Below are 111,348 nucleotides of genomic sequence, written 5' to 3'. Positions count from 1 at the left end.
TATCGCACCGACCCGGCGGCGATCGAGGCGATTCTGCCGGAGCCGCTGCAGATGGCGGAGCCGGTGGTCCGTTATGAATTCATCCGCATGCCGGACTCCACCGGCTTCGGCGATTATTCGGAAAGCGGGCAGGTGATCCCGGTGACGTTCCGCGGCGAGCGCGGCAGCTATACCCTGGCGATGTTTCTGGACGACCAGCCGCCGCTGGCGGGAGGACGCGAGCTGTGGGGGTTTCCGAAGAAGGCCGGCAAGCCCCGGCTGGAGGTGCATCAGGATACCTTGGTGGGCAGTCTGGATTTCGGGCCAGTCCGCGTCGCCACCGGCACCATGGGTTACAAGCACGAGACGCTGGATCAGGCCTCGCTGCTGGCCGGACTGGCCGAGCCCAATTTCCTGCTGAAGATCATCCCGCACGTGGACGGCACGCCGCGCATCTGCGAGCTGGTTCGCTATCACACCACCAATGTCGTGATCAAAGGGGCATGGTGTTCACCGGGTTCGTTGGAGCTGCATCCGCACGCGTTGGCCCCGGTTTCGGCTTTGCCGGTGCAGGAGGTTTTGTCGGCACGGCACTTCATTTGCGATCTGACGCTGGATCTGGGGGCGGTGGTGTTCGACTATCTGCAGCAGTGACGACGTTTGCCGAGTCTGTCCCAAGAAAACGGCCCCTGGTGGGGCCGTTTTCTATCCGCGGGGAGCGCTTCAGAACCAGAAGTAGCGTTGCAGCGCGGCATCCAGGTTGGCGACGTCCGGCGCGCCGACGCCGGTGGCCTGGTCGTAGCCGCGATGGGCGTTGTAGCCCCAATTGTTGCCGGCGGTGATGTCGCGCAGTGGCGCGCCATGGCGGCCGGAGCCGTGATAGGCGTGGCCGGTGGCAACCAGGCCGTACAACGAGAAGTTCAGCAGGCCGATGCGCCCGCCCAGCGACTGGTTCAGCAGCGCGGTGATGCCGGCCAGCTGCGGCGCGACGAAGCTGGTGCCGCCGTTGTTGGTCTGGATCGAGAAGCCGGTCTTGCTGGAGGTGTAGTAGACCACGTAGCCGGTTTCCGGGTCGCCGTTCATCGAGATGTCCGGCACGTTGCGGCCCTTGAAGTTGGCGGGCAGAGTGGCGATGACCTGAGGCGGATTCTGGCTGCTGTCCACCAGTTGTTGGCCGGCCGGGCTGTTCTGCATGCCGGGCAGCCAGTTCTGGTAGAACGGGCGGGCGATGAAGCTGCTGACGCCGCCGCCGTCGCCGACCGGGAAGATGCCGCACGCCACCGGGTCTTTGCCCAGCGCCTTGCACAGGCCGCCGAGGTAGTCCCAGCCCCAGGCGCGCTCGGTCGGAATCTTGACCTTCATTTCCTTGCCGTTGGGATGAAAGGTCAGCGTGGTCGGCACGGTGGTGGCGCCGGCTGCGGTGATGAACTGCTGGTTGGCCGGGCTATCCACCGACAGCACCTTGTTGTACTGCGGCAGCGGAGCGGCGCGGTTCACGTCGTAGGCGCCGGAGTCGCCGGAGGCGGCGAACATGGTCTGGCCTTGCAGCGCGGCCTGCAGGAACAGGTCATGGTAGGTCTGCAGCACGTTGGCGCTCTTGCCGCCCACCGGATTGACCGCTTGGGCCTGCTGGTCGAACCATTCCCATTCGCCCCAGCTGACCGACAGCGTGTCGGCGGCGTTGGATTCGATCGCTTTGGCGAAGGCGTCGACGAAGCCCTGGGTGGTGTTGGGCGCTTGGTAGACGACGATCTTGGCGTCCGGGGCGATGCCGCCGGATTGTTCGACGTCCAGCGTGGTTTCGCTGGAGCCGCCATCGTCGCTCGGCGCGCCGGGGCCACCGTCGATGTCGATCACGGTGAGGCGGTTCGGATCGGTGTTCAGACCGATCGAGCTCCAGTACTGGAAGGCGTCGGACGGCGTGAAGCTGGCCAGGGTGACGATGCCGATGGTGGCGCCCTTGCCGTGGATGCCCTTGTTGTAGAGCGGCGTGATGTTGTAGTGGCGCGCCAGGTCGGTGACGGTCCATTTGCCCGGCGCATTGCCGGTGGTCACGGCGCTGGCGCTCTTGTCCATCGACGCCTGCAGGTGGTTGGGCAACTGGCGCAGGTGCGGGCGGAAGTGCGGGCGGCTGTCCAGGCCGATCACGGCCTGCACGTCGCTCAGGTCGACGCCGGGCGTCGAGGCGCGCACCGGCGCGGTGTAACGGGCGGCCGCGCCCTGGACGACGGTCTTGTTCTGGAATACATGCACTTCGGCGCCGAAGGCCTTTTGCACGGTGGCGGCGGGGCCGCTGACTTGCAGCAGGGTGCTGCCGACGCGCTTCACGCTCAAGCCGGCGGATTGCAGGCGGGCGCTGACTTTGGCCACGCTGGCTTCGGACGGCGCGTAGCGGGCGCGGAATTCGGACGGGGTCAGGAACTGGTGGTAATTGGGGCTGGAGGGCGTGTGCACTTCCTGCAGATAGCGGGCGGCGGCATCACGGTCGCGCAGGCTCAGTGCGATGGTCACGGTCAGTTTTTGCGCCGGGGCGGCCTGCTCCACCTTGCCCAGATCTTGCGGGGCGGCTGCCATCGCGCCGGAGGCGGCGACGGCGGCCAGGGCGGCTGCCAGCATTTTCATTTTGAATGCCATATTGCTTGCTCCTTGTGTAGATGCCGGGCCGCGTTTCTGTGGTGCGGCTCCGGTCCGGATGAGGTTTCCGGATATCCAATCGGAATAATTGGAGAGGCCAGTATAGGGAGCGGTTTCTGTGACGAGTTAAGCGTTTTTGTAACATTCTGTGTGGCCATTCCACCGATTTGTCATGAGGAAGCCGGACGGGGGGAGCTGCAATAGCTAGCGTTTGCAACTGAATTGGCCACGGCGGGGGGCACAGCCGTAGGGGGCGGGATGACAGGGCCCATGCTTGCTGGAGCCTGTGATGCGCGCTTTGATTTTGATGGCTATCGATCAGCTTGTCCGCGCATGGTGAAGTACAATGGAAGAATAGTCGCGGACGGTCCTGCTCCGCGGCTGGCGGCGGTGGCGAGACGATGTCAGATTGTCCGTGTAGTGCCGACTAAATGAGACACAAGGGAAGCGCTGCGGAGGATGCATGCTGATTGATCGTTTTGGCCGGGCCATCGAGTACCTGCGGCTGTCCGTCACCGACCGCTGCGACCTGCGCTGCAATTATTGCCTGCCTAAGGGCTTCAAGCATTTCGAGGAGCCGGACAACTGGCTGACCTTCGATGAGATCGAGCGGGTGGTGGCGGTGTTCGCCCGGCTGGGCACCCGCCGCGTACGCTTGACCGGCGGCGAGCCGCTGCTGCGGCGCAATCTGCCGCAGCTGGCCGCGCGGCTGTCGGCCTTGCCCGGCCTGGAAGACTTGTCGCTGACCACCAACGGCACCCAATTGAGCCGCCACGCGGCGGCGCTCCATGCCGCGGGCGTGCGGCGCATCAACCTGAGCCTGGATTCGCTGCGGCGCGACTGCGTGGCGGAGATCACCGGCAGCGACAGCCTGCCCAAGGTGCTGGAAGGCCTGATGGCGGCCAAGGAGGCGGGTTTCGCGCCGATCAAGATCAATATGGTGGCGATGCAGGGCGTCAATGAGCAGGACATCGAGGCGATGACCGCGTTCTGCATCGAGCACGGCTTCATCCTGCGCCTGATCGAGGCGATGCCGATGGGCGACACCGGCCGTTCCGCGCATTATCTGGATCTGCAGCCAGTGATGCGCCGCCTGTGCCAGCAGTTCGATCTGGTGGAGCAGGCGAAGAGCCTGGGCGGAGGGCCCGCCCGTTACTGGAGCAGCCGCGACGGCAGCTTCTCGCTGGGGATGATCACCCCGATCTCGCAGCACTTCTGCGCCACCTGCAACCGGGTGCGGCTGTCGGTCGACGGCACGCTGTACATGTGCCTGGGGCAGGAGGAAAAAATGGAATTGCGTCCGCTGCTGCGCGCCGGCATCGACGACGCCGGCCTGGAGGCGGCGCTGCGCGAGGCGATAGAGCTGAAGCCGGAGCGGCATGAGTTCCGCGAGCGGCCGCAGAAGCTGGTCCGCTTCATGTCGATGACCGGCGGCTGAGGCCAACCGGCTTTCCGGCTTCAACGCTCCAGTATCGCCCGGCGGTGGCGCCGGAACACCCATTTCTCCCACATCAAATGCGTGTCCAGATCGAAGCTGCCGTGGATGTCCGCGCTCAGCAGGCGAAGCTTGCCGCCATGCGGGCGGGATTCCAGCACCCGGCCGTGCAGGCACAGGCTGAGCGCCGAGTCGGGGTTGGGGTAGAGCGACAGCAGCAGCGGCTGCCCGGGCGTCCACGGTTGGGTGTCCAGCCAGGCCACCGCGTTCAGTCCCAGGCGGCACGGCGTGCAGGATGGCCGCTCCGGGTGGCGTTCCAGCAACGATACTTCCAGCGCCAGGTCCAGCTTGGCTTCCAGCCGCATCAGCACCGGATTGGTGTCGTCCGGCGTTTCGCCGGGCGCGGCCAGTACCCGCAGCGCCAGCCGGGTTTCTCGCTGCAGCCGGGGCGGATAGTCGCCTTCCAGCGGCTGAGCCAAAAAGGGCAGATCGGCGTCGAAGCTGACGGTGTCCAGCTCCAGAAGTTGGGTCGTTTGCTTGTCGGCCATCATCGTCGCTCAGTGAAAGAGCCGCAGGATGGCGTCCAGGCCGCCATGCTCGATGGCGATGTCGGCTTCGGCGCTGACGCGGGGCTTGGCATGGTAGGCGACGCCGGTTCCGGCCTCGCGCAGCATGGGCAGGTCGTTGGCGCCGTCGCCGACCGCGATCACTTGCTCGGGCTGCAGGCCCAGCGCGTCGCGGGTGGCGATCAGCAGCCGCTTTTTCGCCTCGGCGTCGACGATGTCGCCCTGGACCCGGCCGGTGAGTTTGCCGTCGACGATTTCCAGCTGGTTGGCGTAGGCGTGGTCCAGGCCGTATTCGGCCTTGAGCCGATCGGTGAAATAGGTGAAGCCGCCGGAAACCAGCAGCGTCTTGATGCCGAGGCGCCGGCAGGCGGCCAGCAGCTGTTCGGCGCCCGGGTTCAACCGCAGCCTCTCCTCATACACCTGGCGCAATGCCGCTTCCGGCAACCCTTCCAGCAGCGCCACCCGTTCCCGCAAGGCGGCCGAGAAGTCCAGTTCGCCGCGCATCGCGCGCTCGGTGATCTCCGCCACCTGGGGCTTGATGCCCTTGATGTCGGCGATCTCGTCTATGCACTCGATGTTGATCAGCGTGGAGTCCATGTCGGAAACCAGCAGGCGGAAATCGGCGAACGCCTGGCCGTTGTCGATATAGGCGGCGTCGTAGCCGTGGGCGCGGCAGCGTTCCAGAACCGAGGGGCTTTGGTCCGGGTTGGCGCCGCGCATCCGCACCACGTCGATGTGGGGATGGTCCAGCTGCGGCGCTTCGGCCAGGCGGGCGATGTCGGAGAGATGCCGCGGGTCCGGCTGCGGGGCGAGTACGACCAGGGTTTTCTGAGTGCTCATTGTGCGATCGGGCGTCAAGACGATTGCTTTCATTATGCCACGTCTTGCGCCCGCCGCCGCCTCTCGCGCGGTTCCCGCTCAGCTGAGGCTGGCGGGGCAGCGGCCCGCGCACCAGCGCTTGAGCAACGCGTCCAGCGACAGCAAGCCGGGGCCGAAGGACAGCAGCACCAGCAGCTGGGCGCCCCAGAAGTAGTGGAACTGGCGGGTGACGTCGTTCAAGCCGGGGTAGCTGATCACCGCTACAGCGTTGAGGATGAACAGGCCGGCGGCGGCGAAGCGTCCGCCCAGGCCCAGCGCCAGCAGCGCGGACAAGCCCAGCTCGCCGCAGGTTGCCATCACCGCGGCGACGGCGGGCGGCAGTAGCGGCACGTGGTATTCATCGCTGAACAGCGCCAGCGTGATGTCCCAGTCGTCTATCTTGGTCAGGCCGGAGCGGAAGAAGACATCCAGCAGCCACAGCCTGAGCAGCAGCAGGATCAGCGGCTGCAGTCGGTCGGCGCTGCGGATCAGCAGCTGGTAGGCGGAGACCGCCGGTTTGGCGAGGGTATTCATTCGGTTTCACCTTGTCGGATATGGATGGAGGCCAGCAATGGCGGCTGGAACAGGCCGAGCAGCGCCGGCTGCAGGTCAAAATCGGCGTCGAACGCCTGGGCCGCTTCGATGGCTGCGGCCAGCGGCTCCCCGCTGAACAGCGCGGCGTAGAAGGCGTGGCGGGCGTCGTTCAGCGCCAGGGTTTTCACTTCGCCGCGGTCGCGGTAGACCAGCGCGTTTTCCGACGGCAGCGCCAGCAAGCCATCCAGCGGACCCTGCTCGCGGTGGGCGCGCCAGATGCTGAGCGCCGGGCTGCCGGCCCGGCACAGCGCGACGTCGGGCAGCGGCGCGAAGATCAGCGCCTCCCATTGCTCCGGCGCGACGGCCGCCAGCGCGGAGGTGTCCAGCGGCTGGGCGTCCTCAGCGTAATAGCTGCGGTGGACCGCCCACTCCAGTCGCGCGACGTCGGCGAGGTAGGGCAGGTCGCGGCAATGCTCGAAGCCGGCGATGAAGTCGGCGAAGCTTGCGCCATAGCGGTGCAGGTTGCCGCCGTCCGAGGCGTGGCTCTTCACGTATTCGCGCGCCAGCGCGGTGAAGAAGTCTTCGCCCACCAGCTCGCGGCAGACCGGATGGCTGTGCGCCAGCGCGTCGATCAGGCCGATGCGGTAGTTGTTGCGGTAAACCGCCAGCCCGGCTGGATTCAAATCCAGTTCGGCGGCGGACGCCTGCGCCGGATCGGCTATCGCTTCCAGCAGCGCGTGTTGCCAGTCATGCCAGTCCATCGCGGCCCTCCAGTATCGCTTGCGCTTTGGCGGCTTCGGCTTGCAGCGTGGCCAGCGGCGGGATATCGATGTCCCATTCGATCAGCGTCGGACGCGGGCCGATGCGGCGGATCACTTCGCGGTAGAACCGCCATACCTCGTCGTGCACCGCCTGGCTGTGGGTGTCCACCAGCATGCCCTCGCGCTCGCTGTAGCCGGCCAGGTGAATCTCGCCGATCGCGTCCAAAGGCAGGGCGGCCAGCACGGCGTTGACGTCGGTGCCCAGGTTGACCCGGTTGACGTACAAGTTGTTGACGTCCAGTAAGATGCCGCAGCCGGTGATGCGGACCAGTTCGGCCAGGAATTCGCCCTCGTTCATCTCGTTGCCGGGGAACTCGACATAGCTGGACAGGTTTTCCAGCAGGATGGGGCGGCCCAGCGCGTCCTGGGTCTCGGACACGTGGCCGGCCACCGCGTCCAGCGCCGCGCGGGTATACGGTATCGGCAGCAGGTCGTTGACGTAGCGGTGCGGCGAATGGTTGAACGACAGATGCTCGGACACCGAGGCCGGACAGGTCTCGTCCACCAGCCGCTTAAGCGACGCCAGATGGCCGCGATCGGGTCGAGCGGCCGAGCCCAGGCCCAGGCCGACGCCGTGCAGCGACAGCGGCCAGCGCTCGGCCACGCGGCGCAGCATGGCCAGCGGGGTGCCGCCATCGAAGAAATTCTCGCTGTGCACTTCCACCCAGCCCAGCTCGGGTTGAAGCGCCAGGGCTTCGCGGTAGTGCGGCGCGCGCAGGCCGATGCCGCAAACGCCGGGAAGAGTGGTGAGGGACATGCTGGTGTTCCGGAAAAGGCGGCCCGCCGATGGGCGGGCCGCATGGGGGGGCGGGGATTACTTGGTGCCGGGCTTGCCGCCCATTTTCTCGCAGCTGCCCTTGGCGACGTATTTCCAGTCAGCGGGGTCCTTGTCCACCTTGGCCTGGCCGGCGCAGGAATGGGTGCCGGACGCGCAGTCGTTCTTGCCTGCCTGGGCGATGCCGTAGCATTTTTCCTTGTCCGCAGCGGCGGCCGGGGCGGCGCTCAGCGCGCCCATGGCGATGACGGCGCCCAGGGCGGATGCGATCAATGCTTTGTTCTGCTTCATATGCGACTCCTTGCTTAAGTGTGCGCCGGACGGCTCCTGCCGTCCGGCCGGGGTATGGTAATCAAAGCGGCTGGAATTGCCAGCCGGATAAATCACATCGGCTTGGTGTGACCGCCCATTTTCTGACAAGTGCCGGCCGGCACCAGTTTGAAGTCTGCCGGGTCCTTGTCCACCTTTGAGTGGCCGGCGCAGGCGTGGGCATCGGTCTTGCAGTCGTTCTGGCCGGCTTTGGCGATGCCGTAGCACTGGTCCTTGTCGGCGGCGGAGGCGGGCGCGCTGGCCAGCACGCCGAGGGCGATGACCGCGCCGAGCGCGGAGGCGATCAGAGTCTTGTTGCTGTTCATGGTTTCTCTCCTGGGTAGTGCGATTGTTGTCGATGGCGACGGATGCCTGAGTCCTGGTTGCGTATGGGCATCACCGCACAACCATTGAGTCGCGATGCCTTTTCGTTTCTTACGCGAATGTTCAAAAAATTTTCGCGGAACAGGATCGCCGCGCCGGAGGGCCGTCGTCCTCCACCCAGCACGGATGTTTTCGTCGTTATAGTGCGGGTTTTCCGGATGGCATAGAACGGCGGCGCGGAATGGCCGATGAGCGGAACCGCGACAGGCGCATGTTTCCGACGGGAAGCGTTTGAGAGGAGGAGAGCGGGAGGCGCGGAAACGAAGATGCCCGGACATGCCGGGCATCGGGCGCATGCCGTTGATCAATGGCATGCGAATCAAGGTGGGGTCGCGCTCAGCGGATGTTCACCACCTTGTGGGTCTGCACCGACAGCCGCCATTGCGGATGCGCCATGCAGTAAGCGATGGCGGCGCGGGTGTTGGCGGCCAGGTCCGGGCCGTCCATCGGCTGCAGGTAGAAGGTGCCGAAGTCCAGATGGGCGACGGTTTCCGGCATTTGAGCTACTTGCGGGTAGACCAGCTTCAGTTCGTCGCCTGCGCGTTGCTTCAGCTCGGAACCCGCCTTGGGACTGACGCAGATCCAGTCCAGCCCGGTGGGCGCGGCGACGGTGCCGTTGGTTTCCACGGCGATCTCGAAACCTTCGGCGTGCAGCGCGTCCACCAGCTCCGCGTCCAGCTGCAGCAGCGGCTCGCCGCCGGTGCATACCACATAGGGCGCGCCGCCGGCGTCTTTCGGCCACTCGGCGGCGATCCGGGCTGCCAGCGCCGCCGCGCCGTCGAACTTGCCGCCGTCCGGGCCGGCGCCGACGAAGTCGGTGTCGCAGAACTGGCAGACCGCCTTGGCGCGGTCCTCCTCGCGGCCAGACCACAGATTACAGCCGGCGAAGCGGCAGAACACCGCCGCGCGGCCGGCCTGGCGGCCTTCGCCCTGCAGCGTGTAGAAGATTTCCTTGACGGTATAGGTAGTCACGACATTCTCCCGCAATCGATGGCGGCGGTCACAGCAGCGGCCAGCGCATGTCCTGGCGGAAATGCAGCGACACGCCGGCGTCGTCGCTTTCCATCAGGTCTATCCGGGACAATTCCGGCACCAGCGGCGCCAGCTGGGCGTGGATCCACTCCGCCACCGCGGCGTTGTCGGCGCGGCGCAGGCCGGCCAGCTTGTCCAGCGGGTTGTGGTCGAGCTGGCGGTAGATGGGCTTGAAGCGGTCCTTGACGTCGCCGAAGTCCAGCAACCAGCCCATGGTGCGGTCTATGCCGCCGGACAGCATCAGCCGGACCAGATAGCTGTGGCCGGTGTAGTTCCCCGCGGCGTCGAAGGGCATCGCGCTTTCGAAGCGCTGCTCCTTCCAGATGCGGAAGGTCTTGCCGTCGAACTGGCTGCCGGCGCTGTGCGTCTCGCGCACCTCTACCCAGGCGAGGCCGGGTACGGCGTCGCGCAGTTGCTGGTGCAGCCATTGGGCCAGCACCTCGCTGGTGGGGTTGTCCAGTCCGGGAATATCGTTCAGGTAGCGGTGGTTGAGCCGGCCGTGAAGCGTCGCCCAGGCGCGCGCCAGATCATGCTGGCCGCTCAAGGCGGCGTCGGCGACGATGCGCACGCCGAAGCCGTGGCCATGCAGCCGTCCGCATTTATGGCCAGGCGGCACGTGGGGCAGATAATGGGCGGCCTCGAAGGATGAGTTGATCCAGCTGAGCGCGCGCGCGCCGTCCAGCATCACGCCGCGGTCCGGCGCGCCGCGCAACTGGATGGATGCGGGATGGGGCAGGGCGTCGGCGATGTGGCGCGCCAGCGAGAGATCGTCGCTGGTGGCGAGGACGGCGTTCAGATCCGTGTAGTCCAACGGCGCCACGGCGGCCTGGACGGCAGCCTGCAGCGCTTCCTGGCTGGTGTTTTGGGCATCGCTGCGCACGCTCAGGCGGAAGCTGTGGCCATGCGGCCGCGCGGCTTGGCCGTGGTCGGCCGGCAGCCGCCGCGCCGCTTCGAAGCCGGCGCCGGCTATCAGGTAACTGGCGTGCATTTCAGTGTCCTTGCGCTTCGGCCTGGCAGCGTTCCACCAGCGGGTCCGGCATGCCGGCCTCGGCGAAACCGAGGGCGCGCAGTTCGCACGACGCGCAATGGCCGCAGGGCGGCACCTCGCCGTTGTAACAGGTGTGACTCCAGGCCAGGGCTTCCAGCGCCCCAACCTGTTGCGCCAGGGTCACAGTTTCGGCTTTGGACAGGTACATCAGCGGCGTGTGCAGCTCCACGCGGCTGTCCATGCCCAGCCTCAGCGCCACTTCCAGCGCCTTCAGCGTGTTCTCGCGGCAGTCGGGATAGCCGGAGTAGTCGGTCTGGGCGACGCCGGTCACCAGATGGCGCGCGCCGCGGGTATAGGCGAGGGCGGCGGCGAAGGTGAGGAAGACCAGATTGCGCCCCGGGACGAAGGTATTGGGCAGCGCGTTGTCGTCGCGGACGCCTGCTTCGGGGGCGATGCCGGCATCGGTCAGCGCGTTGCCGCCGATGGCGGCGAAGGTGTCGATGGGCAGCACGGTCTGGCGCACGCCGGCAAGCGCGGCGATCTTGCGCGCGCAACCCAGCTCCACGCGGTGGCGTTGGCCATAGTCGAAGGTGACGGCCTCCACATTGCCGGCGCCGAAACGGCGCAGCGCCCAGTAGAGACAGGTGGTCGAGTCCTGGCCGCCCGAGAGCACCACCAGGGCTTTTTCATCAGATGCTTGGTTCATATTCCGTCGAAAAACAGTCGAGGGTTTGTGACGGCGCGCCGGGATCGGTCTCACCCGCCGCGCAAACCGCTGATTTTAACCCACTATAGACCTGGCGGGGGAGGCGGATGATCTGTTGCTGAAATATGACATGTGGAATATGCGCAACGAGGCGAATTTTTTTGATTGCGATCATGACATGTTCATGCAATTAATGATCTGTGCATGATGACTGTGCACTTTATAACTTTTCGTGATGTACAAAGCATCCTGACAATAAAGGGAAAACAATGGACAAGAGATTACCCATTGCGGCAGCGGCCCTGCTGCTCGCCTCATCCGCATTCGCCGGCGACCTGCAAGTCAGCCTGGGCCAGCCGGCAGTCAGCGCGGCCCAGGACGTGGATGTCACCGTCACCTACCGCAACACCGGCAAGGAGACCTTGCATGTTTACCGTTGGTACCTGCCGGGCAAGGAGCTGCAGGAACAGTTCCTGACGGTGAGCGTGAACGGCAAGCAGGCGGAATACCTGGGCCCGCGTTACAAGCGGGTGGTGCCGTCGCTGCGCGACACGGTTTCCCTGGCGCCGGGCGCGACGCTGAATGCCAAGGTGCGGGTATCCGATTATTACGACCTGTCCAAGGGCGGCCAGCTGAATGTGCGCTTCGAGAGCAACAGCGGCAAGGTATTGAACCGCAGCTTGCCGGCCGGCGTCAGCGCCAAGTCGTCGGGCGCGGCGCAGCCGCAGGACGAGGCGATCGTTTCCAATGCGGTGAGCGGCTACAGTGGCGGCAAGGCCAGCCCGCTGCTGCAGCGTTCGCAGGCGGCCAAGCTGGAGTGGCAGGCGCTGGCCCGCACCGCGGTCAGCGGCGTGACCTACGCCGGCAACTGCTCGGTCACCCAGCAGAACCAGTCCAGGGACGGCGTCACCGCCGCCAGCGCGATGGCCGACGAGACCAACGCCTATCTGAACGGCACGCCGTCCGGCACCCAGCGCTACACCACTTGGTTCGGTAAGTACAGCCAGGCCAACTGGAGCACCGCCAAGTCGCATTACGTGAACATCAAGGATGCGCTGGACACCAAGCCGATCAAGCTGGATTGCAGCTGCACCGATGGCGGCACCTATGCCTACGTCTATCCGTCGCAGCCCTACACCATCTATCTGTGCGGCGCCTTCTGGACCGCGCCGACCAAGGGCACCGACTCCAAGGGCGGCACGTTGGTGCATGAGCTGTCCCATTTCACCGTGGTGGCGGGCACCGACGATCACGTCTACGGCCAGGCTGGCGCCAAGAACCTGGCGAAGACCAACCCGGCCCAGGCGCTGAACAACGCTGACAACCACGAATACTTCGCGGAAAACACGCCTAACCAGCCTTGAGCCAGATCGGCAGGGCAAATCCGGACCCGCCCGCTTCGGCCGGCGGGTTTTTCATGGCCGCCGTGCATCTTTTCGTCATGATTCGCATGTCCGGCTAATGGGGTGGAATACGGTCGCAACGGGGCTTATTATGGAATGGCCCGGTAAACGGGGCGTTGGAGCCGCCTTCGTCATGGCCGGCCAAAGGCCGGGCTACCGTGTGCATGTCCACCTGCAATGCCCTGGGGATGCGATGCCGTCGACGACCATCTTGTTGGTAGAGGATAGCGCCACCAACCGCTACTTCATTGAACAGTTCATCCAGAAGCTCGGCTATCTCTGCGTGTCGGCCAAGAACGGCGTGGAGGCGGTGGCGTACTGCCGAAACCAGGTGCCGGATCTGGTGCTGATGGACGTCGTTATGCCGGAGATGGACGGCTTGCAGGCCACGACCGAGCTGCGCAAGCTGTTCGGCGAACACTGGGTGCCCATCATATTTCTGACCAGCCTGAACGAACTGGAAAGCGTGGTTTCCGGCCTGAAGGCCGGCGGCGACGATTATCTGGCCAAGCCCGTCAGTTTCGATCTGTTGACCGCCAAGATCCATGTCTTCCTGCGTATTGCCGAGATGCAGAACCAGATCAACCAGGATGCGATCCGGCTGGAGAAGTATTACCAGGAAAACGAGTTCGAGCAGCAGCTGGCGCTGGAGCTGATGGAGCGGCTGATCCGCCTGCGCACTTCCCGGCCGGACCATGTCTGGCAGTACCTGAGTCCCGCCGCAGGCTTCAACGGCGACCTGATCATCATTTGCCAGCCGCTGGGCGGCGGCGAACACATCATGCTGGCCGACTGCACCGGCCATGGCCTGACGGCCGCCATCAGCGCGTTGCCGGCGATCGATTGCTTCCACGAAATGACCGAGGCCGGGTGCGAGATGCCGGCCATCGTCCGGGGCATCAACCAGAAGCTGCACAAATTGCTGCCGAGCGGCCGCTTTGTCGCAGCCGCGCTGATCGCGATCGATTCCGCGGGCCGGCAGGCGCGCGTCTGGAACGGCGGCGTGCCCTGCGTGCTGCTGTTCAACCCGCGGGGAGAGGTCGAGGCGCGCTGCAAGTCCGAGCATCCTCCGCTTGGCGTGCTGCCGGCCGATGCCTTCGATGACGGCATGCAGACGCTGGCCTGGCAGCCGTCCCAGACGCTGGTGGTCAGCTCGGACGGCATTACCGAGGCCAAAGACGGGCATGGCGCGATGTTCGGCTTGCCCGGCGTCGAGGCGGCGGTCCGCCGCGGCTGGCCGGACCGGATCGGAGAGACGGTGCTGGAAGCCGTCAAGGAGCACAGGCAGGGCGGCGCGGCCAGCGATGACGTTTCGCTGCTGGTGATCCGCCACCCGGATGGCGGGCAGTCCCCCCGTTGACGTATGCTGCGCCCAAGAGCCGCTGACAAACCCGCTGATGCCGCGTCGCGTCGGCTTGCCGTGCGGCTTGCACTGTCTGCGTCGGCGGGCCTTGCCTGATGATTGGGCCGGTCGCGCCGGCGCTAAACCGCGCAGACGCGCCCGCGGCCGGTCCGCTTGGCCAGGTACAGCTGGTCGTCCGCCAGGCGGAGCAGCCGTTCGCCGTCTTCCCCGGCATCCGGTTCGATCACTGCCACTCCCTGGCTCAGCGTGACGCAGACGTCGACGCTCGAGGCCGGATGCTGGATGTGCAGGGCCCGCACCGCCGCGTCTATCTTGATGGCCACCGTCACCGCGCCGGCCAGGGTGGTTTCCGGCAGCAGGCAGACAAACTCTTCTCCGCCGTAGCGCGCGGCCAGGTCGTAGGGGCGGCGCATCTGATCCTGGATCGCCGCCGCCACCTGGCGCAGGCATTCGTCGCCGGCGTGGTGGCCGCAGCTGTCGTTGTATTTCTTGAACAGATCGACGTCGGACAGGATCAGCGCCAGCGTGCTGCGCGCGCGCTGGCAGTGGCGCCAGGCCTTGTCGAGGCGCTCGTCGAAATTCCTGCGGTTGGCGATGCCGGTCAAGCCGTCGTGATAGGCCAGCACGCGCAACTGGTCGGCCTGGAATTTCAGCGTCAGGTGGGCGTTGACGCGGTTGAGCAGGGTGATGGGGGTGACGGGCTTGCTGACGAAATCGGCGGCGCCGGCCTCCCAGCATTCCAACTCCTGTTGCGGGTTTTGCAGCCCGGTGACGAAGATAACGGGAATATCGTGGGTGGCCGGATCCTGCTTCAGGCGCCGGCATACGTCCATGCCTTTGAGGCCGGGCATTTCCACGTCCAGCAACAGCATGTCCGGCGGCGTGGCCCGGCAGAATTCCAGCGCCTGCTCGCCGTTGGTGGCCATGAAGACATCGTGCCGTTCGCGCAGTATCTGATGCGCGACCACGATATTGGCCGGCTGGTCGTCGACGACCAGTATCCGGCCGCGCCGGCCGGCGGCAGGCCGGACAAGGCCTGGGATGTCTTGGTTCATGGCTGTGGCGCTTTCTGCTGCCGCATGTCCTCGCACAGGCGGACGGCAGCCGTGAAGTTCATCTGCATGATCGCCTCGTTGAGCCGGTCGAACTCGCCGGGGCGGGCGCGGCCGTGTCGCTGCCGGAGCGAGGCGAACAGCTGTATCGCCTCGACATTGGCTTCGCGCAGCAGCTGGGTCAGTCTGTCGAGGCCCTCGGCCAGTTCGAGGCCCGGATTCTGCTCGGCGTCATGCTGCGGAGCGTTGAGGCGCGACGAGTTTTCCAGTTCCGCCGCCAATTGCCTGGCGGCCTGTTCGGCTTGCCCGGCTTCCCGTTCGAGATCGGCGTAGTCGGCGGGCCAATCCTGCTCGGCGGACCGCAGCGCTTTTTCTTCCAGAGCGGCCGTCGCCGCCAGGGCTTCCGCGCCAATGGTGGCCGCCAGTCCTTTCAGTGTATGCAGAAACTGTATGCCTTGCTCGCGCTGCCGGAGGCGGCGCGCTTGCTGCAGTCCATCCCGCAGCGCGCGGCTTTCCTCGCAGAAACTGAGCAGGGTGTGGCGGTAGATTTCCAGATTGCCGCCAAAGCGTACGATGGCGGCTTCGCTGTTCAGCAGCCGGCGGGCGACGGCCGTGGCCGGAGGGCGGCTTTCCGGAGCGGCCTGGCCGCGGGCGTGGTGCAGGATGACCCCGACCAGCTGGGCCAGGTCGAAGGGTTTGCCGACATGGTCGTTCATGCCGGAGGCCAGCGCGGCTTCGCGATCCGCCGGCATCACATTGGCGGTCATGGCGACGATGGGCAGCGCCTCGGGCGGGAAGTCCTGCCGCAGAAGCCGGGTGACGGCATAGCCGTCCATGTCCGGCATCTGGATGTCCATCAATACCAGATTGTAAGACGCGGGGGCGTTGCGAACCGCGTCCAGCGCCGCCATGCCGCAGTCGGCCACATCGATTTCGGCGCCTTCGCTGCCCAGCAGCTCGCGGGCGACTTGCTGGTTGGTCAGGTTGTCCTCCACCAGCAGCAGCCGCAACCCGCTCAGCCGCATTTGCCGGGGCGCGTCCGGAGGCGGGAGGCTTTCGCGGCGGCCATTGCCCGCCCGGGCGTCGGCGACGGCGTCGAACAGCATGGAGGCGGTGAGGGGCTTGACCAGCAGGCTGTCGAACATGTCTGGAGCCTGGCTCCGCCGCTGCTCGAGCAGCTCGCGGCCGTAAGCGGTGACCAGCACGATCACTGAAGCGCGCGCGCTGCTTTCCAACTGGCGCAGCCGGCTGCAGGTTTCCCAGCCGTCCAGTCCCGGCATGCGCCAGTCCACCAGGATGACGTCATAGTCTTTCGGGCGAGGCTGCTCCATCAGGGCCAGCGCCTCCTCGCCGCTGGCCGCGGTATCCACCGTCCAGCCAAACGCGCGCAGCAGGCCGCTCTGGGTTTGGCGGGCGTTGTCGTTGTCGTCTATCACCAGGCAGCTGAGATCGCGCAGCGAGACGACGTCGACCGCCGGTTTCGGCGCTTCGGCCGTTTCGCAATCGATCTCGAAGCGGAACAGGCTGCCTTTGCCCGCTTCGCTTTCCACGCTCAGTTGGCCGCCCATCAGCGCCACCAGCCGCTGGCTGATGGCCAGGCCCAGGCCGGAGCCGCCGTAGCGGCGCGCGGTGGAAGCTTCCGCCTGGGAGAAGCCCTCGAAGATGCGTTGCAGATGCTCGGGCGCGATGCCGATGCCGGTATCGCGCACCGAGAAGGCGATGCGCAGCTTGTTCTCTTCCCGGCCAAGCAGCCGGGCCGCCATCACTACTTCGCCGCGTTCGGTGAACTTGATCGCGTTGCCGGACAGGTTGATCAGGATTTGCTGCAGCCGCAGCGCGTCGGCGGAGATCCAGTCGGGCAGCTCGGGGTCGATGTCGAACAGCACCTCCACATCCTTGTCGCCGACATTGGCGGACATGATCACGCCGACGTCGCGCAGCAGTTTGTCGACGCTGAATGGATGGGGGGCCAGCGTCAGCTTGCCGACCTCCACCCGGGAGAAGTCCAGGATGTCGTTGAGTATGCCCAGCAAGGTGCGGGCGGCGGAGGCGGCCTTGTCGGCGTAGTCGGCCTGGCGCGGATTCAGGCCGGTCTGCTGGATTAGCTGCAGCATGCCCAGGATGGCGTTCATCGGGGTGCGGATTTCGTGGCTCATATTGGCCAGGAACTCCGACTTGGAGCGGTTGGCGCTGTCCGCCGCGGCTTTGGCCTGGCTCAGCCAAGCTTCGCGTTCGCGCTCCAGCGTGACGTCGCGGTTGATGCCGGCTACTCGGAGGGCCTTGCCGCCGGCGCCGTACTCGATTCGCGCCGCGGCCTGCAGGTGGCGGGTTTCGCCGTCCTGCCGCAGGATGCGGAAGTCGGCGGTGTAGACATCGGAGCCTTCCAGCGCGCGCTGCAGCTGGTGTTCGGCTTGCTCGACGTCGTCGGGATGGACCCGGCCGCGCCAGTGGTTGTAGTAGAGGCCGAAGTCGCGGAATGACCGGGGCAGGTCGTAAATCTCGAACATGCGGTCGTTCCACTCCAGCATGTCGCTGTCCAGTGTCCAGCTCCAGATGCCCAGCTCGGCGACTTCCGCCGCCTTGACCAGCTGGTCGCGCGCCAGCTCCAGTTGATGGCGGTCGTGTTCGCGCTGGGTGATGTCCGCTGCGATGACGAGATAGCCGGTGACCAGGCCTTCATCGTTCTCCAGCGCGGATACGGTCAGCAACACCGGCAGGGTGCCGCCGTTGCGGCGCACGTAGGTCCATTGGCTTTCGTCCGGGCCCAGCCGGGATGGGGCGATGATGGCGTCGATCCCGGGCTTGATGTCCTCGCCCAGGCGCTCGCCGATCGCGCGCGCGCGTTCGGCCAGTTCGCGCGGATCATGAAAGCGGGTCAGGGACTCGCGCCCTATCATGTCGGCGGCGGCGTAGCCCAGCATGCGCTCGGCGGCGGGATTGAACAGGGTGATCACCCCATCTTGATCGGTGGCGATGATGGCGTAGCCGGCATTGGCGAGGATGGCGTTTTGCAGCGCGGAGAATACCCGGATCTGCGCGGTGCGCTGTTCCACTTGCCTCTCCAGCCCGGCATTCATTTCGAGGATGCGCCGCTCGTTCGCCACCTGTTCGGTGATGTCGCGGATGATCAGGGCGACGCCGCCCTGCCGGCCGGCGGTCAGCACCGGCGAGACGGTGACGGCGGCATCCAGCCGCCTGCCTTCCCGGTCGTGGAGGAAGCAGATCAGCTCCAGCGGCGTCGACTCTGGAGGCTCGGCGCTCAGGAAGGATGGCGCGCCGCTGTCCGCCGAGGGCAGGTGGATGAAGTTTTCCAGCGGTTTGCCCATGGTTTCCCGCGCCGGGTAGCCCAGCATTTTTTCCGCGCCCAGGTTCCAGCTGGCGATGCGGCCTTCGGAGGAGCAGCCGATGATGGCGTCGTGCGAGCTTTCCACGATGGCGGCCAGCTCAGCCTGGCGGGCGCTGGCTTGCCGGTATTTTCGCCGGTAGACCGCCAGCACCATGGCGATCAGCAGAAATACGCCCAGCGCGCTGCCCAGCGCGGACAGGCGGGCGGTTTGGGCCAGCGTGGCGACGGCCTGATCCGGCAGCACGGCATAAATGCGGCAGTAGTGTTCTGGCGCGGCAGGATCGAAGGGGATGTCCAGCCAGCGGGCGTAGGCGGTGCCGTGGGGCGAGGCATAGGCTTGCAGGCCGTCCGGCTGGTCGGCCCTGGCTGGCGTCGGCCGGAAGTCGTCCTGCCAGCGCCAGCGATGGCCATGCTCGAAGCCGAAGGTGTGTTGAGGATCCGGCTGCAGCAGGTAGTCGCCGTCGCGGTTGGTCAGATAGATGCGCAGCTCCATCGGAATGCTTTTCAGGAGCGATTGCAGCAGCCGGCTGGCATTGTAATTGAGGATCACGATGCCGAACATGCGGCCCTGCTCGTTGAATATCGGGGTGGCCACCCGCAGCGTCGGGAGCAGCTCGGCATCGGGATGCGGATGCTGAGAATGGCGCCGGCCCGCGGTGATGTCGGAAAAATAGACTTGTCCTCGCGCCAGCTTGGCTGTTGCCTGCATGTAATCGCTGCCGCCATGCGTGCGCAGCGTTTGGGCGGATGTGATTTTCGCCTGGCCGTCGGGGCCGCGTTCGGCCCGCACCAGTTCCCGGCCATTGTCCGCCACGCCGATGAAGCGGATGGAGGTCAGGTCGGGGTTGGCGTCGAGGAAGGAGGCGAATATGGTGCCCAGTTGCCGCCTCCAGGTTTCATCGCGGGTGTTTTCCCGGCGGTCCAGGTTCCGGTTGGAGGCGGCGCGGACGATGCCGGATACCGGGGGCGTGTTGCCGAGAAACAGCGCGTCGCGGCGCAACTGGTCGAACTGCTGCCGCAGGATGTCGTTGCGGGTATGGGTGACATAGCCCAGGCGGATCTGGTAGGCGCTCAGCAACTGCTGGCGCTGGTGCAGGCCTGCCTGGAACGCCACCACCGCGGTGACGGCCGCCACCATGCACAGGAAGGCGACGATCAGCCGCAATTCCTGTTTCAGCCAGCCGGACAGACGCGGAATCCGAGGCAAGGGCAGCTCCTGCAAGTAAGGAGGGCGGGTCGGCGATACCGTTTTCGATTATAGGTAGAGCCAGCGCGCATTTGAATTGCATTTCATGCGAAGGCGCGGGGCCGGCCGATTGCCGCGGGGGGCGGCCGGGCGGAGCGGGCAAAAGGGGAGCGCCTCGCCGGCGGCGGGAGCATTCGATAAAACGCCCGGGACGCGTTGGCGCGGCCGGGCGTTGGCGCATTCCCTGCCGGGGAAAAAGCGGCCCCGCAGCGGGGCCGTCGTGGATCAGCGCAGCTCCTTCCACAGGAAGGCGTATTCCATCGCCGCGATGCGGGCTTCCTCGTCGTGGCTGGCGGCGGCGCCGTGGCCGCCTTCGGTGCGCTCGTAATAGCGGACATCGGCGCCCATCGCCTTCATCGCCGCGTACATCTTGCGGGCGTGGCCGGGATGGACGCGGTCGTCCAGCGTGGAGGTGGCGAACAGCGTGGCCGGGTACTTGGCGCCGGCGCGGATGTTCTGGTACGGCGAATAGCGCTGGATATAGGCCCAGTCGGCCGGCTGGTCCGGGTTGCCGTACTCGTCCATCCAGCTGGCGCCGGCCAGCAGCTTGTTGAAGCGCCGCATGTCCAGCAGCGGCACCTGGCAGACCACGGCGTGGAACAGCTGCGGGTACTTGGTCAGCATCACGCCCATCAGCAGGCCGCCGTTGCTGCCGCCCTTGATGCCGAGATGGCGGGCGTCGGCGATGCCGCGCCGGGCCAGGTCCCTGGCGATGGACGAGAAGTCGTCGTAGGCTTTCTGGCGCTTGTGCTTCAACGCCGCCTCGTGCCAGGCCGGGCCGTATTCGCCGCCGCCGCGGATATTGCCCAGCACGTAGACGCCGCCTCGCTCCAGCCAGGCTTTGCCCAGGGTGCCGCTGTAATAGGGCGTCAGCGACACTTCGAAACCGCCGTAGCCGTACAGCAGCGTAGGGTTCTTGCCGTTCAGCTTCATGTCCTTGCGCGCCACCACGAAGTAGGGCACGCGGGTGCCGTCGTCGGAGCGGGCGAAGAACTGCTGGATGCGGTAGGGTTTGGCGTCGAAGAAGGCGGGCTGCTGTTTCAGCGGCTCGCGCGCGTCGCTGCCGGCGTGGGCCAGCGACAGCGAAGTCGGCGTCAGGAAGTCGGTGAAGGTGAAGAAGTAGTCGTTGGAGTCGTCGCTGTCCACCGCGCTGACGCTGATGCTGCCGTAGCCGGGCGCGGCCACCGGGCGCGACTGCCATTTGCCGTCCACCACTTTCCACTCCACCAGCCGGCTCTTGACGTTGTCGAGCACGGTCAGGATCAGCGCGTCGCGGGTGCCGGCGCTGCCGCCCAGCGAGGTGGTGGCGCTGGGCTGGAACAGGGCGGCGACGTCTCGCTTGCCCTGCAGGTAGTCGCTTGCCTTGATGGCCAGCAGGCTGCCGGCCTTCCAGTCATGGCCGCCGACCTTCCAGTCCTGGCGCGGCCGCAGCAGCAGCCAGGGGCCATGGAAGGACGCTTCGACGTGGCCGGGCTTGTCCAGTTTCAGCCACTTGCCGTCCTGTTTCAGGTAGGTGTCGCTGGAGAAGAAGCTGGTGCCCTGGCTGATCACGTCATAATGATGGCCGGCGGTGTCGATGCCGTCGGCGTTGACCGAGATGTCGGTCTGCTTGCCCTCGAACAGCGTCGCGGCGGCGGCCAGCGGCTGGCCGCGCTTCCATTCCTTGACGATGCGGGGATAGCCGGAATCGGTCAGCGAGCCTTTGCCGAAATCGGTGGCGACGTACAGGGTGTCGCGGTCAGCCCAGTTGACCTCGCTCTTGGCTTCCGGCACCACGAAGCCGTCGGCGAGGAAGCGCTTGGCCGGCAGGTCGAATTCGCGCACCACCGCGGCGTCGCCGCCGCCGCGGCTCAGCCGGATCAGGCAGCGGTCCTGCTTGGGTTTGACGCAGTCGGCGCCTTGCCACACCCAGTTTTCCTTTTCATCCTTTGCCAGCTTGTCTAGGTCCAGCACCGTTTCCCAGGCAGGCTCTGCCTTGCGGTATTCGTCCAGCGTGGCGCTGCGCCACAGGCCCCGCGGATGCTGGGCGTCGCGCCAGAAGTTGTAGTAGCGGTCGCCTATCTTTTCGATGGCGGGAATGCGCGCGCTGGAGTCGAGGACGGCCAGAATGTCCCGCTTCAACTGCGGGAAGTTTTTCCAGCCTTCGGTTTCCTTGACGGTGAGCGCGTTCTGCTGATGCACCCATTGCAGCGCATCCTTGCCCTGGATGTTTTCCAGCCACAGGTAGGGGTCCTGCGCGGCGGCATGGCCCTGCGCCGCCAGCAGCAGAGCCGCGGACGCGAGCAGTCTGGTCTTCATGATGTTCTCCTAAATGTGGTGCCCTTGCCGCCGGCGCGGTCGGCGTGCAGGGCGCCCTGTTGTCGCGGCGCGCCGGTCGGGCGGCGGCCAGTTCCAGACTGTATCGCGTTTCAAATCCTTTTGTCATCGGCGCGGGCCGCCGGTTTCCCTTTCTGATTGAGGCGTCTGGGTCTGGCTGCCGCGGGCTTCAGGCTTCTCCCGCCCATATCGTCGGCCTGCGGCCTGCCCATGGCAGACCGCGCTCCAGCTGGCCGGCCATCCGGAACAGCGCGTCCTCTCGTCCGGCCGGCGCGACGAATTGCATGCCGACCGGCAAGCCGGACGCCGTATCCTGGAACAGCGGCACCGACATGGCCGGCGCGCCGGCGGCGTTGAAGACCGGGGTGAACGGCGAGCCGCCCATCACGCGCTCGGTCCACTGGTGGCCGTCCATCGTTTCCGCGCCGGCCGCATAGCTGCCGATGGGCGGCGCCAGGTCGGGCAGGGTCGGCGTCAGCAGCAGATCGTAGCGCGTGAAGAAGGCTGCGACGCTGCGGGTGACGGCGTTGCGCAGATCCAGCGCCCGCACGATCTCGATGCCGCGTATCGCGTGTCCGGTCCGGTAGACGGCGAGCGTCTGCGGCTCCAGCGTGGACAGATCGATCTTGCGCCCGGTGGCTGCCGCCATGTCGTCGACCCAGGCGGCGATGTTTGCGGCCCACAGCACCGAGCTGGCATGGACGAAGGCGTCCCAGCTGCATCCAAGGGGAAGCGACGCTTCCTCCACGGCGTGGCCGAGCGACTCGCATAGCCGCGCGGCTTCGGCGAGGTGTCCGAGAATGGATGGTGAAGTGCGCTGGCCGCCCCAGGCTTGCGCCATCACGCCTATCCTCAACCGGCCGGGTTCGACGCCGACTTGCGCGAGATAGCTGCCGGCGGGCTCGGCGATGGAGAAGGGCTGGCCGGCATCCGCTCCGCACGCGGCGTCGAGCAGCGCGGCGCTGTCGCGCACCGAACGGCTGACGCCCAGCTGCGCGGCCAGACCGTGGATGGCCTCGTCGAGAATCGGGCCGTTGGATACGCGGCCGCGCGTCGGCTTCAGTCCGAATGCCCCGGAGGCGGCGGATGGGATGCGGATGGAGCCGGCCGCGTCGGTCGCATGCGCCATCGGCACGATGCCGGCGGCCACCGCCGCGGCGGCGCCGCCGCTGGAGCCGCCCGCGCCGCGCGCCGGGTTCCAAGGGTTGCGGGTCGGGCCGCAGAGCGCGGATTCGGTGGTGCCGCTCCAGGCGAACTCGGGCGTGGTGGTCCGCCCCAGCGTCGTTAGTCCCGCTTCGCGGAAGCGCCGCATCAGAATGGAGTCGGCCGCGGCGGTGAAGCCTTGCGCCAGCCGGCTGCCGAATTCTATCTTCCTGCCCGCCATGGTCACGCCTACATCTTTGATCAGGAAGGGCACGCCGGCGAGCGGCGAGCCCCGTTCCAGCGCCGAGGCGATGCCGGAGAGCTCGGGCTGCCAGGTTTCGATGACCGCGTTGATTTGAGGGTTGACCGCCGCGCACGCCCGTAGCGCCGCATCTGCGAGCTCCTGCGGACTGACTTCGCCCTGCGCGACCAGATTGCCCAGTCCCACCGCGTCATATTGCGCATATTCCGAAAGCTTCATCGCTGATTCCCATGGAGGATGCCCCGGCTCGACATGAGCCAGAGAGTGATGATACCGTTCGGTATCATTGCATGGGCATGATGATACCGAACGGTATCATCGTCAAGACGGATGGAAAAAATGAACAAGGGAAAAGCGGCCGAGCCTTCGGTCCCGCCGAGGGAGCGCCTCCTCGAGGCGGCAGGCGAGCTGTTTTACAACGATGGCATCCGGGCGACCGGCGTCGAGGCGATCGCCGCCCGGGCGAATACCACCAAGATGGCGCTGTACCGCCATTTCCAGTCGAAAGACGCGCTGCTGGCGGAGTGGCTGCGCCAGGTGATCGCGGGCTACTGGCGCAAGTTCGACGCCATCGAAGCCGAGCACGCCGGCGATCCGCGCGCGCAGATCCTGGCTTGGGCGGCCTTCTTCGCCGACGACGCCGGCGCCTGGTCGCACCGCGGCTGTCCATTCATCAATTCGATCGCGGAGCTGCCGGATAGGGAGCACGTCGGCCGCAAACTGATAGAGGAATACAAGCAAGGCCAGTGGCGGCGGCTGGCGGGTTTGTGCCGGGCCGCCTGCTTCGCGTCGCCCGAGGACACGGCGAGCGAACTGATGCTGGTGTTCGAGGGCGCGCAGGTCGCCACTCAGAACCGGTCCATCGCCGATGCCGGCGCGCTTGCGCAGCGGATCGCCAGCGCCATTGTCGAACGCCAGGCGCAGGCGTCGATCGGCTGATCGGCTGTGAAAAAGCCCCGCGGCGGCGGGGCTTGGCTGGCAGCTTACAGCGCGGGGTAGTCGGTATAGCCTTCCGCGCCGCCGCCGTAGAAGCTGTCCGGCTTCGGCGGGTTGAGCGGGGCGTTCCGCTTCAGCCGCTCCACCAGGTCCGGGTTGGCGATGTAGCTGCGGCCGAAGGCGGCGGCGTCGATATAGCCTTTCCTCAGCAGCGTTTCGGCCTTCTCCGCGGTGTAGCCGCCGGCGCCGACGATCACGCCGGGATAGCGCTGGCGCAGCTCGGCGCGGAAACCGTCGTCCAGCACCGGGCCGCCGGCCCAGTCAGGCTCGGAGATGTGCAGGAAGGCCAGCTTGCGCTTGGCCAACTGCTCGGCCAGGTACAGCGCCATTTCCAGTTGGTCGGTGTTGGTGACTCCGTTGAAGATGCCCAGCGGCGAGATGCGGATGCCGACGTGATCGGCGTCCCACTCGGCCACCACCGCGTCCACCACTTCCAGCAGGAAGCGGGCGCGGTTTTCCACGCTGCCGCCGTATTGGTCGGCGCGGACGTTGGCTTGCGGCGACAGGAACTGGTCGATCAGATAGCCGTGGGCGCCGTGGATTTCCACCAGGTCGAAGCCGGCGCGGCGCGCGTTGTCGGTGGCGCGGCGGTAGTCCTCGATGATGTCCGCTATCTCCTCGATTTCCAGCGCGCGCGGGGTGTCGCACTGTTCGCGCACCAGGCTGCCGTCTGCGGCGCGGATATTGGTGCGGCTGTCGGCCTGGATGGCGGACGGGCCGACCGGCGCGTCGCCGTTAGGCTGCAGCGAGCGGTGGGAGATGCGGCCGGTGTGCCACAGCTGCAACGCGATCTTGCCGCCGGCCTGGTGCACGGACTCGGTCACTTCGCTCCAGGCGCGGACCTGTTCCTCGCTGTAGATGCCGGGCGCGCCGGCATAGCCCTTGGCGGTGGGCGAGATGTGGGTGCCTTCGGCCACGATCAGGCCGGCGCTGGCGCGCTGGCGATAGTACTCCTTGGCCAGCGGGCCGGGCACGTCGCCCGGTTCGATGTTGCGCAGGCGGGTCAGCGGGGCCATCGCCACGCGGTTGGCCAGGGCGATGGCGCCCATTTGCAGCGGGGTCAGCAGTTTATCGGCGTGCATATCGGTTTCCTTGGAGGAGTTGTCGGAGTTACTGCTCGAAGCCAAAACCCTGGGCGCGCGCGACGGGCGCGACCTTGGGGAAGTAAACCTGGCGGTAGTAGCGCGCGGTGTTGGCGGTCCAGGGCTCGCCGTCGGCGCGGCCGATGTCCTGCCAGTGGCGGCGCAGGGTGTCGTCGTAGGCGGCGATGTGGCCGGCCAAGTCCTCGGCCTGGTAGCTTTCGCGATGAACGAAGCTCGAGCGCGGCAAGCGGGGCTTCGGTTCGGCGTCATCCTGAACGTGGCCTATCACCAGGCCAACCAGCGGGAAGGTCAGCTCCGGCAGATCCAGTAGGTCTATCATCGCCTGCGGATCGCGGCGGATGCCGCCGATCGGCACCACGCCCAGGCCGGCGGCGTGCGCGGCGGTGATCATGTTGCCCAGCGCGATGCCGGCATCCACCGAGCCGACGGCGAAGGCTTCCACGCTGTCGTGTATCACCTGCTTTTCACCGGCCATTTCCACGCCCAGATGGGTTTTGTGGAAGTCCATCACCACGACGACGAATACCGGCGCCTGCGCGATCCACGGCTGTCCGCCGGCGATTTCGGCGATGCGCCCGCGGCGTTCGGCGTCTTGCACCACCACCAGCGAGACCTGTTGGCCGTTGATCGAGGTCGGGCCTTTCCAGGCGGCGTCCAGAATGGCGTCCAGCAATTCCGGTGCGATGGGCTTGTCCTGATAGCTGCGCACGCTGCGATGGCTGTGCATCAGTTGCAAGGTTTCGTTCATGATTCGCTCCATTTCAATTATTTGAGTAGACCAGTCGTCTAGTATTGGCTTCAAGAAAACCCGCCGGCTGCGGCGGGATGCTCTCTTTATCGTTTACAGCTGGCGTTGTCAGGCTGCGGCAGCATGGTTTCCGTCAAGCGGTAGGCGTTGTGCATCGGCTGGTCCGAGCGCTGCACCTTGTACAGCAGCGCGCTGCCCACCCACAGGCTGTACAGGCTGGCGGCCAACTCGTCGGCTTCCAGATAGGTGCACAGGCTGCCTTCGGCTTGGCCGCGGCGTATGGCGTCGGCCAGGCGGGAGATCAGCCGGCCCATGCCTTCGGCCAGCATTTCGCGCATCGGCTCGGACAGGTCGGACACTTCCGCCGCCAGTTTCACCGCCAGGCAGGTATGGCTCTGTTCGGTGCAACGATGGGTGTCCAGCCAGCCCTGGAAATAGCGGATCAGGCAGTCGCGGGCATTGCCGGACTCGGGCCGCAGCAGCACCACCAGTCTTTCGTCGTAACTCAGGAAGTAGCGGCGCAGCATTTCCACGCCGTAGCCTTCCTTGGACGGAAAGTAATGGTAGAACGACCCCTTGGGCACGCCGGCGGTGGAGAGGATCTCCGCCAGCCCGACGGCTGCGAAGCCCTTGCCGAGGATGATTTCCTCGCCGGTGGCCAGCAGATGCTCGCGGGTGTCGGCTGAATGATTGGCTCGTGACATGCGCTGAATACTACTAGACCAGTCGTCTAGTTTCAAGAAAATTATCCGCCAACTCTCAAACCGTTGTCGTTTTCATTCCACAGCGGCGCGGCTTGACTGCGCCGGATGCCCATCCTACAACCAGCTCAGCGCGTCGCCGCCAAGCGGCCGATCCGGTCGGACGGCCGGGCGGCGGCGCCTTGCGAAAGGAGCGGGCGATGGACGAGAAGGATTCGACGGAGCAAGAGGGCGCGCCGGATGCCGGCCGCCGCGAGGCCTTGGGCTGTCTGGCCGCCTGGTCCGGCGCGGCGCTGGTGTGGACCATGGCGGGAGGCGTGCCGCGGGCGCAAGCTGCAGGGGCTATCGGCGCGGGCGAGGGCGGCCTGAGTTTCGTGCAGATCAGCGACACCCACCTGGGCTTCCACCGCGAGGCCAATCCCGACGTGCAGGGCAGCCTGCGCCGCGCGATCGCCGACATCAACGCCTTGCAGCGGGCGCCGGCCTTCGCCGTGCACACCGGCGACATCAGCCACCTGTCCAAGCCGGAGGAGTTCGACCTGGGGCGGCAGATGTTCAAGGAAATCCGCGTCGATCGCGTCCACACCATCCCCGGCGAGCATGACGCGCTGGACGACGGCGTGTCCGGCTATCTGAAGTTCTTCGATCACGACGGCAAGGGCAAGGCCTGGTACAGCTTCGACCAGGGCGGCGTCCACTTCGTCGCGCTCAACAATGTGCTGAACTTCTCCACCAGCCGGCTGGCGGCGCTGGGCGACGAGCAACTGGCCTGGCTCAAGCGCGATCTGGCCGGGCTGTCGCGCTCCACGCCCATCATCGTGCTGGCCCATATTCCTTTGTGGACGGTGTACGAGCCCTGGGGCTGGGGCACTGCCGACGCCGACCGGGTGATGGCGCTGCTGCGGCCGTTCGGCTCGGTGACGGTGCTGAACGGCCATATCCACCAGGTGATGCAGAAAGTGGAGGGGCATGTCGCCTTCCACACCGCGCGCTCGCTGGCCTATCCGCTGCCGACGCCGGGCCAGGCCGGCTTCGGCGAGCCGGCGCCGGTCAAGGTGCCGGCCGGAGAGCTGGGCAAGCTGTTGGGCACGCGTCAGCTGACCATCGTTCCGGGCAGCGGCCAGCTGGCGATGGTCGATACGCCGCTGGATCATTGAGAGAGGGGGATGGCATGGGCGCTTGGAAAACGGGAGCGGCGCTGGGCGCCTGGCTGGCCGCCTGCATGGCCTGGGCCGGGCCGCAGCAGGTGGACATCAGCAAATTCGCGTTCACGCCCAAGGAGGTGACGGTGGCGCCGGGCACCAAGGTGGTGTGGGTCAACCACGACGAGATTCCCCACACCGTGTCCGGCCGGGACAAGACTTTCGTCTCCAAGGCGCTGGACACCGACGACCGCTACGAGCATGTGTTCGACAAGGAGGGCGATTACGCCTACTTCTGCGCGGTGCACCCGTACATGACCGGCGTGGTGCACGTGCGCAAGCCCTGAGCGGGTTTACTTCAGATAGGAGCGGAGCACCTGCAGCACGGCGTCCAGGTCGTGCTGGCGCTGCTCCAGCTCCGGTTCCTTGACCACGTGGTCGGTCAGATGGCCTTCCATCACCGCCAGCATCAGTCCGTTGACCGCGCCGCGTATCGCGGCGATCTGCTGCAGGATGGCCGAACAGTCGCCATCGCTCTCCAGTTGTTTTTCCAGCGCGGCGGTCTGGCCTTGCAGCCGGCGCACTCTTGCCAGCAGCTTGGTCTTGTCCCGTACCGTATGCGACATCTCATGGTTCTCCGTGTTTTATCGGCCGATCTTAGCATGGCATATACTGGGGGCTAGTATTTTAATACTGGGGGTGAGTATAATCGCCCCATTCCCACTTCGCCTGGAAACTATTGTGAATTCCTTCGCCGCTCTGCTGCAGCAGGGCAACGCCTGGCTGTTCCTGCCCAGCGCCATCGCGCTCGGCGCCTTGCACGGCCTGGAGCCGGGCCACTCCAAGACCATGATGGCCGCCTTCATCGTCGCCATCCGCGGTTCGGTGCGCCAAGCCGTGCTGCTGGGCCTGGCCGCCACCGTGTCCCACACCGCGGTGGTCTGGCTGGTGGCATTGGCGGGCCTGCATTTCGGCCGCAACTGGAACGCGGAAACCGCGGAGCCGTATTTCCAGATCGCCTCGGCGGCGCTGGTGATCGCGGTGGCGGCGTGGATGATGTGGCGAACCTGGCACCATAGCCGGCATGGCCACGATCATCATCACCATGATGGCGAGGCCAAGGAGATAGACACCGGCCACGGCGTGGTGGCGCTGGAGATTGCCGAGGCCGGCATGCCGCCGCGCTTCCGGCTGGCGGCCGCGGATGGCCATCGCCTGGCGTGGCGGGCCGATCAAGTTGCGCTGGAAACGGAGCGCGCCGACGGCGGCCGCCAGGTTTTCGCTTTCCGCGACGCCGGCGCGTTCTTCGAGTCGGTGGAGGTGATTCCCGAGCCGCATGCCTTCGTCGCGCGCCTGAAACTGGGGCACGGCCATCACAGTCATGATTACGACATCGAATTCGCCGAGCATGGCCATCATGCGGCGGCTCGGGACGAGGGCCTGGACGTGTCCGCGCCCGGCTATCAGGATCCGCACGAGCTGGCGCACGCCAATGATATCCGCCGCCGCTTCGCCGGCCGCGACGTCACCACCGGCCAGATCGTGGTGTTCGGCCTGACCGGCGGCCTGGTGCCGTGCCCGGCCTCCATCACGGTGCTGCTGCTGTGCTTGCAACTGAAACAGGTGGCGCTGGGCGCGACGCTGGTGTTGTGCTTCAGCATCGGCCTGGCGCTGACCATGGTGGCGTCCGGCGTGCTGGCGGCGCTGAGCGTCAAGCACGTGGCCGGCCGCTGGAGCGGTTTCGGCGAATGGGTGCGGAAGGCTCCCTATGTTTCCGGCGCGCTGATCATGCTGGTGGGCTTGTATCTGGGCTGGTCTGGCTGGTCGCATTTGGCTTGAGCGGCTGGATAGGGCGACAAGGGCGGCTCCCGCGCGGGGCCGCCTTTTTTCATGCGTTTTCAAGGAATGGATTCCGAGGCCTTGATCTGTATCATGCTTAAAGATGTGTAATATATACATCTTTAATTCCAGCATGTAGGCTGCGGACTGAGTCAGTTACTTGGGAGGCCCGCGAAGGGAGCGCATATGAAAAACACGCGAAGACTATGGGGATGGCTGGCGGTGATCTGCCTGCTGTCATTCTCGGTCCTGCTCTATATGGGCAAGGAAATCTATCAGGCGGCGCCGCCGATTCCGACGGTGGTGCAGGGCGCCGACGGCAAGGCGCTGTTCACCGGCGAGCAGATACGCCGCGGCCAGCAGGCCTGGCTGGCGTCCGGCGGCCAGCAGCTGGGCACGGTGTGGGGGCACGGCAGCTACGTGGCGCCGGACTGGTCGGCCGATTGGCTGCACCGCGAGGCGCTAGCGCTGCGCGAGGAGTGGGCCAGGCAGCGCTTCGGCAAGCCTTACGCGCAGCTGGATGTCGGCCATCAGGGCATGCTGGACGCCGAGCTGCGCCGCGAGATGCGCGCCAACGGCTATGACGCGGCCAGCGACACGCTGACGCTGAGCGCGGCCCGCGCCGCGGCCGCGCGCGAGGTGGCCGCTCATTATCAGGGCCTGTACGGCGCCGATCCGGCTTTCGACAAGCTGCGCGAGCAGTACGCGATGACTGCCAACGCGCTGCCGTCGGCCGACGACCGTCTGGCGGTGTCGGCGTTCTTCTTCTGGTCGGCCTGGTCCACCGCCGCCGACCGTCCGGGCGAGGCCGGCGTGTCCTACACCAATAACTGGCCGCACGAGCCGCTGGTCGGCAACGCGCCCACCGCGGCCAATGGCATGTGGTCCATCGCCAGCGTGATCCTGATGCTGGCCGGCATCGCCGCCATGGTGTGGTACCACATGGCCGCCGGCGAGGGCGAGGAGCCCGCGCAGGTGCCGGATGCCGATCCGCTGGGCCGGCTCAAGGCCACGCCGTCGATGCGCGCCACCCGCAAGTATTTCTATGTGGTGATCGGCCTGTTGCTGACCCAGGTGGGCATGGGCGCCATCACCGCCCACTACGCGGTGGAAGGCCACAGCTTCTTCGGCCTGCCGCTGGCCGAGGTGCTGCCCTGGGTGGTGAGCCGCACTATCCATACCCAGTTCGGCGTGCTGTGGATCGCCACCGCCTGGCTGGCCACCGGCCTCTACATCGCGCCGCTGCTGTCCGGCCATGAGCCCAAACATCAGAAGCTGGGCGTGGACGTGTTGTTCTGGGCGCTGATCTTCATCGTGGTCGGCTCCACCGTCTGCGGCTGGCTGGGCACGCTGCAGCGGCTGGGCACCGACTTCAGCTTCTGGATCGGCAACCAGGGCCTGGCTTACACCAGCATGGGCCGGGTGTGGCAGATCCTGCTGTTCGTCGGCTTGCTGTTCTGGTTGTTCCTGGTGACGCGCGCGCTGCTGCCGGCGCTGCGCAATCCCGAGACCGAGGGCCGCAGCCTGATCGCGATGCTGCTGCTGTCCGCCGCCTGCATCGGCCTGTTCTATGCCACCTCGCTGGCCTGGGGCCAGCACACTCATTACTCGATGATCGAGTACTGGCGCTGGTGGCTGGTGCATCTGTGGGTGGAAGGCTTCTTCGAAGTGTTCGCCACCGCGGTGATCGCGCTGATCTTCGCGCGGCTGGGTCTGATCCGCATGGCCAGCGCCAACCGCGCCATCGTACTGGAAACCATTGTCTTCCTGTTCGGCGGCATCCTGGGCACGCTGCACCATCTGTACTTCACCGGCGCGTCCACCGCGGTGATTTCCATCGGCGCGGTGTTCTCGGCGTTCGAAGTGGTGCCGCTGGCGCTGGTGGGTTTCGAAGGCTGGCAGACTTACCGCCGCGGCGGCGCCGCGCCATGGGTGGCGCGCTACAAGTGGGCCATCCTGTGCTTCGTCGCGGTCGGCCTGTGGAATACCGTGGGCGCCGGCCTGCTGGGCTTCGCCATCAACCCGCCGATCTCGCTGTACTACGTGCAGGGGCTGAACATGACGCCGGCCCACGGCCACGCGGCGCTGTTCGGCGTCTACGGCATGCTGGGCATAGGCTTGATGCTGTTCTGCCTGCGCGGCGTGTCGGAGGCGGAGCAATGGGATGACGGCCTGTTGAAACCGACTTTCTGGATGCTCAATATCGGCCTGTTCATGATGGTGTTCATGTCCATCCTGCCCTCCGGCATCTACCAGGCCTGGGCCAGCATCGAGCATGGCTTGTGGTACGCGCGCTCGCCGGAGGTGGTGCACTCGGCGCTGATGCAGAATCTGGTGTGGCTGCGGGTGCCGGGCGACATCGTGTTCGCGCTGGGCGTGCTGTATCTGGGCCGCTTCGCCCTGAAGCTGCTGGGCTGGGGCGGCAGGAAGGCTGCCGCGGCGCAACGGGCGTGAGCGGGGGGTTAAGAATGGAAAAAGCCGGGCATGCCCGGCTTTTTCGCGTTTTACAGCGTCTTGTACATCAGCGTGGTGGCCTGCAGCTTTTCGCCGCGGCCATCCCAGGCGTAGCCGGGGATTCGGCCGGCTTCCAGATAACCCAGCGACAGGTATAGCGGCTCGGCCTTGTCGCCGCTGGCGGTGTCCAGCGTCAGCAGGCTGCGGCCGCGTCGCCGCGCCTGCGCCTCCAGCTCCGCCATCAGCGCGCGGGCCAGGCCCAGGCGGCGATGGCGCGGATGCACCATCAGCTTGCATGCCTCGGCGCGGTGCGGCTGGTTGGGCGGGGTGTCGCAGTCCAGTTGGACGCTGCCGGCCAGTTCGCCGTCCGCCAGCGCGGCCAGTAGCACCCGGCTGCCGCCGGCGACGCCGGGCAGCGTCTTGCCGCGCCAGAAGGCGGCGGCTTGTGCGATGGAAAACGGCAGCATGAAATGGATGCTGGCGCCGTCATGCACGCAGGCGCGCAGCAGTTCCGCCAATTCCGGCAGCCTGGCTTCGGCTTGCGCGGCGTCGAGCGCGATGATTTCCAATTGCGCCATCTTGATTCTCCTAGGTTCTTCTTTTGGATGAGTGGACGCATGATGAAGCAAGAAAAAGGCCCGGTTGACCGGACCTTCGCCATTTTCAAGGATCGGGCGGTCTGGGCAGCGGCTGCGCGTCCGGAATGTCCGGCGCGCCGCGCTGGATTTCCGCCTTCGCGATCACCGGCGCCGCCTCCGGCCGCCAGCTATCGCCGCCCTTTTTCACTGGGGGCAGCGCTGGACGGGCTGGCGGCCGCCACTTGGTGATGGGCGTGGCTTGATGGACGATGGGCTGGAGCGTCGGTGCAATGGCTGGTTTGGCCGCGGCGGGCGGAGGAGGAGGAGGAGGGGCCTCCGCCGGCCACAGCCGCCAGGCTGCGCCGCCCGCCGCGAGGCCTATCAGGATGGCGAGTCCGGCGCGGCGCGGGATCACCAGCTCACCTGGTCGTTCAAGCTGAGGCTGCCGCTGGCCGGTGTCTGCAGGCTGCGGTTGCCGGACAGGTTTTCCCAGCTCACGCTGCCGTCGGCGTTCTTGCGGTAATACTTGTAGGCGATTTGCTGGCTGGCGGGCAGGTTGACGCCGTTGCGCCATGACGGGTAGGCGGCGGCGTCCAGCGGGATGCCGAGGTCGGTGTTCCAGTTGCCCAGCGCGCGGGCATTGCCGGTGACGTAGACCTGCTGGCCCCACTGAGTGCTGGCGGCGGCGTTGATGCCGACGGCCACTTCGCCCGCCTTGGGCGCGGCGCGGCAGTTGTTGTAGCGAGCGCATGCCACTTGCGGGACATCGACGATGCGGCCGGCGTTGATCGAGGCCAGCAGGCTGATGTATTCACCCATCGCCCAGTTCAGCGGCCCCATCGACTTGGTGGCGCTGCCCGGCTGGTAGCCGGCCGGCGTGGTCACCGCCCAGCCGTCCGGCAGCGTGGCGCTGTTGGACCATACCTGCTCCGGCAACATGCCTTCCGGCGTGGCCAGCAGCTTCAAGGTGGCGAAGTAGGGCTGGCCGGCGCTGCCCGCGCCTTGGCGGGCGATCTCGTACATGCCGCGCTCGGCGGTGAAGATCGGCCACAGCCGGCCGACGCCCGCGCCGTCGAAATCGCTGCCGTCGTTGTGCTCGCCGTAGCCGTCGAAGTTGTAGCGGAACCAGGCGTTGGCCGGCAGCTTGGGCGCGCCGGGCAGCGCCAGATACTGGCCGAGCACGCTGTCGAACACAGCCATGGTGTTGACGATGGTGGGATCGTCGGCGCGCTTGACGCCCATTCGCACCAGCTCCAGGAAGCCGCCGTCCACCACGCGGCGGGCATCGCGGCTGCCGCCGCCGTTCTTGACCGTCAGCGTCTGCGGCGTGTCCGGCCCGGCCGCCGGGTTGAAGCTGGCGCGATCGGTGCCGCTGCCGGCGCGATTGGCCGGGTTGATCCGGATGTAGTAGCTGCCGTTGCCGAAGCCGCCGCTGGTGGTGTAGGTCCAGGCGGCGACGTTCTGCTGCCAGTAGTCGGCGGCGGACAGATAGCGGCCGGCGCTGGCGTCGTCGCCGTTGGCGCGGGCGATGTCGGCGGCGGCCGCCAGGCCGGCGATCTCGGCTGCGAGGGTGGACGGCGAGTAGCCGGCGTTCTCTTCCCAGCGCTCCTGGTAGCTCCACGGACCGGTGGCGACGATGTAGTCGGCAGTCTGCTTGATCTTGGGCCATAGCGGATTGGAAACGGACGGCCCCAGCCGCCAGGCCAGCAGGATGGGCATCGCCTGCTCGTCCATCTGCGTGCCCTGCCAGTACGGCCAGCCGCTGACCCAGGCGTTCTGCGGGAAGCGGCCGACGCGGCTGTAGCCGGCGGCGCAGCCAGGCGCGTTGTATTCCGCCACGCCGCAGTCGCTGTTCTGCTGCAGCGTGTTGAACAGATAGTTGACCACGGTCGTGGCGGTGGAGGCGTCGCCGGCGGTGTAGAGGGCGTTGGCGAACTTGAACAGGTCGCGCGGCCACACCAGATGGTAGCCGCCCTGGTTGGCGTCGCTCTGGGTCTCGCCCCATGGCGTGCCGATGCCGGCGATCATCGCGCCGTTACTCTTGTCCTGCATGGTTTTCAGCGTCATCGCCGCCAGGTAGTAGCGGTCATCGGCCAGGCCGCCCTGGGTGGCCAGGCCGGCGGCGTAGGCGTGCCAGGCATTGTCGTACTGCTGTTGCGCGGTTGAAAGATCGCTGCCCAAGGACGCGGCGGCGGCGTTGACGGCGTCGCCCTGGCTCTTGCCGAAACCCAGCACCATGTCGAAAGACACGCTGGCCGCGGCGGGATTGCCCAGGTCCAGCCAGCCGGTCTGGGCGACGTTGCCGTTGGTGGCCGAGCTGAAGGTCCAATCCATCTTGCTGTCGCCGCTGCCTATCAGATCGGTCCAGCCGTCGCTCTGGCCGACGAAGCCGTTGGACAGCATGGCCTGGCCGTTGACGGTCTTCCACGGCAGGCTGGCCATCAGCGCCGAGGCGCGGCTGTTGCGGCTGGCCGCCAGCGCGTAGCCGCCGGCTGCAGCCACGGTCTGGGCGCTGTTGCCGCTGCCGACGTTGTCCAGATAGGGCTTGAACAGCACGTATAGATTGAAGTCGCCGACCGTATGGCCGTTCAGGGCGGTGAAGGTCACGCGCTGCACCAGCGCGTCGCGGTTGGGGTCGGCGAAGATGCGTTTGCTGATCCGCCAATTGTGGCCGTCGTTGCCGGTGCTGGCGATCCAGCTCATCGTGCGCTTGTCGCTCTGGCTGGCGGAGTAGGCCTGGCGTTTCTCCTCGTCGACGAAGGTCTTGCCGGCGTCGCCGACCAGAAATTGCAGATCCACCGATTCCGGCGTGTCCAGCGCCGGGTAGTACACCTCGGACACGATGCCGCGATAGCCGGTGAAGTAGACGCGGGAAGGGCTGCCGACAGCGGTGCCGACGAAGGACTTGGCCGCCGGGCCGCGCACTGGCGCGCCGCCGGGGGCGCCGAAGGCCTCCGCGGCCAGGGCGGCCGGAGCGAACAGGCTGGTGATCAGGACGCCCAGCAGGGCCGGGCGGGTCAGGGACGGATGGGGCATGGTTATTGTCTCCTCTTTGTTTTACTGGCGTTGACGAAGCCTTGCGGCTCAATGTCATTGTAATTTTGTTACGCAATATACCAAATAAATGAGACGGCGGCGGCGCGCGCCCGCGCGAGTGTTCGGGAGTACAGGCCGCGGTGAAACGCAAGCTCCGCCAGGCCGTTGGGATGGGAGGGCATGCGCCGAGCCGGCCTGCCGGCACAAAGGATGGGGCGAGGCGGGCCTCGCGGCGCTTACGCTGCCAACAGCCGGGCAAACTGTCCGGTTTTCCAACCCATACCGATACAGGGGGATACAATGAGCCAGACCAAGGTGGAGTCCCAGTCCGTCGCCCAGCCTCGCCACGGCCAAATATTCGAGCCCGCTTCGCGAGGCCAGCTGTGCGTGGACGGCGTCAACGCGCAATGTCCGCTGCAGAGCTGGCAGGTCAACGGCCTGGAAGGCGGCAAATTCTTTCCGGCCGCGGAGGCCAATCTGCACGACCCGTTGGCGCCGACCGACGCCGTCAACGCCAAGCCCCCCGTCGATGGCAGGATAGCCAGCGCCGGCCAGGACCACTCGGCGGTGCTGGACGAGCAGAGCGCCGATCGCTGGCACAAGCATCCGGCGAGGCCCGGCCAGATGCTGGAATTCAAATGGAGCTACCACGCCATCCATCTGACGCGGCGCTGGAACTACTTCATCACCAAGGCGGATTGGGATCCGAACCGGCCGCTGACCCGCGCCCAGTTCGAGGCGGAGCCGTTCTACAAGGCGGAGCTGACCGCGCAGCCGTTCTGGGAACACCAGGCGGAGCTGACCCCGCCGCAGCCCACTATCCACCAGGTCCATCTGCCGGAGCGCAGTGGTTATCACGTGGTGCTGGCGGTATGGGAAGTGGCGGACACCGGCAACGCCTTCTACCAGGTGATCGATTTCAATTTCTTATGATGCGCGCAGCGTTGCCGCTGTAGTTTTGTGACACAGATCAAATAAACATGTATTATTTGTATATCTTTAAGAGTCCCCGGCGTCCAGGGGCTTTTTTTCGGCAATAAAGATGTATTTTTTGAATATCTTAAGGAGCTGACATGCTGAGCGAACAAACCCGATCCTTGGTCAAGGCCACCGTGCCGGTGCTGCAGCAGCACGGCGTGGCGTTGACCAGCCATTTCTACCGCCGCATGTTCGAACACAACCCGGAGCTGAAGAACGTGTTCAACCAGGGCCATCAGCATTCCGGCCAGCAGCAGCAGGCGCTGGCGATGGCGGTGCTGGCTTACGCCCAGCATATCGACGATCCATCGCCGCTGCTGCCGGTGCTGACTCGCGTCGCGCACAAGCATGTCAGCCTGGGCATACGCGCCGAGCACTATCCCATCGTCGGCAAGCATCTGCTGGCCTCCATCCGCGAGGTGCTGGGCGAGGCGGCCGGAGACGATCTGATCCAGGCCTGGGCCGAGGCCTACGGCTTGCTGGCGGACACGCTGATCGGCATCGAAAACGGCATGTACCGCGACACCACCAACGCCGATGGCGGCTGGAGTGGCTGGCGGCCGTTCCGGGTGGCGAAAAGGGAAACGGAGAGCGAGGAGATCGCGTCGTTCTATCTGGAGCCCAGCGACGGCGGCGCGCTGCCGCCGTTCAAGCCCGGCCAGTACGTGTCGGTGAAGCGTTTCGTCGTCGAGTGGGGGCTGAGCCAGCCGCGCCAGTACAGCCTGTCCGACGCGCCCAACGGCGAGTACCTGCGCATTTCGGTCAAGCGCGAAGACGCGGGCGAAGGCAAGCCGGCCGGCCGCATGTCCAATCTGCTGCATCGCGAGGTCCAGGTCGGCGACGTGCTGGAGCTGAGCGCGCCGCAGGGCGATTTCTTCCTGCACGAAGAGCGGAACGGTCCGGCGGTGCTGATCAGCGCCGGCGTCGGGCAGACGCCGATGCAGGCGATGCTGGGCCAGTTGCTCAAGCGCGGCGGCCGCGAGGTGCGTTTCCTGCACGCGGCCCGGCACGGCGGCGCGCACGCGATGGGCGTGAAAGTGCGCCAGTTGGCCGAACGCCATCCGCAGCTGCAGATCCACGTCTGCTACGAGACGCCGCGCGCGCAGGATGTGATCGGCGCCGATTACCACGCGGCCGGACGCCTGAGCCTGGATGAGATCCAAAACCTGGCGCTGCTGCCGGATGCCGACTACTACCTGTGCGGCCCGCTGGGCTTCATGCGCGCGCAGCGCGACAGTCTGCGCGGCCTGGGCGTGGCGGCCGACCGCATCCATTACGAAGTGTTCGGCTCCCATCCCGGCGACGATTGAGGCTATCGGCCAGACGCGGTATGCTGCCGCCGATTCCCCGCACTGAAGACCGCCATGCAATTGACCCGATTCACCGACCTAGGACTGCGCGTGCTGATGTACCTGACCGGGCAGCAGCCCGGCCAGCTGGCCACCATCCCGGAGATCGCCGAGCGGTTCGAGGTGTCGCGCAACCACCTGGTCAAGGTGGTGCACTTCATGGCGCAGCAGGGCTGGCTGGCCACCTCCCGAGGCAAGGGCGGCGGCATGGCGTTGGCGCGGCAGCCCGAGCATTACCGGCTGGGCGAGGTGGTGCGCACGCTGGAAGGCAAGCCGCAGTTGATAGACTGCGCCGAACCTCCGTGCGCGCTGAGCCGCGGCTGTTTGCTGAAAGGCGCGCTGGACGAGGCGCTGGCGGCTTTTTTCCTGACGCTGGACGGCTATACCTTGCGCGACATCGTTGCCAGTCCCACTGGCGAAGCCATCATCCGTCTGCACCGCTTGAGCCGCTGATAGCGCGCTGATCCTGCGTTGCGCTTCCTTGCCGTACGATGCGTGCTGTCTGCGTCGGCGCGCCTTGGTTCTTAGGCGGTCGCCGGGCCTTTCAGCTCGACGCCGTTGCCGTCCGGATCGCGTAGGTAGATCGATGGGCCGGTGCCTTCGGCGCCGAAACGCTGTTTGGCCGGCTCGATGGCGATGCCTAGCCTGGTGAGGTGGGCGCGGATGGCGTCCTCGTCGAACGGCTCCACTCGCAGGCAGAAGTGGTCGACATTGCGGCCGGGCGCTTCTCCTTCTTTCGCCATCAGCAGGTCGATCAGCGCGGTGCCGGCATCCAGATGCACCAATCCCAGTTTTTCCTGTCTCCTCACCACGCGGCAGCCCAGCGTTTCCAGATAGAAGCGTTCGGAGCGGGCGGGATCGGCGACGCGCAACACGATATGATCAAGTCCGAGAATATTGAACGGAGTCATCGTCTTCTCCTGTTGGCTGTTGATGGTTATATGATATTTAAATGATATTCGATTGTTAAATTGTTATTTTCCATGATGTCGATAGCGCCGGACCGGCGCGAGGATGCAGAGGGGAAGAGCATGGAATGGCTGTTCGGCCTGCCGCGCGTGGCGGGCTTGTTTGTTTTGACCGCGCTGGCCGAGATCATCGGCTGCTATCTGCCGTGGCTGGTGTTGCGCGAGGGGAAACCCTGGTGGCTGTTGGCGCCGGCCGCGCTGTCGCTGGCTGTGTTCGCCTGGCTGTTGACTCTGCATCCGGCGGCGGCGGGCCGCACTTACGCCGCTTACGGCGGTGTCTACGTGGCGGTGGCGATAGGTTGGCTGTGGCTGGTGGACGGCGTGCGGCCGGACCGCTGGGACGCGCTGGGTTGCGGCTTGGCGCTGGCGGGCATGGCTGTGATCATGCTGGCGCCGCGCAGCTAGCCGGCAAGGGTCAAGACGATGCGCTAACCGCCGCAGGTTTGGCGGGGCCGCGTTTGGAGAGGTACAGCCCCAAGGCGATCAGCCCGATGCCCGCCAGTTGGGCCTGCGCGGATTTGCCGCCATTGCCCGCAAGCCGATCGATCAGCACGCCGGACAGCATCTGGCCGGCGATCACCAGCATCGCGGTTTTCATCGTGCCCAGCCGCGGCAGCGCGAAGCCGTTGAGCGCGACGAACAAGGCGCCGATGACGCCGCCGCACCAGGCGGTCCAAGGGGCGTCCAGCGGCAGGCGAAGCGTCGCCGAGCCGCCGGCCAGCAGCAGGCTCAGGAACAAAAAGCCGCCCAAGTGGTTCCAGAACGAAGCGGCCAAGGCGCCGCCATGCTGCGCCAGCTTGCCGTTGATGGCGCGGCTGCAGCCTATGCACAGCCCGTTGACGATGGCCAGGGTCATGAAAAACAGCATGCTCAGGCTCCAAAAATCAGAATGGCGCAACCGGACAGCACTAGCGGCAGCGCCAAAGCGTCATGCAGCTGCAGCGGCCGGCGCGGCATGCCGAACAGGCCGAAACGATCGGACAGCAGGCTGAACAGCACTTGTCCGACCATGCCCAGCGCCAGGGTGCCGGACAGCGCCAGCGGGCTGTGGACGGCGATGGCTGCCAGCGCCACCGTCAAGGCGCCGGGCACGCCGCCCAAGTAGGCCCAGCGGGGAGACCGGCCGGCATGGGGCCTTGTCTGGCGCAGAGCCTTCCACAGCAGCAGGGCAGACAGCATGCCTATCGCGTGGGCCAGCCACGACGCGGTCAGCGGATTGCTGTAAGCGGCGAGCCGGCTGTTGCAATGGATCATCAGCGCGAGCAGCGCGCCAGCCAGCAGCGCCAGCGCGCTCAGTCCGTACTCCGTGAGCGGCTGTGCGGCGGAATGATGGGTATGCATGGAAATCCTTTAGGTCTTGAATGAACACGGCGAGGCCGGATGCCAGAACTGTACATTGTGTCTTATTGACTGATAATCCATGTTTTTGGAAACTGATTGCGGATGAAAAGTGGACAATAAGATGGAGCATTTCGCCGCGATACCAATCTTTGTCGCCGTGGTCGAGGCCGGCAGTTTCTCCGCCGCCGCCGAACGGCTGGGGCTGACCAAATCCGCGGTCAGCAAGCGCATCCAGTTGCTGGAGGCAGGGCTGAACGTGCGGCTGCTGCAGCGGACCACCCGCAGCCTGAGCTTGACCGAGGCCGGCGAGCGCTATTACGACCGCGCCCGCGGCGCGCTGGCGCTGGCCAACGAGGCGGAGGAGGTGGCCGCCGGCCTGCAGGGCAGGCCGCAAGGCTTGCTGCGCGTCGCCGCGCCGATGGTTTTCGGCCGGCTGCATCTGTCGCCGCTGGTGGCTGAATTCCTGCGCCGCTATCCGGACATCCAGCTGGACATGGCGATGGATGACCGGATGGTGGATTTGGTGGAGGGCGGCTACGACCTGGCGGTGCGCATCGGCAATCTGCCGGACAACCGCATGGTGGCGCGCCGCCTCGCGCCGTGCCGGGTGGTGGTGTGCGCGTCGCCGGACTACCTGGCCGCGCATGGCACGCCGCAGCATCCGTCCGAGCTGGCCGGGCACAACTGCATCCATTATTCCTACTACCGCGGCGGGGCCAGTTGGGTTTTCAGCGGGCCGGACGGCGAGATCCGCGTCCAGCCGCGCGGCAATTACCAGGTCAATAACAGCGAGGCGCGGCGCGACGCCTTGCTGGCCGGCCTGGGCATCTGCGAAATGCCCACCTTCATCGTCGGGCCGGACCTGGCCGCCGGCCGGCTGGCGGCGGTGCTGAGCGATTACCCGCTGCCTGCGCACGCCATCCACGCGGTGTATCCGCAGCGGCGCTTGCCGGCCAAGGCGAGGGCCTTCATCGATTTCCTCGACGAGAAATTGGGCGGCGATGCGCCGCAGTGGGACCACGGGCTGTCCCCATCCGTGTTGTCACCAAAGAGTTGGAAACGAGAATGAGCAAACGTTACCGGATGGCGCTGGTCTGGCTGCGCCGCGATCTGCGGCTGGACGACCACGCCGCTTTCTACCACGCGCTGAAGCACAGCGAGGCGGCGGCGCCGGTGTTCGTGTTCGACGCCGCCATTCTGGACGCGCTGCCGCGCGACGACCGCCGCGTCGATTTCATCCATCAGAGCGTCGCGGCGCTGAAGGCCGAGTTGAACGCGCTGGGCGGCGATCTGCTGGTCCGTCATGGCCTGCCTGTCGACGAGATTCCGCGGCTGGCGGCGGAGCTGGGCGCCGACGCGGTATTCTGCAACCGCGACTACGAGCCGGCCGCCCGCGAACGCGACGCCGAGGTGGCGCGGCGGCTGTCTGAGCGCGGCATCGCCTTCCATGACAGCAAAGATCAGGTGATTTTCGAGACCGACGAAGTCTTGACCGGCGCCGGCAAGCCGTTCTCGGTATTCACGCCGTACAAGAACGCCTGGCTGAAGAAACTGACGCCGTTTCATCTGCAGGCCTATCCGGTGCGGCGCTACCTGGCCGCGCTGATGCCGCGCGATCCTGAGTCCATGCCCAGCCTGGCCGATATCGGCTTCCAATCCAGCGATTTGACCAGCCTGCCCATCCAGCCCGGCGCGGCCGGGGCCGAGGCGCTGTTCGCCGATTTCGCCGGCCGCATCGATCGCTATAAGACGCAGCGCGACTTCCCCGGCATCAAGGGGGTCTCTTACCTCAGCGTCCATCTGCGCTTCGGCACCATTTCCATCCGCCAGCTAGCCGCCTATGCCTGGCACGATGGCGGCGAGGGCGCGATGACCTGGCTGAGCGAGCTGATCTGGCGCGACTTCTACCAGCAAGTGCTGTGGCACCGGCCGGACGTGGTGGCGCACGCGTTCAAGCCGGAATACGACGCGCTGCCGTTCCCCAACAATGCGGAATGGTTCGACGCCTGGCGCGAGGGCCGCACCGGCTATCCGCTGGTGGACGCGGCGATGCGGCAGCTGAACCGCAGCGGCTATATGCATAACCGGCTGCGGATGGTGGCGGCGAGTTTTCTGGTGAAGGATCTGCTGATCGACTGGCGCTGGGGCGAGCGGTATTTCGCGGAGAGGCTGCTGGATTTCGACCTGGCGGCCAACAATGGCGGCTGGCAGTGGGCGGCCAGCACCGGCTGCGACGCCCAGCCTTACTTCCGCATCTTCAATCCGGTCAGCCAGAGCGAGAAGTTCGACCCGGATGGCCGCTTCATCCGCCGCTACGCGCCGGAACTGGCGCGGCTGCCGGACAAACTGATACACGCGCCGTGGCTGGCCAAGCCGGAGCAGCTGGCGGACGCCGGCGTGCGGCTGGGACGCGACTACCCGCTGCCGGCGGTTGACCACGCGGTTCAGCGCGAATTGGCGCTGGCCTTGTTCAAGCGCTGAATTCGTCCGGCCAGCCGCCGCTTTCCAGCAATTGGCGGCGGTAGCGCTCCGGCGAGTCGCCCAGCTGTTTCTGGAACATCGCGATGAAGGCCGACGGCGTGGCGTAGCCCAGCCGCGCCGAGATGTCTTGCACACTGTCGCCTTGCTTCAGCCGCGACAGCGCTTCCAGCAGACGCGCTCGGCCGCGCCATTGGCCGAAGCTCATGCCCAGCTCGCGCTGGAACAGCCGCGCCAGCGTGCGCTCTGTGCTGAACACGCGCTCCGCCCAGTCTTTCAACGGCGTGGCGTCGGCCGGGTCCTGGCGGATCGCGTCCAGTATCGGCTGCAGCAGCCGTTGCCGGCTGTCGGGCAGGTAGCTGGCTTCGCGGCCGGATTGCAGGATGCGCTGGCACAGCAGCTCGGCCTGGCGGATGTCCCATGGCTCGGCCGGCACGGTGATCTGGCGCTGGCTGAAATCGTCCAGCAGCGCGCGCACCAGCGGCGTCTGCTCCAGCAGGCAGGTGGAGGGCGGCAACTGCGCGGCCACCCCGTCTTCGACATAGATCGAGGTGTAGTGCATCGCCTGGTGGATGTAGGCGGCGTGCGGCTCGGCCGGCGGCGTCCACAGCAGGTATTGCGCGGTGGCCACCACGCGCCTGTCGTCCAGCAGCAGCTCCATCATGCCCAGATTGATGCGGCTGAGCTGGCCCCAGCGGTGGCGGTGGCGGGCGAACTCGCTCTTCGGCGTGAAGCGGTGGTAGCGGAATATCAGCGGCGCCGGCGCCAGCAGGCTCTGATCGCTGGCGAAGTAGCCGTCGTGGTTGTCGACGTCCATATTGTCCGGTTTGCCCCAGTGGTTTGTCCGTTTTGAATTATATGCTCCATAACAGACGAATCTAGAATGGATGGGGTAAAGTCGAAGGAGGCTGTGATGGCCATGCTGTTTCCCCTGCTGGCGGTGCTGATCTGGGCCGCCAACACCATTGTTTCCAAGGCTGCCGCCCAGGTGCTGGACCCGGCGGCGATTTCCATTTACCGCTGGCTGCTGGCGGCGCTGGTGCTGACGCCGTTCTGCCTGCCGGTTCTGCGCCGCCGCGCCGGCGAGCTCAAGCCCTGGTTGGGCAAGCTGCTGGTTCTGGCAATGCTGGGCATGGTGATGTTCCAGTGCCTGGCTTATTACGCGGCCCACAGCACCAGCGCCACCAATATGGGCGTGATCACGGCCTTGGTGCCGCTGCTGGGCCTGCTGCTCAATGCCGCCGTGTTCCGTCAGAAGGTGGCGGCGCTGGCCTGGCTGGGCGTGGCGGTGTCGCTGTCCGGCGTGGTTTACCTGCTGGGCAAGGGCGATCCGATGAGTCTGCTGGCCAACGGCGTCAACACCGGCGACGCGCTGATCTTGGCCGGCGCCGCGTCCTACGCGCTGTACGGCATTCTGCTGCGGCGCTGGGCGCCGCCGTTCGGAGCCTGGCTCAATCTGTATCTGCAGGCCAGCCTGGCGGTATTGCTGCTGCTGCCGCTGACGCTGACCGCGCAGAGCATGGCGATTCCGGCAAAGGGCATCGGCCTGGTGCTGTTCGCCGGCATCGGTTCTTCGTTGCTGGCGGCTTATTTGTGGATGCGCGGCATCCAGAAGCTGGGCAGCGAGCGCACCGCCATCTTCATGAACCTGCTGCCGCTGTTCACCGCGGTGCTGGCCAGCGCGCTGCTGGGCGAAACCATCCATCATTACCACTGGTTGGGCGGCGGCCTGATCCTTCTGGGTGTGGCGCTGGGGCAGGGCATGCTGAAGCTGGGGAGCGCGAAAAAGATGGCTTTTGTAAATAAATAACACAATCCATTAACAAAAATTTACCTGAGCGGTGTGGCGTTTTATTGCGCTTATAGTTCGAGAGCAAAGGTAAATCCGCGTGTTGGATCGATGCGCGGCCATGCCGTGGCAGATTGCTGCGGGTGGCCGTGCTGCAGCGCAGAAACGCATTGTCATCGGGGTGTTGACGTCTATTTCACGCCAGGATTACCATCGCGGCGTTTTCATAACTGGGGGCTGATGCCTTGGAAAGTTGCAGTAGTAGTTGGTTATCCACCGGGTCGTGCTGACCGGCAAAGGCATCGTCGCTATTTCATTGGCCGCTGTCCTGCCGCGAGGCTAGACAGTGCGCATCCCTGGCTCGGCCACTCCGCCGCGGCCGCGTGCTTACCCCATATACCGTTACTGCTGATGACCGCGTACCGAACCCTGTCGGACGCCTAAATCAGGTTTGCGCATCTTCGCGCTTGCATACGCTTGGCGTACCCTTCGTCCGGCTGATGCAGCCGCGCTCATGCCCGCATGCCTTCGTTTGCTTGAAAAACGACGGGCGGTCCCCGCTTGCGCCGCCTGTTCGGAGACGATGACAATGACTAATAACGTCAAGAACGAAGCTGTACTCGACAGCGCCCACGTCGGAGACATCCGCGGCGCATTCGGCACCATCCGCCACGGCGATGTGGCCGCCCGCAACAGCGTCTGGCAGCGGTTGCGCACGCTGCTGGCCATTCTGGGCCCCGGCTTGATCGTGATGGTCGGCGACAACGACGCCGGCGCCTTCAGCACCTATGCCCAGGCCGGCCAGAACTACGGCACCTCGCTGCTGTGGACGCTGATCCTGCTGATCCCGGTGCTGTATGTGAATCAGGAAATGGTGCTGCGCCTGGGCGCCGTCACCGGCGTCGGCCATGCCCGGCTGATCCTGGAGCGCTTCGGCAAATTCTGGGGCGCCTTCAGCGCCATCGACCTGTTCCTGCTGAACGCGCTGACCATCGTCACCGAATTCATCGGCATCACGCTGGGTTTGCAGTACCTGGGCCTGCCCAAGGAGTGGGGCGTGATCGCCGCCGCCGGCCTGGTGATGGCGGCTGCCAGCACCGGAGACTTTCGCCGTTTCGAGCGTTTCTCGATGATATTGGTGGTGTTCAGCCTGCTTTTGGTGCCGGTGTTCATGATGGTGCATCCGCCGATGTCGCAGATCGGCCATGACTTGTTCGTGCCGGGCATGCCGGCCGGCGGCAAGCTGTCCGACGTGATGCTGCTGATCATCGGCATCGTCGGCACCACGGTCGCGCCGTGGCAGCTGTTCTTCCAGCAAAGCTACGTGATCGACAAGCGCATCACGCCGCGCTTCATCAAGTACGAGCGCGCCGACCTGTGGCTGGGCATCGTGCTGGTGTTGATCGGCGCCGTCGCCATCATCGGCATGTCGGCCGCGCTGTTCGCCGGCAAGCCGGAATTCGGCAACTTCCAGGATGCCGGCGCGGTCGCCGCGGGCCTGGGCAAGTACCACAGCCATCTGGCCGGTGTGCTGTTCGCTGTCGCGCTGATCGACGCCAGCCTGATCGGCGCCAGCGCGGTGTCGCTGTCCACCGCCTACGCGTTGGCCGATGTGCTGAACATGAAGCACTCGCTGCACCGCAAGCCGTCCGATGCCCGCGCCTTCTATCTGGTGTATTTCCTGCTGATCGCCGGCGCCGCGTCCCTGGTGCTGATTCCGGGCGTGCCGCTGGGCCTGCTGACCAACGCGGTGCAGACGCTGGCCGGCGTGCTGCTGCCGTCCGCTTCCGTGTTTTTGTTGCTGCTGTGCAATGACAAGGATGTGCTGGGGCCGTGGGTGAACGGCCGCTGGACCAATCTGTTCACCGGCCTGGTGGCGGCGGTGCTGGTGCTGTTGTCGGTGATCCTGACCGCGTCGGTATTGTGGCCGGACATCTCCAGCCAGACCATCGTCAACGTGCTGGTCGGTGGCGGCATCGTCGGCGGCATCGTGGTGATCGCCGCGCATGTCGTCAAGCTGCGCCGCGACGCAGAAACCGGCGCCGATCTGGCGGAAGAGGCCAAGCCGACCAAGCTGTACATGAACACCTGGCGCATGCCGCCGCTGGCTCAACTCAAGCCGATGGTACTGTCCCGCAGCAACCGCATGTGGATGGCTGTGTTGCGCGGTTATCTGGTGGTAGCTGTCATCATGGTGGTGTACAAGGTGACGCAGGTCGCCTTGCTCGGCCAGTAAGCGTCGGGTTAAGGTGGAGCCGGTGCCATGCGAGGCGTGGCGCCGGCTTTTGCCATGTTAGGGACCGGTGCATGGTGGCTTTCACGGAAAACCACCATGCATGTTCCTTATATAAGAAACCGGATAACAAGAGCTGTTTACAAAACCTCGAGAAGTGCCCGTGCCAAGGCTCAGGCGCAGAGTCAGGGGTTTTGCCGGCGGCGCTGAGGAGAGAACATGCATTACAATCTGCATAATATGTTTGAGCTGGATTGGTTCGGCCTGCTGCATTCGTTGATCTGTTTGGCCATGGCCTTCGTCTGCGGCACCGTGATCGGCCTGGAGCGGCAATACCGCCAGCGCACGGCGGGCCTGCGCACCAACGCGCTGGTAGCGGTCAGCGCCGCGGCCTTCGTCAATATGGCCTTGCAACTGGATGGCTCCGGCAGCGCGTCGCGGGTGGTGGCTTATGTGGTTTCCGGCGTCGGTTTCCTCGGCGCCGGCACCATCATGAAGGAAGGTCTGAATGTGCGCGGCCTGAATACCGCCGCCACGTTGTGGGGCTCGGCGGCCACCGGCGCCTGCGCCGGCGCGGGCATGCTGGGCCAGGCCATCCTGACCACGGTGTTCGTGCTGGCGGTCAACACGCTGCTGCGGCCGGTGGTCAATTCCATCAATCGCCGCCCGATAGACGACGACGCCAGCGAAGTCACTTACCAGCTATGCGTGATCGCCACCCGCGAGGAGCAGAAGCAGGCGCTGGCCCAGGTGGGGCAATTGCTGGAAAAGGCCAATTACCCGGTGGGGGATCTGGATGTCGAAGCCTTCGGCGACGACGAAGTGGAGATGACCGCCACGCTGCTGGCCACCTCGGTGGATTCGGACGAGCTGGATCGCATCGCCGCCGAATTGGCGGCCAAGCCGTACATCAGCCAGGCTTACTGGAATACCAGCACCAGCGAGTGAGCGCAGGCTTGCCCGAAGCTGAAGCCGCTGCGGCGAGAGCCCGGCGGCTTTTGCTATTCGATGCCGAGTTGGATGGTTGGCCGCGCGCCTTGTCCGGGGTCAAAGTTCATGACAGACGGTGTTACAATCAACACTAGGTTTTTAGTTGCCGCAGGGCGCAGCCAGAATCAGGCGCCGGCGGCGGGGTAATCCACGGGCGGCCCCACCGGCGCCCGGTTTCTCGAGACAGCCTTATGACCATCATCCGCCAGGAAGACTTCATCCAGAGCATTGCCGATGCCTTCCAGTACATCAGTTGCTACCACCCTAAAGATTATATCGACGCGCTGTACCAGGCTTACCTGAACGAGGAGAGCGCCGCCGCCAAGGACGCGATGGCGCAGATCCTGGTCAACAGCCGCATGTGCGCGGAAGGGCAGCGCCCGATCTGCCAGGATACCGGCATCGCCGTGGTGTTCCTGAAAGTGGGCATGAAAGTGCAGTGGGACGCCCAGCTCAGCGTGCAGGAGATGGTCAACGAAGGCGTGCGCCGCGCTTACAACCATCCGGACAACAAGCTGCGCGCCTCGGTACTGCTGGACCCGGCCGGCAAGCGCCAGAACTCCAAGGACAACACCCCGGCCGTGGTGCACTTCGAGATCGTCGAGGGCGATCAGGTGGATGTGATCTGCGCGGCCAAGGGCGGCGGTTCGGAGAACAAGTCCAAGATGGTGATGCTCAACCCGTCCGACTCCATCGTCGACTGGGTGCTGAAGACCGTGCCGACCATGGGCGCCGGCTGGTGTCCGCCAGGCATCCTCGGCCTCGGCATCGGCGGCACGCCGGAAAAGGCGATGCTGCTGGCGAAAGAATCGCTGATGGATCACGTCGACATCCACGAACTGAAGGCCAAGGCCGCCGCCGGCGAGGAATTGTCCCGCGTCGAGGCGCTGCGCCTGGAGTTGTTCGAGAAGGTCAACGCGCTGGGCATCGGCGCGCAAGGCCTGGGCGGCCTGACCACGGTGCTGGACGTGAAGATCCTGGATTACCCGACCCACGCGGCATCTTTGCCGGTGGCGATGATCCCGAACTGCGCCGCCACCCGCCACATCCATTTCCACCTGGACGGCAGCGGCCCGGCCCATCTGGAAACCCCTAGCCTGGAAGATTGGCCGGACATCACTTACGACCCGTCCAACGGCAAGCGCGTGGATCTGGACAAGATCACCAAGGAAGAAGTGGCCAGCTGGCAGCCGGGCGATGTGCTGCTGCTCAACGGCAAGATCCTCACTGGCCGCGACGCCGCCCACAAGCGCATGGTGGACATGCTGAACAAGGGCGAGAAGCTGCCGGTGGATTTCACCAACCGCTTCATCTATTACGTCGGCCCGGTCGATCCGGTGCGCGAGGAGGTTGTTGGCCCGGCCGGCCCGACCACCGCCACCCGCATGGACAAGTTCACCCGCCAGATGCTGGAAGAGACCGGTTTGCTCGGCATGATAGGCAAGGCCGAGCGCGGCCCGGCGGCGATCGAGGCGATCCGGGACAACAAGGCGGTGTATCTGATGGCTGTCGGCGGTTCGGCTTATCTGGTGTCCAAGGCGATCAAGGCGTCCAAGGTGGTGGGCTTCGCCGATTTGGGCATGGAAGCGATCTACGAATTTGAGGTCAAGGACATGCCGGTGACGGTGGCGGTGGATTCCTGTGGCACCTCGGTGCATAACACCGGCCCGGCGGAATGGCGGGTGAAGATCGGGAAGATCCCGGTGAGTGCGGGCTGAGCCTGTCCCTTTGAGTGAGGAATGCCGTTCCGATAGGAGCGGCATTTTTTATGGCGCATCAGCGGTGTTGGGGGATTTGAAACGATGGTCTGTTGCAGACTAGCGGCACAGACAGATAATCTGCAGCATATTTTCGTTTTTTATCTTGCAAATCTTTGACTTACGGCATAAATACTGAAAATGTTCACGGCATTGTTTTAGTGTTTCTACCTAGCGAGTAATGAATATGGAACTCGGTTCCGTCGCCACCTTCAATCTGTACCCGGACCTGTATGCGCGCTTTCGCCCATCGTATCCGGAGGAACTGTACGATTGGCTGCTGCAACTGTGTCCGGGGCGCGGACGCGCCTGGGACTGCGCGACCGGCAGCGGCCAGACCGCGGTGAGGCTGGGGGAGAGTTTCGCGCGCGTCGACGCCACCGACATCAGCTCGTCGCAGCTGTCGGCGGCCGAGCCGCACAATCAGGTGTATTACCGAGAGTGCCCGGCCGAGGTGACGCCGTTCGACGACGATTGCTTTGACCTGATCTGCGTGTCGCAGGCGCTGCACTGGTTCCATTTGCCGTCGTTCTGGCCGGAGATGCAGAGGGTGCTGAAGCCGGGAGGCATCTTCGCTGCCTGGGGCTACCATCACTGCGTGGTGTCGCCGGAGATCGACCGCGCCTGCAGCGTGCTGTGGTCCATCATCGAGCCGTTCTGGTCCAGCCGCTGCCAGCTGCTGTGGGATGACTTCCGCGGCAGCGGCTGTCCGTTGCCGCTGCTGAAAGCGCCCAGCTTCACCATCAGCAGCGACTGGACGCTGGATCATTTCCTGGGCTTCCTCAACACCACCTCGGCCAGCAAGTTGTGCAAGCAGGCCCTGGGCGAGAGCATCCTGGACGATTCCTGTCAGCGCATCACCCGGGCCTGGGGGCCGCGGAGCCAAGTGCGGCGCGTCGATCTGCCGCTGCACGTGATGGTGGCGCGCAAGGATGGCGCGGCTGCCCTTATCGGCTGAGCGAGTTAAATAGACGTAAAAAAGCGCCCGATCGCGGGCGCTTTGTCGTTTGCGGCAAGGGTCAATGGCGGCGGTCGTATTCCGCCTGCAGGTCGGACAGCAGGATGTTGAGCGCGTCAGACGAACGCACCAGCTCCAGCAGCGACACCGCCAGCGAGGCGATCATGCACAGCAGGCTGGCGCCGAAGGTGACTTCCCCGGTCGCCTGCCAGCCGGTATAAATCTGGAACATCGCCACGGTGCACAGGAACAGGCTGGCGATGCCCATGAACTGCATCCACTTGATCAGCGTGATCCGGGTGCGCAGGTTGCCGATCTGGCGCAGGATTTTTGGGTCCTGGCTGTCGCGGTATTCCTCGTACAGGTTGCGGATGATGCTTGCCAGGCCGAGAAAGCGGTTGGTATAGGCCAGCAGCAGCAGCGAGATGGCGGGGAACAGCAGGGCCGGGGTGGCCAGGTTCAGAGCGGAGTGCATCAGGAGTTCTCGTCTATCCATACGTCGGTGCCGTTGGGCGCGGCATCGAACAGTTCAATCACATCGCGGTTTTTCATGCGGACGCAGCCCAGCGAGCTGGGCCGGCCCCATGGTACATGATCGCCGGCGCCGTGGATGTAGATGGCGCGCTCGTAGCTGTCGACATTGCCGCCCTGATTGAGGCCTGGCTCCTGGCCGCACAGCCACAGGATGCGGGTGAGGATCCAGTCCTTGTTCGGGTATTGCGCGTGCAGCTCGGGCGTGTATTTCCACGGCGTCACCTGGCGGCGGAAGATGATGGTGTTCGCTTCCGCGCCGTCGCCCAGCTTTTCACACACGGCGTGCCAGCCGCGTGGGGTCTGGTAGCTGCCGCTGGTTTCGCCGACGCCGTTTTTCGCCGTCGACACCACGTATTCCTTCTGGACTCGGCCCCAATCGTCGAGCAGGCGCAGCGTCTGCGACTTGACGCCTACCCAGATCCAGGGCGAGCCGTAATGGCGGGCGTTGGGGTAGGTGGCTTGCAGCGGGCCATCGGTTTGCGTCTGCAGGATGAGCGCCGCGTCGTCGGCGGCCAAACAGGGCTGTGCCAGGCAGGTCAGCAGGATGGCGAGTCTCGCGCGCATTTCATTCCTCCCCGGGGGATCGGCGCCGCTGGCGGAAGAAGGCGGACAACTGTTCCGCGCAGGCTTCCGCCTCCACACCGCCGAACACCGCGGCATGGTGGTTGAGCCGCGCGTCGGCGAACAGGTCGACCGTGCTGCCCGCCGCGCCGGTCTTGGCGTCGGCGGCGCCGTAGATCACGCGGGCGATGCGAGCGTGCAGGATGGCGCCGCTGCACATCGGGCAGGGCTCCAGCGTCACGTACAGGTCGCAGCCGTCCAGCCGGTAGTTGCCCAGGCGCGCGGCGGCGTCGCGCAGCGCCTGCATTTCGGCATGGGCGGAGGGGTCGTGCCGGCCTATCGGCTGATTGTAGCCGCGGCCTATGATCTCGCCATCCTTCACCACCAGCGCCCCCACCGGCACCTCGCCTTCGGCGGATGCTTGCTCGGCCAGCGCTCTGGCCATGCCCATGCAGCGCCGGCGTTCTTCCTCGTTCGGGGGCAGGGCCACCGGGGGGTGGTCGGACAGCTGGCGCAGCAATGCTGCCTTGTCGCTTTCTTCCAGTTGTTGCCAATGAATGCCTCGCGCCGCGGCTTCCAGCGCGAACAGCAAGCGGCGGGTCGCGGTGTGGCCGGCCGCTTTTAGTTGCAGAAAAGCGGTGACCGCGCCGCGAGCGAGCAGTTGCTGGCGGGTGTGGATGTCCAGCTCGGCCAGCCAGGCGATGGCGGCGGGAGGCAGCGGAGGGGAGGTGAGCGTCACGGAGTCTGGCAGCGAGAGGGTTGCGGCAATGCCGTCATTATCGCGTGTTTCCCGCCGCGAACCAAACCAGGGGGAGAGGGCGCGGGGGCTTGGCTCCACGGAAATCATGCAGAAGAGAATTTTTTATGCGCATGCGGCTGATATTGGCATAAAGAAATCGCTGATGTTGACGATATGATTGGAAAACACCAGAAAGTCCGCCCATGTCCGTGATCTCATCTCCGTCAGGCCCCAGCATCTGGCGGCAAAGCCTTTTCCCGTCAGCGCTGTCCAATGGCGCTAGCCAGCCTTCTTCCCCAGCCTCTTCCGCCGTCAATGGCGACGCCGATGCGCAGAGTCCATTGCAGCCCAAGCTGCCGGATCCGCGCAGCGAGCTGCAAAAATCGCTGAGCCAGGGTTTGCAGGACTATATGCAGAAGCTGAAAGTGGATCTGAACCGTCCGGCCCAGCGCCAGAGCAGCGAGGCCGACGCCATGCAGAAAACCGTGCTCAAGCAGCGGGTGGAGGGGCTGCGTCGGATGATGATGATGGCGCATGACAAGGCCAGTCTGCGCGCGCTGGCTTCCGAACTGGCCCGTTTGGCCAAGGAGTTGAAGGGTTTGGTTGAGAGCATGAGCCAGAATTCGGCCGATAACCAGATGACGGTGAATGTCGGCGGCGATCAGGCGGCGGGCGACGCGGCGTCGCAGGGTTGCGGTGCGGACGGAGTCCAGAGCTCGGACGGCGCGGCATCGTCGTCTGCCGGCGAGGCGGCATCTTCCGATGAGGGAGGCGGCGCATCCTCCGGGGCCGATGCCGCATCATCGACTGCGGCGGCTGCGTCGGAGGCGGGCGGGGCTGCCGCATCGGCGCAGCAGGCTAGCAACGGACAGAGCGCGGCCGACCGCCCGGCAAGCGATGCGAACGCGAAGGAGCAAGGCGGCGGTGCCCAGCCGGCAGGAGACAGCCAGGCCCAGGCCGCCGATCCCCGTGCGGCGCAGCAGAGCGCCCAGTCCGGCGGCAAGGGCAATCAGGGGGCGGTGGATCCGGATATCCAGGAAATGGTGCAGACGCTGAAAATGGTCAAGGAGTTCATCAAGCAGCAAATGCAGCAGATGAAGGACAAGCGGGAAACGCAGGACGATCTGCAGAGCGCGGAAAAGGCGCTGGGCGATGTGGATAAGATACTCAAGGGAGGACCGGAGGCGGAAGCAGCGATGGGGGAGCAGATGAGCGTCAACATCAGCGATGTCGCAAGCAACATCAATGTGACTGCCTGAGCCTCGAACGCTGCGGACTTCAGCGCGCGAAGGCGCGCCGGACAATCCGCCAGATCACCCATAGCCGGGCGCCGCCCTGCAGCCAGCGGCGCAGGCGCGGACTCGGCAATAGTTTGCCCAGCGTTTCCAGCGTCGAACCGAACCAGCCTTCGCGCCACAGGGAGAAGCCTGAGCCGGCCAGCCGCATCGGCTGGAGCAGCCTTTGCTTCTCCAGCTTCAGTTTGACGCGCAGGGCTTCGCCCTTCATCACCAGCAGCTGTTTCTTCAGTTCCCGGTCCTGCGGCGTCACGCGCGCTCCCCGCCAGGGCCCAAGGCTGTCCAGTCTTTCCGGATTTCCTGAAGGGTGGTTGAGAACGGAGCGGATTGCTGTCTCAGGCGCCTGCGCAGGCCCAGCAGCAGCGCGATGCCGCCGCCGCACAACAGCAGGGCGAGGCCGGCCATGACTGCGATCCGCCACTCCTGCGGCGTCAGCGCCCACAGGGCGAGCACGGCGGCGATCAGGCCGCAGCCCAGTAGAACCAGGCCCAGCATGCCCTGTAGCAGATTGCCGACGATCTCGTCCTTCAATTCCTGGGCTTCCAGCGCCAGCAGCTCGGCGCGGGTCAGGAACAGCGACGCCAAGCCGCCCGCGAACGAACGCAGGGTGCCGGGGCGGGGGGCTTGGGCGGGATCGGACATGGGGCTCAGCGGCGGGAGACCAGCATGCCCAGCAGGAAGGCGACGCCGGCGGCGATGCCGATGGATTTCCACGGATTGTCGTGGACGTACTGGTCGGTGGCCTTGGCGGCTTCCTTGGCCTTGCCTACCACGGCGACTTCGGCGTCGCGCAGCTTGGCCTTGGCGGTGCCCAGCTTGTCGGAGAGGCGCTTGCGCAGCTCCTTGGCGTGCTGGCTGCCATCATCGACGGTAGAGTTGATCAATTCCTCGGTGCTGTTCAGCACCTGGCGCACATCATCCAGCAATTGCTCTTTTTCCTTGGCGCTAGCGGCGGTGGACATGACTACCTCCTGGCGAATATTGAAAATAAAGCGATCCGGCGCGACGCGGCATGGCCCGCCGCGCCGGAGTCCAAGCTAACAGGCCGGCGTGGCCGAGTCAAACCGCCGCGCGGCGGTCTACCCATGTTGGTAGAGCGCATCGTCCAGCGAAGGTTCCTGCGGGCTTTGGGCCGCGCGGACGCAGAGCAGGCCGGCCAGCGCCATCAGCGCGCAGTAGAGCACGCAGATCCATGGGCTCCAGGGCATCGCGGCGATCAACAGCAGCGGCGTGACGCTAGCCCACGCCGAGTAGGCGACGTTGTAGGTGAAGGAAATGCCCGATACCCGCACCTCGGCCGGAAACATGGCCACCATGATGGACGGCACCACGCCGACGATGCCGCAGCACAGGCCGGCGAAGGCGTAGGCGAGGCCGGGCCAGCCCCAGCCGGCGATCAGGTCGGCGTACAGCGCGGCGATGCCGACCGGCAGCAGCAGGCTGTAGAGGATCAGGCTGCGGCGCTGGCCGATGCGGTCGCAGACATGGCCGGCGATCACGCAGCCTATGTTGAGAAACACGATGCCCACGCTGCTGAGCGCGAACGCACGGTCGGCGTGCATGCCGAAGCGTTGCTGCAGCAAGGTGGGCGTCACCACCACCAGCACCACCACCGCCGAGGTGAGCACGCAGGTCAGCGCGGCCGCCGGCAGCAGCGTGTGCTTATGCCGGCGCAGCACGTTCAGCAAGGGGTAGGCGGCGCGCTCGTCCTGGCGATCCCTCATTGCCAGGAACACTGGCGTCTCGCTCAGCCAGCGCCGCAGCCAGACGCCGAGCAGGCCGAATGGGCCGCCCAGCAGGAAGGGAATGCGCCAGCCGTAGTCCAGCATCTCCTGCGGCGTGAACACGCGCGCCAGCAGCGTGGCGGTCAGCGCGCCCAATAGATAGCCGAAGGTCAGGCCGGCTTGCAGCACGCCCAGCGCGTAGCCGCGGCGGCCTCGCGGCGCGTGCTCGGCGACGAAGGACCAGGCGCTGGGCACCTCGCCGCCCACCGCCGCGCCCTGCAGGATGCGCAGCGACAGCAACAGCAGCGGAGCCAGGATACCGATGTCGGCGTAAGTGGGCATCAGGCCGATCAGCAGACAGGGGCCGGCCATCATCAGGATGGTGAGGCTGAACACGCGCTTGCGGCCCAGGCGGTCGGCGAAGTGGGCCATCAGGATGCCGCCCAGCGGGCGAGCCAGATAACCGGTGGCGAAGATGCCGAAGGTTTGCAGCAGGCGCAGCCACTCGGGCATGTCGGGCGGGAAGAACAGCTTGCTCAGCGTGGTGGCGAAGAAGGCGAAGATGATGAAATCGTAGATTTCCAGCGCGCCGCCCAGCGCGGCCAGGCCCAGGGTCTGGTAGTCGGCGCGGGTGAGCGGGGTGGAGCGGGAGTCAGTCATGGATCAATCACGGAGTGCTGGGATGCCTGTCTGCGGCATCGCTATGGTAAAGAGCGAGCCAGGCCTTGGCCGGAGGCTCGTTCGCGCATGGCCGCCAGTTTAGCGCGGGAATCGCATCCTGCGGGAATAATCATATTCTGTTTGCATTTCTCGTCCGAATGAAATCAGGTCCGCCTTATCGGGTGGGCAGCAGGTTTTCCGCGAGAAAGTCGATGAACACCCGCTGTTTGGGCGGCAGATGGCGGCTGGCGGGCCAGACGGCGGAGAACTTTCCGGGTTCGGCCGCGCAATCCTCCAGCACCGGCCGCAAGCGGCCGTCGGCCAGCTCGCGGCGGACCGCGAAGTCCGGCAGCCACGCGATGCCCAGGCCGTCGCTGGCGGCGGCGGCCAGCGCTTCTATGCTGTTGCAACTGAGAAAGGCGTTCGGTTGCGGCGGCGAGCCGGCCGGGACGCGCAGCGCCCATGGCTGCAATTGGCCGTTGTAGGGAAAGCGGTAGCGCAGGCAGGCATGGGCCTGCAAATCATCGGGCCGCTGCGGTTCGCCGCGGCGGCGGAAATAGTCGGGCGAGCCGACCAGCGCGAAGCGGAACGGCCCCAGCAGCCGCGCCTGCAGCCTGGAGTCGTCCAGTTCGCCGCTGCGCACCGCCACGTCTACGCCTTCCGCCACCAGGTCCACCATGCGGTCGCTGAAGTCCAGTTCCAGCGAGATTTCCGGGTAACGGGCGTGGAATTCGGGCAGCAGCGGCGACAGCATGCGGTGGCCGATCAGCGGCAAGCTGACTTTCAGGCGGCCGCGCGGCGCGGCGGCGCTGTGCGCCAGTTCCGCCGAGGCCTCGTCCAGTTCCGCCAGGATGCGGCGGCTGCGTTCGAACAGCAGCAGCCCTTCCTGGGTCAGGCGGATGCGGCGGGTGCTGCGGTGAAACAGCCGCGCGGCGAGCTTGTCCTCCAGCCGGCTGACGCTCTTGCTGACGGCCGAGGCCGAAATGCCCAAGCGCTCGCCGGCGGCGACGAAGCTGCCCAGCTCCGCCGCGCGGACAAAGGCGAGCAGGCCGCTCAAGCTGTCCATGCCGTTCATGCAACGCCTCCTTTGATGACAAAATTTCATTAAAAAAATGACATTGTGCCTGTTTTTCCATGCAATTGCCCTGCCTATCATTTGCCGCATCAAGAACCGCGCTTGGCGATGGCCGCGCGCTGGATGAAAGGAGAGGCGAATGCAAAGGAAGCAAATGGAACGGCATGGCGGGAAATGGTCGGTGCTGGCGGCGGTCTGCCTGGCCGCGCTGGCGCTGCCGTGGAGCTTTGTCGGCGGCGCGGTGGCGACGCCGGCCATTGGGCGGGAGCTGGGCGGCAGCCCGCAGGCGCTGGGTTGGGTGACCAGCGCCTTCATGCTGAGTTTCGGCAGTTGCCTGATGGCCGCCGGCGCGCTGGCCGATCAGTATGGCCGCAAGCGCCTGTTCGGCATCGGCATCGGCTTGTTCGCGGCGTCGTCGCTGGCGATCAGTCTGGCGCCGGATTTGTGGTGGCTGAATGGCTTGCGCGCCGCGCAGGGGCTGGCCGCCGCCGCTGCGATGGCCGGCGGTTCGGCGGCATTGGCGCAGGAATATGAAGGAGAGGCGAGGACGCGCGCCTTCAGTCTGTTGGGCACGACTTTCGGCTTGGGGTTAGCCTTTGGCCCGCTGTTGTCCGGCGGCCTGATCCAATGGCTGGACTGGCGCGCCATCTTCGCCTGCGGCGCGGCGATCGGCGTGGCTGCGCTGTTGCTGGCGCTGCCGCGCATGCGCGAATCGCGCGATCCGGACGCAGTGGGGCTGGATTGGCCGGGCGCGCTCAGTTTCACCTCGATGCTCGCCTTGTTCACGACCGCGCTGCTGCAGGGGCCGCAGCAGGGATGGCGCAGCCTGCCGGTGATGGCGCTGCTGGCGGGAGCGCTGGCCTTGCTGCTGGCCTTCATCTGGCTGGAGCGGCGGGCGGCGCGGCCGATGCTGGATTTGTCCTTGTTCCGCTACCCGGCCTTTGTCGGCGTGCAGTGCCTGCCGCTGGCAACCAGCTATTGCTATGTCGCCTTGCTGGTGCTGCTGCCCTTGCGCTTCATCGGCGTGGATGGGCAAGGGGAGGCCGAGGCGGGCTTGTGGATGCTGGCGCTGTCGGCGCCGATGCTGGCGATGCCGTCGCTGGCGGTATGGCTGACGCGCTGGCGTTCCGCCGGCTTCATTTCCGCGGCAGGCTTGCTGACGGCTGCGCTGGGGTTGGCCGGCCTCAGCCAGGCTCAGGCGGGCTCGCCCGCCATGGCGCTGGCGCTGCTATTGATCGGCGGCGGCAGCGGATTGCCTTGGGGACTGATGGATGGCTTGTCGGTCAGCGTGGTGCCCAAAGAGCGTGCCGGCATGGCCAGCGGCATCTTCAGCACCACCCGGGTGGCGGGCGAGGGCATGGCGCTGGCCGCAATAGGCGCGTTGATGGCAGGCCTTACCGGCAGAGCGCTGGCCGATGCCGGCCTGAACGCGCCGGCCGCCGCAGTGCAGCGGCTGGCGTCGGGCAATTTGTCCCAGGCCCATGCGCTATTGCCGATGGCGGACATCGGACGGTTGATTCATGCCTATGACTGGGCTTTCCAGCGATTACTGTATCTGTTGATCGCCTTGACGCTGTCGTCGGCGTTGATGGCGCTGGTTTTGCTGGGGCGCAACAAGGGTGAGGCAGGCGTTGCCTGAAGGGGGCAATGAAAAAAACGCCCCGCATGAGTGGGGCGTCGAGATGGTGGGCCTAAGGAGCTTGCTCCGTTTGATGGCCAGCTTTGCGTGCAATAATTTGATTTTAATTTGAATTATTTATTTGAACTCAGGCGGCGCCATGAAGATTGGATGCGTGAAGTTGAGGCTTCGGCGCCGTGCATGTCCATTGACAAGCATCTCAAGTGAGGGCTGCTTGGGAGCGAAGAGCGCGACGCTCTTGTTTGCGTGCGAATCCGAATTCCCTTCAAGCTCAGCTCTCGATATCCGGGGCTTCCGGGCAGACTCTGTTGCGTCCCCCCTCCTTGGCCTGATACAAGGCTTCATCTGCCCGCTTCACCAGATCGTCCGCTGTTTCTCCCTTGCGCAGAACCGCAACGCCGAAGCTGCTGGTCTTGCTGCCAATCTCGTCGAAGGCATGCGCTTGCACGCTGGCGCGCAAGTGCTCGGCCAGGCGCAACGCCTGTTCCAGAGTGGTCTGAGGGCAAAGTATCAGGAACTCTTCGCCACCCCAACGACCCACGGTGTCGGTCGCCCGCGCCGCGCGTCTCAAGATGCCGGTGAATTCCCGAAGCAGGATGTCTCCAACCAGATGTCCACGGCTGTCGTTGACGGACTTGAATTTGTCGATGTCGGCCAGGATCACCGCAAGCGGGCGGCTGTCAGGGTCGGCCAGCGGGATGGCGCTCTTGAAAGCCTCATCCAGGCCTCGTCGGTTGACCGCGCCGGTCAGCTTGTCGGTTATGGCCAGCTGGGCTAGCTGCCGGTGTGCTTCGAGCAGCTCGGTCGTTCGCTGCGTGACTTCCTGGCTCAGGATCTCGTTGTGGCGAACCTGGAATTCGTGCGCGGTTTGGAGTCGGCCATAGGCATCGTTGAGCCTATCGACCAGCACGCTCAGCTCATCGTACGGCCCCTGCGGGCCACGGCGCAGCACAAAGGGCGTGAAACGCTTCCCCGGCTCGAAGGACTTGGCGAACTCCGCCATCTGCGTCAAATGTCGCGTGATCATCCATGAGATCAGCAAGAGGATGCTGATCGAAGTCACCAACGACTTGCCGCCCTGTGTCGCCAACACGATGCCGATGCGATCAAGGGTGCGGCGATAGAGCGTGTGCAGATTGGGCTCAATGTAGATCTTGCCGACGACCACTCCATTGCGCCGCAAAACGTACTCGAAGAGCCTCCCCGCGTCGGGATCAAGCTTCCCGGTTTTCAGCGCGGCCGACTGGCTGGGGCCGTAGTGGATCGTGGCGCCGGCGACCCAGGGCGAATGACCGATGCCATCGAGCTGCACCTGCATGCCGGCGACGTTGAAGTTCCAGGCCGCATCGGCAAGGCCAGGCAGCTGGCTCTGCTCGATGTAGCGCATGCCCTGCTCGAGTTCGGACACATCGCTTCGGTAGTCGAAGAATAGTTGTACCGAGGTCGCGATCAGCGCTGCCGTCGTGCTGATGCCGATGATCCAGACCAGCATGCGTCGCGCAAGTCCACGCGGGGCGAGGAAAATCAAAAGGAAATTGCGCAGTCGGGCGCTATCTCTGGTCTGGCGATTTGCGTCCATGCTTACTTGGCCTGTCTACGAAATGGCGAATAGCGGGCGTAGACCTCCTCGTACCGTTTGGCGGCTTCCGGATCAAGCAAGCGGGCTTCCGCTTCGATCCATGGCGGACGCCTGCCAGCCTTGGCGACGATCTCATTGACCCGCTTGACGATCTTTCGTCCCCACGGTCCCTTGGTGCAAGCCGCATACCCTAGCGTGTATTCAGAATGGCCGGCGATTGGAAGGTAAATAAATTTGACTGATGTGGGCAGTTTCAAATGCCTGGCGAACCAATAGACCTCGTCCGGATAGGCGATGATGTAGTCCACCCACCCGCTGGCCAACTGGCTGAAAGGCGCCACGTCGTCGGCGCTCGTCTGGAGGATGTTCTTTTGTCCGGCCGCAGCCGTGAAAGCCGACAGAATCACAGGGGTATATCCCCGCATCTCTTGGCGGACGGTGGTCAACGATAGCTCATGCATCAGCCGGGCGATGTCTACGGCCCCGTCGGCATTGCGGTAAGCCGCCAGGCGGGCCGCCCGATCGGATCGCACGACGACGTAATACGGCAGCACGAATTCGACCGGGTTGCTGAATTCCATATACGCTTCGCGCTCGCTGGTCTTGAGCAGGCTAGGCTGGCAAACGTGCTGGCCCTGCTTCATCAGGCCGGAAACGCGAGCCAGGCTGGCGCGTTCGATCACGCTGTTGTACTCGGGCGTGCGCTCAATGAAATATCGCAGAAAAACGTCAGCGTACCCTTGGCCCTTGTCGGGGCCGTCGGTGATGGTGACCGGTGGATTGCCCGGCATTTGCCATCTGATGGTGTTGTCGTCGGCCCGAGCGTTGGCGCTCATCATCAGATGGCACAGCGCCATCCCTGCGCCAATGAACGTCCAGAAAGAAGCGGCTCGCATCTTCCCGGCGGTGGCTTTCAACATTTCCGTATTCCTTTAAATACACTTGCGATCGTGCCTATTGTTCCTGGGGCGACGCGACATCCGCCCGCAAACCCCGATGGGGCGTTTCTCAAGGCGCCAGCAAATTTGGGCAGTGCCGCAGTTGCGCTGGCGCATCGCTGATCGTGCCGCCGCGAGCGACGCACTGGTCGGGCGGGAGCGGCGTTTTCCGTTCGACAAAGCGGACAAGCAGGTCGAAGGCATGCTGCGCGTGCGGCTCGATCAGCTCAAGCTGCGGGAATGTGTTCGTGTAGCTCTCGACATGATTGCCGTTCTGGATCTCGTAGAGGCGATAGGCTTGGGCGTGCTTGCCGCCTTCCGCGGCAACCAGTCGCGCATAGGCTCGCGCATGGTGGTCGATGGGCAGCAGCGCATCCATGGTGCCGGCGACCGTGATCAGCGGACGCTTGATCTTGCCGCTGGTGGCGATGGCCGCCACATTGCGGCCCACTGTCGAGGCGGACAGCCTCGCCAAATAGTTGTACTTGCCTAGCCCGGCTACATAGGTGTTGTAGCCAGGATCCAAGCGTTTTTGCCATTGGCACTGCGTGGGCTGCCAGAATGAGCCATAGTGATTGCCCCATAGCGAGACCCGGCCATTCGCTGTGTCGGCGACGAGGTCGGGCGGATAGCCGGCCGCCATGATGTTCAGCGCGGCGGTGCTGGTCGGCGAGCGGCCAGTGGCGAGATAGTCGGGGTAGTTGAGGATCGCCGGGGGCAGGCCAGTCAGCAGGTTCGGTCCGCGGGGATCGACGAAAGTGCCCGCCCACTCCACGCCGCCGTCGAAGTATTCCGGCGCGGTTTCGATCGCGCGGCGCACCTGATAGCCGCCGTTCGAGGTGCCGACCGCATAGGTATAGCGTGGCTTGCGGCCATACTGCGCCTCTACGCCGCGGCGCGCGAGGCCGGAGGCCATCACCATGAAGTCGCGCCAGCGGGTGAATTCCTGGCCAGGATCGTCGTCGTAGTAGTGGACATAGTGCGGATTCTCCGAAGTCCCGGCTCGGCAGGCCAGCGGGTCCGCCTCCGTGCTCTCGTGCGCGCTGAGCACGCCCTTGTTCTGCGACGCATAGGCATAGCCCTGCTGCAGCACGTAATCGCTCCAGACGAAGTCGCCGTTGAATTCGCTGCGGGCGCCAGAGGCGCCGGCCACCACGAGGCGGCCATTCCAGTCCTTGGGCAGCCGCAGCAGGAAGCGCGCCTGCCCCAGCGGATCCTTGGCGAAGCGAGCCTGAATCTGCAGGCCGGGGACTGCTTTCTTGATGGGCGGCCTGCGGGCGGGATCCGCCACGAGTATGTCGCGGTCGGCACGCGGCATGAACGCCAAATCAGGCAGGCCGGGCAAGGAGTTATCTTTTGGCGTAGTGCTGGGGTTTCGGGTCGTCAGATCGGGGCTTTCGACGCAACTGGCGTCGGCGAGTTGCGAGTCCAGTTTCCGAAGCAGGCGTTCGCAGGAGTTCTGTGCGCCAGCAGTGGCCGCGCCGGCGAGGATCAGCAGGGGAAGGGCAGCGGCCGTTGATTTCCACATGACTCGTTTCCTTGGTTTGATGTTTCAGTAGCCAGCTCAGCCGCAATCGCTCGGCAACCCAACGGGCACGCAATGCCATTGGTCATGCAGAATAACTGAATCGTTTATCCTTTCCTAGACACCTCAAGAGCCTTGCGCCAGGTCTAACAAGGAGGCGTCATGAGCAAGCCGCAGTCCACCCCCGACTCAAGAGTGTCTAGAGCGGCAGGGCCGATGACGATATTGCCAAACGGAAAAGAAAAAAGCCCGCAATCATGCGGGCTTGTGAATGTTTTGGCGCCTGTCGGCTCGACGTCAGATCATTCCCACTCAGTCATCAATAATTATGGAAAAACTTTATATAACAACATGTTGAAAATTACGAATTCAGTAATGCCATTAAAAATACCATCTCCAGCAGTTCGCAGCTGGCTCCCAAGCAACGTGTTGTGAAACTGACCCTTATCCTCTCCAGATCCGGTCAACGAATACCTTGTGCAATTCGTATAGGCTGTTTGATCCGAGACCTAACTTGTTCATAGATCGGTATATCTTCCTTGGCTTCCAAAGTAACGGCAAGTCCATAAGGAATAATTGCGTCTAGGCGAGCTGTAGCATCTTTTTTGCAAACAACCCGAATGCGCAAACTCATCCCATCTACAAAAGCCTGAATCTGGCTCTTACCTTCCAGCACTTCATGCTGTACTGTACCGCGCTGAACCTGGTTGTAATCGCCATCTTGACGATCAAGCTTCAGCAGTTGGCTGGACCAATTACCGTTTCCAGGTTCCAAGGTGAGCTTGGCTTCTCGCAGATTACGATGATCAGTGTTGATTGGCGTAAACCACGCCAAGGTTACGACTAGCCGCCGCCAGATTTTTTGTGAAGAAAAGCCAACTGGAATGGGAAAGGCGTATTCGTGCACCTCATTCTCTCGAATCTCGTCACACCCCAGAACAGTTGCTCGCTGTGCAGTGCATGTGAGAACGCGTTCAATATCGACCGCACCATAACCGAGATAACGCGCAATCACTTGCTTAAATTGGTGCGAATTGCTTTTGTCTTTCAGTGCGGCTTCGATGTGTTTCTTACCTTCTGTATCTTGCTTCGCACCGTGTACAAGCAGTGTTTTTATGAGCACAGACATCAGTGTCTCAGGAATATTCTCTCCCTCGTTCGTGCGCAAACTATCCAGCATGTCGTAGATCCTTGCTGCGCTTCGAGTGGCTAAGGCAGTCGCGTTACTGGTACCACGTGAAAAGACTTCATTGCTTAATTCACCTTGCTGTCGGCTATCTACTGCAACTTTCTGGCCTGGAGCAGCAACTGACTTATCGATACTAAACTGCGACGAGGCTGCAAGCATGGGAGCCTTATAAAGCTGCCGCCCTCCTTGCATCAGAATGTCGGGCTTAATTGATCGCCGAAAACCGAGTCCAAACCGACTAGCGGGACTAAACAACAACTGCGATGGCAGTACATCCATTCTTTGGCCGAACTGAGGATAAGCGTCACCGGAATTGTCTGTATGTGCCGCCCCCACTGTGATTGCGTTCAGTGCCTCTGCGGGTGAAAGCAAACGCCTCAAAGACAAATTTTTTGAAATGGCCTTGATTGAGGCTTTGATCTTGTCTGCTTCGGACAGTGCAGCAAACTGCTGCTGATTAAGCCCGATATCAATACCGTCATCATAATTTCCGGCGCTTACGCAGAACAGTACCCGATACCGATACGAAAGCCAGTCCAAGAGCCTGGCCCAAGGACTTGGTGTATGAATAAATGCTCTCGAGGTGTCACCAATTGACAAATTTATAACCTTGACCAAGGGTGCCTGAGCTGGAACGTCACCAGTTCCTTCGAACATACGTCTTACAGCAATGTGGATGCGGTCTTCAAAGAAGACTTCGTCTGGCATGTGCTCATTGTGTGAAAGTGTCTGATGGTCAGGCTGCATTATGGGGATGCAGTACAGTTTTCTGCGAAGTGGAATTGACTCTAAATTGCTGCGATCACCATGCAGAATCAAGGAAGCCATCGCCGTCCCATGCTTGCGCTCGCCTGGCTGATAGGTATCCTCCAGGCCAAATACGTCATCAACAAGAAGCCGATCCTTTAGCGCGTCGTGCAGCTGAAGAGGAGCGCCATCAAGCAAAGCAGCAACTGGAGCTAGATCACTTACATCTTGTGGGAACGCGCCCGGCGCTCCTTCACCATCATCAGAAATCGCTAGGCTTTGACCTGTAGGTCGGAAATACATGATGCCGGAAAACTTAAACAGCTCGATATCAATATTCGCTCCACCTTCAGTAACCTGATTTAGAAGGGACTGAATGGCGCGCGCAGGCAGTTCAGCCTTGACGGCGTGAAAAGCAATCTGAGGCATGTCGATAAAATCAGAGAGCGTCCTTCCTTCCAAGTTCGCCACTAGTCTACGGATCAGTGCTTCATTTTTTCTGCGCTTTTCAGGATTTTTACGATAAAAAAGCTCAATTTGAAAAGCGACCTTTTGCTCCGGTTCTATGGGATCGACAAAGTTACGCCACTGGTCAATCATTTGGGTTTCGATCAGCGTTTCTTCGATACCCCAACGGCGAAGTACGTTAAGTTGTTTGAAGACAACTTCCCATTTCGTCTTCCCATGCGGCAGCCGTCGATTTTCCTTCCACTGATCCCACAGTGAAAGGATTTTGCGCAAGCCGTTCATATTGCTCATAGCTAGGAACATGCGCCCACTCAATGCGCGCCCAACTCTCTGGCCAGATTCGTCTACTTCGTAGAAGCCATCATCATCAGATTCAAGGTCATCGAGTTCTGTTTCACCTAGCCACTCCAGCCCGACAGCTTCGACAGCCTGTTTGAACTCATCTAACCGCCCAACGATCTCAATCACAAGCACCATCTCAGGCTCGAGTCCAGCTAAACCGCCGGTCAGGCTTGCCTGATATCGTACGAAGTCATCCTCAAGTTTTTCAACTTGCCTGCCAACACGCGTTACTTGTATTCCATGTATCGGAACCCTTTGCTCACCGGGTGGAAACCCCTTTCCCTTTTCTGGCTGTAGGACTTGCTTTTCTGGAAAAACAAGCAATGGCAAATAGTCAGCAGGCATACGTTTCCCTTTGGCTCTTATTCGTCTGATCTTTCTTGATTCTTAGGTGATAGTCGCGTCTTCCATTGATCAAGCCTGGATGTGGAAATCATTCTTGCATCATCGACTTTTTGGTCGAGTACCGCACGTCGAACTACACCTAAGCAAAACTCTTCAACCTCTGCAAAACTAAGCCCGAGTAGTCGCTTCGCCATAGTCTCGGCAGCCAGCCCAAATTTCACGTTACAGCGTTCACTGATTGCAGTTATGTACGCCGTTAGCTGTGATCGAGTTGGGCGAGGTAACTCTAGGCGCATCTGGAATCGGCGCCAGACGGCTCTGTCAAGCAGCTCTGCATGATTGCTTGCAGCAACGACCACCACATAATCAGGTAGCTCATCAAGCTGGAGCAATAAAGAACTAACAACCCGCTTAATCTCACCAGTCTCGTGTGTGTCCCCGCGCTCCTTACCTAGCGTCTCAAACTCATCGAAAAACAGCACGCAACGCCTGGTTTTGGCGTAATCAATCAAGGCTCTTAAACGGCCGGCGGTTTCACCTAGAAAACTACCAATAATTGATTCATAGCGCACCGCAATCAGAGGAACCATGAGTTCAAACGCCAGCGCTTCGGCAACAGAAGTCTTTCCATTGCCAGGTGGCCCCGCCAACAGAATACGATGTCTTGGACTTAGGCCGTGAGCATGCAACAATTCAGATCGGTGTTGCTCTTCGATGAACTCTTGTATTTGCTCGCGTATGTTGTTGGCAAGCACCAAGCTGTCTAGTGAGCGCTCCGGTGTTGTTTCAACAATTAGATCCTTCTGAGGACTACTGCCTGCCGAACCCTGCCTAACCACTTGAGATTGAAATAGGGGTGCCTGACGAGAAACTGATTGAAGCGCCTTCTCAAGGCGATCGGCAAGGATACGATGCCCTTTGCCACGTTCTTCTTGAATCAACGCCTCAGCCGATTTCTGAAATGTAGTGTGGTCACCGGTGCTGGCTGCTTTCACCAGAGCAACCAAAGTATCAGCTTGCGCCATCGTTGTTCCCCTTAAAGTCCTGTCCTTGGCACGCCTCGAAAGTCCAACTCTGGACAGCAGTTCGTGGTTCTTGGAGGTCATAGTACTTACGGATAGGTCGGCTTGCACCGGCGATGAATTGTCCGGTTACATAAAATTCAGCATACCCTTGCTCCGAAAGGTCTGTGATGGCTTGTTCGATTCCTACTGCGTTCATTCGGCACCTTGCCTACGTGACTTTTTTCTGTTTGCGTCTGATTGAGACTCGCTACCTGGGATAGAGCTGCGAGGGGCCACTTTGTAAATAGTTGTCCGTGAAACCTTGTAGCGCTCCGCGATTTGGCTGACTGGAATGGTTAGGTCAGACATCAGAAGCTTGATCTCCCTGATTTGTCGAGCATCCAGCTTCGGTTTGCGTCCTCCTGAGCGGCCCCTTGCTCGTGCAGCAACCAAGCCAGCCTGTGTTCGCTCCCGAATCAGATTGCGCTCGAACTCTGCCAACGCCGCGAACACATGGAAGACCAGCTTCCCTGCCGCGCTAGTGGTCTCGATCCTCTCGGTGATGCTCTCGAAGCTAATCGCCTTTTCTTCCAAATTCGCGACGATCTGCACAAGGTCTGGCAGGCTACGACCGAGTCTATCCAGTCTCCATACCACGAGAGTGTCTCCCGCTCGCAGCGCTTTCAGGCAATGGTCAAGCTCCTGTCGAACAGCCGTCTTGCCGCTCGAGGCCTCTTCGTAGATGGAGTAAACCCCAGCCAGGCGCAGCGCGTTACGTTGCTGATCCAGGTTCTGATCATCTGTAGATACGCGGGCATAACCGATCCGTTGATTCATTGACAGTTGCCGGACGTTGAAAAAATGATGGGAATTTTAACAGATTAGTGTATTTCTGGCAGCCGTTCAGCATGCAACTCTGAGGCATCAAGGAACTATCGTTTGCTGCTCGGTCCCTCCCTCGCCACAGAGTAGAATTGATATTGTGCAGCCCCTCAAGAAACGGAGAAGGGGTCAAGGGGCGGCTCGGGAGACCGCGAAGCGGCGGACGCTCCTTGACGCCTTCGGAGTGACCCAAGGCTCAACCTCGGGGCGGGGAAAGGTTTTCTTCCCCGTTCCCCGAGGTCCACGCGGCCGTGGCAGGGTTTGGGGCAGCGCCCCAAGGTTTGCATATTTTTGCACTTGGAGCGGACTTCATGAGCAAGTACGATGCACTGATGGTGTCAGTTGAATTGCCATTTAAAACAAGTCGCTACAACGGGGTGGGTGAGTGCTTATGGAGAACGAAACAAGCAATAGATGGGTGATACCACTCAATGATGCCGGTGATGATAGTGGAGGCTAGGTGCTGGAGCTATCCGATGAGCTGCTAGCTCAGGTAGGCTGGATGATCGGTGACGTTTTGAGTTTTGAGGATCGCGGGGACGGCACGCTGCTGGTCTGCAAGGTAAGTGACGAAGGCGCAGATCAGCTCACGATTGCGAATGAGAGGCTGGCAGACGGCACGGAGCCGGTGCCGACCAGCCTGGATGAGCTTTGAACTATGCAATGCTTACGGCAACTAAAGCCTGATTTCCGTCAGAGAATGGCTGAGATGAAGGCCGGGGTAATCCGCTGGATAGTCATCATGGCAGTCTTGCAGGCGGCTGAAGTGCTGTTCTTTATGTGGGTACTCTGAAGCCGAAATTCCTAGCTTAGACCGCTTGGTTGGCCAGGCGTAGGTCAGTATCAACTGGCCAGGGGCCTCAGGATTGATCCCAGGCTTCAATTACCAAAAGTTGATCTGGTGAGCACAATGCAATGTGGTCAGGATGTAGCTCGACATTCTTGAGCCATGTGGGCTGCATTTTGTCATTGGTGGTTGGGAAGGTGTCGGATAAGAGCTTATCTGCAAGCACCGGTAAGGCATGAGTGGCTCTGACGGCATAGCGATTAGGATAGCCGCCATACTTGATCTGCTCTGCCTTGCCAGCCTCTACCAAGTCAACAATCCAATTGATTCCTTCCGGTGCGACTTCCCATTTCGCAAGGATGGTTGTTGCGGATGCGTCAAGTTCCGTAGGCGACTGCGCCGCGATAATGATCCACCAGCCAAGCATTTTGACTTTTCCCTTTGAATTTAGCTTGTTCAATAATACCGGAATCGGAGATTGAATGGAGAAGGGGCAAGTGCGCCCTCAACAGCTACCCAATGTCTCTGAATTGCTCCGTAGGTCTGGCCACCCTAATGCGTCGCTTATTTTGCGAGAGGTATAGCCTAGCGTGCAAAGTTCAGCTTTCGCCAGCGGTAGTGCTTCTGATGTGAACCATTCTTTGTGGCCTCCTGCGCCAAAGGGTGCATATCCCATGCTATATGCATCTTCTATAGGGAGGTTGGCGCAACAAGCCTTTAGTTTCTTTTCCAATGCTATGGCTTCTGACTTGTTAGAAACTTGAATGTATGTGCCTTTTGAAATGTCAAAGGCATCATCCAGTGGGCATCCATGGGGTACGAATCTTTTTAAACGATCCAACAAATTTCCGGTATAGCCGACTTTGAAAGCAGCGCCTCTTGATGAAGGGACAATGTACACGCGGTAAATTGGCCTACTGACTGGAGCGTAAATGGCAGCAGGTACCTTTAATTGAAATCGCTTTAATAGCACTGATACAAAAATCTTGCTTTCTGGGTAGTATTTGTACTTCTGGGCTGACCTCCTTATTTTTTCTACACCTATCTTATCGATCAGCCAAATTAATTGGCGTGCATCCATTTCGTTTTCTACGTGGACGCCACAATGGTCAATTGGTAAGGCTGAAAGTAATTCAGGAGGGATTCGCATGTATTCTTTCGTTAATAAATTTTAATGACTTGCATGTTGAAATATATTTACATTCCAAAAAAGTTTATCAAATTGTATGTAAAATATTGAGTGAAGCCTTTTCTTTTAGACTGATGGTAAGTGTGAGGTAATACTCTAGGCTCATTTTTTATACATCATTGCGTAGATATTCGTAAAGCTTATTTTGAGCCTCTTTTTCAGACTCAATCCACCGGCGAACTGATGTCATATCGGTTGGGTCAACTTGAGAGTTTGATCGCACAATTCCGTACAAAATCCACTCGGTGAAATGAGGTCTATATGTGCCAACTAATATAACCATTTCAAGTCTTGGTTGTTCCCCACCTAGAATAACTTTTGCCCACTCATTAGCTTTAATCTGCCCATCTGCTTTTTCTTCTAAATATTGGAATAGTTTTTCTCCAGTTGGCGATGCCCACTCAAAAATTACCCATGTTAAGCGTTCAGCGACTGTTTGTTCGTCTCGGCTAACTGGAATCCTGCCTGCATGGAAAGGGTAGTTTGATTTATCATCTGGATCATCCCCTTGGAGTAGCCAGCTTTTCTCATCAGGAAAAGCTTTACACCAGAAGTCAATCATATCGAGCGCAGCCTCTTGCTTACCATAATAGAAGTTACGCCAACGAGCCTCGGTGATCGCGCTTGTTGATGCTAGAACACCAAAGCGCCCTCTACTAGGGTACTTCCTGTCTATCAGGCTCTTAAGTCTCTGACTCACTTCCTTGCTCTTCATGATCCTCGTCACGCAGTAGTCCTCCCCTTTGTGGGTAAAAATACACAAAAATGTTTACATTTCCATTTCTTTGTGTAAATCTACACAAAACATGGCTTGATTGGCAAAGATATGGGTAATTGTACGTCAATTTTGTTGGTTGAGCCTTGCTATGCCCCCTCATGCAGGAGTCAGCCCACAGCGCAGGGCGCGAGGACTGACTCCTGCATGAGGTGATTCGTCATGAACCTGAAGAGGACTATCTAATGAGTGCTCCCGCTGTTGTGGAAACCAAGAATCAACCCCGCTTCAACCAGGCCCTTCTGGCTGGCCGAGTTAACGCCGTCCGTAAGGCCGAAGACGCCGTTTTCACTGAGGTAACCCTTCCCGCACCTGATCAATACAGCCCGCCTGCAACAGTCGAAATCCGTAGTCGCAAGCGGCTCGGCCAGGTAGGTGAAACGGTCGAAGTGCCGGTCGCCTGCGGTGGCTACCGTGGCAAGTCGTTCGTGTACACGGATAAGGAAACCGGCGAGCGTTTCAACCGCCGCCCGGTCGTCAACAGCTACGTCGCTATCGAGGACTGACCATGCTGCACCCGCTGTCGCTCGAGTATCGCCGCGCCTGCCTTGTGGAAGATCGTGAGTGGGTGGATAGCTGGCTCCGCGCCGTTCCCCAGCAGTTCGCCAAGCGGATTCGGCGGCGGCATAACAAGCTGCTTTTCTCCGAAGGGTTCCGGTACGACGGCGATGCCCGTCGTGCCGCCAACCTGTACGTGCAAGACTGCCGCGATCATCTCGCGGAAATTGGCGGTGGCCTCGATCTGGCCGCCAGCGATGCCGAACTGTGCCAAGCCGCCAAAGAAACCGTGCAGCACATTCTCTCCGTGCAGCGCCTGTGCAACGGCTCAGACTACATATCACTTTTCCAGCGCTTGGCCGACTATCTGGCGGAACGCGATGTTTTCTTCTTCGATGATGAAGAAGCAGCAGAAGGGTGCACGCGGCTACCGCAGCCAGGCAAGCGGAGCGTGACCCACGAAAGCATTTTCAAACGCCTGACCGATGAAGGCTTCTGGCGCAAGGTTTTCCGGCGTGGCGTGGCCCGCAAGGTAGAGGCGGAAGCCATCCGCACCGGCCTGGTTAATCAACGAACCGGGCTGTATGTCTCTGATGACACCTTGACCCGCTTCCGCTCGCAGCGCTGCCGCAACCGCTCATTGTTGGAAAGCCTGGTGGCTTTCAATGAGCTGGGCGACGAGTTCACGTTGGCCGAGTTGGCTGACCTGTCAGTTTCGAATCCAGATAACCGCCGCGCGGAGTTGATGACCCGCATTGCCGGTTTTGAGGCGATTGCCCGTTCCCTGGAACATGCGGCGCTTTTCCTGACGATTACCTGCCCATCTCGCTTTCATGCTTTCCGCAAGCTTGACAAGCGCAGGGTCATCGAGAACGCCAAGTATAGCGGCAGCACGCCGCGCCAAGCCCAGCAATACCTATCGGGCGTTTACGCCTGCATCCGTGCGGAGCTGCATCGCCGCGAGATTTCCCCCTATGGCTTCCGCATTGCCGAGCCACATCACGATGCTTGCCCGCACTGGCACTTGCTGCTTTTTGTTCCTACCAACCAGGCCGACGAATTGGCCGCGATCTTTCGCGAATACGCCACTCGTGAAGCCCGCGAGGAACTGGCCGGCAATGTAGAGGCCCGCTTCAAGTGCGTCGAAATCGATTGGGCGCGCGGCACGGCTGCCGGGTACGTCGCCAAGTATGTCTGCAAGAACGTGGATGGCATGAAAAGCGATGGCGAGCCGGTGGGCGTCAACTTCGACGGCATGGATACGGTCACTGCGGCTGCGCGCGTACTGGCCTGGGCGTCGTGCTGGGGTATTCGACAGTTCCAGCAGGTGGGCGTCGCGCCCGTTACGCTGTGGCGCGAGCTGCGCCGCATCGCCGCGAACGACGGCACCGAAATCGACAGCGAGGTGATATGCCGCGCAGCGGAAGCCGCCGACGCTGGAGATTGGGCGGGCTTCGTGCGGGTGCTGGGTGGAACGGGGCTGAAGCTGGGTGATTTGCCCATCCGCCTGAGCCGTGAAACCGGCCGCACCAACCGCTATGGCGAGGATGTCGGCGTCCGCATCCTGGGCGTGGCCGATTGTGCCGATGGTGTCTTCATCAAATCCCGGCTCCACGAATGGACAGTCGAGTTCGCGCCAAATCGCGAGCGGAGCGAGCCTTGGACTCGTGTCAATAACTGTACGGCGGCACAGCGCGGCGGAACGACGCGCGTCCCCCCCACGGCCACGATGCGCCGAGTTGGTGATAAAAGTTGGCCTTCAACCGTCGCCGTCCACGAACAAAGAGCAGGAGGCGTGACATGAGCGTCGGCAGCATTCAGCAAGTGCTGGTCTGCATCCCTGTCGAAAGTGCGTCGTCGGCGCAGCGGATGTTTTGCCCACCCGACGACAACGGCCAGCAGTATGCACCCCAGAAAACACAAGCTTATTTGATGGATGCCGCGCAGCAATCCGGCATTGAGGCTGCGTTGGGACCATTTGACTATGCGTATGCCGGAGGCTTATGGACTCTCGCATTTAGCACTGTCGTCGGTCTGTATTTTGTTTCTCACTCTATTGGTTTAGTTCTCGGCTTTATTCGCCGGGGCTGATGATACGTCCGGGCGTTTCCCGGTTTTACTCTCAACACATGAGGAATTTCCAATGTTCAAGAATCTGGCTTCCAAAGGCTCCAAGCTCGTTGCTCTGTCCATCGTTCCGGTGCTGTCGTTCGCTGCAGGCCCGGCCAAAGCTGCAGGCGGTCCCGACTTGACCGCGCTCAGCGGTCAAGTGGATTTCACCACCACCATCGCTGCCGTATTGGCGATTTCTGGTCTGCTGGCTGGCCTGTACATCGCAATTAAGGCCTCCAAGACCGTGCTGGGTATGATTCGCGGTCGTTGATCGACGGCAACGCCAATCTGAAACGGGGGGCGTTTGCCTCCCCTTTTTTTCTTGGAGGTGTGACATGGCTTATTTCCCTGAGATGTTCAATTTGGGTGTGGTGGTTGGGTTCGTCTTGGGCGCGCTTGTCATTTTGGCGTGCTGGTGGTGGCTTGAAGAAAGTTGGCGCTTTGAGGATTACCCGTGGTGGCAAATCCCGTTTGTTGTGGTGCTCGGCCCGTGCTTTCATCTGATTGCCAGACTTACAGATTTGTTTGCCGGGTGGTTGGCTAAAGTGCGGCGCGATTCGCTGCGGGATTGAATGCATGACAATCAATCAGCTTTGGTATTTGGTGATGTTTACCTGGGGTATTGCGTGCGCCTGGGCGGTCATCAAGGGTATGTCGAATCAGTAGGGAGGGTTTATGCGGCCTTGGAAAACGTGGTTGTTAGCCTTTTGCCTGTTTTCGATGCTCGGTCAGCAGGTTGTTTACGCGAACGCGGTACTCGCGCCGGTCGAAAATTTTGTAGTGAATCGGGCAATTGCCGGTGTCGTCGCCAATCGCATAGCGGCGGCGGAAGGGGTGGCGGCCAATGATGCGCTCTGGTTGGCAAAAGCAGCCAATGACCCAGTGTTCAAGGCGACGATGGAGGGCATCAGTTCGCAAATGACGGCGGCGAATGTGGTGTCAACGGTGGCTGGTGGTGCTCTGGCTATTGCTGGAGCTCCGGTCTGGATGACCATTGCGGCGTCTTTGGCGATTACGGCAGGGGCTGCGTGGTATTTCACCAGTAATGCGCCAACGCCGATACCCGGCCCCGCATCTTCTGTCAATCAGTCGATGGTCAAGGTATCGGCGGATGGCAAGATTGAAGTAACGCCGAAGCCTGCCGATATGCCGATGCCATATGTCCCGCCGAAGCCGGTACAGGTTTCGGTGATTGATCCTTGGATGACGTTTGCAAATTCTGGTGGTTTGGTTTTCCGCAATTTTATGTGTCATGCCAGCGACGGCGATTGCAATGCATATCCTGTGATGCCTCCAGGTATCACTATCAGTAATTTTGTATTTCAGGCGGCTGGACGACAGGGGCAGGATGTTGTGGTTAATAACTTGGATGACGCGGCTCGATTTACCAAGCTTTATTTTCAGTACCAAGAACAACAAGCCATCAATCAGATGGGTACGCCTCATGTCGATGGCTATCCGAGAACGCTTGTTTCGTTTTCGATTGAAAAGCCGACGATGACGGGGCAGAACCCACGTGTTATGCAGACGGTACAGGTTACGCATTGGAGTCAAGCGGGTGGTACTTGGACTTCTTCCGTTTCGACGATTACCGAACCTTCGATTTGGTTTCCAAATCCACAGCTCTTGCCGCAGAAGTTCGACAACCTGAACGATGCCTACAACAACATGGACCCGTCCTCCAAAGGGCTACCGATGCAGGCGCAGCAATTGGCTGATTTGGCGAACGCTGCATGGCGCAAGGCGGCAAGCGACCCGAATTACCAAGGGTTACCCTATTCCGCCACTAACCCGCTGACTGTGCAGGACGTGGCGAGCTGGCAAGCAGCTCATCCCGGCCAGATGCCGACGCTGGGTGACCTGCTTGCGCCAGCGACTAATCCGAGCTTTCCGGGTGTGCCGATTTCGCCTGTGGTCTATCCGGGGCCAGTTCCAGATCCCGGCCCTGGGCCCGGCCCGCAACCGATACCGGGCCAGAGTCAGAACGTTAACGTGATGAATTCGCCGCGTATCGACATGGGCCCTGACCCAAACACACCCGCGCCGACGCTGGAGGATACGCCCACGGCGGACATCATCCTAAAGCCGCTCACGTCGTTATTTCCTGAGTTGCGCGGCTTCCAGACGCCAGGGCATGCGTCGCAATGTCCTAAACCTGTGTTCGATGTGTTCGGTAAGTCCATCGTGATGGATCAGCATTGCACGCTGATGGAGCAGCACCGTCAGGCGCTAGCGGCGGCGATGTTGGTGGTTTGGCTGCTGGTCGGCCTGTTTATCTTGCTTTCCGCATGAGGTGAATCATGCCTGCTGCCCTGTTTGGCATCCTGCTGTCTGCCTTGAATACCGCGCTTGGCTTTGTTTTGCGCTCGGTGCTGGTTAAGTTCGTGACCTTCTTTGCGCTGTTTTTCGTGGTCAAGGAATTCGTCAATGTGCTGGTCAACAGCCAGCTGTACCCCGGTGCGACAGCGGCCAGTAACTTGTCTAGTGCGCTGTCGGGCATGCCTGCCGATGTCTGGTACTTCCTGGACCTTTTCAGCGCGTCCACCGGGTTTTCCGTGGTGCTGTCGGCCTACGCGACCCGCTTCATCATTCGACGTATTCCGTTGATCGGGTAAGGCGATGGCGATCAATGCATATGTGGGCCTGCAAGGCTCCGGCAAGTCCTATGAGGTGGTCAGCTCGGTGATCGTCGAGGCAGTGGCCAATGGTCGCCGCGTTGTCACCAACGTGGACGGCATCAACCAAGAGCGCATCCACGAGTACTTGGTCAACGAACGGCAGGCCGACGCGGAGAAGCTCGGCGCCATCATCCATGTAACCAACCAGCGCATTCTAGAGCCGCAGTTTTTCCCGGACGAGGAAAAGCCAGATCTCGATTCAGTGGTCAAGGGTGGGGATATGGTGGCGGTCGATGAGGCGTGGCGCTTCTGGGGCAATAAGCTGAGCCACGAGCACATGCAGTTTTTCCGCATGCATCGGCACTACGTGCATGCGGAAACGGCGGTGGCTTGTGATGTGGTGCTGATGACGCAGGACATTTCCGGCTTGCACCGCGACCTCAAGAACGTGGTCGAGTTCGTGTTTCGGATGCAGAAACACAAGTCGCTTGGCTTCAACACCCGCTATCGCGTCGAGCTGTATGAGGGTTGGAAGCTCAATAGTAAGACGCGCATCGACACATATCAGAAAACCTACGACAAGAAGATTTTCCCGCTTTATCAGAGCTACAGCGGCGGCAAGGGTCAAGAAAAGGCCATCGACAAGCGACAGAACATCCTGGCCAATAAAACGCTGTGGTACTACGCGGGTGGCGTGCTGCTGATGATGTCCATTTCCGGCTGGGGGGCGTGGCGATTCTTCCATCCGAGTTCCGCCACCTACAACAAGGCGGCTGCTGCGTCGGCTCCTGCGGGCTCGGCATCCACGGCGGGTGCGGCCAATGCAGGTACGGTGCCAGTGACACCGATCAAGGCGGCAAAGCCGAATTTCTCCGATGAGTGGCGTGTGGTAGGTGAGTTCGAGGCGAACGGCGACCGCTGGATAGTGGTGAAAAGCGGAGCGGGTCGTTTGCGCATCGAGTCCCCATCAATGTTCCACGGAGAAGGCATGGCGGTGCTGGGGGAGATTGACGGCGACAAGGTGACGCGCTGGAGCGGTTCACAAGAAGAAAAAGGGCCGGTGATTGCGGCGTCGGGGGTGAGCAAATGAAATGGCCAGCGGCGTTGTTGTTGGCAGTGTCGATGGGTGCGCAGGCGGTCGAGTCGCTGCCGTTGCCGAATTTGGCCAGGTCGAGCCCGGTCAAGCCGGTGAAGTTCGACTTTCAGGCGGTCAGTGTTGCCCAGGTGGTGGGGCTGGTCTACATGGAAGCGATCAAGCAGCCTTACGTGATCGATCCTGTTGTTCTCAAGGACGAACGGCTTGTGTCGTTTCGCTTCGATACGAGCAAGGGCGATTTGCGGGCGTTTTGGCGCTCGTTTCTCGATTCGCTTGGCTTCCGAGTGGAGTCGCGCGGTGGTGTGGACTTCGTGACCGCCAAGAAGCCGGAAGAACAGGCAAAGCCGAATTTCGAGGTGTACATCTATCATCCACAGTACCGGTCAACGGGCTATCTGACCGACCTGTTGACGCCGTTGTTTAGCGTTGGTGGCTTCACGTCCAATCGCTCTGTGCGGGTGCCAGCAGGCGACAAGATACCGGCAGGGGCCATAACTCCCCCGCAAGGCTCAGCGGCCGCGATGATCGACCAGGACAGCGATACGCTGATTTTCCAAGGCACGGCGATAGAGATTGAGCGGCTTACAAAGATTCTGCCGCAAGTGGATACGGCAGGTGGCGAGGTGGCGGTCAAAGCGGTGGTGTACGAGGTCAGCACCGGCAATACTGACGGCACGGCCTTTTCGCTGGCGCTGAATCTGCTAGGCGGCAAGTTCGGTGTTTCGGTCGGCTCGGATGCGGCGAAGCTCAACAACACGGTGACATTAAAGGCGGCGAACTTCGAGATGGCGCTTTCCGCGCTGGCCGGCGACTCTCGCTTCAAGGTGGTTTCGACGCCGCGAGTCCGGGTGAAGTCCGGCGCCACCGCCCGCCTTACAGTCGGCCAGGACGTCCCGACGCTGAGTTCAGTCACCTATCCGCAGGGCGGCGGCAACGCGGTGCAATCGGTCGAGTACCGCTCGTCCGGTGTCATCCTCAACCTGTCGCCAGTAGTGCGCGGCGCGACGGTGGACATGACTGTCGATCAGCAGATTAGCGATTTTGCCAAGACTGAAACCGGCGTCAATGACTCGCCCACGCTCACCAAGCGGGCGCTGACAACGACCGTTTCCGCCGCCGATGGCGAGTTGATCGTCTTGGGCGGCCTGACCACGGATAAGGACAGCCAGGGCTCGTCCGGCCTGTCCTTCCTGCCCAAGTTCATGCGCACCAGCAGCCAGTCCAGCAATCGCACCGAAGTGCTTCTGCTGCTGCAAGCCACAAAGATTTAACCGCTGATCGTTCGACACAAGTTTTGCATGGGGAAAAAATGAAAACCAAGATGCTCATCAATCGCAAAAAGCTGCTGGCGATGATTCCGCTGTCTGAGCGCACGATCTTCAACATGGAGCAACGTGGGGAGTTCCCGCGACGCATCGCGCTCACCAGCCGCAATGTGGCCTGGGATTTAGCAGAAATAGAGGAGTGGATTGAAGCCCGGAAAGTATCAGGAAGTCAGCCTACTCGTCCCGGTTTTACTCCAATGGTTGCCAGGGCTTGATTGTGGCTCTGGGGCCAAATACTCTGCGTTGTTCGCCACTTTCGGTGTCGCTACTGTGGGGGCTGTCAATTTGCCCTTGCCTTGGGGATGTGTGGCCCATTCGATATCAATCAATTTGGAATGAAACGAAATGACATCGGATGAACTGCAAGACCTAATATGGCATCCATCCCGACCTTAATGACAGCAGGCAAGACTTTATTAATCTGCTATTTTAAAAAATTTGCTAGTGCGTCTACTTCATGAGGCTCAGCGATCCGATAGACCACGGTGGCGATGTCACAAGCGCATTCGGCGCTACGACCATCTTCGGCAAGGTTGTTGCCCCTGATGAACATGCCATCAGCCGCGGCTCGAAGCTCATTAGCACTCTTGGCTAGGTTACAAAAGACCGACAGGCCTTGCGTTAGGGCGAGTTCTCAGCGAAGAACATCAACGACTGCTCTTCGGCCTGGAAGTGGACATGGAAGCTCCTGCTGATCAGTTCGTTGTTCTCGCTCTGCAGCGTGTAGATTTCCGCGAACTTGCCTGCATAGAAGCTGATCCACTCATCAAGAGTGGCAAAGGCAGATTTGGGCCTGAGTGTGGCGTTCAGGTCGCTGATGGCTTCTGACGAGGCCGCAAAGAAGTCATAGTCGAGCGGGAAGAACATTAGCAGCTCGCCTGGGCCGATCTGCTCGATAGCGTCATCCGTGACGATGTGCAGCCGTGGGCCGTGTGGCGTGGGGGCTGACAGGATTAGCCGCGTGATGTCGATTTGCTCGTTTGGCCCGGCCTCCTGGCGACGATGCTCCTTCTCGTGTGCGAGCAGCGCCGGCAGTGACGATAGGGCGGCTCCGTGGATGAGGTGCCCCAGTGTGTGCTGAACGACGCCATACTCGCCGGTGCCGGTGAATACGCCGCCTGACCAGTCGTGGAGCTTCCTGGAGGCGATGTTCCGCCTGAAGGCTGTGCGATTGCTGAATGCGATCGTTGTGTTGTCGGCGGAGACGATAAGGCTGTCTTCGGCCTGCATTGCAATGATGAATGTCATGCTGAGCGAATGATGTATTTGATTTTCTAATCCGAACCATTCTACCCTGGAGGGCAAAATGTCAGGTGGTGGTTACATCAGAATAGCAGGGGGCAATATTGAAGTGCATTGCCCAGGACAAGTTAGTATCCGTGGGCAGAATATTGCGCTCTCTGGGCCGGCGCAAATTGGCATGAATATGCAGGGTATGCCTTCTGGCGATCTGCACAGCCTTTCCTTCTTGGTGAAGGACAGCCAGGGCAATATCATGAAAAACACCCCCTATGTCCTCAAAGATGGAAAGGGGCAGCTTTTCAAGGGCATCACCGACAAGCACGGCCGGACGCAGCAGATACATACCAGCAATCCAAATGACCTCTCTGCGCATTTAGACCTCGGTGCAATGGGAAACAGTTTGGAAGATTAAGGGCTATGGCACAACCAAAGACAACGACGGCAAAGACTCAGCCAAAAGAGAAAAATGCGGTAGTCGAACACCGTGATGATGTGTATGTGCTGGTGATCGGATTTGAGGTCAATAATCCGGTCTATCGTGAAACGCCAATTGAATTTGGTGTGACCAGAAAAGTTCACTACGTCCTAGAAGACCCAGGCCACACCTTCATGTATCTGACAAAGAATTTGAAGGTCACATTCTTTTTTAGCCTTGGTCCGCATATCGGTGCCTCGACGGCGGAACGAATGATGGGGAAGGGCACGCCAGAGTATAAGATCCCCGGCTTAACTCGTTTGTATAGGCTCATTATCACCGGGTCTCAATACGAGAAGATGCTTGCTAAGGGCAAAGAGTATCGTAATGACGTCCTAGCCGGCAAGCGGTATTACAATATCTTCAAAAACTTCACCTGCGCCAGAAGCGCGAGGGACATCATCGCGGCTGGCTGGCCAGGCGTTCCAGCTGGCGCTAGTCCGATAGGCACTCCTATCCCAACAAGGGAGGACTATGTAAACCCATACGCTTTTTATGAAGCAATCCGCAACAAGTTTCCAAATGGAGAGGTTGTGCTGCCAGAGAACAGGGGAAAGTGGCAGGAGTTGATGTCGAGTTCAAATGACTACCCTGGAACAGAGTCGGACCCCTCTTTGTATCCGGCATCTTGGCCAATGAAGAAGACTGCTGATGAGTAAAAAGAGATCACTCATACTGATTTTGTTAGTTATATGTGCCGTGCTTTTGGGAGTGGTAGCCATGAATAATACAAGCAGTAATAGCCAATCTATAAAAATCGTTAATCAGATTAGAGATCAGAGCGGCGCGATAACTGACTATGCCCCCTTCACTAATGATGGAATGAGTAAGAAGATTTTCAATTCCATCGAGAGGGAAAATTTGGAGAGTTTTATTTCAAAAAATATGGATATACTAGCGGGCGCAGTCTCTGATAAGGAGATGATTGAACGTGACCCAAACGTTCAGTTTGAATATTTTGTGCCAAAATTACCTACGGTTCCTGTCACGGTTGCGGATATGCGGTATACGTTTGTTGTGACAAAGCCAATGCCAACTGCAAAAGGTATCGTGGGTGATTTCTTCAGTTCCGTGGAGAGAAAGGACGAAAACGCGCCGTGGGAGTATGGCTACATTTCTCTAAGAAATGGTGAAAATATACCGACCTTGACAAGGTATGATCAAAAAGTATTTGATCGACTTGGTCTAAAATTTTCCGAGAAATTCTTTCTGTCTGACTTAAAATCAGGAAAGCGAATTTTAGATTTCTACCGATCGACGGATTATAAGAAATTTTCAGAGTCTGGCGATAATGCTGCCAATTTTGCGTTCTACAAATTCACCACGACAAGAAACTCCGTTCCGCTCACAGTGGTGTTTGGCGTTCTTAAAGATCAATACGACGAGAATGCAGCAATTCCGAGCAATTGGTTCTACGTCTACATGAAGCGTGAAGGTTGATATGTTTGGCCGCCTTGTTGTATAAGTCAACAACATGCAACATCGCGGTTAAATTTTGTCAAGCTTTCTTGCTCATGGAAGTATCTTTAAATATATTACTGTGTTGCGTAATTAAGTTAGAGCATACAGCATAGTGGGAGGAGGGTAAATTTGTGATGTTTAATATCAAATGGAGTTTTTTGCCGCAATTGGTTTATTTTTTGCTCACTATAATGAGGGGTGAGCTGAAGTTAACTAAGTTTGATATTTTTGTTTATTTCGGTGTCCCGATAATTTTATTTGTTTCTGCATTTATTTCCCTTATTATACCAGCTCCCCTTATTCCATCAAGCTTGCCAGGTTGGGAGTGGTTATCCTTTTTTCTGGTGTATATGGGTGCGGTTTGTTTAGGTTGCGGTATTATATTGGCCATTCTAAGATTTGTCTTGAATAAGATCAAATTAAGAAATAGTACCAAAGAGGCGGGGTGAAAAATTTTCATGAATTGAGACGCGTCGGATAGGATTGCCATCTGAAAATAATAGAGACCAGGCCTAAAAACTGCTGTGGGTAGAGGAGTATTTGCCAATAAGCTAGGGCGGTTCCGGCAAAACTTCCTTGTGTTTCACGATTTGCGGGCTGTCCACTCGTCGATCATGTCCGCCCAATCCTGCAACATAGATGTGCGCTGCTCTCGGTATTCAGCCTTGTTGTAGACCGCCCGTACGCCTCGCTGCTCGTGAGCAAGGCATTTCTCGATCCAGTCTGTGTTGTACCCAGCTTCGTGTAGCAGTGTGCTCGCTGTCCGCCGCAAGTCATGCGGGCCAAACTTGGCAAGCGTCTTTCCTTCTTTCTGTGCCAGCTTATAGGTCAGCGTCAGCACCTGGTTGAGCGTTGCGCTGCTCATCGGTTTGTCGCTATCGTAGCGGGAGGGCAGTACGTAGTCTGATCCACCGGCAAAGGTCTTCAGCGCGATGAAGATATCCAGCACCTGCCGGGACAGGAACACAAGGTGCGGGTTGCGGCGCTTCATCCGCTCCTTAGGAATCGTCCACAGCGCCTCGCTGAAATTGATTTCGCTCCACGTCGCATCTGTCAGCTCGCTTTTACGCACCATCGTTAGCAGCAGGAGCTTGCTGGCAGCTCGGATGGAAGGCGTGGTGCCGATGCGCTCGATGTATTGGTACATCAGGGCGATTTCATCCGGCGTCAGCGCCCGGTCGCGCGGCTCAAATTTGGCGATGGTGGTCGGGCGCACCATTTCTGCCGGGTTTTCGACTTTCTGGCCGCGTTCGATGGCCCAGCGATAGACCTGTAATACTACCTCGCGGACATGTACTGCAGTGGCCGGTGCACCGCGTTCGACGATGGCGTTGGTCAGTGCCCGCAAGTCCTCGTGCGTGATTTCCACCAGCTTCTGGTTACCGAATTTCGGCTTTAACTCGCGTTCGTAGATCGACCTACGCATGTCACGAGTTGAGTCGGCCATCTGATAGCCGCGCAGCCATTTATCTGCCCAGGCTCCGAACGTTTCCGCACCCTTCACCCGTGCTTTGTTCCGCGCTTTCTCCTTGGCCGGCGATTTCCCCGTAGCAATGAGCTTCTTGGCTTCGCTTAGCCGTTCACGCGCCTCCGCCAGGGTGACGCCGCCAACGCAGTAGCGTCCGAAAGTGATGGTCTCTTGGCGGCCGTTGATCGAGTAGTTGTAGCGGAATGAGATGGAGCCGGCAGGCGTGACGGCCACGTACAGTCCGTCTCGGTCATTCACTTTGTAGAGCTTGTCCTGGGGCTTGAGGTTGCGCAGCTTGGTATCGGTGAGCATGATTGTCGTTCTATAAACCTAAAAAATACCATGAGAAAAATTGCCGATGAATTTCTGCTAAAAGCCCGTGGATAAAGGATATTAGAGATATTGATACCATGATCGCACGTAATTTCATGGTATGGTATTCGAGGAAGAAGGAAGTATGTCGAGCTGCTATGCCATGGTTCATGCCATGAAAAATAGCTGCTTGCTGGTGCCAAATCGTACCAGATATTGCCAGACAGAAAATGCAAAAAGCCCGCTGTGACGCGGGCTTCAGGGGTGTTGTATGCTGGCAACTGCCAGTCATTGCTTAACGTGGAATCATTCCCACTCGATCGTCGCCGGCGGCTTGCCGCTCACATCGTAGACCACGCGGTTGATGCCGCGCACTTCGTTGATGATGCGGTTGGACGCGCGGCCCAGCAGGCTGTACGGCAGCTCGGCCCAGTGCGCGGTCATGAAGTCGCTGGTCACCACGGCGCGCAATGCGACGACGTAGTCGTAAGTGCGGCCGTCGCCCATCACGCCGACCGACTTCACCGGCAGGAACACGGCGAAGGCCTGGCTGGTCAGCTCGTACCAGTTCTTGCCGGTTTTCTCGTCCACGGTGTTGCGCAGCTCTTCGATGAAGATGGCGTCGGCCTGGCGCAGCAGGTCGGCGTATTCCTTCTTCACTTCGCCCAGGATGCGCACGCCCAGGCCCGGGCCCGGGAACGGGTGGCGGTAGACCATGTCGTGCGGCAGGCCAAGCGCCACGCCCAGCTGGCGCACTTCATCCTTGAATAGCTCGCGCAGCGGCTCCAGCAGCTTCAGGTTCATGTCTTCCGGCAGGCCGCCCACATTGTGGTGGCTCTTGATGGTGTGCGCCTTCTTGGTCTTGGCGCCGGCCGATTCGATCACGTCCGGGTAGATGGTGCCCTGAGCCAGCCATTTGGCGTTGGTCAGCTTGCCGGATTCGCGGTCGAAGACTTCGATGAATTCCGCGCCGATGATCTTGCGCTTCTTCTCTGGGTCGCTCTCGCCGGCCAGCTTGGCCATGAAATCGGCTTCGGCCTGCACGTGGACAACCTTGACGCCCAGGTTCTGGGCGAACATTTCCATCACCATCTTGCCTTCGTTCAGGCGCAAGAGGCCGTGGTCGACGAAGACGCAGGTCAGCTGGTCGCCGATGGCGCGGTGGATCAGCGCGGCGGCCACGGAGGAGTCCACGCCGCCGGACAGGCCGAGGATGACTTCTTCATCGCCGACTTGGTCGCGGATCTTCTTCACCGCTTCGTCGATGTAGTTCGGCATGGTCCAGCTGGGCTTGCAGCCGGCCACGTGCAGCACGAAGCGGTGGATCATCTCGGTGCCGCGCTTGGTGTGGGTCACTTCCGGGTGGAACTGCACGCCGTAGAAGCCGCGGGCCTCGTCAGCCATCGCCGCGTAGGGGCAGGACGGGGTTTCGGCGATCACCTGGAAGCCGGCCGGCAGCGCGGTCACCTTGTCGCCGTGGCTCATCCAGACGTCGAGGAAGCCGTTGCCGGCGTCGTCGATCTGGTCCTGCAGGCCTTCCAGCAGCTTGGAGTGGTGGCGGGCCTTGATCTGGGCGTAGCCGAACTCGCGCTTGTCGCCGCTTTCCACCTTGCCGCCCAGGGTCTGGGCCATGAACTGCATGCCGTAGCAGATGCCCAGCACCGGCACGCCCAGCTCGAACAGTTTGGGATCGGCCTGATAGTCGGACTCGTACACCGAATTCGGGCCGCCGGACAGGATGATGGCTTTGGGCGCGAAGGCCTTGATCTCTTCGATGGGCATGTCGAAAGAATGAAGCTCACAGTAAACGTGAGCTTCGCGTACGCGGCGGGCGATCAGTTGGGTGACCTGGGAGCCGAAGTCGAGAATGAGGATCTTGTCCATGCCTATCCTTGAAAAGTAATGCAGGCCGTTAAGGCCATTATCGTCAATGCTAAAAATAATTCAGTGGTTTCGCCGCTCAGTCTTCGCTGGGCGGCAGCCTGCGCGGTGGTTCCACGCGTTCCGGCACGCGGTCGCTGCGCGCGGCCAGCAGCAGCACGCCCATCAGCACCATGCCCAGCGCCACGAAGTGGGTGGCGCGAAGGCCAAGCTGGTCTATCGCGTAGACGCTGGCGCCGGCATAGGCCAGCATCGGGCTGGTGACCAGCGTGGACTTGTTGAAACCGTCCAGCGCGAATAGCAACAAGCCCGCCGCGAACAGCAGCAGGGCGAGCAGGGTGGAGGTATTGGGCAGCAGGGCGGTGCTTTTCAGCAGCCATACGCTGCCGACGCAGATCAGGGCGATGGGAAGAGCCGCGCCGCGCTTCATCATGCCGCGCCCCGCTGGTTCTTCATCACGCGCTGCTTCTCGCGCTGCCATTCGCGGTCTTTTTCGGTGTCGCGCTTGTCGTGCAGCTTCTTGCCTTTGGCGAGGCCGACTTCGGCCTTCACATTGCCTTTGGCGTAGTGCAGATCCAGCGCCATCATGGTGTAGCCGGCGCGTTCCACCTTGCCGATGAAGCGGTTGATCTGCTCTTGCGACATCAGCAGTTTGCGCGGGCGGACAGGGTCCGGATTGACGTGGGTGGAGGCGGACTGCAGCGGAGTGATGTGGCAGCCGATCAGCCAGAAGGCGCCGTTTTTCCAGTCGACGTAGCTTTCTTTCAACTGGACGCGGCCGGCGCGGATGGCCTTGACTTCCCACCCTTCCAGCACAAGCCCGGCCTCGAGTTTTTCCTCGATGAAGTAGTCGTGGAAAGCCTTGCGGTTCTGGATGATGCTCATGTGTGGCGGGTTCCTTTGAATCCGACATTGTATCAGAAGCCGGGCCGCAACCAAAATCGTGTCTTTTCAGTGGCTTGATGTGAAAGCACTTGGCCGCGGGCGCGCCGTGAAGCCCGGATGGGCGGCAGCAAGCGCTTTTTGCTAGAATTGCGGCTTGATTGTCAGTTTCGAGACCCCGGCCAGGCCGGGTTTTTGCCGATGCAGCTTGTCGAAAAGAGCGTCCTGGTGGCGCATACGCCGGCGCAGATGTACGCGCTGGTGGATGATATCGAACACTACAGCCGCTTCCTGCCCTGGTGCGGCAAGACCGAGGTGCTGTCGCGCGACGGCGGCCAGGTGGTGGCCAGCCTGCACATCGATTATCTGAAGGTGCGCCAGCACTTCACCACTCGCAACCACAACGTGGAGAACGAATCGATCCGGATGGAATTGGTGGAGGGGCCGTTCGAGTTGCTGGAGGGCTTGTGGCACTTCAAGCCGCTAGGCGATTTCGGCTGCAAGATAGAATTCAGCCTGCGTTATCAATTCTCCAGCCGCATTCTGGAAAAGCTGATCGGGCCGGTGTTTGGCCACATTTCCGGCTCGCTGGTGGATGCCTTCATCAAGGAAGCGGACAGGAAGTACGGCGATGACTGAGGGGTTGAGCGTGGAAGTGGCCTATGCCCGGCCTGATCGGCAGTGGCTGGTCGAGGTGAGCCTGCCGGCCGGAGCTGTCGCGCTGGACGCGGTGCGCGCATCAGGCATTCTGGCGTCGTGCCCGGAGCTGGATGAGGCGGCGTTGAAGCTGGGCGTGTTCGGCAAGGCCGCCAAGCCTGACGCCGCCTTGCGCGATCATGACCGGGTGGAGGTTTACCGGCCGTTGTTGGCCGATCCCAAGGAAGTGCGCCGCCAGCGCGCGGAAGCCGGTAAGACGATGAAAAAGGGCGGTTGAGCCTGGCGGATGGGAGAAAAAAAGGATGGCCTGGAGGCCATCCTTTTTTATTGGGGAAGCGTGGCTCAGCCTGGCATGTCTTCGGCCGAGCAGACGCGGTTCTTGCCGTTGATCTTGGCCTGGTACATCGCGTGGTCGGCTCGCTCCAGCACGTCGGCTTCCTGCTCGCCCAGGTGCCAGCGCGCGACGCCGGCGCTGAAGGTGATCAAGAGCTTGTCGTTGTTGGCCAGGAAGAAGGTTTTGGTCAGCTCGCGCTGCAGCCGTTGCACGGCTTGCACCGCTTCGGTTTCCGGCGTGTCCGGCATCAGGATCACGAACTCCTCGCCGCCGAAGCGGGCGACGATGTCGGCCGGGCGCAGGGTGAGCTTGATGGTGTCCACCAGATATTTCAGCGCGTCGTCGCCGGCCAGGTGGCCGTAGCGGTCGTTCAACTGCTTGAAGTTGTCGACGTCGATCAGCGCGACCGACAGCGGCGCGGCGGTGCGCTCGGCGCGGCCGATCTCGCGCTGGAAGTATTCGGCCAGGCCGCGGCGGTTGTAGGCGCCGGTCAGCTGGTCTTCCTTCACTTTGGCGCTGGCGGCCTCCAGCGCGGTTTCCAACTCGCTGATGCGATGCTCGGCCGCCTCCACCTGCTCTTTGGCGGAAACCAGCTCGTCGCGGGAGCGGGTCAGGTCCAGCTGCATGATGGAGGTGTCTTCCATCAGCGAGCCTATGATGCCGCTCAATTCGTCGACGCCGGGCATCTGCTTCAACTTTTCGCTGTGGGCCTGGATCTTGCCGTGGAATTCGTCGGTGCTGTCGGTCATCATCGCCAGCCGGCTGACGAAGCGGTCCAGCAGCGCGCGCAGCGAGCTGGCGGCTTCGTCCAGCGAGGTCTTCAGCATGCCCTGCTTGCGGATCACCTCTTTCAGACTGGTTTCCAGCTGGTAGATCTGCTGCATCGACAGTGGTTCGTGAGACAGGATTTCCTGCAGCGAGCTGACCTGGCCGAGCAGGTATTCGTCGGAGCGATTCAGCTCGGCGACATTGTCCAGCATCAGCTTGAGCAGGTTGGCGAGGCCGGTGGCCAGGCGTCCCTCCTGCTGGGATTGCAGCTCCAGCTTGATCATGAACGCCCGGAGTTTGGGCATGAACACGTTCAGGCTGGCGTCGTCGGCGATGCCGTCCAGTTCTTGCAACAGCGTTTCCAGGCCGTCCACCAGATCGGGGTAGTCGGCCAGGCGCGGCTCCAGGCCATGCTTGAGCGCGAAGGACAGCGTACGCTGCCATGCCTGCCAGCTGCTTGCGGTCTCTGCGGGCTGTTCGTCGTCGGCGTCTAGCGCGGGCAGAGGGTCGGGAGGCGGCAGAGTGCGGCTGGACGGCGCGGCGTTCCAGTTTTGCAGCAGGGCGACCAGCTTCTGGTTGAGCTCTTCGGGTTGGTTGCCGTAATTGATCAGCACCCGCTCCAGCGTGCTTTGCTTGTGGTGCTGGGGGAGGTCGGGCTGGCGCAGATCCCAGCTCTTGACCAGAGTCTGGATCAGTTGGCCCCAGCTTTGCGTCAATTGCTGGGCCGAGAAAATGCCGCGCAGGAGATCGATGATCAACTGGGGGGCTTGTTCCCAGCGGTTTTCATCCAGCACCTGGCGCAAGCGGGTCATGGTGACCTTGGCCTGGACATTGTCCTGGGGCAGCGTTTCCAGAGCTCGCAACAGCAGCACTGCCAGTTTGTTGTCGCGCCCGATGGGGGTTTGCGTCAACTCATGGTAGACCCGCTCGAAGTTTTCAGGTGTCGGAAGCAGCTTGCGCATGGACAGCTGCTTCAGGGTTTCTCTTGCCACTTCGATGGGATTCTGTGTCGTCATTGCCCAAACCTTGGTGCTTTTAAGGCGGCCTGCCATCATCGGTCGTCAGTGGGTGGGTGTGCGTTATCGACGGTTCGCCGGAGAGGAGGACTTGCTGGGATCCAGCAACTGGAAAAACACCTCGCCGTTGCGAATCATGCCAAGTTCGTTCCTAGCTCTTTCTTCGATCGCGTCACTGCCTTGTTTCAGATCGCGCACTTCTGCATCCAGGGCGGCGTTGCGGGCGACCAGCTTTTGGGTGGTCGCCCGCTGTTCCTGCAGCTGCTTGTCCAGCTGCCAGACCCTGAGCCAACTGCCCTTGCCGAACCAAAGCGGCCATTGCAGGGCGAGGATCACGGTTACCAGGGTCACGGTCAGCCAGCGCATGCAATTACTTCAAATGGTAGAAAGCGGCACGGCCGGGGTAGTGGGCGGCGTCGCCCAGTTCTTCCTCGATGCGCAGCAGTTGGTTGTACTTGGCCATGCGGTCCGAGCGCGACAGCGAGCCGGTCTTGATCTGCATGCAGTTGGTGGCGACGGCGAGGTCGGCAATGGTGCTGTCCTCGGTTTCGCCGGAGCGGTGGCTCATAACGCAGGTATAGCGGGAACGCTTGGCCAGATCAACTGCTTTCAGGGTTTCCGACAACGTGCCGATCTGGTTGACCTTCACCAGCAGCGAGTTGGCTACGCCCTTGGCGATGCCGTCTGCCAGGATTTTGGGATTGGTGACGAATACGTCGTCGCCGACGATCTGCACTGTCTGGCCCAGGCGTTCGGTCAGCAGCTTCCAGCCTGCCCAGTCCTGTTCGGCCATGCCGTCTTCGATCGAGATGATCGGGTATTTGTCGGCCAGGTTTTCCAGGTAGTCGGCGAACTCTTCCGAGCTCAGCGACAGTTTTTCGGCGGTCAGGTGGTACTTGCCGTCGCGGAAGAATTCCGAAGCGGCGCAGTCCAGCGCGATCATCACGTCCTGGCCGGCCACGTAGCCTGCCGCGTCGACGGCTTCCAGGATCAGCTTGATCGCGTCTTCGTGGCTTTCCAGGTTGGGCGCGAAGCCGCCTTCGTCGCCGACGGTGGTGGCGTAGCCGTGACGGTCGCAGATCTTCTTCAGGTGATGGAAGATCTCGGCGCCCATGCGCAGCGCTTCGCGGAAGGTTTGCGCGCCGACCGGGATGATCATGAATTCCTGGATATCCAGGGTGTTGTTGGCGTGTTCGCCGCCGTTGATGACGTTCATCATCGGCACCGGCAGCGCCATCGGGCCGGCGCCGCCCAGGTAGCGGTACAGCGGCAGGCCGGCGTCTTCGGCGGCGGCGCGGGCCACGGCCATGGAGACGGCCAGCATGGCGTTGGCGCCGAGGCGGGACTTGGTCTCGGTGCCGTCGAGTTCGATCAGGGTTTTGTCGATGAAGGTCTGGTCGGAGGCATCCAGGCCGATGATGGCTTCGCAAATCTCGGTGTTGATGTTGTCAACGGCCTTCAGCACGCCTTTGCCCAGGTAGCGGCTCTTGTCTCCATCGCGCAGTTCCAGGGCTTCCCGGGTGCCGGTGGAGGCGCCGGACGGCACCGCCGCGCGGCCCATGACGCCGGATTCCAGCAGCACGTCCGCTTCCACGGTCGGATTGCCGCGGGAGTCCAGGATTTCGCGAGCTACCACGTCAACGATCGAACTCATTGTCTTTCCCTTCATAGCTTTCAGTTGAACTTGCAGAGGGCGGCCCGCCCGACGGATCGGGCGGACATTACCAGCTGTGTATTACAGCGAGCGCTCAGCTTGGGATTGTGCCTCGCACGCTCGTCCTGCGCATTGAGCGTGGTCAGCAATCGCCGATCAGCCGGCTTGCTTGTCGGCCTGGTGCGCCAGCGCGGCCTTCACGTAGGCGATGAACAGCGGGTGGCCGTCACGCGGAGTGGAGGTGAATTCCGGGTGGAACTGACAGGCGAAGAACCAGCGGTGATTGGACAGCTCGATGGTCTCGACCAGCTTCTCGTGGCCGGCGGAGCGGCCGCTGATGGTCAGCCCCGCCTGTTCCAGGCGCTGGATGTAGTAGTTGTTGACTTCGTAGCGGTGGCGGTGGCGCTCGGTGATCTCGGCATTGCCGTACACGCGCGCGGCCAGCGAGCCGGGAACCAGGTCGCATTGCTGGCCGCCCAGGCGCATGGTGCCGCCCATATTGGAGTTCTCGTCGCGTTTTTCGATCTTGCCGTCGTGGTTCACCCACTCGTCGATCAGCGCCACCACCGGGAAGTTGGTGTCGAGGTCGAACTCGGTGGAGTTGGCGCCGGCCATGCCGGCCACGTCGCGTGCGTACTCGATCAGCGCGATCTGCATGCCCAGACAAATGCCGAGGTAGGGGATGTCGTTCTCGCGGGCGAACTTCACCGCCTTGATCTTGCCTTCCACGCCGCGCTTGCCGAAGCCGCCCGGGACCAGGATGGCGTCCATGTCGCGCAGCGATTCGGCGCCGTCGCGCTCGATCTCTTCCGAGTCGACGTAGATGATGTCGACCTTGGTGCGAGTGTGGATGCCGGCGTGCTTCAGCGCTTCGGTCAGCGACTTGTACGACTCGGTCAGATCGACGTACTTGCCCACCATCGCGATCTTGATCGCGTGGTCAGGCTTCTCGATCGCGTCGATGATGCCTTCCCAAGCGGACAGGTCGGCCTTGGGCAGATCCAGTTGCAGTTGTTCGGCGATGATGTCGTCTATGCCTTGGCCGTGCAGCATGGCCGGCACTTTGTAGATGGAGTCGGAGTCGTAGCAGCCGATCACCGCGTTCTCTTCCACATTGCAGAACAGCGCGATCTTGCGTTTTTCGTCTTCCGGCAACTCGCGGTCCATCCGGCACAGCAGGATGTCCGGCTGAATGCCGATCTCGCGCAGTTCCTTCACCGAGTGCTGAGTCGGTTTGGTCTTGATCTCGCCGGCGGTGGCGATGTACGGCACGTAGGACAGGTGCACGTACAGCGTGTTCTTGCGGCCGTGGTTGGAGCGCATTTGGCGGATGGCTTCCAGGAAGGGCAGCGATTCGATGTCGCCCACGGTGCCGCCGATCTCGACGATGGCGACGTCGGCGTCAGCCGCGCCTTCGCCCATCTTCAGCTTGATTTCGTCGGTGATGTGCGGGATCACCTGGACGGTGCCGCCCAGGTAGTCGCCGCGGCGTTCCTTGGTAATGACCGATTCGTACACCTGGCCGGTGGTGAAGTTGTTGCTCTTCTTCATCTTGGCGTGGATGAAGCGCTCGTAGTGGCCGAGGTCGAGGTCGGTTTCCGCGCCGTCTTCGGTGACGAACACTTCGCCGTGCTGGAAGGGGCTCATGGTGCCCGGGTCGACATTGATGTAGGGGTCGAGCTTCAGCATGGTGACTTTCAGCCCGCGGGATTCGAGGATCGCGGCGATGGACGCAGCGGCAATGCCCTTGCCCAGGGAGGACACCACGCCACCGGTTACGAAGATGTACTTGGTCATGAGATTACGGCTCTGTGGGAATCCGGGATTTTACCCTGAAATCGAACGAAGTTGAATCACTTGCTGCATCTTGTTGCCACCCTTGGCCGGCGCAGAATGCAACACTCACTATAGACACCCGGCGATAAAGCTCGCGTGGCTGTGGCGAATCCGTTACAATGCCCGCCGACTGTTTCATTAATTGAGAGAGCGCCCGTCAACGCGTCGGGTGCTCGTTCCGCTTGAATTACTGGCTTTTTATATGTTATAAAGCCAGCTTTTACCGGTTTTGGGAGTTTAACCATGGCGCGTGTTTGCAAAGTCACCGGCAAGCGTCCGATGACCGGGAACAATGTTTCCCACGCCAATAACAAGACTAAACGTCGTTTCCTGCCGAACCTGCAATATCGCAAGTTCTGGGTGGAAAGCGAAAACCGCTGGGTGCGCCTGCGCGTATCCAACGCTGCACTGCGTACCATCGACAAGGTGGGCATTGATGTAGTGCTGGCTGATCTGCGCGCTCGCGGCGAGATCTAAGCGGTCAACCAGATAAAGCACTGAGGTATACATCATGCGCGATAAGATCAAGCTGGAATCCACTGCTGGTACCGGCCACTTCTACACCACCACCAAGAACAAGCGCACCATGCCGGAAAAGATGGAGATCAAGAAGTTTGATCCCGTCGCCCGCAAGCACGTTCTGTACAAGGAAACCAAGCTGAAATAAGCTGGTTTTCTGGTTGGTAAAGAGCCCTTCTCTGGTGCACGGAGAAGGGTTTTTTGTTTGTCTAGCCGGCTGGTTTTGCCGGCAGTGCGCGAAAAAGCCAGTCATGCGACTGGCTTTTTTCATTGGGCGGCGGGTTTTGTCAGGACTCGGCTTGGCGGAATATTTTTCTCGCCAGCAGCAGATCCTGCCAGGCCTTGGCCTTGTCCGGCTGATTGCGGAGCAGGTAGGCGGGGTGGTAACTGACCACCAGCGGCACGCCCTGGTAGCGATGCACCTTGCCGCGCAGCCGGCCGATGGAGTCTTCGGTTTCCAGCAGCGTTTGGGCGGCGAAGCGGCCTAGCGCGATGATCAGCGTCGGCTGGATATGGCGAATCTGTTGCAGCAGGTAGCCGTTGCAGGCGGCGATTTCGTCCGGTGCCGGATTGCGGTTGCCCGGCGGGCGGCACTTGAGCACGTTGGCGATATAGACGTCCTGATCCCGCTCCAGCCCGGCGGCGGACAGCATATTGTCCAGCAGCTGGCCGGCGCGGCCGACAAAGGGCAGGCCCTGGCGGTCTTCGTTTTCGCCCGGCGCCTCGCCTATCAGCATCCAGCGCGCCTGGGGGTTGCCGCGGCCGAATACCGTCTGGGTGCGGGTTTCGCACAGGCGGCAGTCGTGGCAATCGGCCACCTCGCGTTGCAGCAGGGGCCAGTCTACCGGGGCGAGCTCGGCGCCAACCTCGGCGCGCAGCGGCTCCGCCGTTGGCGTTGGCTCGACGGGTACTGGGGTGATGGGCGCCGGCTCGGGAGCCTGCGCTGCGATCTGCGGCGCTTCCGGCGGAGCGGTCAGTTTTGCGTCACGGGCGGAAAGGAGTTCGGACGGAGGGGCTGAGATGGCCAAGACGGGCGGCTCAGCGGGTACGGCATCTGTTTGCTGCGACTGGCGCAGCAGTTGCGCCGGGTGCTGCTCAAACCATCCGGCGCGGGGCTGCCAGGCCGGTCCCAGGCCCATTTCCTGTTGCTGCAGGCTGGCGCGGCTCATAGGGATGCCTCCATCAGGATCGCATGCTCGCGGCCGCCGCTGACGGGGTAGTAGTTCTTGCGCAGCCCGCACTGGCGGAAGCCGCAGCGCTGGTAGAGCTTGCGGGCCGGCGCATTGCTTTCCCGCACTTCCAGAAACAGTCTGTGGCAGCAATCGTCGCGCAGGTTATGCAGCATGGATTGCATCAGCTGCAGCCCGAAGCCTTGGCCTTGGTGTTCTTTGGCGATGACGATATTGAGAATTTCCGCCTCATCCAGCACACGCATGATCAGCGCGAAGCCCATCAGCGAGCCGTCGTCGCCAAACAGGCCATAGCAGGGATAGCCGGCGGCCAGGCTGTCACGGTACTGCCCGACTCGCCAGGGGTGTTGCGTCGCCTGTTGTTCCAGGTCGGCTAGTTGCTGCGGATCGGTGGGGTGGAAGAGGCGGACTGAGCTCATCGGCTGCGCGCCTGCTGTTGTTCGATCGAGGTCAGCGCCACCTTGTTGCGCACGTAGAGCAGCTCCGCCTCGCGCGGATGGCGCGCGGGGTAGCGGCCGCTTTCCGCCAGCCGGATATAGGCGGCGGCATGAGGGCGGGGGTGGAGCGACAGCGGCAGGCGTTCCCGGGCGTCGGCCAGCAGCTGGGGGTAGCTGTCGAAGCCGTCGCCGGCAAGCATGGTGGCGCCTTCTGGCAGCGACACCTCTTCAGGTGAGACGACCGCGATCGGGCTAAGCCGTTCCCAGTCAGGTCCGACGCGGTATAGCGCGCTGTAGACTTGCTGCATGCGGGCGTCGAAACAGACCTGCACCAGTCCATCGCCGGCCTGCCAGGCCAGATTGTCCAGCGTGGGAATGGCGGTGATGGGCAGGTCGGCGGAGTAAGCCAGGCCTTGGGCGACGCCGCAGGCGATGCGCAGGCCGGTGAACGAGCCTGGACCCTGTCCGAATACGATGCCGTCCAGCGACGATAACGCGATGCCGGCTTCGGCGAGCAGGCGTGACACCTCCGGCAGCGTGCGCTCGGCGTGCTTTTGCGCGACGCATTCGTGGAAGACCAGCGTTTCCGTTTCCAGGCTCAGCGCCAGGGAAAGATAGGTGGTGGAGGTGTCTAGGGCTAACAGTTTCATTGGACGTGATGCGACCTTGCAAGGCAGGGAATTATAAGCCCAGTTCCTCCACCCAGGCGAGCGCGGAGATGTGCGCCTGGTTCAGCTGTTCGCTGGACAGGCCCAATTGGTCGCACAATTGCGGCACGCCGTCCATTTCCCCATCCTCGCAGGCGCGGGCCAGCTTCAGGTAGAGGCTGATCGCGCCGCGCTCGTGCAGCAGGGCGTCCATGACTTGGGGCGGAAGCTGCAGATGCTCGATGATCTTGTCCATCGGCATGTCGAACAGCACATCCAGCAGGCTGAACAGGCCGACGATGAACAGATTGTCGTTGACGTCGTGGCGCTCGCCAAGCTCCACGCCCAGCAACTCCATGAAGCGGCCGCGGGTGATGGCGGTCTTTTGCAGGGCGGGTGGGGCGTTGTTGTCGTCGGAGGCGGTCACCAGCAACAGGGTCAGCCAGCGGTAGAGTTTCTGGTAACCCAGAACCGTGACGGCATGGGAGAAGGAGCTGATCGTGGTATTGAGGCCGGCGGCGGCGGAGTTGACGTAGCGCAGCAGCTTATAGGATAGGGCGACGTCACGTTTGAGCACCTGCTCGATGTCGCGGATGTCGGCGTCTATGCGCAGCAGGTTCAGCAGCTCCAGCGTGTTGCTGAAGGCCGGATGAATCACCTTTGCCGCCAGCGTTTCGGGGCGGGCGAAGTAATAACCCTGAAAGCCGTCCATGCCCAGTTCCTTGCACAGGTGGAATTGGGCGTGGGTTTCCACCCGTTCGGCGATGCGGATCAGCGGATAGCTCCGCAATCGCGCGGCCAGCATCTGGAAGCGGGTGGTGTCCTGAGTCTGTATGTCCAGCTTGACGTAGTTGGCGAGCTCCAGAAAGGCGGCGGCTGGCGACTCGAAGCTGAAGTCGTCCAGCGCGATGCCGAAACCCATTGAGCGCAGATGGCGCGCGCGGGACAGCAGCTCGTTGCTGGGCACGATGCGGGGCGACAGGTCCAGGATGATGCGGCGAGGCGGCAGCAGCTCCAGAAAGTCGCTGTTGAGCATGGTTTCGCCGACGTTGATGAAGGCCAGCTTGTTGCCGATCAGCCAGCTGGTGCCCATATTGTTGAGCGTGTTGACCAGCACGTCGGTGTCGGCCTGAAGCTCTGTGTGGCGGCCGACGCCGACCGCATCCCCGTTGGGACGAAAAAGCAGCTCATAACCTATGAGCTGCTGGTTGCGGTTCAGTACCGGCTGCCTTCCGATGAAGGCGGTGTTGGTGGTCATCACTGCACCCTGTGTTTTAGGTGGCAATCATATCCGTCGTCCGCGCCTGGGTATTGTTGCTCTCGCTGGAGGCGAGAAGATCTTCCATGTCGAGTACCAGCACGACGGAGCCGTCGCCGGACAGGGTGGCGCCGGCCACGCCTTTCGGGCGGATGTTCTGCAACGGCTTGATTACCACGTCGTCACGGCCGACAAAAGAATCGATTGCCAGAATGAAGGATTTTTCCGCGGACTGCATCAGTACGCCGAAGTAAGGCTTCTGTGTGGGCTCCCAGCTCAGCAGGCTGGCCAGGGTCTTCAGCGGCAGGATTTCGTCGCGCACCACGATGGTGGGCTTGCCCGACACCTCCTGGATGGCGCTGCCGTCGATGGTGATGATTTCGCGAACCATCGCCAGCGGCACGGCGAACGGCTGGTTGCAGGCGCGGACCACCAGTACGGGCAAGATGGCCAAAGTCAGCGGCAGCGAGATGCTGATGCGGGTGCCTTCGCCCGCCGCCGAGCTGATGTCGATCCGGCCGTTCAGCTTCTGGATGTTGGTGCGCACCACGTCCATGCCGACGCCGCGGCCGGACACGCTGGAAATCTGGTCCTTGGTGGAGAAGCCGGGCAGGAAGATCAGCTGCAGGCATTGCTTCTCGTCGAGGGAGTTGGCGGTTTCCTGATCGATCAGTCCCTTCTCGATCGCCTTGCGGCGCAACGCGTCCGGGTTCATGCCCTTGCCGTCGTCGGTGATCTCGATCAGGATGTGATCGCCCACTTGCTCCGCGGTCAGCTGAACCAGCGCCTGCGGCTTTTTGCCGGCGGCGATGCGCTCCTCGGGAGATTCGATGCCGTGATCGACCGCGTTGCGGACCAAGTGGACCAGCGGATCGTTCAGATCTTCGATCATGGTCTTGTCGAGCTCGGTTTCCTCGCCGGACAATACCAGCTCCACTTCCTTGCCCAATTGGCGAGCCAGATCGCGCGCCAAGCGCGGGTATTTCTGGAACAAGCGGCCGATCGGCTGCATGCGGGTTTTCATCACCGCGTTTTGCAGGTCTCCGACCAGCAGGTCCAACTGGCTGATCGCTTCGTCCAGCGAGCGCAGCGTGTTGGTGTCGCGGTTGCCTTGCAGAATTTCAGTGCGCAGCGTGGTCAGACGGTTTTTGGTCAGGCCGATTTCGCCGGACAGGTTCAGCACCATGTCCAGGCGCACGGTATCGATGCGGATGGTGTTTTCCTGCGGGCCGCTGGCGGCCGGGCCGCCGCCGGTTTTGGCGGGGGCGGGCTTGGGCGCCGGTTTTGCGACTGCAGGCGGCTGGGCGGCGGGGGCCGGAGCTGCTGCGGCCGGGGCTGCAGCGGGCGCGGGCGCTGCGGGCGTCGCGGCAGGAGCGGCAGAGGCCGGGGCTACGGCCTGATACAGCTGATTCCAGTCGGGGCCGTTGCCGGCGGGAGCGGAAGGCGCTGCGGGTGCGGGTGCCGCGGCGGCGGGCTCCGCTGGAGCTTCTGCAGTGACGGGCTGGCCGGCCAACGCGGCGTCAAGCGCGGCGAGCACGCGGGCGTCCGCGTCGCCGGGCATCAAGCCTTGGCCCAGCGTGCCGAACATGTCGCGGACAATGCCGGTGGCGTCGAGGATCACATCCATCACTTCCGACGTGATGTGCATTTCTCCGTTGCGCAGCTTGTCGAACAGGTTTTCCGTGCGGTGGCACAAATTCACCATCGGGATGACGTTGAGGAAACCTGCACCGCCCTTGATGGTATGGAAGCCGCGGAAGATGTCATTGAGCAGAGCCTTGTCTTCCGGGCGCTTTTCAAGTTCGACCAGCTTGTTGTCCACATCGGACAGGAGGTCGGTAGACTCCATCAGGAAGTCACCTAGCAACTCTTCCATGCCGCCAAATTCGCTCATTTTTCCACCCCACGCGTTCTGCGTTGTCTTGCTTGCGTTGCTTTAGAAGCCCAGGCTTTCCAGCAGGTCGTCCACTTGCTGCTGGCTGTTCACCACATCGGTCCTGCCTTCCGGATTGATGACCGGACCGTTGAGCAGGCTGGTATTCAGCTCTCCCTTCTTTTCATCGGGGGAGAACTCAATCAGGAAGCTGACCAACTCGGTTTCCAGGATCTTGACCATGCCCATCATTTTTTTGATCACTTGGCCCGTCAGATCCTGAAAGTCCTGAGCCATGACGATCTCAAGCAGCTGGGCATTGGTAGCCTGGGTTTGATTGGGCACGTCTTTCAAATACAGCTGGGTTTCGGCTGCCAGGTTTTTGAACTCTTCGATGCTCAGCAGATTGGCGAACAGCTTTTCCCAGCGCTCGCTCAGCGCCGCGGCCTGGCTTTCCAGTTTGTCCTGGAATGGCTTGGCGATATCGGTGGCGTTCAGCACGCGTTCCGCCGAGTTTTCAGTCAGCGTGGCGATGTAGGCCAAGCGGTCTTTCGCGTCGGGAATGGTTTCAGCCACTTTTTCCAGCGACTTGTCGTAGCCCAGATCGCGCAGGGCGTCGTGCATCTTGCGGGTCATCTGTCCGATATGCTCATACATCGTCGAAGGACTGGTCTCGCTCGAGAACAATTTGGCACCAGCCTCTTCGCCCGCGGGGGCGGCAGCGGCGGGCGGTTCGGGTTCGCTACCTTGCTGCTGGGCGATGCTGTTGAACAGCGCCTCCAGTTCCGGCGAGTCTCCGTTCTCCATAATATGGTCCGGCACGTTCAATCCTCCTCAATGCAAATGCGGGCAACCTTGCGCGATGCTCAGGCTGGTTTGTTCATGTTCTGGAAGATTTTGCTCATCTTCTCTTCCATGGTGGCGGCGGTGAACGGTTTTACGATGTAGCCGCTGGCACCAGCCATGGCCGCCTCGATGATGTTTTCTCTTTTGGCCTCGGCGGTGATCATCATGAACGGCAGATGCTTCAGTTGGGGATCCGCCCGCACTGCTTTGAGGAGCTCGATGCCCGTCATATTGGGCATGTTCCAGTCGGAGACGACGAAGTCGAAGCTTTGGGTTTTCAACTTGTGCAGCGCGACCTGGCCGTCTTCGGCCTCGTCGACGTTGGTGAAACCCAATTCTTTCAACAGGTTGCGGACGATTCTGCGCATGGTGGAGAAGTCGTCCACGACCAGGAATCGCATATTCTTGTCTGACATCGAGGTATATCCTGAATTATCTATGTTCCATCAAGGCGCACATTGTAGCGACTACCTTTGCAGGAATGGAATCAAAGTTTCTGCCAGTACGCCCGGGTCGAACTTGGCAACGTAGGAATCCACCCCGACACTGGAGCCCATCGCACGGTTGGCGTTGGACGACAGCGACGAGTGCATGATCACCGGAATGCCCTTGAAGCGCTGATCGGATTTGATCAGCTTGGTCAGCACGTAGCCGTCCATTTCCGGCATTTCGGCATCGACCAGAATGATTTTCAGGTAGTCGTGCAGGCATTCTCCATCGGCCCAGTTTCGGCCGGCCAGCACCTGCAGGCGATCCCAGGCTTCGCGGCCATTGGTCGCCTGCTGGAATTTGATGCCCATCTTTTCCAGCACGCCGGTGATTTCCTTGCGGGCGACCACCGAGTCGTCGACGAAGAAGATGTACTGGTCGGTTTCCAGCTGGGCAGTGGGCACATCGGGCAGCCGGGGCTCGCCGACTACGCTGGCCAGGATCTGTTCGACGTCCAGAATGGAAACTAGCTTGCCATTTTCCAGTTCGGTAACCGCAGTGATCAGGGTTTGATTGGTGCCGGCTGCCGCCATGATGTTTTCCGGCGCCCGCACCTTGTCCCAATCGACGCGGATGATGCGGTCAACCGAGTCCACCAGAAAAGCTTGCGTGCTTTTGTTGAACTCGGTGACGATCATCGTGTCGAACTTGCTGCCGCCGTGGTCATGGCCGATGAACTTGGCCAGCGAGATCACCGGGATGATATTGCCGCGCAACGACAGCACGCCTTCCACCCCGAACGGCATATTGGGCGTCTTGGTGATGGTCGGCGTCTGCGAGACTTCGCGCACCTTGAACACATTGATGCCGAATGTTTCGCGCGTTCCCAGCGAGAACAGCAGAATCTCCATCTTGTTGGAGCCGGCTAGCTTGGTCCTGGCGTCAACACTGGCGAGCAAGGAGGCGTCGGTGCTAGGCATGTCGTATCCCTATCCCTTGAAAATCTTGAAGAAGGCCTGTTAGTTGCTGGGTTCCAGTTTCAGCATCTGGCGCAGCTTGCTGGCGAGCTTCTGCGGTTCAAACTTTGATACATAGGCATCCACACCGACAGATTCCCCCAGCTTCTGATTGGACGAACCGGAAAGCGAGGAGTGCATCAGCACCGGAATGCCGGCGAAGCGCGGGTCGCTCTTGATCATCTTGGTCAGCATATAGCCGTCCATCTCGGGCATTTCCACGTCGGTCAGCACCAGGTGCAGCTCGTCGGACAGCTTGCGCCCGGCGGCTTCCGCCTGCTGAGCCATCTTCTGCAGATCTTCCCAGCCGCGCATGCCGTTGATCGCCGAGGTGTAGCGGATGTTCATCACTTCCAGCGTGCGCTCGATCTGCTTGCGGGCGACTGCGCTGTCGTCGGCGAAGAAGATGCGGCGGTCTTCCTTGACCGGCTCGATATTGATGAAGCTGTGGCCGTCGTCGATGATGCTGGTTTCCGCCAGCACCTTTTCCACGTCCATCATCATCACCAGCGTGCCGTTGTCCAGCTCGGTGACAGCGGTCACCAGGCCGGCCATGCGGTTGGTGATCATGTCCGGCGGCACGCGCATCGCAGACCAATCCAGGCGCAGAATGGTGTCCACGGCTTCAACCAGGAAACCCTGGGTATGACCGTTGTACTCGGTAACGATCATGATTTCCGGCCGATTGCTGGTCACGATACCGGAGTATTTGGCCAAGTCGATCACGGGAACCAGCGCGCCACGCAGGCTGACCATGCCTTCCACTGAAGAGGGCATTTCCGGAGCGGAGGTAATCTCCGGGGTGCGCATCACTTCGCGGACCTTGAATACGTTGATACCAAAAATTTCTTTGCGACCGGTACGCTGGTCATGCCCCAAGGAAAACAGAAGGATTTCCAGCTTGTTGGTGCCTGCCAGTTTGGTTCTGGCGTCGATTTTTTTGAGAAGCTCTGACACAGAAACCTCCACAGCATCTTTTGGAATGGCGCACTACTTCCCTTTATACGCCAGATATTGGTTTTTCCCGTTTTTTTTTGCTCTTGGCGACGTCAACTGCATGTTGGCGCGCTATGGGCTGATCATTATCATACCGTTTAAGTGGTTTTTACAAATGACAGTGAAGCGATGCCTACTATGGTTTCAAGCCTGAAGGATCAGCAGCAACTCGAGGCCGCGTTCGAACAGTTCAATGCGGTTTCCAGTCAACTCATTGATGCATATAGACAACTTGAGGTTCAGGTCAATGTTTTGAACGCCCAGCTGGATGAGGCGAACAGTCAGTTGCGAAAACAGCGCGATGAGAATGCCGAGCTCGCCGAACGACTGGCGTCATTGCTCAAGATGCTGCCGGCAGGCGTGGTGGAGCTATCGCCGGAGGGCCGGGTGACTGCTGAGAATCTGGCGGCGGAGTCTCTGCTAAGTGGTTGTTATATAGGAGAAGAGTGGAGCGGCCTGCTGGGACGCTTGCTGAGTCAGGAAGCGGATGGCAGCTTCGCTCTGGGCGGAGATGGCGAGTCCAGGCGCTTGACGCTGCAGTATCAGGACCTGCCGGCGTCGGGCGGGCGAATTGTGCTTATTCACGACGTGACCCGGCTGCATCAACTCAATAGCGAGCTCGCTCAGCAGCAGAATCTGGCGTCTATGGGCAGCATGGCGGCATCACTGGCGCATCAGCTGCGCACGCCGCTGGCCAGCGCAATGTTGTATACGGCCAACTTGAAGCAGGATATTCCCCGTCCGGAAGACCGGGCGCGCTTTGTCGACAAGAGCTTGGCGCGGATGCGGGCGCTGGAGGGGCTGATCCAGAACATGCTGGGGTTCGTGCGCGGCCAGGTGTCGTCGCTGGAGACGGCGAAAGTGGCTCCGCTGCTGGAGGATGTTTGCGCGGTGCTGGCGCCGCAATGTCATGACAAAGGTGTGTTTTTTGATTGCAATCTGCCTGCCGATTCTGCCATAACGGTCTTGATAGACCGCAAGGCGCTGCAGGGAGCGTTGATCAATCTGCTGGAAAACGCTTTGCAGTTCGCGTCGCCCGGCGGAAGGGTCGGTTTGGCGGTGGCCCCCGATGGCGATGACGTCGTATTCTGTGTCGATGACGATGGCCCGGGGGTGGATGACGCGGTGCTGGAGCGGATTTTCGAACCATTCTTCACGCAGCGTCCCGGTGGAACTGGCCTGGGACTGGCGATCGTGAAGAAGGTGGCTGAAGAGTTGGGGGGGAGTGTACGTTGTTACAACAAGGTGGCGGGCGGCGCCTGTTTCGAATTGCGGCTGCCGGCATCCCGGAAGTGAGGCCGGATGCGGCGGAGGCGCCCGTTCAATTTGTCAGCGAACCTATGGAAAGCCGAGGATCAGTGATGAGACCGATAGTCAAAGTAGAGGGGAGTGTCGGGAAGATGGTGCTGATTGGGCAGTTTGATTTCAACCTGCACAAGGAATTCCGCCAAGCCAGCCAGGAATTGCTGGACACCCCCGATGTTCAGGAAATCCAGGTCGATTTCGATCAGGTGCCGTTTCTTGACAGCTCCGCGCTGGGCATGTTGTTGCTGTTGAAGGAGCGGGCTGCGGGACAGAAGAAAACGATGGTGCTGGTCAATTGCCGGGAAGCGGTGATGCAGGTCTTCGAGATCGCCTGCTTCAACAAGATGTTCACGATCCGGCCGGCGGCCTGAGCATGACCATCGCTTGCGCCGCCGTCGGCATGCTTGAGCGGCGCGCGAGCGTTTCTTCCTAGTGGTCTAGCCGGGCTTCGGGCCCAGGGCCAGAGGCGCTTTATGGCGCAGCCAGAGCATTCTCGCGGCTGCAGGTTAGCGGCTTTAGGTTTTGCCGGGAATGCCTGTTTTCTGTCGCTGAGACATGCCATCCGTGCAAAACTCTTGATTTTCAGCATGTGCCGCTTGATTCACCCGTCTTTATGGTTGATCACGTAATTAAAGGCGACAGCAGGTTCGAGGCGCTCGGTTATCCATTCGGGGAGACGGATGGCGAGACCGCCTCATTGTGTTATTCCGATATTTCCGTTGAGGATTGATGACATTGCGGTGGCGCGCCAGCTTGTGTTGGCAGGCCGCTGCTTGCTCTCCGGACCGGGCACGATCCCGATGATTGCCCGAGCCGGCACGGCTGGTCCGCTGGAAGCCGTGCGCATGGGGCCATGTGTATTTCAACTGGAGTCTCTCGATAGCGGGAACGCCATGCCTAAGAAAATTCTCACGGTGGACGACTCCGCGTCGATTCGCCAAATGGTCAGTTTCACGCTGAAGAGCGCCGGCTATGACGTGGCGGAGGCGGTGGACGGCAATGCGGGCTTGAGCAAGGCGCAGGGCACGCAGTTCGATCTGGTTCTGACCGACCAGAACATGCCGGGCATGGATGGGTTGACGCTGATCCGTTCGCTGCGCAAGCAACCTTCCTACAACGCCACCCCTATCCTGATGCTGACTACGGAGTCCAGCGATCAGATGAAGGCGCTGGGCAGAGCCGCTGGCGCTTCCGGCTGGCTGGTCAAGCCATTCGATCCGCAGAAGCTGTTGGACGTCGTGAAGCGCCTGGTCGGCTAACGCGGCCATCGCCAAGAGGGGACGATTGTGACGATCGATATGTCCCAGTTTCACCAAGTATTCTTCGACGAGGCGGAAGAGCATCTGGCCACGATGGAGTCGCTTCTGTTGGCGATGGATGTGGCTCAGCCGGAACAAGAAGATCTTCATGCGATATTCCGCGCCGCCCATTCGATCAAGGGCGGCGCCGCCACTTTCGGCTTCGCCGAGATGGCCGAACTGACTCATGTATTGGAAAACCTGCTGGACAGGGTGCGCAAAGGCGCGATGGAACTGACCGCGCAGATGGTGGATGCCTTTCTGCAGGCGAAAGACGCGCTGCAGGCGATGCTGGCCGCGTATAAAAACGGCGAGGCGCTGGATGGCGAGCGGCAGGGCGAAATTCAACGGCGCCTGGAAGAGATCGAAGGCCGGGCGGCGGAAATCAGCGTCCCGGCGTCCGCGCAGGAAACCATCCAGGCGGCGGAGTCGCTATGGACGCTGTTTCTCGAACTGACGCCAGCTGCTGGCCAGGATATCCATCCCTTGTTGGCGAATCTGGCGGCGCAGGGCGATCTGACCATCGTGCAGGAGGGCCGGCTGGATGACGAGCTGCCTTGGGTAGCGGTATTCACCTCGTCTCTGGCCGCGGACGAGGTCGCCGAGTCGCTGGCGTTCACGCTGTCGCCGGAGCAGTTCCGCGTCAGTGTGGACCGTGGCGGCGAAGGAGGGGATGAGTACGGCTTTTTCCTGCCGGATGATCGCGTGGAGCCAGGCAAGCGTGCGACGGCGGGAGGTGTGTCCTATATGGACGAGGATGGCGGTTTCGGCTTGTTCGAACCGCTGCCCAGGCAGCATGCGCCAGATGGAGACTCCAGATCGAGGAGACTGGCGCAGATGGAGCGCGATGGCAGTTTCGGGCTGTTCGAACCGCTGACTGCTCCGGGCGGGGACGGCGCGCAGGATGTCGATGGCGATGGCTTCGGCTTGTTCGGCGGCGCGCCGGGCGTGGGCGTCGAAAAGGCGCTTGATGCAACGCCTTCGGAGGCGAAGCCGGCAGCGCCGGCGCGGCCGCAGCCGGACAGGGTCGCGGCCGCGGGCGAAAACTCGATCCGGGTCAATATCGAGAAAGTTGACATGCTGCTGAATCTGGTGGGCGAGCTGGTGATCACCCAGTCCATGCTGATGCAGTCCGGCAGCGCGCTGGACCCGGTGGAGCATGAACGCCTGCTCAACGGCATCAGTTCCCTGCAGCGCAACTCGCGCGAACTGCAGGAAGCGGTGATGTCCATCCGCATGACGCCCATCGCCTTCGTGTTCAACCGCTTCCCCCGCGTAGTCCGCGATCTGGCAGGCAAGCTGGGGAAACAGATCGACCTGAAAATGGTGGGCGAGAACACCGAGCTGGACAAGGGCTTCATCGAAAAACTATCCGACCCTTTGACCCACTTGGTGCGCAACAGCCTGGACCACGGCATCGAGCCGCCGGACGCGCGGGTGGCCAAGGGCAAGTCGCCGGCCGGCCGGCTGACGCTGCGGGCTTTCCACCAGGGCGGCAGCATTGTGATCGAGGTCAGCGACGACGGCGCGGGGCTTAGCCGCGAACGCATCCTGGCCAAGGCGCGCGAGCGCGGCATGCCGGTCAGCGACAATATGTCCGATGCCGAAGTGTGGGGACTGATCTTCGAGGCCGGCTTCTCCACCGCGGCCGAAGTGACCGACGTGTCCGGCCGCGGCGTAGGCATGGACGTGGTCAAGCGCAACATCCAGAACATGGGCGGCCGGATCGAGATCGACTCCATGGCCGATGTCGGCACCACGATGAGCATACGGCTGCCGCTGACGCTGGCGATCATGGACGGCATGTCGGTTAGGGTGGGGCACGAGATCTACGTATTGCCGCTGGGCTTCATCCTGGAGTCGCTGCAGCCGGAGCCGGCGGCGATCAAGACGGTGGCCGGACGCGGCGAAGTGGTGCACATCCGCGGCGAATACCTGCCTATCGTCGCGCTGGGGCGGTATTTCAATGTGGGCACGGCCAGACAGCGGGCGGACGAGGGCATTCTGGTGATCGTGGAGGCGTCCGGCGCCAGGGTGGCCTTGCTGGTGGACGATCTGATCGGGCAGCAGCAGTTCGTGGTGAAGAATCTGGAAACCAACTACCGCAAGGTGGATGGCTTGTCCGGCGCCACGATACTGGGGGATGGGCAGGTGGCGCTGATCCTCGATATTTCCACCATCGCCCGCAGCAACGGCGGCCTGCGCGGATCGGCCGCGCAAATGGCGGCCGCCGCGGAATGACAGCCGGAGACGCGATATGCAACTGGACAATCTGAGCGATGCCCAGGCGAGGGGCGAGGGCGCCAGAGAGCTGCTGGTGTTCACGCTGGGCAACGAGGAGTACGGGCTGGACATCCTCAAGGTGCAGGAGATACGCGGCTACGACACGGTCACCCGCATCGCCAACGCGCCGGAGTTCATCAAGGGCGTGATCAACCTGCGCGGCAGCATCGTGCCCATCGTCGACCTGCGCCTCAAGTTCGGACTGGGCGAGCCGCATTACAACGAATTCACCGTGGTGATCATCCTCAATATCGGCAAGCGCACGGTCGGCATCGTGGTGGACGGCGTGTCCGATGTGATCCAGCTGGGCGAGGGGGCGATGCGCGCGCCGCCGGAATTCGGCTCGACCGTCGATACCGCCTATATCGAGGGGCTGGGCACGGTGGGGGAGCAGATGATCATCGTTGTCGATATCGAGCGTCTGATGCGCAGCGAGGAAATGGCGCTGACCGACGAAGTGGCTGCCCGGGCCTGAAGCCGGGTACCGAGTAGGGAGGAGAGCATGAGCGACATCAAGTTGAAGCAGCAGTTGACGCTGGGTATCGGCTTGCTGATGGTAGCGATGGCGGCCGCCCTGTATCTTGCCCAGGCGCAGCTGCACCGCCTGCAGGGCGCCGCCGACGATCTGGCCGGCGGCCAGGCGGCGCGGATCAGCCAGTTGGCGCTGGCCGGCCAGGCCCAGCAGGCATCGCAATTGCTGGTGCGGCAGTTGGGCGGCTTGCTGCCCGGGGCCGAGCTGGCGGCGCAGCGCGCGGCCCAAACGCCGCTGGACAATGCGCTGGACGGCGTGACCGGACGACTCAACAGCCTGTCGGCGCATGCTTCCGCCGACGCCAAGGCCAGGCTGGATGCGGCTCGCAATCTCGACGGCCCGCTGCGCAACCAGATCGCCGCCTACCGCCAGTTGCTAGCGGGCGGAAAGACGGAGGAGGCGAGCGGCTACCTGTCGACCGCGCTGTGGCCGGCGGCGATCAAGTATCAGGACGCCATCGCCCAGTACTCCCGCTTCGAAGGCGAGCAGGCGGCCAACGTAGCGCCCGAGGACGGCGCCGTTTCCGCCGGGATGATAAGCAACGAGCTGATCAGCATGGGTGCCGCGCTGCTGTTGTTGGCCGCCGCGCTGGCCTGGCTGTTGCGCCGCGCGCTGGACCGGCAGTTCGGCGGCGATCCGCAATTGCTGGCCGCCGTGCTGCGCGAACTGGCCGACGGCGAGGTGCGTACCGAATTCCAGGTGCGGCCGGGCGATCGGAGCAGCCTGCTGGCCTGTCTGGCCGAGGTGGTCGCGCATGCCCGGGAAAACCTGCGGGTGCGCAACGCGCTGGATGTCTGCACCACCAATGTGATGATCGCGGATGAGGACCATTGCATCATCTATACCAACCAGTCGGTGCTGAAAATGTTCCAGCAGGCGGAGGCCGACATCCGCCGCGACATTCCCCGTTTCTCGGTCGCCGGCTTGATCGGCAGCAATATCGACGACTTCCACAAGAACCCGTCGTATCAGCGGGGCCTGCTGCAGCAGGTGAGGGAGACGCACCGCTCATCCATCGCCGTCGGCGGCCGCACCTTCGGCCTGATCCTGACGCCCATCATCGGCATTAAGGGAGAGCGTCTGGGGGATGTGGTGGAGTGGCAGGACAATACCGAGATGCTCAGGCTGAAGCGCGAGGCCGACCTGCGCGCCGAAAAGGCAAGCAAGCTGGCGGCGGAGAACGCCCGCATCCGCAGCGCGCTGGACGTGTGCACCACCAATGTGATGATCGCGGACGAGACCCATCACATCATCTACGCCAACCAGGCGGTGCTGAGCATGTTCCAGCAGGCGGAAGCCGACATCCGGCGCGAAATTCCCCGCTTCTCGGCCACCGGGTTGCTGGGCGGCAAGATAGACGAATTCCACAAGAATCCATCTTACCAGCACGGTGTGTTGCAGCAGGTCAGAAGCACGCACCGTTCATCCATCGTGGTCGGCGGGCGGACTTTCAGCCTGATCCTGTCGCCCATCGTCAATGCAGAGGGCGAACGGCTGGGCGCGGTGGTCGAGTGGCAGGACAACACCGAGACGCTGCGCTTGCAGGCCGAGGCGGATGCCAGGGCGGTCGAGGCGGCCCGCGTCGCGGGCGAGAATGCGCGCATCCGCAGCGCGCTCGACAACTGCACCACCAATGTGATGATTGCCGACAACGAGCGCAAGATCATCTACATGAACCACAGCGTGACCGACATGCTGCGCGGGGTGGAGTCGGATTTGCGCAAGGCGCTGCCCAATTTCGACGTGCGCCGGCTGATAGGCGCCACCATCGACGAATTCCACAAGAGCCCGGCCCATCAGCGCGAGCTGCTGGCCAATTTGCGCTCCACCTATCGCACTGAAATCCAGGTGGCGGGCCGGACCTTCTCGCTGGTGGCCAATCCGGTGTTCGACGCCGACGGCGCGCGCCTGGGTTCGGTGGTGGAATGGAAGGACCGCACCGCCGAGGTGGACATCGAACGCGAGGTGTCGGAGATCGTCAGAGCCGCGTCGGCGGGCGAGTTCGGCAAGCGGATCGCAGCGGAAGGCAAGCAGGGCTTCTTCCGCCTGCTGGGCGAGGGCATCAACCAGTTGCTGGATGTCACCAGCCGCGGCCTGAACGATATCGCCAACGTGCTGGGCGCGCTGGCGGGCGGCGATCTGACCAAGACCATCAGCGCCGATTACGATGGCCTGTTTGGCCAATTGAAGGCGGACAGCAACACCACGGTCGAGCGTTTGCTGGAGATCGTCACCAATATCAAGGACTCCACCGACGCGATCAACACCGCGGCCAAGGAAATCGCAGCCGGCAACGCCAATCTGTCCAACCGCACCGAGCAGCAGGCGGCCAGCCTGGAGGAAACCGCGTCCAGCATGGAGGAGATCACCAGCACCGTTAAACAGAACGCGGAAAACGCCAGGAAGGCCAATTCGCTGGCCACCGGCGCGTCGGACATCGCCGCGCGCGGCGGCAAGGTGGTCGGCGACGTGGTGTCGACGATGAACGAGATCAACGAGAGCGCCAAGAAGATCGTCGACATCATCAGCGTGATCGACGGCATCGCGTTCCAGACCAATATCCTGGCGCTGAACGCCGCGGTGGAGGCCGCGCGGGCCGGGGAGCAGGGCCGGGGTTTCGCGGTGGTGGCGAGCGAGGTGCGGAACCTGGCGCAGCGTTCCGCGGCTGCGGCCAAGGAGATCAAGTCGCTGATCGGCAACTCGGTTGACAAGGTGGAGTCCGGCAGCCGGCTGGTGGATGAAGCCGGCCGCACGATGAACGAGATCGTGGTGTCGATCCGTCGCGTCGCCGACATCATGAGCGATATTTCGGCGGCGTCGATGGAGCAGAGCTCCGGCATCGAGCAAGTCAATCTCGCCGTCACCCAGATGGACGAGAACACTCAGAAAAACGCGGCGCTGGTCGAGCAGGCGGCGGCGGCGGCGGAGTCGCTGGAGGAGCAGGCCCGTTATCTGTCCGACGCGGTGGCGGTGTTCAAGCTGGACGACAAGCCATTGCACGGCAAGCCGCCCGTCGCGCCCAGGCTGGCTTCTCGCCCGGCGGGCGGAGCGCTGCCGCAGATAGGCTTGGCTGGAGCGGTGGAGCGCAAAGCCAGCCAGCATCCTGGCCGCTACCAGATCAAGCCCAAGGCGATCGAACCCATCCAGCCGCAAAAAGACGGCGAAGACGGCTGGGAGGAGTTCTGAGGACTTGAAGATTGGCTGGACATGGGATGCGCAGCCGCCGCGATGGCGGCTGCGCGGGGGGATGCGGCATGGCCGACGAAACGGAACTCAAGTTCACCCGCAACGACTTCAAGCGGGTCCGCGAGATGATCTATCAGCGGGTAGGCATTTCGCTCAGCGATTCCAAGACCCATATGGCGTATGCCCGACTGTCCAAGCGGGTGCGCTCGCGCGGGCTGCGCAGCTTTTCCGATTACCTGGACCTGTTGCAGCATAGCGAGGAAAGCGACGAGTGGCAGGGTTTCATCAATGCGCTGACCACCAATCTGACCTCGTTCTTCCGGGAGTCCCATCATTTCGACATTCTGCGCGAGCACGCCCGGGCGCGCCGGAAAAGCGGTGAAACGCTCAGGGTGTGGAGCGCGGCTTCGTCCACCGGGGAGGAGCCGTACTCGATCGCCATCATCTTGCTCGAACTGTGGCGGGAGGCCGGCGGCGGGGCCTTTCAACTGCTGGCGTCCGATATCGATACCAATGTGTTGCAGCAGGCTGCGCATGGCGTTTATGCCAGAGATCGGGCCGAGAAGGTGTCCGACGCCCAGCTCCGGCGATATTTCGACAAGGGCGTGGGCCGCAACGAGGGCATGATCCGGCTCAAGCGGCAGGTGAGGGACGCGGTGTCCTTCTTCCAGTTCAATCTGGTGGCGCCAAGCTGGCCGGATATCGGCCGTTTCGACGCGATCTTCTGCCGCAATGTGATGATCTATTTCGACAAGCCCACCCAGGCGGCTATCCTGAACCGGCTGGCAGCCTGCCTGAGGCCGGATGGTTTGCTGATGCTCGGGCATTCGGAAAGCATCACGCACCTGACCGACGCCTACGCCGGGTGCGGCAGAACCACCTATCGGCTGGCGCGCCCTGGCGCAGGGGAGGAGGGCGAATGAGCGCGGCGGGCAGGAAGATACGGGTGGTGGTGGTCGACGATTCTGCGCTGGTGCGCAGCCTGCTGACCGCCATCGTCAACGAGGCGCCGGACATGGAGGTGGTGGCGACGGCGGCCGATCCCATCATCGCCCGGGAGAAAATACGGGAAACCAATCCCGACGTGGTGACGCTGGATGTGGAAATGCCGCGGATGGACGGGCTGGAGTTCCTGCGCCGCCTGATGCGGCTGAGGCCGACGCCGGTGCTGATGATCTCGTCCTTCACCGATGCGGGATCGGAAACCACGCTCGCGGCGCTCGAGATCGGCGCCGTCGATTTCATCCACAAACCGGCCAACGACATCGCGCGGCATATGCAGGAATACGCGGAGGACATACGCGAGAAGCT

112 protein-coding genes (2 of these 112 only partly in view) are annotated in these 111,348 nt (G+C 62.3%); 50 read left to right on the top strand and 62 right to left on the bottom strand.

All coding sequences use genetic code 11. The annotated features are described in order from the left end of the window. Positions 1 to 633: the 3' portion of an acetoacetate decarboxylase gene (locus VA599_RS06405; protein WP_346787989.1), read on the top strand. The gene continues 108 nt to the left of window position 1, outside the view; the window shows 633 of its 741 coding nt (coding positions 109-741); its start codon lies beyond the left edge, outside the window; it ends in the stop codon at positions 631 to 633. Between the two features lie 69 nt (positions 634 to 702). Here VA599_RS06405 and VA599_RS06400 read toward each other — a convergent pair whose 3' ends face one another. After that, positions 703 to 2,613: a S53 family peptidase gene (locus VA599_RS06400; protein WP_346787988.1), complete on the bottom strand. Its 1,911-nt coding sequence runs from the start codon at positions 2,611 to 2,613 to the stop codon at positions 703 to 705. A gap of 463 nt (positions 2,614 to 3,076) precedes the next feature. On the opposite strand from VA599_RS06400, the gene moaA reads away from it, so the two are divergent. Next, positions 3,077 to 4,051, top strand: coding sequence for a GTP 3',8-cyclase MoaA (moaA, locus tag VA599_RS06395; protein ID WP_166437882.1), 975 nt, complete (start codon positions 3,077 to 3,079; stop codon positions 4,049 to 4,051). A gap of 20 nt (positions 4,052 to 4,071) precedes the next feature. Here moaA and VA599_RS06390 read toward each other — a convergent pair whose 3' ends face one another. The 11 genes from VA599_RS06390 to VA599_RS06330 form a co-directional block, all read right to left on the bottom strand. After that, on the bottom strand, positions 4,072 to 4,599 hold the full coding sequence (locus tag VA599_RS06390) for a hypothetical protein (RefSeq protein ID WP_234004435.1): 528 nt from the start codon (positions 4,597 to 4,599) through the stop codon (positions 4,072 to 4,074). 6 nt (positions 4,600 to 4,605) lie between these two features. Continuing rightward, entirely contained in the window at positions 4,606 to 5,454 is an 849-nt protein-coding gene (gene serB / locus VA599_RS06385; RefSeq protein ID WP_346787987.1) for a phosphoserine phosphatase SerB, read from the bottom strand. Positions 5,455 to 5,532: 78 nt separating this feature from the next. Continuing rightward, positions 5,533 to 6,006 carry a DoxX family membrane protein gene (locus VA599_RS06380; RefSeq protein ID WP_166437884.1) on the bottom strand — a complete coding sequence of 158 codons (474 nt, stop codon included), beginning with the start codon at positions 6,004 to 6,006 and terminating at the stop codon, positions 5,533 to 5,535. Beyond that, complete coding sequence (locus VA599_RS06375; RefSeq protein ID WP_346787986.1) at positions 6,003 to 6,767, bottom strand: HvfC/BufC family peptide modification chaperone; 765 nt, start codon at positions 6,765 to 6,767, stop codon at positions 6,003 to 6,005. Before VA599_RS06375 ends, VA599_RS06380 begins: the two co-directional genes overlap by 4 nt. Then, positions 6,754 to 7,584 (bottom strand): MNIO family bufferin maturase, encoded by an 831-nt coding sequence (gene bufB, locus VA599_RS06370; protein WP_346787985.1) that lies wholly within the window; start codon positions 7,582 to 7,584, stop codon positions 6,754 to 6,756. Before bufB ends, VA599_RS06375 begins: the two co-directional genes overlap by 14 nt. A 57-nt stretch (positions 7,585 to 7,641) precedes the next feature. Continuing rightward, positions 7,642 to 7,893, bottom strand: coding sequence for a BufA1 family periplasmic bufferin-type metallophore (locus VA599_RS06365; RefSeq protein ID WP_021477892.1), 252 nt, complete (start codon positions 7,891 to 7,893; stop codon positions 7,642 to 7,644). A 92-nt stretch (positions 7,894 to 7,985) separates the two neighbouring features. Continuing rightward, entirely contained in the window at positions 7,986 to 8,237 is a 252-nt protein-coding gene (locus tag VA599_RS06360; RefSeq protein ID WP_021477891.1) for a BufA1 family periplasmic bufferin-type metallophore, read from the bottom strand. Between the two features lie 394 nt (positions 8,238 to 8,631). After that, positions 8,632 to 9,267: a 7-carboxy-7-deazaguanine synthase gene (gene queE / locus VA599_RS06355; RefSeq protein ID WP_346787984.1), complete on the bottom strand. Its 636-nt coding sequence runs from the start codon at positions 9,265 to 9,267 to the stop codon at positions 8,632 to 8,634. Positions 9,268 to 9,295: 28 nt separating this feature from the next. Continuing rightward, the gene (locus VA599_RS24135) at positions 9,296 to 10,315 is read right to left on the bottom strand and encodes a 6-pyruvoyl trahydropterin synthase family protein (protein WP_429838544.1); all 1,020 of its coding nucleotides are present in this window, start codon (positions 10,313 to 10,315) and stop codon (positions 9,296 to 9,298) included. 1 nt (position 10,316) lies between these two features. Then, positions 10,317 to 11,021: a 7-cyano-7-deazaguanine synthase QueC gene (queC, locus tag VA599_RS06335; protein WP_346787983.1), complete on the bottom strand. Its 705-nt coding sequence runs from the start codon at positions 11,019 to 11,021 to the stop codon at positions 10,317 to 10,319. Further along, entirely contained in the window at positions 11,005 to 11,196 is a 192-nt protein-coding gene (locus tag VA599_RS06330; protein WP_346787982.1) for a hypothetical protein, read from the bottom strand. The genes queC and VA599_RS06330 overlap by 17 nt, the downstream gene beginning before the upstream one ends. Before the next feature lie 94 nt (positions 11,197 to 11,290). On the opposite strand from VA599_RS06330, the gene VA599_RS06325 reads away from it, so the two are divergent. After that, on the top strand, positions 11,291 to 12,385 hold the full coding sequence (locus VA599_RS06325) for a M35 family metalloendopeptidase (protein WP_346787981.1): 1,095 nt from the start codon (positions 11,291 to 11,293) through the stop codon (positions 12,383 to 12,385). Positions 12,386 to 12,617: 232 nt separating this feature from the next. Continuing rightward, a complete protein-coding gene (locus VA599_RS06320; RefSeq protein ID WP_346787980.1) occupies positions 12,618 to 13,784 on the top strand; it encodes a SpoIIE family protein phosphatase in 1,167 nt (388 codons plus the stop codon). Between the two features lie 122 nt (positions 13,785 to 13,906). Here the strand turns inward: VA599_RS06320 and VA599_RS06315 are convergent, their stop codons facing one another. The 4 genes from VA599_RS06315 to VA599_RS06300 form a co-directional block, all read right to left on the bottom strand. Next, positions 13,907 to 14,842: a diguanylate cyclase domain-containing protein gene (locus tag VA599_RS06315; protein ID WP_346787979.1), complete on the bottom strand. Its 936-nt coding sequence runs from the start codon at positions 14,840 to 14,842 to the stop codon at positions 13,907 to 13,909. Continuing rightward, positions 14,839 to 19,392, bottom strand: a complete 4,554-nt coding sequence (locus tag VA599_RS06310; RefSeq protein ID WP_346787978.1) for a PAS domain S-box protein — start codon at positions 19,390 to 19,392, stop codon at positions 14,839 to 14,841. The genes VA599_RS06315 and VA599_RS06310 overlap by 4 nt, the downstream gene beginning before the upstream one ends. 264 nt (positions 19,393 to 19,656) lie before the next feature. After that, a complete protein-coding gene (locus tag VA599_RS06305; RefSeq protein WP_346787977.1) occupies positions 19,657 to 21,729 on the bottom strand; it encodes a prolyl oligopeptidase family serine peptidase in 2,073 nt (690 codons plus the stop codon). 187 nt (positions 21,730 to 21,916) lie between these two features. Then, positions 21,917 to 23,371: an amidase gene (locus VA599_RS06300; RefSeq protein ID WP_346787976.1), complete on the bottom strand. Its 1,455-nt coding sequence runs from the start codon at positions 23,369 to 23,371 to the stop codon at positions 21,917 to 21,919. Between the two features lie 120 nt (positions 23,372 to 23,491). On the opposite strand from VA599_RS06300, the gene VA599_RS06295 reads away from it, so the two are divergent. Then, positions 23,492 to 24,091 (top strand): TetR/AcrR family transcriptional regulator, encoded by a 600-nt coding sequence (locus tag VA599_RS06295; protein WP_346787975.1) that lies wholly within the window; start codon positions 23,492 to 23,494, stop codon positions 24,089 to 24,091. Positions 24,092 to 24,135: 44 nt separating this feature from the next. Here the strand turns inward: VA599_RS06295 and nemA are convergent, their stop codons facing one another. The 3 genes from nemA to VA599_RS06280 form a co-directional block, all read right to left on the bottom strand. Then, the gene (nemA, locus tag VA599_RS06290) at positions 24,136 to 25,230 is read right to left on the bottom strand and encodes an alkene reductase (RefSeq protein WP_031296553.1); all 1,095 of its coding nucleotides are present in this window, start codon (positions 25,228 to 25,230) and stop codon (positions 24,136 to 24,138) included. Between the two features lie 28 nt (positions 25,231 to 25,258). Beyond that, positions 25,259 to 25,999 carry an NADPH-dependent oxidoreductase gene (locus tag VA599_RS06285; RefSeq protein ID WP_104947854.1) on the bottom strand — a complete coding sequence of 247 codons (741 nt, stop codon included), beginning with the start codon at positions 25,997 to 25,999 and terminating at the stop codon, positions 25,259 to 25,261. A gap of 86 nt (positions 26,000 to 26,085) precedes the next feature. Further along, the gene (locus tag VA599_RS06280; RefSeq protein ID WP_021477715.1) at positions 26,086 to 26,703 is read right to left on the bottom strand and encodes a TetR/AcrR family transcriptional regulator; all 618 of its coding nucleotides are present in this window, start codon (positions 26,701 to 26,703) and stop codon (positions 26,086 to 26,088) included. A 197-nt stretch (positions 26,704 to 26,900) separates the two neighbouring features. Between VA599_RS06280 and VA599_RS06275 the strand changes: the two genes are divergently transcribed. Both VA599_RS06275 and VA599_RS06270 read left to right on the top strand, forming a co-directional pair. Beyond that, the gene (locus tag VA599_RS06275) at positions 26,901 to 27,857 is read left to right on the top strand and encodes a metallophosphoesterase family protein (protein WP_346787973.1); all 957 of its coding nucleotides are present in this window, start codon (positions 26,901 to 26,903) and stop codon (positions 27,855 to 27,857) included. A 14-nt stretch (positions 27,858 to 27,871) separates the two neighbouring features. Next, positions 27,872 to 28,189 (top strand): cupredoxin domain-containing protein, encoded by a 318-nt coding sequence (locus tag VA599_RS06270; protein WP_021477717.1) that lies wholly within the window; start codon positions 27,872 to 27,874, stop codon positions 28,187 to 28,189. A gap of 6 nt (positions 28,190 to 28,195) precedes the next feature. On the opposite strand, the gene VA599_RS06265 is transcribed toward VA599_RS06270, so the two are convergent. Further along, positions 28,196 to 28,468, bottom strand: coding sequence for a metal/formaldehyde-sensitive transcriptional repressor (locus tag VA599_RS06265; protein ID WP_346787972.1), 273 nt, complete (start codon positions 28,466 to 28,468; stop codon positions 28,196 to 28,198). 115 nt (positions 28,469 to 28,583) lie between these two features. On the opposite strand from VA599_RS06265, the gene VA599_RS06260 reads away from it, so the two are divergent. Together VA599_RS06260 and VA599_RS06255 are read left to right on the top strand one after the other, a co-directional pair. Then, the gene (locus VA599_RS06260; protein WP_346787970.1) at positions 28,584 to 29,681 is read left to right on the top strand and encodes a nickel/cobalt efflux transporter; all 1,098 of its coding nucleotides are present in this window, start codon (positions 28,584 to 28,586) and stop codon (positions 29,679 to 29,681) included. Between the two features lie 186 nt (positions 29,682 to 29,867). After that, a complete protein-coding gene (locus VA599_RS06255; RefSeq protein ID WP_346787969.1) occupies positions 29,868 to 32,135 on the top strand; it encodes a nitric-oxide reductase large subunit in 2,268 nt (755 codons plus the stop codon). A gap of 50 nt (positions 32,136 to 32,185) precedes the next feature. Here the strand turns inward: VA599_RS06255 and VA599_RS06250 are convergent, their stop codons facing one another. The 3 genes from VA599_RS06250 to VA599_RS06240 all read right to left on the bottom strand — a co-directional run bounded on the left by VA599_RS06250 (position 32,186) and on the right by VA599_RS06240 (position 35,749). Further along, complete coding sequence (locus VA599_RS06250) at positions 32,186 to 32,713, bottom strand: GNAT family N-acetyltransferase (RefSeq protein WP_104947849.1); 528 nt, start codon at positions 32,711 to 32,713, stop codon at positions 32,186 to 32,188. An 85-nt stretch (positions 32,714 to 32,798) separates the two neighbouring features. Beyond that, entirely contained in the window at positions 32,799 to 33,128 is a 330-nt protein-coding gene (locus tag VA599_RS06245) for a hypothetical protein (RefSeq protein WP_346787968.1), read from the bottom strand. After that, positions 33,125 to 35,749: a glycoside hydrolase family 15 protein gene (locus tag VA599_RS06240; RefSeq protein WP_346787967.1), complete on the bottom strand. Its 2,625-nt coding sequence runs from the start codon at positions 35,747 to 35,749 to the stop codon at positions 33,125 to 33,127. Before VA599_RS06240 ends, VA599_RS06245 begins: the two co-directional genes overlap by 4 nt. Before the next feature lie 300 nt (positions 35,750 to 36,049). On the opposite strand from VA599_RS06240, the gene VA599_RS06235 reads away from it, so the two are divergent. From VA599_RS06235 to VA599_RS06225, 3 genes are all read left to right on the top strand, one after another. After that, a complete protein-coding gene (locus tag VA599_RS06235; RefSeq protein WP_021477724.1) occupies positions 36,050 to 36,682 on the top strand; it encodes a lytic polysaccharide monooxygenase auxiliary activity family 9 protein in 633 nt (210 codons plus the stop codon). Between the two features lie 140 nt (positions 36,683 to 36,822). Then, positions 36,823 to 38,037: an NO-inducible flavohemoprotein gene (hmpA, locus tag VA599_RS06230; RefSeq protein WP_021477725.1), complete on the top strand. Its 1,215-nt coding sequence runs from the start codon at positions 36,823 to 36,825 to the stop codon at positions 38,035 to 38,037. A gap of 54 nt (positions 38,038 to 38,091) precedes the next feature. After that, a complete protein-coding gene (locus VA599_RS06225; RefSeq protein ID WP_346787966.1) occupies positions 38,092 to 38,529 on the top strand; it encodes an Rrf2 family transcriptional regulator in 438 nt (145 codons plus the stop codon). A gap of 71 nt (positions 38,530 to 38,600) precedes the next feature. On the opposite strand, the gene VA599_RS06220 is transcribed toward VA599_RS06225, so the two are convergent. Further along, positions 38,601 to 38,987 (bottom strand): VOC family protein, encoded by a 387-nt coding sequence (locus VA599_RS06220; RefSeq protein WP_346787965.1) that lies wholly within the window; start codon positions 38,985 to 38,987, stop codon positions 38,601 to 38,603. A 120-nt stretch (positions 38,988 to 39,107) separates the two neighbouring features. Here VA599_RS06220 and VA599_RS06215 point away from each other — a divergent pair, with 120 nt between their 5' ends. Next, the gene (locus tag VA599_RS06215; RefSeq protein ID WP_346787964.1) at positions 39,108 to 39,449 is read left to right on the top strand and encodes a YnfA family protein; all 342 of its coding nucleotides are present in this window, start codon (positions 39,108 to 39,110) and stop codon (positions 39,447 to 39,449) included. 10 nt (positions 39,450 to 39,459) lie between these two features. Here VA599_RS06215 and VA599_RS06210 read toward each other — a convergent pair whose 3' ends face one another. After that, complete coding sequence (locus VA599_RS06210) at positions 39,460 to 39,912, bottom strand: DMT family transporter (protein ID WP_346787963.1); 453 nt, start codon at positions 39,910 to 39,912, stop codon at positions 39,460 to 39,462. Between the two features lie 2 nt (positions 39,913 to 39,914). Next, positions 39,915 to 40,385 (bottom strand): DMT family transporter, encoded by a 471-nt coding sequence (locus VA599_RS06205; RefSeq protein ID WP_346787962.1) that lies wholly within the window; start codon positions 40,383 to 40,385, stop codon positions 39,915 to 39,917. A gap of 121 nt (positions 40,386 to 40,506) precedes the next feature. On the opposite strand from VA599_RS06205, the gene VA599_RS06200 reads away from it, so the two are divergent. Both VA599_RS06200 and VA599_RS06195 read left to right on the top strand, forming a co-directional pair. Then, entirely contained in the window at positions 40,507 to 41,454 is a 948-nt protein-coding gene (locus VA599_RS06200) for a LysR family transcriptional regulator (RefSeq protein ID WP_346787961.1), read from the top strand. Next, positions 41,451 to 42,866 carry a cryptochrome/photolyase family protein gene (locus tag VA599_RS06195; protein WP_346787960.1) on the top strand — a complete coding sequence of 472 codons (1,416 nt, stop codon included), beginning with the start codon at positions 41,451 to 41,453 and terminating at the stop codon, positions 42,864 to 42,866. Before VA599_RS06200 ends, VA599_RS06195 begins: the two co-directional genes overlap by 4 nt. On the opposite strand, the gene VA599_RS06190 is transcribed toward VA599_RS06195, so the two are convergent. Further along, complete coding sequence (locus VA599_RS06190; RefSeq protein ID WP_346787959.1) at positions 42,856 to 43,680, bottom strand: AraC family transcriptional regulator; 825 nt, start codon at positions 43,678 to 43,680, stop codon at positions 42,856 to 42,858. The two genes, VA599_RS06195 and VA599_RS06190, sit on opposite strands and share 11 nt — an antisense overlap. 96 nt (positions 43,681 to 43,776) lie before the next feature. Here VA599_RS06190 and VA599_RS06185 point away from each other — a divergent pair, with 96 nt between their 5' ends. From VA599_RS06185 to VA599_RS06165, 5 genes are all read left to right on the top strand, one after another. Further along, on the top strand, positions 43,777 to 44,673 hold the full coding sequence (locus VA599_RS06185; protein ID WP_346787958.1) for a DMT family transporter: 897 nt from the start codon (positions 43,777 to 43,779) through the stop codon (positions 44,671 to 44,673). A gap of 568 nt (positions 44,674 to 45,241) precedes the next feature. After that, positions 45,242 to 46,888: an NRAMP family divalent metal transporter gene (locus VA599_RS06180; protein ID WP_104947840.1), complete on the top strand. Its 1,647-nt coding sequence runs from the start codon at positions 45,242 to 45,244 to the stop codon at positions 46,886 to 46,888. 216 nt (positions 46,889 to 47,104) lie between these two features. Beyond that, complete coding sequence (locus VA599_RS06175) at positions 47,105 to 47,833, top strand: MgtC/SapB family protein (protein WP_021477736.1); 729 nt, start codon at positions 47,105 to 47,107, stop codon at positions 47,831 to 47,833. Between the two features lie 233 nt (positions 47,834 to 48,066). Continuing rightward, a complete protein-coding gene (locus tag VA599_RS06170; RefSeq protein WP_104947839.1) occupies positions 48,067 to 49,593 on the top strand; it encodes a fumarate hydratase in 1,527 nt (508 codons plus the stop codon). A gap of 226 nt (positions 49,594 to 49,819) precedes the next feature. Beyond that, the gene (locus tag VA599_RS06165) at positions 49,820 to 50,590 is read left to right on the top strand and encodes a class I SAM-dependent methyltransferase (protein WP_021477740.1); all 771 of its coding nucleotides are present in this window, start codon (positions 49,820 to 49,822) and stop codon (positions 50,588 to 50,590) included. Positions 50,591 to 50,651: 61 nt separating this feature from the next. Here the strand turns inward: VA599_RS06165 and VA599_RS06160 are convergent, their stop codons facing one another. Genes VA599_RS06160 through tadA form a run of 3 tightly spaced genes read right to left on the bottom strand, consistent with a single transcriptional unit; the run spans position 50,652 to position 52,424 of the window. After that, positions 50,652 to 51,065 (bottom strand): DUF2721 domain-containing protein, encoded by a 414-nt coding sequence (locus tag VA599_RS06160; protein ID WP_104947838.1) that lies wholly within the window; start codon positions 51,063 to 51,065, stop codon positions 50,652 to 50,654. Continuing rightward, positions 51,065 to 51,688 carry a L,D-transpeptidase family protein gene (locus tag VA599_RS06155; protein WP_346787957.1) on the bottom strand — a complete coding sequence of 208 codons (624 nt, stop codon included), beginning with the start codon at positions 51,686 to 51,688 and terminating at the stop codon, positions 51,065 to 51,067. Before VA599_RS06155 ends, VA599_RS06160 begins: the two co-directional genes overlap by 1 nt. Before the next feature lies 1 nt (position 51,689). After that, the gene (gene tadA / locus VA599_RS06150; RefSeq protein ID WP_346787956.1) at positions 51,690 to 52,424 is read right to left on the bottom strand and encodes a tRNA adenosine(34) deaminase TadA; all 735 of its coding nucleotides are present in this window, start codon (positions 52,422 to 52,424) and stop codon (positions 51,690 to 51,692) included. Between the two features lie 203 nt (positions 52,425 to 52,627). Here tadA and VA599_RS06145 point away from each other — a divergent pair, with 203 nt between their 5' ends. Continuing rightward, the gene (locus VA599_RS06145) at positions 52,628 to 53,683 is read left to right on the top strand and encodes a hypothetical protein (protein WP_346787955.1); all 1,056 of its coding nucleotides are present in this window, start codon (positions 52,628 to 52,630) and stop codon (positions 53,681 to 53,683) included. Positions 53,684 to 53,702: 19 nt separating this feature from the next. On the opposite strand, the gene VA599_RS06140 is transcribed toward VA599_RS06145, so the two are convergent. The 5 genes from VA599_RS06140 to VA599_RS06120 all read right to left on the bottom strand — a co-directional run bounded on the left by VA599_RS06140 (position 53,703) and on the right by VA599_RS06120 (position 57,178). Then, entirely contained in the window at positions 53,703 to 53,972 is a 270-nt protein-coding gene (locus VA599_RS06140; RefSeq protein WP_221666485.1) for a hypothetical protein, read from the bottom strand. After that, the gene (locus VA599_RS06135) at positions 53,969 to 54,361 is read right to left on the bottom strand and encodes a phage holin family protein (RefSeq protein ID WP_346787954.1); all 393 of its coding nucleotides are present in this window, start codon (positions 54,359 to 54,361) and stop codon (positions 53,969 to 53,971) included. The genes VA599_RS06140 and VA599_RS06135 overlap by 4 nt, the downstream gene beginning before the upstream one ends. A gap of 5 nt (positions 54,362 to 54,366) precedes the next feature. After that, positions 54,367 to 54,681, bottom strand: a complete 315-nt coding sequence (locus tag VA599_RS06130) for an ElaB/YgaM/YqjD family protein (protein ID WP_021477747.1) — start codon at positions 54,679 to 54,681, stop codon at positions 54,367 to 54,369. A 117-nt stretch (positions 54,682 to 54,798) separates the two neighbouring features. After that, positions 54,799 to 56,103: an MFS transporter gene (locus tag VA599_RS06125; RefSeq protein WP_104947833.1), complete on the bottom strand. Its 1,305-nt coding sequence runs from the start codon at positions 56,101 to 56,103 to the stop codon at positions 54,799 to 54,801. Positions 56,104 to 56,278: 175 nt separating this feature from the next. Further along, entirely contained in the window at positions 56,279 to 57,178 is a 900-nt protein-coding gene (locus VA599_RS06120) for a LysR family transcriptional regulator (protein WP_346787953.1), read from the bottom strand. 139 nt (positions 57,179 to 57,317) lie between these two features. Between VA599_RS06120 and VA599_RS06115 the strand changes: the two genes are divergently transcribed. Then, positions 57,318 to 58,817 carry an MFS transporter gene (locus VA599_RS06115; RefSeq protein WP_346787952.1) on the top strand — a complete coding sequence of 500 codons (1,500 nt, stop codon included), beginning with the start codon at positions 57,318 to 57,320 and terminating at the stop codon, positions 58,815 to 58,817. A gap of 271 nt (positions 58,818 to 59,088) precedes the next feature. Here the strand turns inward: VA599_RS06115 and VA599_RS06110 are convergent, their stop codons facing one another. The 3 genes from VA599_RS06110 to VA599_RS06100 form a co-directional block, all read right to left on the bottom strand. Next, positions 59,089 to 60,396: a sensor domain-containing diguanylate cyclase gene (locus VA599_RS06110; RefSeq protein ID WP_104947832.1), complete on the bottom strand. Its 1,308-nt coding sequence runs from the start codon at positions 60,394 to 60,396 to the stop codon at positions 59,089 to 59,091. A 2-nt stretch (positions 60,397 to 60,398) separates the two neighbouring features. Continuing rightward, a complete protein-coding gene (locus tag VA599_RS06105) occupies positions 60,399 to 61,316 on the bottom strand; it encodes a TIGR02285 family protein (RefSeq protein WP_104947831.1) in 918 nt (305 codons plus the stop codon). Positions 61,317 to 61,404: 88 nt separating this feature from the next. Continuing rightward, the gene (locus VA599_RS06100) at positions 61,405 to 62,862 is read right to left on the bottom strand and encodes a 3-hydroxybutyrate oligomer hydrolase family protein (protein ID WP_346787951.1); all 1,458 of its coding nucleotides are present in this window, start codon (positions 62,860 to 62,862) and stop codon (positions 61,405 to 61,407) included. A gap of 159 nt (positions 62,863 to 63,021) precedes the next feature. On the opposite strand from VA599_RS06100, the gene VA599_RS06095 reads away from it, so the two are divergent. Next, complete coding sequence (locus VA599_RS06095) at positions 63,022 to 63,294, top strand: hypothetical protein (RefSeq protein ID WP_346787950.1); 273 nt, start codon at positions 63,022 to 63,024, stop codon at positions 63,292 to 63,294. Positions 63,295 to 63,322: 28 nt separating this feature from the next. Here VA599_RS06095 and VA599_RS06090 read toward each other — a convergent pair whose 3' ends face one another. The 3 genes from VA599_RS06090 to VA599_RS06080 form a co-directional block, all read right to left on the bottom strand. Next, a complete protein-coding gene (locus VA599_RS06090) occupies positions 63,323 to 65,950 on the bottom strand; it encodes a S8 family peptidase (RefSeq protein ID WP_346787949.1) in 2,628 nt (875 codons plus the stop codon). A gap of 17 nt (positions 65,951 to 65,967) precedes the next feature. Beyond that, the gene (locus VA599_RS06085; RefSeq protein ID WP_346787948.1) at positions 65,968 to 66,975 is read right to left on the bottom strand and encodes an AAA family ATPase; all 1,008 of its coding nucleotides are present in this window, start codon (positions 66,973 to 66,975) and stop codon (positions 65,968 to 65,970) included. Positions 66,976 to 67,167: 192 nt separating this feature from the next. Beyond that, positions 67,168 to 67,791 (bottom strand): recombinase family protein, encoded by a 624-nt coding sequence (locus VA599_RS06080; protein ID WP_346787947.1) that lies wholly within the window; start codon positions 67,789 to 67,791, stop codon positions 67,168 to 67,170. A 505-nt stretch (positions 67,792 to 68,296) separates the two neighbouring features. Between VA599_RS06080 and VA599_RS06075 the strand changes: the two genes are divergently transcribed. Then, positions 68,297 to 68,491 carry a hypothetical protein gene (locus tag VA599_RS06075; protein ID WP_346787946.1) on the top strand — a complete coding sequence of 65 codons (195 nt, stop codon included), beginning with the start codon at positions 68,297 to 68,299 and terminating at the stop codon, positions 68,489 to 68,491. 205 nt (positions 68,492 to 68,696) lie between these two features. Here VA599_RS06075 and VA599_RS06070 read toward each other — a convergent pair whose 3' ends face one another. From VA599_RS06070 to VA599_RS06060, 3 genes are all read right to left on the bottom strand, one after another. Beyond that, entirely contained in the window at positions 68,697 to 69,050 is a 354-nt protein-coding gene (locus VA599_RS06070; protein WP_346787945.1) for a hypothetical protein, read from the bottom strand. Positions 69,051 to 69,128: 78 nt separating this feature from the next. Continuing rightward, the gene (locus VA599_RS06065; protein WP_346787944.1) at positions 69,129 to 69,773 is read right to left on the bottom strand and encodes a GIY-YIG nuclease family protein; all 645 of its coding nucleotides are present in this window, start codon (positions 69,771 to 69,773) and stop codon (positions 69,129 to 69,131) included. 148 nt (positions 69,774 to 69,921) lie between these two features. After that, on the bottom strand, positions 69,922 to 70,527 hold the full coding sequence (locus tag VA599_RS06060; protein ID WP_346787943.1) for a hypothetical protein: 606 nt from the start codon (positions 70,525 to 70,527) through the stop codon (positions 69,922 to 69,924). A gap of 245 nt (positions 70,528 to 70,772) precedes the next feature. Here VA599_RS06060 and VA599_RS06055 point away from each other — a divergent pair, with 245 nt between their 5' ends. The 10 genes from VA599_RS06055 to VA599_RS06010 all read left to right on the top strand — a co-directional run bounded on the left by VA599_RS06055 (position 70,773) and on the right by VA599_RS06010 (position 78,451). After that, complete coding sequence (locus VA599_RS06055) at positions 70,773 to 71,093, top strand: hypothetical protein (protein WP_346787942.1); 321 nt, start codon at positions 70,773 to 70,775, stop codon at positions 71,091 to 71,093. 2 nt (positions 71,094 to 71,095) lie between these two features. Further along, positions 71,096 to 72,889 (top strand): replication endonuclease, encoded by a 1,794-nt coding sequence (locus VA599_RS06050; protein WP_346787941.1) that lies wholly within the window; start codon positions 71,096 to 71,098, stop codon positions 72,887 to 72,889. Further along, positions 72,886 to 73,176: a hypothetical protein gene (locus VA599_RS06045; RefSeq protein ID WP_346787940.1), complete on the top strand. Its 291-nt coding sequence runs from the start codon at positions 72,886 to 72,888 to the stop codon at positions 73,174 to 73,176. Before VA599_RS06050 ends, VA599_RS06045 begins: the two co-directional genes overlap by 4 nt. 52 nt (positions 73,177 to 73,228) lie before the next feature. Continuing rightward, positions 73,229 to 73,468, top strand: coding sequence for a hypothetical protein (locus tag VA599_RS06040; protein WP_346787939.1), 240 nt, complete (start codon positions 73,229 to 73,231; stop codon positions 73,466 to 73,468). Positions 73,469 to 73,532: 64 nt separating this feature from the next. Further along, positions 73,533 to 73,769: a hypothetical protein gene (locus VA599_RS06035; protein WP_346787938.1), complete on the top strand. Its 237-nt coding sequence runs from the start codon at positions 73,533 to 73,535 to the stop codon at positions 73,767 to 73,769. A gap of 103 nt (positions 73,770 to 73,872) precedes the next feature. Further along, positions 73,873 to 75,489, top strand: coding sequence for a hypothetical protein (locus VA599_RS06030; RefSeq protein ID WP_346787937.1), 1,617 nt, complete (start codon positions 73,873 to 73,875; stop codon positions 75,487 to 75,489). A gap of 8 nt (positions 75,490 to 75,497) precedes the next feature. After that, complete coding sequence (locus VA599_RS06025) at positions 75,498 to 75,812, top strand: DUF2523 family protein (RefSeq protein ID WP_346787936.1); 315 nt, start codon at positions 75,498 to 75,500, stop codon at positions 75,810 to 75,812. Between the two features lie 4 nt (positions 75,813 to 75,816). Beyond that, the gene (locus tag VA599_RS06020; protein ID WP_346787935.1) at positions 75,817 to 76,905 is read left to right on the top strand and encodes a zonular occludens toxin domain-containing protein; all 1,089 of its coding nucleotides are present in this window, start codon (positions 75,817 to 75,819) and stop codon (positions 76,903 to 76,905) included. Next, complete coding sequence (locus VA599_RS06015; RefSeq protein WP_346787934.1) at positions 76,902 to 78,182, top strand: type II secretion system protein GspD; 1,281 nt, start codon at positions 76,902 to 76,904, stop codon at positions 78,180 to 78,182. Before VA599_RS06020 ends, VA599_RS06015 begins: the two co-directional genes overlap by 4 nt. Before the next feature lie 38 nt (positions 78,183 to 78,220). Next, positions 78,221 to 78,451, top strand: coding sequence for a helix-turn-helix transcriptional regulator (locus VA599_RS06010; RefSeq protein ID WP_346787933.1), 231 nt, complete (start codon positions 78,221 to 78,223; stop codon positions 78,449 to 78,451). Positions 78,452 to 78,857: 406 nt separating this feature from the next. On the opposite strand, the gene VA599_RS06005 is transcribed toward VA599_RS06010, so the two are convergent. After that, positions 78,858 to 79,484 (bottom strand): hypothetical protein, encoded by a 627-nt coding sequence (locus VA599_RS06005; protein ID WP_346787932.1) that lies wholly within the window; start codon positions 79,482 to 79,484, stop codon positions 78,858 to 78,860. Between the two features lie 58 nt (positions 79,485 to 79,542). On the opposite strand from VA599_RS06005, the gene VA599_RS06000 reads away from it, so the two are divergent. The 4 genes from VA599_RS06000 (at position 79,543) to VA599_RS05985 (ending at position 81,863) form a co-directional block, all read left to right on the top strand. Next, a complete protein-coding gene (locus VA599_RS06000) occupies positions 79,543 to 79,890 on the top strand; it encodes a DUF2345 domain-containing protein (protein ID WP_346787931.1) in 348 nt (115 codons plus the stop codon). A 5-nt stretch (positions 79,891 to 79,895) separates the two neighbouring features. Then, on the top strand, positions 79,896 to 80,612 hold the full coding sequence (locus tag VA599_RS05995) for a hypothetical protein (protein ID WP_346787930.1): 717 nt from the start codon (positions 79,896 to 79,898) through the stop codon (positions 80,610 to 80,612). Further along, positions 80,605 to 81,393 carry a hypothetical protein gene (locus tag VA599_RS05990; RefSeq protein ID WP_346787929.1) on the top strand — a complete coding sequence of 263 codons (789 nt, stop codon included), beginning with the start codon at positions 80,605 to 80,607 and terminating at the stop codon, positions 81,391 to 81,393. The genes VA599_RS05995 and VA599_RS05990 overlap by 8 nt, the downstream gene beginning before the upstream one ends. A 155-nt stretch (positions 81,394 to 81,548) precedes the next feature. Then, a complete protein-coding gene (locus tag VA599_RS05985) occupies positions 81,549 to 81,863 on the top strand; it encodes a hypothetical protein (RefSeq protein ID WP_346787928.1) in 315 nt (104 codons plus the stop codon). Between the two features lie 134 nt (positions 81,864 to 81,997). Here VA599_RS05985 and VA599_RS05980 read toward each other — a convergent pair whose 3' ends face one another. From VA599_RS05980 to smpB, 4 genes are all read right to left on the bottom strand, one after another. Then, positions 81,998 to 83,194, bottom strand: a complete 1,197-nt coding sequence (locus VA599_RS05980) for a tyrosine-type recombinase/integrase (protein WP_346787927.1) — start codon at positions 83,192 to 83,194, stop codon at positions 81,998 to 82,000. 306 nt (positions 83,195 to 83,500) lie between these two features. Continuing rightward, positions 83,501 to 85,084: a glutamine-hydrolyzing GMP synthase gene (gene guaA, locus VA599_RS05975; RefSeq protein WP_152526953.1), complete on the bottom strand. Its 1,584-nt coding sequence runs from the start codon at positions 85,082 to 85,084 to the stop codon at positions 83,501 to 83,503. A gap of 70 nt (positions 85,085 to 85,154) precedes the next feature. After that, positions 85,155 to 85,508: a hypothetical protein gene (locus VA599_RS05970; RefSeq protein WP_346787926.1), complete on the bottom strand. Its 354-nt coding sequence runs from the start codon at positions 85,506 to 85,508 to the stop codon at positions 85,155 to 85,157. Further along, complete coding sequence (smpB, locus tag VA599_RS05965) at positions 85,505 to 85,981, bottom strand: SsrA-binding protein SmpB (RefSeq protein WP_268750400.1); 477 nt, start codon at positions 85,979 to 85,981, stop codon at positions 85,505 to 85,507. Before smpB ends, VA599_RS05970 begins: the two co-directional genes overlap by 4 nt. A gap of 177 nt (positions 85,982 to 86,158) precedes the next feature. Between smpB and VA599_RS05960 the strand changes: the two genes are divergently transcribed. Then, positions 86,159 to 86,596: a type II toxin-antitoxin system RatA family toxin gene (locus tag VA599_RS05960; protein ID WP_031296563.1), complete on the top strand. Its 438-nt coding sequence runs from the start codon at positions 86,159 to 86,161 to the stop codon at positions 86,594 to 86,596. Further along, entirely contained in the window at positions 86,589 to 86,891 is a 303-nt protein-coding gene (locus tag VA599_RS05955) for an RnfH family protein (RefSeq protein WP_346787925.1), read from the top strand. Before VA599_RS05960 ends, VA599_RS05955 begins: the two co-directional genes overlap by 8 nt. A gap of 65 nt (positions 86,892 to 86,956) precedes the next feature. On the opposite strand, the gene VA599_RS05950 is transcribed toward VA599_RS05955, so the two are convergent. From VA599_RS05950 to pyrG, 4 genes are all read right to left on the bottom strand, one after another. Next, positions 86,957 to 88,732 (bottom strand): GGDEF domain-containing protein, encoded by a 1,776-nt coding sequence (locus tag VA599_RS05950; RefSeq protein ID WP_346787924.1) that lies wholly within the window; start codon positions 88,730 to 88,732, stop codon positions 86,957 to 86,959. Positions 88,733 to 88,795: 63 nt separating this feature from the next. Next, a complete protein-coding gene (gene ftsB, locus VA599_RS05945) occupies positions 88,796 to 89,098 on the bottom strand; it encodes a cell division protein FtsB (protein ID WP_021477760.1) in 303 nt (100 codons plus the stop codon). A gap of 4 nt (positions 89,099 to 89,102) precedes the next feature. Beyond that, complete coding sequence (gene eno, locus VA599_RS05940; RefSeq protein ID WP_021477761.1) at positions 89,103 to 90,386, bottom strand: phosphopyruvate hydratase; 1,284 nt, start codon at positions 90,384 to 90,386, stop codon at positions 89,103 to 89,105. A 156-nt stretch (positions 90,387 to 90,542) separates the two neighbouring features. Beyond that, entirely contained in the window at positions 90,543 to 92,183 is a 1,641-nt protein-coding gene (gene pyrG / locus VA599_RS05935) for a CTP synthase (RefSeq protein WP_021477762.1), read from the bottom strand. Between the two features lie 282 nt (positions 92,184 to 92,465). Here pyrG and rpmB point away from each other — a divergent pair, with 282 nt between their 5' ends. Next, the gene (gene rpmB, locus VA599_RS05930; protein ID WP_011137003.1) at positions 92,466 to 92,699 is read left to right on the top strand and encodes a 50S ribosomal protein L28; all 234 of its coding nucleotides are present in this window, start codon (positions 92,466 to 92,468) and stop codon (positions 92,697 to 92,699) included. A gap of 34 nt (positions 92,700 to 92,733) precedes the next feature. Further along, positions 92,734 to 92,889 carry a 50S ribosomal protein L33 gene (gene rpmG / locus VA599_RS05925; protein ID WP_017506994.1) on the top strand — a complete coding sequence of 52 codons (156 nt, stop codon included), beginning with the start codon at positions 92,734 to 92,736 and terminating at the stop codon, positions 92,887 to 92,889. 139 nt (positions 92,890 to 93,028) lie between these two features. Here rpmG and VA599_RS05920 read toward each other — a convergent pair whose 3' ends face one another. The 9 genes from VA599_RS05920 to VA599_RS05880 are packed head-to-tail and all read right to left on the bottom strand — an operon-like array spanning position 93,029 to position 101,394. Beyond that, the gene (locus VA599_RS05920; RefSeq protein WP_346787923.1) at positions 93,029 to 93,910 is read right to left on the bottom strand and encodes a uracil-DNA glycosylase; all 882 of its coding nucleotides are present in this window, start codon (positions 93,908 to 93,910) and stop codon (positions 93,029 to 93,031) included. Further along, positions 93,907 to 94,350, bottom strand: coding sequence for a ribosomal protein S18-alanine N-acetyltransferase (gene rimI, locus VA599_RS05915; protein ID WP_021477764.1), 444 nt, complete (start codon positions 94,348 to 94,350; stop codon positions 93,907 to 93,909). The genes VA599_RS05920 and rimI overlap by 4 nt, the downstream gene beginning before the upstream one ends. Beyond that, entirely contained in the window at positions 94,347 to 95,018 is a 672-nt protein-coding gene (gene tsaB, locus VA599_RS05910; protein WP_346787922.1) for a tRNA (adenosine(37)-N6)-threonylcarbamoyltransferase complex dimerization subunit type 1 TsaB, read from the bottom strand. The genes rimI and tsaB overlap by 4 nt, the downstream gene beginning before the upstream one ends. Before the next feature lie 31 nt (positions 95,019 to 95,049). Next, entirely contained in the window at positions 95,050 to 96,273 is a 1,224-nt protein-coding gene (locus VA599_RS05905; protein ID WP_021477766.1) for an EAL and HDOD domain-containing protein, read from the bottom strand. A 16-nt stretch (positions 96,274 to 96,289) separates the two neighbouring features. Next, the gene (locus VA599_RS05900) at positions 96,290 to 98,167 is read right to left on the bottom strand and encodes a chemotaxis protein CheA (RefSeq protein WP_346787921.1); all 1,878 of its coding nucleotides are present in this window, start codon (positions 98,165 to 98,167) and stop codon (positions 96,290 to 96,292) included. A gap of 42 nt (positions 98,168 to 98,209) precedes the next feature. Continuing rightward, on the bottom strand, positions 98,210 to 98,968 hold the full coding sequence (gene cheZ / locus VA599_RS05895; RefSeq protein ID WP_031296839.1) for a protein phosphatase CheZ: 759 nt from the start codon (positions 98,966 to 98,968) through the stop codon (positions 98,210 to 98,212). Positions 98,969 to 99,012: 44 nt separating this feature from the next. Continuing rightward, the gene (gene cheY, locus VA599_RS05890) at positions 99,013 to 99,408 is read right to left on the bottom strand and encodes a chemotaxis response regulator CheY (protein WP_021478560.1); all 396 of its coding nucleotides are present in this window, start codon (positions 99,406 to 99,408) and stop codon (positions 99,013 to 99,015) included. 51 nt (positions 99,409 to 99,459) lie between these two features. Continuing rightward, positions 99,460 to 100,401, bottom strand: coding sequence for a chemotaxis protein (locus VA599_RS05885; RefSeq protein ID WP_021478561.1), 942 nt, complete (start codon positions 100,399 to 100,401; stop codon positions 99,460 to 99,462). A 39-nt stretch (positions 100,402 to 100,440) separates the two neighbouring features. Then, positions 100,441 to 101,394, bottom strand: coding sequence for a chemotaxis protein (locus VA599_RS05880; RefSeq protein WP_021478562.1), 954 nt, complete (start codon positions 101,392 to 101,394; stop codon positions 100,441 to 100,443). A gap of 177 nt (positions 101,395 to 101,571) precedes the next feature. Between VA599_RS05880 and VA599_RS05875 the strand changes: the two genes are divergently transcribed. From VA599_RS05875 to VA599_RS05840, 8 genes are all read left to right on the top strand, one after another. Next, positions 101,572 to 102,729 (top strand): sensor histidine kinase, encoded by a 1,158-nt coding sequence (locus tag VA599_RS05875; protein ID WP_234004433.1) that lies wholly within the window; start codon positions 101,572 to 101,574, stop codon positions 102,727 to 102,729. 65 nt (positions 102,730 to 102,794) lie between these two features. Then, positions 102,795 to 103,109: an STAS domain-containing protein gene (locus VA599_RS05870; protein WP_031296840.1), complete on the top strand. Its 315-nt coding sequence runs from the start codon at positions 102,795 to 102,797 to the stop codon at positions 103,107 to 103,109. A 522-nt stretch (positions 103,110 to 103,631) separates the two neighbouring features. Then, positions 103,632 to 103,997 (top strand): response regulator, encoded by a 366-nt coding sequence (locus tag VA599_RS05865; protein WP_021478565.1) that lies wholly within the window; start codon positions 103,632 to 103,634, stop codon positions 103,995 to 103,997. Between the two features lie 27 nt (positions 103,998 to 104,024). Then, complete coding sequence (locus VA599_RS05860) at positions 104,025 to 106,277, top strand: chemotaxis protein CheW (RefSeq protein WP_346787920.1); 2,253 nt, start codon at positions 104,025 to 104,027, stop codon at positions 106,275 to 106,277. Between the two features lie 16 nt (positions 106,278 to 106,293). After that, positions 106,294 to 106,794 (top strand): chemotaxis protein CheW, encoded by a 501-nt coding sequence (locus VA599_RS05855; protein WP_021478567.1) that lies wholly within the window; start codon positions 106,294 to 106,296, stop codon positions 106,792 to 106,794. A gap of 27 nt (positions 106,795 to 106,821) precedes the next feature. Next, entirely contained in the window at positions 106,822 to 110,037 is a 3,216-nt protein-coding gene (locus tag VA599_RS05850; RefSeq protein WP_346787919.1) for a methyl-accepting chemotaxis protein, read from the top strand. A gap of 26 nt (positions 110,038 to 110,063) precedes the next feature. After that, the gene (locus VA599_RS05845) at positions 110,064 to 110,960 is read left to right on the top strand and encodes a CheR family methyltransferase (RefSeq protein WP_346787918.1); all 897 of its coding nucleotides are present in this window, start codon (positions 110,064 to 110,066) and stop codon (positions 110,958 to 110,960) included. Next, on the top strand, positions 110,957 to 111,348 hold the start of the coding sequence (locus VA599_RS05840) for a protein-glutamate methylesterase/protein-glutamine glutaminase (RefSeq protein WP_346787917.1). 685 nt of this gene lie beyond the right edge of the window; only the first 392 of its 1,077 coding nucleotides appear in the window; it begins with the start codon at positions 110,957 to 110,959; its stop codon lies beyond the right edge, outside the window. Before VA599_RS05845 ends, VA599_RS05840 begins: the two co-directional genes overlap by 4 nt.

It is taken from the genome of Chromobacterium indicum, assembly GCF_039708975.1.
Lineage (GTDB): Bacteria > Pseudomonadota > Gammaproteobacteria > Burkholderiales > Chromobacteriaceae > Chromobacterium > Chromobacterium piscinae.
This window is presented reverse-complemented; position numbering and strand designations above follow the sequence as displayed.

Coding starts and splice junctions, on each gene's coding strand:
- VA599_RS06400 (WP_346787988.1), bottom strand. CDS start 2,613: ATGGCATTCAAAATGAAAATGCTGGCAGCCGCCCTGGCCGCCGTCGCC.
- moaA (WP_166437882.1), top strand. CDS start 3,077: ATGCTGATTGATCGTTTTGGCCGGGCCATCGAGTACCTGCGGCTGTCC.
- VA599_RS06390 (WP_234004435.1), bottom strand. CDS start 4,599: ATGATGGCCGACAAGCAAACGACCCAACTTCTGGAGCTGGACACCGTC.
- serB (WP_346787987.1), bottom strand. CDS start 5,454: ATGAGCACTCAGAAAACCCTGGTCGTACTCGCCCCGCAGCCGGACCCG.
- VA599_RS06380 (WP_166437884.1), bottom strand. CDS start 6,006: ATGAATACCCTCGCCAAACCGGCGGTCTCCGCCTACCAGCTGCTGATC.
- VA599_RS06375 (WP_346787986.1), bottom strand. CDS start 6,767: ATGGACTGGCATGACTGGCAACACGCGCTGCTGGAAGCGATAGCCGAT.
- bufB (WP_346787985.1), bottom strand. CDS start 7,584: ATGTCCCTCACCACTCTTCCCGGCGTTTGCGGCATCGGCCTGCGCGCG.
- VA599_RS06365 (WP_021477892.1), bottom strand. CDS start 7,893: ATGAAGCAGAACAAAGCATTGATCGCATCCGCCCTGGGCGCCGTCATC.
- VA599_RS06360 (WP_021477891.1), bottom strand. CDS start 8,237: ATGAACAGCAACAAGACTCTGATCGCCTCCGCGCTCGGCGCGGTCATC.
- VA599_RS24135 (WP_429838544.1), bottom strand. CDS start 10,315: ATGCACGCCAGTTACCTGATAGCCGGCGCCGGCTTCGAAGCGGCGCGG.
- queC (WP_346787983.1), bottom strand. CDS start 11,021: ATGAACCAAGCATCTGATGAAAAAGCCCTGGTGGTGCTCTCGGGCGGC.
- VA599_RS06330 (WP_346787982.1), bottom strand. CDS start 11,196: ATGATCGCAATCAAAAAAATTCGCCTCGTTGCGCATATTCCACATGTC.
- VA599_RS06325 (WP_346787981.1), top strand. CDS start 11,291: ATGGACAAGAGATTACCCATTGCGGCAGCGGCCCTGCTGCTCGCCTCA.
- VA599_RS06320 (WP_346787980.1), top strand. CDS start 12,618: ATGCCGTCGACGACCATCTTGTTGGTAGAGGATAGCGCCACCAACCGC.
- VA599_RS06315 (WP_346787979.1), bottom strand. CDS start 14,842: ATGAACCAAGACATCCCAGGCCTTGTCCGGCCTGCCGCCGGCCGGCGC.
- VA599_RS06305 (WP_346787977.1), bottom strand. CDS start 21,729: ATGAAGACCAGACTGCTCGCGTCCGCGGCTCTGCTGCTGGCGGCGCAG.
- VA599_RS06300 (WP_346787976.1), bottom strand. CDS start 23,371: ATGAAGCTTTCGGAATATGCGCAATATGACGCGGTGGGACTGGGCAAT.
- VA599_RS06295 (WP_346787975.1), top strand. CDS start 23,492: ATGAACAAGGGAAAAGCGGCCGAGCCTTCGGTCCCGCCGAGGGAGCGC.
- nemA (WP_031296553.1), bottom strand. CDS start 25,230: ATGCACGCCGATAAACTGCTGACCCCGCTGCAAATGGGCGCCATCGCC.
- VA599_RS06285 (WP_104947854.1), bottom strand. CDS start 25,999: ATGAACGAAACCTTGCAACTGATGCACAGCCATCGCAGCGTGCGCAGC.
- VA599_RS06280 (WP_021477715.1), bottom strand. CDS start 26,703: ATGTCACGAGCCAATCATTCAGCCGACACCCGCGAGCATCTGCTGGCC.
- VA599_RS06275 (WP_346787973.1), top strand. CDS start 26,901: ATGGACGAGAAGGATTCGACGGAGCAAGAGGGCGCGCCGGATGCCGGC.
- VA599_RS06270 (WP_021477717.1), top strand. CDS start 27,872: ATGGGCGCTTGGAAAACGGGAGCGGCGCTGGGCGCCTGGCTGGCCGCC.
- VA599_RS06265 (WP_346787972.1), bottom strand. CDS start 28,468: ATGTCGCATACGGTACGGGACAAGACCAAGCTGCTGGCAAGAGTGCGC.
- VA599_RS06255 (WP_346787969.1), top strand. CDS start 29,868: ATGAAAAACACGCGAAGACTATGGGGATGGCTGGCGGTGATCTGCCTG.
- VA599_RS06250 (WP_104947849.1), bottom strand. CDS start 32,713: ATGGCGCAATTGGAAATCATCGCGCTCGACGCCGCGCAAGCCGAAGCC.
- VA599_RS06240 (WP_346787967.1), bottom strand. CDS start 35,749: ATGCCCCATCCGTCCCTGACCCGCCCGGCCCTGCTGGGCGTCCTGATC.
- VA599_RS06235 (WP_021477724.1), top strand. CDS start 36,050: ATGAGCCAGACCAAGGTGGAGTCCCAGTCCGTCGCCCAGCCTCGCCAC.
- hmpA (WP_021477725.1), top strand. CDS start 36,823: ATGCTGAGCGAACAAACCCGATCCTTGGTCAAGGCCACCGTGCCGGTG.
- VA599_RS06225 (WP_346787966.1), top strand. CDS start 38,092: ATGCAATTGACCCGATTCACCGACCTAGGACTGCGCGTGCTGATGTAC.
- VA599_RS06220 (WP_346787965.1), bottom strand. CDS start 38,987: ATGACTCCGTTCAATATTCTCGGACTTGATCATATCGTGTTGCGCGTC.
- VA599_RS06215 (WP_346787964.1), top strand. CDS start 39,108: ATGGAATGGCTGTTCGGCCTGCCGCGCGTGGCGGGCTTGTTTGTTTTG.
- VA599_RS06210 (WP_346787963.1), bottom strand. CDS start 39,912: ATGCTGTTTTTCATGACCCTGGCCATCGTCAACGGGCTGTGCATAGGC.
- VA599_RS06205 (WP_346787962.1), bottom strand. CDS start 40,385: ATGCATACCCATCATTCCGCCGCACAGCCGCTCACGGAGTACGGACTG.
- VA599_RS06200 (WP_346787961.1), top strand. CDS start 40,507: ATGGAGCATTTCGCCGCGATACCAATCTTTGTCGCCGTGGTCGAGGCC.
- VA599_RS06195 (WP_346787960.1), top strand. CDS start 41,451: ATGAGCAAACGTTACCGGATGGCGCTGGTCTGGCTGCGCCGCGATCTG.
- VA599_RS06190 (WP_346787959.1), bottom strand. CDS start 43,680: ATGGACGTCGACAACCACGACGGCTACTTCGCCAGCGATCAGAGCCTG.
- VA599_RS06185 (WP_346787958.1), top strand. CDS start 43,777: ATGGCCATGCTGTTTCCCCTGCTGGCGGTGCTGATCTGGGCCGCCAAC.
- VA599_RS06180 (WP_104947840.1), top strand. CDS start 45,242: ATGACTAATAACGTCAAGAACGAAGCTGTACTCGACAGCGCCCACGTC.
- VA599_RS06175 (WP_021477736.1), top strand. CDS start 47,105: ATGCATTACAATCTGCATAATATGTTTGAGCTGGATTGGTTCGGCCTG.
- VA599_RS06170 (WP_104947839.1), top strand. CDS start 48,067: ATGACCATCATCCGCCAGGAAGACTTCATCCAGAGCATTGCCGATGCC.
- VA599_RS06165 (WP_021477740.1), top strand. CDS start 49,820: ATGGAACTCGGTTCCGTCGCCACCTTCAATCTGTACCCGGACCTGTAT.
- VA599_RS06160 (WP_104947838.1), bottom strand. CDS start 51,065: ATGCACTCCGCTCTGAACCTGGCCACCCCGGCCCTGCTGTTCCCCGCC.
- VA599_RS06155 (WP_346787957.1), bottom strand. CDS start 51,688: ATGCGCGCGAGACTCGCCATCCTGCTGACCTGCCTGGCACAGCCCTGT.
- VA599_RS06145 (WP_346787955.1), top strand. CDS start 52,628: ATGTCCGTGATCTCATCTCCGTCAGGCCCCAGCATCTGGCGGCAAAGC.
- VA599_RS06135 (WP_346787954.1), bottom strand. CDS start 54,361: ATGTCCGATCCCGCCCAAGCCCCCCGCCCCGGCACCCTGCGTTCGTTC.
- VA599_RS06130 (WP_021477747.1), bottom strand. CDS start 54,681: ATGTCCACCGCCGCTAGCGCCAAGGAAAAAGAGCAATTGCTGGATGAT.
- VA599_RS06125 (WP_104947833.1), bottom strand. CDS start 56,103: ATGACTGACTCCCGCTCCACCCCGCTCACCCGCGCCGACTACCAGACC.
- VA599_RS06120 (WP_346787953.1), bottom strand. CDS start 57,178: ATGAACGGCATGGACAGCTTGAGCGGCCTGCTCGCCTTTGTCCGCGCG.
- VA599_RS06115 (WP_346787952.1), top strand. CDS start 57,318: ATGCAAAGGAAGCAAATGGAACGGCATGGCGGGAAATGGTCGGTGCTG.
- VA599_RS06110 (WP_104947832.1), bottom strand. CDS start 60,396: ATGGACGCAAATCGCCAGACCAGAGATAGCGCCCGACTGCGCAATTTC.
- VA599_RS06105 (WP_104947831.1), bottom strand. CDS start 61,316: ATGTTGAAAGCCACCGCCGGGAAGATGCGAGCCGCTTCTTTCTGGACG.
- VA599_RS06100 (WP_346787951.1), bottom strand. CDS start 62,862: ATGTGGAAATCAACGGCCGCTGCCCTTCCCCTGCTGATCCTCGCCGGC.
- VA599_RS06095 (WP_346787950.1), top strand. CDS start 63,022: ATGAGCAAGCCGCAGTCCACCCCCGACTCAAGAGTGTCTAGAGCGGCA.
- VA599_RS06090 (WP_346787949.1), bottom strand. CDS start 65,950: ATGCCTGCTGACTATTTGCCATTGCTTGTTTTTCCAGAAAAGCAAGTC.
- VA599_RS06085 (WP_346787948.1), bottom strand. CDS start 66,975: ATGGCGCAAGCTGATACTTTGGTTGCTCTGGTGAAAGCAGCCAGCACC.
- VA599_RS06080 (WP_346787947.1), bottom strand. CDS start 67,791: ATGAATCAACGGATCGGTTATGCCCGCGTATCTACAGATGATCAGAAC.
- VA599_RS06070 (WP_346787945.1), bottom strand. CDS start 69,050: ATGCTTGGCTGGTGGATCATTATCGCGGCGCAGTCGCCTACGGAACTT.
- VA599_RS06065 (WP_346787944.1), bottom strand. CDS start 69,773: ATGCGAATCCCTCCTGAATTACTTTCAGCCTTACCAATTGACCATTGT.
- VA599_RS06060 (WP_346787943.1), bottom strand. CDS start 70,527: ATGAAGAGCAAGGAAGTGAGTCAGAGACTTAAGAGCCTGATAGACAGG.
- VA599_RS06055 (WP_346787942.1), top strand. CDS start 70,773: ATGAGTGCTCCCGCTGTTGTGGAAACCAAGAATCAACCCCGCTTCAAC.
- VA599_RS06050 (WP_346787941.1), top strand. CDS start 71,096: ATGCTGCACCCGCTGTCGCTCGAGTATCGCCGCGCCTGCCTTGTGGAA.
- VA599_RS06045 (WP_346787940.1), top strand. CDS start 72,886: ATGAGCGTCGGCAGCATTCAGCAAGTGCTGGTCTGCATCCCTGTCGAA.
- VA599_RS06040 (WP_346787939.1), top strand. CDS start 73,229: ATGTTCAAGAATCTGGCTTCCAAAGGCTCCAAGCTCGTTGCTCTGTCC.
- VA599_RS06035 (WP_346787938.1), top strand. CDS start 73,533: ATGGCTTATTTCCCTGAGATGTTCAATTTGGGTGTGGTGGTTGGGTTC.
- VA599_RS06030 (WP_346787937.1), top strand. CDS start 73,873: ATGCGGCCTTGGAAAACGTGGTTGTTAGCCTTTTGCCTGTTTTCGATG.
- VA599_RS06025 (WP_346787936.1), top strand. CDS start 75,498: ATGCCTGCTGCCCTGTTTGGCATCCTGCTGTCTGCCTTGAATACCGCG.
- VA599_RS06020 (WP_346787935.1), top strand. CDS start 75,817: ATGGCGATCAATGCATATGTGGGCCTGCAAGGCTCCGGCAAGTCCTAT.
- VA599_RS06015 (WP_346787934.1), top strand. CDS start 76,902: ATGAAATGGCCAGCGGCGTTGTTGTTGGCAGTGTCGATGGGTGCGCAG.
- VA599_RS06010 (WP_346787933.1), top strand. CDS start 78,221: ATGAAAACCAAGATGCTCATCAATCGCAAAAAGCTGCTGGCGATGATT.
- VA599_RS06005 (WP_346787932.1), bottom strand. CDS start 79,484: ATGACATTCATCATTGCAATGCAGGCCGAAGACAGCCTTATCGTCTCC.
- VA599_RS06000 (WP_346787931.1), top strand. CDS start 79,543: ATGTCAGGTGGTGGTTACATCAGAATAGCAGGGGGCAATATTGAAGTG.
- VA599_RS05995 (WP_346787930.1), top strand. CDS start 79,896: ATGGCACAACCAAAGACAACGACGGCAAAGACTCAGCCAAAAGAGAAA.
- VA599_RS05990 (WP_346787929.1), top strand. CDS start 80,605: ATGAGTAAAAAGAGATCACTCATACTGATTTTGTTAGTTATATGTGCC.
- VA599_RS05985 (WP_346787928.1), top strand. CDS start 81,549: ATGTTTAATATCAAATGGAGTTTTTTGCCGCAATTGGTTTATTTTTTG.
- VA599_RS05980 (WP_346787927.1), bottom strand. CDS start 83,194: ATGCTCACCGATACCAAGCTGCGCAACCTCAAGCCCCAGGACAAGCTC.
- VA599_RS05970 (WP_346787926.1), bottom strand. CDS start 85,508: ATGATGAAGCGCGGCGCGGCTCTTCCCATCGCCCTGATCTGCGTCGGC.
- VA599_RS05960 (WP_031296563.1), top strand. CDS start 86,159: ATGCAGCTTGTCGAAAAGAGCGTCCTGGTGGCGCATACGCCGGCGCAG.
- VA599_RS05955 (WP_346787925.1), top strand. CDS start 86,589: ATGACTGAGGGGTTGAGCGTGGAAGTGGCCTATGCCCGGCCTGATCGG.
- VA599_RS05950 (WP_346787924.1), bottom strand. CDS start 88,732: ATGACGACACAGAATCCCATCGAAGTGGCAAGAGAAACCCTGAAGCAG.
- ftsB (WP_021477760.1), bottom strand. CDS start 89,098: ATGCGCTGGCTGACCGTGACCCTGGTAACCGTGATCCTCGCCCTGCAA.
- eno (WP_021477761.1), bottom strand. CDS start 90,386: ATGAGTTCGATCGTTGACGTGGTAGCTCGCGAAATCCTGGACTCCCGC.
- pyrG (WP_021477762.1), bottom strand. CDS start 92,183: ATGACCAAGTACATCTTCGTAACCGGTGGCGTGGTGTCCTCCCTGGGC.
- rpmB (WP_011137003.1), top strand. CDS start 92,466: ATGGCGCGTGTTTGCAAAGTCACCGGCAAGCGTCCGATGACCGGGAAC.
- rpmG (WP_017506994.1), top strand. CDS start 92,734: ATGCGCGATAAGATCAAGCTGGAATCCACTGCTGGTACCGGCCACTTC.
- VA599_RS05920 (WP_346787923.1), bottom strand. CDS start 93,910: ATGAGCCGCGCCAGCCTGCAGCAACAGGAAATGGGCCTGGGACCGGCC.
- rimI (WP_021477764.1), bottom strand. CDS start 94,350: ATGAGCTCAGTCCGCCTCTTCCACCCCACCGATCCGCAGCAACTAGCC.
- tsaB (WP_346787922.1), bottom strand. CDS start 95,018: ATGAAACTGTTAGCCCTAGACACCTCCACCACCTATCTTTCCCTGGCG.
- VA599_RS05905 (WP_021477766.1), bottom strand. CDS start 96,273: ATGACCACCAACACCGCCTTCATCGGAAGGCAGCCGGTACTGAACCGC.
- VA599_RS05900 (WP_346787921.1), bottom strand. CDS start 98,167: ATGAGCGAATTTGGCGGCATGGAAGAGTTGCTAGGTGACTTCCTGATG.
- cheY (WP_021478560.1), bottom strand. CDS start 99,408: ATGTCAGACAAGAATATGCGATTCCTGGTCGTGGACGACTTCTCCACC.
- VA599_RS05885 (WP_021478561.1), bottom strand. CDS start 100,401: ATGCCTAGCACCGACGCCTCCTTGCTCGCCAGTGTTGACGCCAGGACC.
- VA599_RS05875 (WP_234004433.1), top strand. CDS start 101,572: ATGGTTTCAAGCCTGAAGGATCAGCAGCAACTCGAGGCCGCGTTCGAA.
- VA599_RS05870 (WP_031296840.1), top strand. CDS start 102,795: ATGAGACCGATAGTCAAAGTAGAGGGGAGTGTCGGGAAGATGGTGCTG.
- VA599_RS05865 (WP_021478565.1), top strand. CDS start 103,632: ATGCCTAAGAAAATTCTCACGGTGGACGACTCCGCGTCGATTCGCCAA.
- VA599_RS05855 (WP_021478567.1), top strand. CDS start 106,294: ATGCAACTGGACAATCTGAGCGATGCCCAGGCGAGGGGCGAGGGCGCC.
- VA599_RS05850 (WP_346787919.1), top strand. CDS start 106,822: ATGAGCGACATCAAGTTGAAGCAGCAGTTGACGCTGGGTATCGGCTTG.
- VA599_RS05845 (WP_346787918.1), top strand. CDS start 110,064: ATGCGCAGCCGCCGCGATGGCGGCTGCGCGGGGGGATGCGGCATGGCC.